Genomic DNA, 115,343 nt, shown 5'->3' with positions numbered 1-115,343 from the left:
AATTCTTTAATTGAACTGATGAAAGTCAAGTATCAAAAGGCGTATGACACTGTCCAAAAAATCGGCACGTACTTATATAAACAAACAGGCTGGAAAATGCAGCCTGATGACCAGGTATATTTAGCTCTTCATGTCTGGCGGGTAACGCATAGACAAAATGATGCACAATTACGAAAGAGTTAATTCTACGATATTTTAATAATTAATTAGTTTAAACGGTGTGTTACTGTTTACAGGCATTAACCCGAGAACTTTAGGTGAAAGTCTCACAAAAAATTAGTGAGATGTTTTCTTGAAGTTCCCGGGTTTTGCTATTTAGGAGGAAAAATGGCATACGAAGATTTAAGTAATGAAATTATCGCTGACGTTGGCGGTAAAGACAACGTAGTCAGTGTAGTTCACTGTACTACCCGTTTACGTTTTAAATTAAAGGACATGAAGAAGGCAAACGATGACAAATTAAAAGCCACTGATGGCGTAATATCTGTTGTCAAGTCCGGTGGACAATACCAAGTCGTTATTGGTAATAATGTCGCTGATGTCTATGATACTTTGGTTAAAGTAGGTGGCTTTTCTGGTGGCGGCAGCATTTCTGATGATGACGTTGACAACAGCAATATGAGCTTAGCTGATAAATTTATTGACTTGATTTCCGGTATTTTTAATCCGCTTCTAGGTGCAATGTGTGCTGGTGGTATGATTAAAGGCTTTAACGCAATGTTTTTGGCGTTTGGCTGGCTATCAGCAACTTCTGGAACATATGTCATTTTAAACGCCATTGGCGACAGTTTATTCTATTTCTTACCTATTATTTTAGGAATTTCTTCAGCGAAAAAATTTGGTATCAACACGTATCTAGGTGCCACTATTGGAGCTGCCCTTTGTTATCCTTCAATTGTGTCAATGGCAAGCAGTAAAACTGCACTGTTTACTGTCTTTAAGGGCACATTTTTAGAAGCACCGGTTCACATGACCTTTTTGGGCATTCCAGTAATTTCGATGAACTATACCACATCGGTTATTCCGATTATCATTGCGGTCTGGTTTGCTTCTAAAGTGCAAAAGGTTGCTCGTAAGGTCATTCCAGATGTTGTTAAAACTTTCTTAGTACCATTTATCGTTTTATTAATTACTGTTCCAGTTACTTTCCTTGTGATTGGCCCGGTTGCAACTTGGCTGGGTAACGGAGTTGCGGAAATTGTGAGTGCAATTTACAACTTTAGCCCGGTGATCGCTGGTATTTTAATGGGTGCATTTTGGCAAGTATTTGTCATTTTTGGCGTTCATTGGGGCTTTGTGGCAGTTATGATGACTAACATTGCTGCTATGGGCTTTGACCCGATTATTGGTTTATCATTTGCAGCCTCCTTTGCTCAAACTGGTGTGGTTTTAGCTATGATTTTTCAAACTAAAGACGAAAAGACTCGCAGTCTGGCTATTCCAGCATTCGTATCAGGTATCTTCGGTGTTACCGAACCAGCTATTTATGGTTTAACATTGCCACGTAAGAAGCCATTTATTCTCAGTTGTATTGCTTCTGCTGTTGGTGGCGGCTTAATTGGACTCTTTGGCACAAAAACTTATTTGATGGCTGGAATGGGTATCTTTGCAATTCCTTGTGCTATGGGTAAAAACGGCATTGACATGGGTGTCTATGGCTTAATGATTGGTATGGCTGCGGCAATCATTTTAGGCTTTATATTGCAAATGCTTTTGGGTAAGAAAAGTGTAGATGAGAATTTAGCTGAACAAACTGCAGGTTCTGCTGCAACAAATGGTGCTGCAGATTCAGCAGTTGTTAAGCCGGAAGTTTCATCTAATAAGGAAGAAAAATTGGTGGCTCCATTAAACGGGCAGGTTGTACCATTAAGACAAGTCAAAGATGAAGTCTTTTCCAGCGGCTCAATGGGTAAAGGCGTAGCGATTAAGCCTAAAGATGGTCAAGTTTGCTCACCTCTTGATGGTGAAGTAGTGATGGTTTTCCCTACTGGACACGCTATCGGCCTTAAATCCAATAATGGTGCAGAAGTCATGATTCACATCGGTATGGATACAGTTGAACTTGATGGCAAGGGCTTCACTACTTTAGTTAAAAAGGATCAGAAAGTTACAAAGGGTGAACCTTTAATTAACTTTGATCTGGAAGCCGTCAAAGAAGCCGGTTTTGAAACTACAACACCAATAGTTGTTACTAATTCTAATAATTACCATGAAGTTAATGCTATTGCAAATGGTACAATAACCATTGGGGATGCATTACTAGATTTAAAATAACGAAAGGAGAAAATGATGACTACAAATAATTTTCCTAAAGGATTTCTATGGGGCGGTGCTACTGCTGCTAACCAATTAGAAGGTGCCTACCAAGAAGGAGGCAAAGGCTTATCCTTGCCAGACGTTTTACCTGGTGGCAAAGACAGAATGAAGATTATTGCCTCACCTGACTTTGATTTTAAGCTAAACCCAGACTATGTTTATCCTAATCATATTGGTATTGATCACTATCATCATTACAAAGAAGACATTGAGCTTTTTGCTGAAATGGGCTTCAAGTGCTACCGCTTTTCAATTGCCTGGTCCAGAATCTTTCCTAATGGGGATGAGGAAACTCCTAATGAAGAAGGCCTTAAGTTCTACGATGCTGTAATTGACGAGTGTTTAAAGCATCACATTGAGCCTGTAATTACTATTTCACATTACGAAATGCCGCTGCATTTAATTACTGAATACGGCAGCTGGAAGAATAAGAAGCTGATCGACTTCTACGAGCGCTTTGCCCGCACTGTTTTAACCCGCTACCAAGATAAGGTTAAATACTGGATGACTTTCAACGAAATCAACAGTGCCGCTCACTTCCCAATTATGGGTCAAGGTCTCACCATCAGTAATGGTGCTGGTGACAAGAAGAATGTTTATCAAGCATGGCATAACCAATTTGTCGCTAGTGCCAAGGCTGTTAAAATTGGTCATGAACTCAATCCTGATATGAAAATTGGCTGCATGATTCTATATGCTACAACATACAGCTACGATTCTAACCCTAAGAACCAATTGGCTACCTTGCAAGATAACCAGGCTAATAACTTTTTCTGCGCTGATGTTCAAGTAAGGGGTCACTATCCTGCTTATACAAAGAGCTTATTGGCTCGCCAAGATGTTAAATTAGCAGACCTTGATTACACTGATGAAGAACTGGCATTGTTAGCTCAATATCCAGTTGACTATATTGGCTTTAGTTACTACATGTCTTCTGTAGTTGACGTTACCCACGAAAACCAAGAAACTACTAACGGCAACTTGATGGGCGGCGTTAAGAACCCATTCTTAAAGAGCAGCGACTGGGGTTGGCAAATTGACCCAACGGGTCTCAGAATTGCCTTGAACCAACTGTCAGATCGCTATCAAAAACCTGTATTCATTGTTGAAAATGGTTTAGGTGCGGTAGACAAGCCGGATGAAAATCATTATGTCGCAGATGATTACCGGATCGATTATTTGCGTGAACATATTGAGGCTATTTCCCAGGCAATAGACGATGGCGTTGACGTCATGGGTTATACTCCTTGGGGTTGCATCGACCTAGTTAGTGCCTCAACTGGTGAAATGTCCAAGCGCTATGGCTTTATCTATGTTGATGAAGATGATGAAGGCAACGGCAGCTTTAAACGTTACAAGAAGAAGTCATTTGACTGGTACAAGAAGGTTATTTCTACCAATGGTGCTGATTTAGGGTAAATGTTTTGCTTTAAAAATTGACTATTAAGTTAAGGCAATGTATCGTGGTATATGAAAGCAGGTAACTAGAGTATCTGCTAGATGTTGATTTGAGATGGGTGGATTGGACTTAGTTGCACTCACTCAAGGAGTCTTGATAGGGTTGTGTGTGAACACCTCAAGCCAATAGTAAAACACTCATTGTTGCAAATAATAAAGGAACTCTTTAAAGGAGTTCCTATTTTTTTTGAAAGAAATATATAAGATAGATGTACATACACAGGAGAGAGCAAGACCTTTTACAAGTTGCTGCAAGTGAATTCAATAAGCTAATTGGAAAAAAGGTTAAATTAATATTAGGTCGTAAAGGAAGAAGCGAAGAAGTAACGATAGTATTTGACTCTAGTGATTTCCATTATTTAGCAGGTTTACATAAGTTAAAAGATATACAAGTTGTATACAAGAAAAACGCCAAATTAGTTTTTAATGATATCTTGAAGGGGGAAATAGGTATTAATGATATTACCAAGTCTACATTTTTTTCGGTTATTGCTGAAAGAATAGAAATTATAAGTCAGATAAATGATATTTTTACTAAGGACAACCTTGTTTTTAAATTCTCCAGAATCAACATTTTAAATAGTAAAATTTTATGGCAATATCTGTTAGAATTTATGACGGTTCAAGGCTATCATGGATATTTATTTTTGAAAGAAATATCACAGACAGCCTGGTAATTATGTTTGCGTAACAGATTTTTTAAAAAAATTATAGTTTAGGTCAAATAAACATGACATTATTGCAAACAACATTAATTGATGGTGCACAAAAAAAGATTATTTTCAAAAATCCGTCCTATAACTCTAATATGAAATGATTCCCAAGTTAATTTAAATTGTACTGCTTAATAAAAAGTAAGTTTCAAATTGATATAACCCCCAAATTTAGGAGTCATATCAAAGTCCTATTTTGATTATTTAAAATTTAGTTGGATGTTCCATGTCATTAAACTGATAGCGGGCATATTTTTGCATTAACTTCTCGGTGCTTAATCTACTTGGGTAATTGCCACTTTCCTCTTATTTTGTCACTTATACTATATTGCGTTAATCATAGACTCAACAAAAAATCCTGCTTTTGTGGATAATGTAATTGTGCATTATCTACTTAAGCAGGATCATTCACTAAAACTACTTTTTCATATTGCAATAGAAAATTGGATAAGTTATGCTTTTCTAGTCCTAACACAACTATAATGATGCCCATTTACCATTATGAAAATGATTAAATAAGCTTTTGTTTTCTTCCAGCAGCCCAATTATCTGTTGTCTATCATAAACGGCTACTCCATGAGTATTAAAGATAGCAACAATTTCTACTAAATCTTTTGCTTGAATATTTCTTAATTCTAATTGAATTACTTTATTATTCACAGTCAAATTTAGTTTAAAAAAGTCTGGATTAAAATCAATTGGGCTAATTCTAACTTTTTTACGATATGTAATTTCAGCATTAGTGATATTCTCGAATAAATATGATTTTGTATATATTTTTTTGATATGTAACAGCTGCATAAGTTTCATTACATCATTTGAACTATAACTTAACACAGTAATTCCGTTTTTATTAATCTGCCAATATCCACTAAAACATGTTGGTAAAGTAATAAAAATTCCCACCAAAATTATGAGTCCCAACACCCACCAAGGTTGATAGCCAAATCCAGTCATAAATAATGACACCAAAATGACTAAAACTAGTCCTAAGATTACATGCAGAATGTTTACTTTATGTCCAACAGTTACACTTTTATCCAAGTTACTAAATCCTGAATTATTCGCAGGATAGAGTTGTCGTCCTGCAATCATTTCTTCGTTTGACTTCATGATATTCACACTCTCACAATTTAGCAGTAACCATTTTATTTGTATTTAATTATACTACGTCTTGTTTTTTTAGAAAGCGTTTTTCTTAGCAGTAATGAATAATTTTTGCTGTTTAGTAGGACTTAGAATATAAAAGTTCATTATTCAAATTGTAATAAAAAGCTGGTTACCAGTGAATGCTGGAACTAGCTTCTATTTATACTAAAATGCACCGGTTTTTTCCTGCACAATTTTTTGCAACTGCTTACTATATTCAGTCATGCCGATTAAGGCAAACTCTTCTATTTGCCTTGCGCAATTATCCAGATAAACCTGTTGGGGATCAAAATGATAGTTAATAATGTTTTCCAAGAATAATAGAGTCATCTTATTAAAGCAGGTTAGTGGCTGGGTGTGAATCTCATGGGATTTTTCCACCAACTGCTTTGCTTGCTGGTATTTGCTTTTTTCCAGACAAATGCTAATCATATTGATTAATATTCCCAACACTATAAATTGAAGACCGTCATTTTCGCTATCTTTAAATTGTTGAAAAATTTTGTTAGTAATGATCATATCACTGGCAAAATCATAAAAAACCATGCAATTCAGGAAAATTTTGATAGTTTTCCAGTCAAAATTCTCTTCATTAAAGAACTTATTCTTTAGTTGCTGGATTTCTGCAGCGCTTAATTTTTCTCTATTACCATCTATAATAGCCAGGATTGAGTTCACACGTAACATTAACTCATTTTTACTAGCAAGCCCACTACCTGCAATAGCCTGTTTGATTTCTTTTAGGCGTTTAATATCAAAATTATAATAAGCGTCCGTCATTTGGGCAACAATCTTCTTTTTGAGATTATCTTCACTTTCAGACTGGTAATCAAGTTGTTTAAAAAAATCAGCAATTTTAACGTGATTTTGCCGTAATAGTTCAATTAGATCTGCCGCTGAAATACGGGTCAGATCTTTTTCTACTTTAGAATAAAAAGAGGGGCTGATAACGTCGCCAATCCATGCGCGTTGAGTTTTGCCAGCTTCTAAACGGTATTGTCTAAGTAATGCACCGATAGTCATAGTTTAACCTCATTAAATTTTTTGTTTCATATATGACACTTTTATATTCACAATTTTAGCTTAAGTACAATTAAAAATAAAGAAAGCTAAAAAGGAGAAAAAATTATGACTATCTTTTTTAAAAATAAAGAATATCGCAAGTTTTCAATTGCCAGTATTTTATCCAGTGCTGGAGATATTTTATTCTATTTAGCGCTGATGACTTACGCTAGTCGGCTCAAAAACTATTCGCTGGCCTTATCATTAATTGCTATTTCGGAGTCAGTTCCCCGGCTGTTTTCCAGTGTTGGTGGCTATCTAGCTGACCGGACGCATAACAAATTTCAAAAAATAGTCTGGATGGCCATGATCAGAGGTGCGCTTTATTTACTGGTTGGTTTTCTTTTTAGCCAGAATATTGCGGGTTGGAATCTGGTAATTATGGTGATTATCATCAACTTTATTTCTGATACGGCCGGAACTTATTCTGGCGGACTTACCACACCATTAATTATTAGTCTGGTTAAAAAGGATGAGATTGCTGAAGCTGAAGGTTTTACTAGCGGTGTTTCGCAAGTAATCACTTTGATTAGTCAGTTTGTTGGGTCAGGACTTTTGTTATTCATGTCATATTCTGCGCTGGCTGTAATTAACGGTCTGACTTTCGTTGTGGCAGGGTTGATCTATTGCAATATTGCCAGGAGTAAACGAAAAAAGGGCATTTCAACTGTCACACAAGAAGTCGATGATCGTGGCTTTTGGTCCACCTTGGCCTTAGCATTAAAGCAAGTTAAAAAGGCTAGTGGCTTAATTACTACCTTACTGGTAATCGCCATTTTAAACGGAGTTCTCAGCACGATAGAGCCTCTGATTTCTATTGTAATTGCGGGCAATCGTCAGGTGATGGTCATTGGAACCTATAGTTTTACAATTGCATTAATCGGCGCTATGGCAGGAATAGGCGCTGCCTTAGGCAGCATTTTTGGTACTAATCTATTTAAAAATGTTAGCCTTTATATCATCATTATGTTTGCTTATATTGCTGGAGCAAGTGTCATAATTGCTATTTTAAGTAAACAAATTTGGTTCTGTTTAATAACTTATTGTATCCTAGGCTTCTTTGCAGGAACTGCTACTCCAAAATTAACCCAATGGATGGTGGGTGCAGTTGATCGTAAAATTTTGGCGTCCTCTGTTGGTCTGATTAATACGATTTTATTAATTGCCAGTCCCTTAATGACAACTGCTTTTACTACCTTATCGGCTGTGACAAGCGTCATCTATTCTCTTTGGGGTCTGTTTATCGTCAGTATTTTGCTCTTTGCAATTACCGTATTAGTGATGAGAAAATCCGCACAAAAAGGAAAATAAACAGCCAGTTTAGCTGGTAAATTTGCAGTATCTAATTTTTGCCAGCATTTTTCTAAGCCAGATATAAAAAGCCACCAAGATAATGGTGTGAATCCTAAAATTAGCACACTTTATGGTTGTTAACTGAGAACTAATTGCCCTTATTTGATCGGAGTTAGTTCTTTTAGTTTGGTCTTAATTTGATAATTATGTCAAAGCTGATAGATTATAATTTTATCTTGTTTAGCTAATTTAGACATAAAAAAGACCCAAAAGTTGGATAATTTTTGGGGTTCAGTGCAGTTTTTGCTTTTTTAAAAAATTGAACTAAAATTGTGCTAATTTTTTCATATTAGCTTCGTCTAAGCTTACTTTGATATTACCTTTCATTCTGACAGTTGGATCTATTGCCCTAACATGCTGCAGCATAGATTTCATCTTGATCTATCTCAATAAATAAAGGTGATTTAACAGACTTTTCTGCTACTCTATATTTCTTTGGTGAAGATATGAGAACTGTTAAGACCGTGTTAAAAAAGGACCAATCTTAGCTTCACAACATATCATGGAATTATTTACAGAAAAACCGCTTGGCTAATCTTTCTGAAAAACTACTTTTACAATTTTGAGTATCTTTCCCATATAGTCATCAGGTAGTTGCTCTAAATATTGAAATGATTGGTTATGATAATCGATTGTAACTAGCTGATCTAGCATGACTACGCCTTTTGTTTGAGATGCAGCAGGTAATTCTTGATATAATGGGTAGCGTCTTTTAGTAGTTGCTATAGGAGCAAACACAGCAATATGGGCGTATTTTTCGACTCCTTTATAGCTTAAATATAAATAAGGTCGTTTGCCAGATTGTTCATGCCCCTGTTTAGGACTTAAATCCATTAATAGAATAGATCCTTGCTTAATTACCATTTTTCATTTCCTTTTCTCTCATCTGGTAACTTAATTTCAGTATCAAATTCTTCACCTGAATAATCTTTAAAAAGTTCTTCAAAAGTTAAATCAGGTGTATCATCTTGCTTTGACATTATTACTTTGTTGTCCTCAATTTTAAAGTTTAACTGATCTCCTATAGTAGCGTTTAATGCTTGCAAGACTGCTTGGCTTAGTCGTATGTCTTTAGATTTACGCTATAGATAGGGCAGCTCTAATCATAGTTTTCCCTGAAAAAATAAACAATGTATATCCTAAAATGTAATAAAATTATACAATGCTTGTCTACAAAGATCAGACAAAAAAGTATCCTGAACGGAATATGATGTGACCACCAAAATTAGGATACTTTATTAGTTGTAAGTTAGTTCTTATTTATTAGCACTTTTTCTCAAACTGAAAAAGATAATGAGAATAAAGTTAATCAGTAGGGTAAAGCCTGTAGTCCAGAAAACAGTTGCGTAGTTGAACAGTCCCGAGATAGTGGAGCCCATAAGTGACCCAAACACAGAACCAACTGCTTGAAAAGACTGATTGTAGCTAAAGATACGACCAAAGCTTTCGGCTGGAGTGTTCAGTGTCAAAACGGTCTGTGCTGCCGGTAACATGGCAGCACTGGCAATTCCGAGCAGAAAACGCAATCCTGCCAGCACCCAAGGTGAGTGTGTCAAAGCCATGGGTACGAAAAGAATTGCACCTACTATTAAACCTAGGCGTAATATTTTTAGCGGACCAATTTCATCCATTTTATGACCGATTTTGGAAGCGGCCAGTAGTGTTCCGAGACCTGGGGTTGCGGCCACAATTCCAGCCACAAAGGCAATGTTTTTACTGTTAGGCATCATTGACTTAACATATAAGGAAACAATTGGGTCAATTGACATATTAGCAGCCTGCACTAAGAGAGTAGTCACGAACATCACCACAATTAGCTTAACGTTAGGCAAAGACTGCATAATTTCCTTCATTGGCTTCATTTCTGCACGAGAAATCGGAGTAAAGTTTTCATGAACTAAGAAAGTTGACCCTAAGAAGACGAGCACCATCAAGAAGCCGGTAATAAAGAACGGAATGCGGTAGCCCCAAACGCCACCTAACCAATTACCGAAGAAGTTTGACAAAACCCCACCTAAAAGTGGTCCTACCAAATTTCCAGCAGTACCGGCAGTCATCATTTGACTCATCACCCAGCCACTTTTTCTGTGGGGAGTTTCTCCTGCGATGAGGGCGGTAGCATTATTAATGTAGCCGGAAAAAGCGCCCTGAATAAAACGCATTACAATAATGTAGATGGCATTAGGAGCAAAACCGGTAGCGGTAATGGTCAAAGCCATGACTCCAGAAGCACGCATGCACATTAACTTACGGCCCTTTCTGTCGGCCAAATTGCCCCAATAAGGTGAAACTATTGCCTGAGCAATAAAGGTCATGGCAAAAGCAAGACCGGAATACATGCTAATCTGCAACTTGCTGTAGTTTCCTAGGTCAGCGATAAATAATGAAATAAAAGGCATTGTCATGGAGTAGCCCATGCCTGTAATAAAGCAGCCTAGCCATAAAGTAACAAAAGCTTTATGCCAGCCAGCTGGAAATTTTTCGGAAACTGTCAAAACGTCCTCGCTTTCTTTTTTAAGATTTTTCTAAAAAATACGATATCTTTTCTATTTTAGCACAATAAATTTGCTAAGAATTTGCTAAATAGCTGATATTTTCATATTAATCATGTTAGGATATTATTTCTGAAAGGAAGGGGTGGCTGGTATGGAAAGAAATTCACACTTGACCAGGCAGGAATATCGTGAAAAATACAGTCAAAAGTCTCAGCTTCAAAATAAAGAAATGACTAAAACAGCACTCAGAGGGCATGATACCTCTCAAACTCGTGCCGATTATCGTCATTTAAAATTAAATTTTTGGGATATATTTGCTGATCGACCATATGTTGCGGTGGCCATTGTTGTTTTGGCTATTTTCTTAGTTATGGCTAAACTGTGGTGGCTGCTTGCCGGACTGGCCGTTATTGTCGCAATCGGTATCTTCGTCATTGGTCGCAGTCACCATCCCGATCGCGTTCTTAGCCTGGAATTTAAAATGAAGTCATCTCGGAAATTAAGCATGTTACGAGCTTTGCAATTTGGCGGCTCGATCATCATGTTTCTGGCTACTTACATGAAAAAAGTAGTAACAGTCAATTTTTCTACTGCTGGTTCAACCGATGGGTTACAGATTGTGCAGGGAATTTTATCTAATCGTGGCGGTGTCTATGGTCAACAAGGATCATATTTCTTAAGCTTACTGAATACCTTAACTGGTGGACAACTTTGGGGTAAATATCGCTATGCCACTAATAGTGCCCAAATGATGAACAGTAGCGCTGGACGCTTAATTATTATGTGGATATTACTTTTAATGATTGCGCCTGCCTTTTGCGTTTTAGCACAATTTTTCCGTGAACCCTATTCACGCAATACGGCTTTAGCAGCTTCAATTGTGGCAACCATCAGTTTCGTGTTAACTCCGCGCTTATTGAGTAAGTGGATTGTAGAATATGCGGTAGAAAACCGCATGGCAAGTGTTCAGGCACAAGCCGCCATTAGCGTGGGGCCAATGGCTTATGTGGCAATCTTCTGCGCAATTTTAGTTCTAGTTATTTCTATTTATCGGGTAATTAAAAAGGACAGGTTCGTCTAAAATAGTCTTCTCATAACGTTTAACTTAAATAGCATTAATGCTGGCACCTTAGTGGTGCCAGTTTTTTTGTGAAATTAATTTCGAAAAGTGAAACAAATATTTCAAGTTGTGAAATACGTATTCACTTTCATGGAAAGCGGATACAAAAAATAAGAAAGATGTTATAAATATAAAAGTAAGCTAGCTTAGAAAATATCAGCTCAGGTTGAGCAGAGTGAATTAAAGGAGAAAAATATGTCCGAAAAAGATAAACGTTATTCCGTAGTCATTGCAGGTGGAGGTAGTACTTTTACTCCAGGATTTGTTTTAAGCTTGATTGCTAACGAGGACAGATTTCCACTGAGAAAGCTGAAATTTTATGATAACGATGCCGAAAGGCAAAAGAAAATTGGTGATGCGTGTGCAATTATTATGAAAGAGCGCGCACCGCAAATTGAATTTTCGTATACGACTGATCCTAAAGAAGCATTCACAGATGTTGACTTCGTTATGGGATCAATTCGGGTTGGTAAATACCACATGCGTGAACTCGATGAAAAGATTCCGTTAAGATATGGCGTTAACGGCCAAGAAACAACCGGACCCGGAGGAATGGCATATGGGTTGCGTTCTATTCCAGCTATTATTGAGATAATCGACTGGATGGAAAAGTATTCGCCAAATGCTTGGATGATTAACTATTCTAATACCATAGCTATTGTTGCAGAAGCTTGCCGCAGATTAAGACCAAATGCTAAAGTAATTAATATTTGTGATATGCCTGTAGCAATTATGACAAGAATGGCTCATATTTGTGGCTTAAATGATTACCATGATCTTGATGTTAACTACTATGGCCTGAACCACTTTGGCTGGTGGAAAGAAGTTCGTGATAAAAAGACGGGCAAAGACTTGATGCCTCTTCTCAAAAAGCATGTATCTGAAAATGGCTATTGGATCGGTGGCGAATACGATAAAGAAACTGAAGCAAGTTGGGCTGAAACATATAAGAAGGCTAAGGACTGCTATGCTCTTGAGCCAGAAACTTTACCTAATACTTATATGCAATATTACTATTATCCACAATATGAAGTTCAAAACGCTGACCCTAACCATACTAGAACAGATGAGATTCGTGAATACCGACAAAAGATTGTCTTCGAAGAATGTGCCAGAATTGTCAAAGCTGGTACAGCTAAGGGCAATATTTGGGAAGCAAGTGCAGAACACTCTAACTATATTGTTGATATTTGTCATGCGATTGCTTATAACACTCACGAAAAATTCTTTGCTAACATTCCGAATAACGGCGCGATTGCTAATATGGATCCTGACTCTGTTGTTGAAGTACCTTGCTGGTTTGGTGCAGATGGAGTTCAACCTATGGCAACTGGAATGGCTGGCAGATTCCAAAAGGGATTAATGGAAGAGCAACAAGCATGTGAAAAGCTGGTAGTTGATGCTTATGAACAACATTCATACAACAAGATGTGGCAAGCCTTTGCTCTTAATAAGACGGTTCCAGATGCCTTAGTTGCTAAGAAGATTCTTGATGATATGATTCCGGAAAACAAGCCATACTGGCCAGAACTTAAATAGTTGTTAGGGAGATGATAGCTTATGATGCAGAAGTTTCAAAAGTTTGGTGCAGCAATGTTTGTACCGGTGCTTTTGTTTTCATTTGCAGGAATTGTCGTTGCATTTGGTAGTTTGTTTACCAATCAGGCAGTTTTCGGCTCTCTGGCAAGCCCAGGAACAACTTGGAATTCAATTTGGGATACCATTAGTGCAGGTGGTTGGACAGTTTTTAAGCAGGAAGCTTTGCTTTTCGTCGTGGGTCTACCAATTGGTTTAGCAAATAAATCCAGAGGTAGGGCTGCCATGGAAGCAGTAATTACCTACATGACTTACAACTATTTTGTGGGTGCTATTTTGACTCACTGGGGCGCCAGTTTTGGTATTCCTAACTTTGATAAGATCCAGATTGTGGAAAACTCCACTAACCACGGACTAACAGAAATAGCAGGGATCAAGACTCTGGACACCAGTATTATTGGAGCTCTAATAGTTGCTGGTATAGTAATTTGGCTGCATAACCGTTATTTTGATAAGAAATTGCCGGACTGGCTGGGAACTTTTCAAGGGTCCACATATGTTTATATTTTAGGCTTTTTCCTTATGATTCCGCTGGCAGTTATTACCTGTTGGGGTTGGCCAAAAGTTCAGCTAGGAATTACGCAACTACAGCATTTTATTGTTAGTAGTGGTGTCGTTGGTATTTGGATTTACAACTTTTTAAATCGGGTTTTAATACCAACTGGGTTACACCACTTAGTGTACATTCCATTTCAATACGGTCCAGCTGTGGTTGCAGGAGGTTTGCAACCCTATTGGTTGAGACATCTGACTCAGTTTGCTATGAGTACTAAACCATTAAAACAGTTGGCTCCTCAATTGGGCTTCCAATTATATGGTAACGAAAAGATGTTTCTTGCTCCCATCATTTGTTTGGCCTTTTATGTTACTGCTAAAAAGAATAAAAAGAAACAAACTTCAGCTTTGTTAATTCCAGCAGCTTTGACTTCCTTTTTTACAGGTATTACTGAGCCAATTGACTTTACTTACTTGTTTGCGGCACCAGTTTTATGGATCATTTATTCATTACTTTCAGCTACTATGAACACTATTATGTTTAGTTTTGGCGTTGTTGGTAATATGTCTGGTGGTGCCATAGATACGGCTGCAGAAAATTGGATTCCTTTGTGGGCTAACCATTGGCAGACTTTTCTTACCCAAATTGTGATTGGGATTATCTTTGCAATTATTACTTTCTTTATCTTCAAATATATGATCGTGAAGTTTAATTATATTACTCCCGGTCGTGAAGAGGATACTGAGGAAGTCCACTTGATAAACAAGAAAGAATACCAAGCTAGAAAAGCTGAGCAAGCAGTTACACAAACAGATGAACAAACTGCGACTGATCCATATATTGAAAGGGCAACTGCCTTTTTAGACTTATTAGGTGGAAGTTCCAACATTAAAGAGTTAAGTTCTTGTGCGACCAGATTGCGTGTCACTGTGGCAGATCCTGATAAGATGGGCTCTGATGCTCAGTTTAAGGCAGCTAAAGCCATTAATGTTGTCCATCACGGCAAAGCAATTCAAGTTATTGTTGGCTTAGATGTTGCCCAAGTCCTTGAAGCAATGCAGGAACTAAGAAAGCAGGATAATAAACAAGATTAATTAGGGCTAGAACGCTTGTATAGGTAAAAGCAATTTGTCATATGTAAAATTACTTTATATGGAGCGTTGATCTATGTCAAAATTAGAATATTTAGTCTATCAAAATAGTAGTAAATTGAATGATTCTGAAATAAGGGTCATTCAATTTATTCTAAATAATGCAAAAGCGTGCAAAGGATTAAGTCTTACTGAACTTGCGCGCAAATTATACGTTTCACGTTCGGCGATTTTCCGTTTGTGCAAACATTTGGGCTTAAGTGGCTATGGTGAATTGAAATTTATCCTAAATGAAATGGTTCAGGAGCAGGAGCAAAGTGAGAAAAATAAAGTTCTAACGAATAACTTTAGTTCTGACTTAATTAAAGAAACAGAAAATCTAGTCAAAAATTTTCAGTCACTTAATTTAGACCCCTTTTTTACTGATCTGAGTAAAGCAGAACATAAATATATTTACTCTACCGGCTGGATTCAACAGATGCTGTCTGATTATCTTTCTCACGAGTTATTACTTTTTGGCATTTCATCAATAGTTTTGCCAGCTGCTGTCAGTGAACTGGAAATGGTAGGAAAAATAGCAGAAAAAGGCGACATGCTCTTTATTATTTCTTACACGGGCGATAATAAAGAAATTAACGATGAACTGGGTAAGTTTGAGACGGTTAACAACAAATTGCGTTATGTCTCCTTTACAGACCTAAAGCAAAATAAACTTGCTTCGCTTTCCGACTATAATTTCTACTATCCGACTGTAAAATTTTCGTCTAGCAATGATGTTTCGTTTATACTGGCTTACACCTTGGTGGATTTCATCATAAACAAGTTTGGTATTTGGCAAAAAGAAAAAAGTGATAAAAATGGTAAGTAAGATAAACAACTTTGTGATTAGTTTCTTAGACAGGGCTCATTTAGACACCAAAAAAATTTTGACAACCTATATCTATGCTTTAATTTTAATTCCCTTGTTCTTCGGCAGCTTTATAATTTTGACATCATCTGTTGCTAAACAAAACATCAATGTTGTTTTGAACAATACACCTTTGATTGCAATAGATAGGATAGTAGCTCTTACGGATTTTATTATGGGTTATTATATTTGGCTCAAGAAAGATTTGATTCTTAAGCATGAGGGTAATTATCACTTTTTGATGTTCAGTCAGGCGATCAGCCAGTTAATGGTCGGTAACATTTTTTGCTTGATTTTGGCGCTTTTTGGCATCATACGTATTAATGAACAATCCGGCAAATTAAAATGTCAAAGCAGTTTTATCAAAGTGCCTGCTGTTATCTTTTTGACTATCTTTGGTTTTTGTTTAGTTTTAACAATTAGTATATTTATTAGGAAATAGGTAGAATTAATGTTTAATATATTTAAAAAACGCGGTTTTACAGTGACTGCAGCTTGTGATGGGAAACTAATGCCAATTACAGATGTGAAAGATGAAGTTTTTTCTCAGAAAATGCTAGGCGATGGCTACGCCATTAAGCCTACAGATGGCAAAATTTATTCTCCTGTTACAGGAACTGTCACCACAGTCTTTCCCACTAAGCATGCAATCGGCATTACTACTGATAATAATTTAGAAATATTGGTCCATTTAGGAATTGATACTGTGGAATTAAAAGGTGAGCCCTTTGAAGTGGCTGTCAAACAGGGTGATACTGTTAAGCAGGATGATTATTTGGCAAGTATGAATACAGAACTGATTACGGCTGAAAATTACGATGATACGGTAATAGTTGTTTATACTAATATGGACGTCATAAAATCTGTTTCTGATGTGTCGGCAGGTGATACGACCCACGGTGACACAGTTCAGACTCTGCAGTTTAACGCTTAATTATTTTTAAATAAGATGCTTCGACCGGTTAAATAAATTAAAGCCTTGAGCTTTAATTGCAATTTTAACTACCTCGGAGCGTTTTTTATTTAATATTGTAAAGGTATAGGTTTGGATTTATTATGAGGTTAATTAAAGATTAATCGTAGAATTATTCTGATTTGGATAATAGCTGGAATAACTATATAACATCTTTGTTTGTGCGTATTATTGGAATTATTTTGTGGACGGCAATATTTTTAATTGGCGACTTTCTGGATGGGAAAATGTATCACTGGTATTTTAAAAATAATAGTAGGTAAAGAATAGTGGTGAATTCACTTTGAGTAGTAAAAACACTAACAGTTTAATAATAAAAACATCCAATGGTATGATTGAGTTACCAGCTCATATATCTCTTGATCAAAAAGCTAGAAAAAAGCTTGAGCAGCAAAGTGAAGAGAGCTTTTGGAATAATGAAGTATACATGAATGTTCTCAAAAGATTAGCGCAAGAATAAATAAAAGCACCTCTGGCTTAGCCTAGGGTGCTTTTAAAGTGAAACTATTTTTATTGTTTGAATGGGCTAAATTAAACTAATATTACTAAGCTTGCATTTGACGCAAAGCTTCCGTTGTAACTTTTGATACATTAATTTTATTTTTTTTAGCCCAATTATTTAGATCCTCTGGCAATGAAATATTGCGCCGAACAGTTTTACTATATTTATTACGCCACTTTGTCATATTAACTTTAACCCAAGATATTTGCTGATTTTTTTCCAACTTCCACTTTTTAGGATCTTGAACTCTAGGATAGCCTTGAAGGTCAATCATTGTTGCCATTGCATCTTCTGCATGATAAAGAGCTTCACCTATTGTTTGACCATCAGTGACTAAGCCTTGGATGTTAGGTGACGTAATCGCATAATAATGTCCTGATTCATCGTTACATTTTTCTATAATAACAGGATAAGCTGCAATTTCTTGTTTCATGTCAATTTAAATATGCCAAGTAAGAAACATTAATCATTTTTGCTTAAACCAGCTTCCTTTAGAATATTTCTCTCAGTTACTAAAGTTAGTTCTTTATTATGCATTGGTACCTCTGTGTATCTTTGCGTGATAGGATTATAAAAAGCTCTATGTCCTCCGCGTTTAGGACACTCTACAAAACCATGTTTTAAAAGAAATCTAATCATTTTTGCTGGTTTCCATGGCACACTTATAGCCTCCCTTCTTAACTTACAAGCATTATACACCATTATTGTGTATAATGCACTTGATATGAAGAGCAATGTATATTTTTGACTGCTTAATAGATATTACATAATTAATAATTGACTTCTGGAAATTTTATATAAAAAATACAAATAACTGGGTTTTAATCTAAAAAGCTTTTGACTATGGGATTGTTTAAATTTTAGATATTCAAACCAATTTTATCTAAAAATTTAGTAGTTAATTTTCTTTTTTTTGGCCTTCCTTTAACAGTTTTAATTAAACCCTCTTTTTCTAAATCTTCTATAGCAGTTTTTACTTTTTTAGTTGATATTTTTTCTGTGCTTTTGATGAAACTGATCAAACTTGTGTCTTGAACGCTGCCATCAAAACTGTTGAATAAAAATGACTGTGCATATACATATAAGATATTGAATTCAAAGTTAGGATAATCAAAATCTTCTAATTTCTTTTTGACAAAATTTAAAATGTTATGGTCATCTTTTAAATTACCTAGGACATATTTTTGTCCAGAAACTAAGTATTTTAGCAAACTGATAACGAATAGTGTGATTTCGCCGTAATTTTTTTCATTTTCAACTTCTTGAAATTCTTTATAATATCTTGCCTTTTTTTGATTGATCTGATAAGAAAAGCTGACAGCAGTATAAGGGTCAACTTTTTTTCCAATATAACTGCAAAAGAGATACCTTCCTAACCTGCCATTACCGTCATAAAAAGGATGAATATATTCAAAATAATAGTGGGCAACAGAGGCCTTTAAAATAGGATCATATTTATCCAAATTAATAAATTTTAGCCAATTTTCTAATTGCTGATTTATCTCATCTTCGCTGTTTTTGGGAAGATGAACAGTTTGAACTGAGTTGCCAATTCTGACAAAACTATCCCTAAATAGTTTGCCGTCGGGTAAGTTACTTTTTGCTATTTCACCTTTTAATAAAGAGTCATATAATGTTCTGATATCTTTTAGCTCATTAAGTTGATATGTTTTACCGTTTTCAATATCAAAATACATTTTAGCAAAAGATTGGAAACGCACAGTTTTATTATGATTATTAATATTTTCTACGGCTCTGTTAATTTCTTTTGTAGTAGAAGCAACATTTTCAATATCATTTGTACCTTTAATTTCTTTAATTAACAAATCAATGAAAAATTGCTCTCTGGCAACACCTGGAAGCTTGCCAATGAGTGCTTTGATTTGAGCGGAGTTCTCTCTAATGATAGTTAGCAGTGAATTATAATCTTCAATTTGTACCAAAAAAAGTGGCAATTGTGTAGGTATTCTAATTTGTTCGCGCACATCTATGGGGTTTATTGCTAACGGAAACTTAATTGTGCCATAGCCATTAAACCTTTTATTAAATTCACTAGTAACTGGCTTGCCTGGATGTTGGTAAGAATAAATTCTCAATAAGTGATATTTTGACATAATTTAGTTTACCTTTCTAATTATAAATTCAAAAAAGGCCACTTTTTGAATTTGTTTTTGATTATACACTATATTTGTTAAAAATATTGCGATTTTAGCAATAAATATTTTAAAAGCTACATAAAAATACGAAATATATTGTATTGAACCAAAAAAATATAGAGTAGTTGAACTTTTTAGATAATTTCCCTGATTACCCTTTTCGAAATAGAGTAGGCGCAATTACACGGCTTACCTGACTCTAATCCTCGACCACTAAAAGAATTACGAGTCCAATATACCTAAAATTTCCATAAATGGAATAGATATTTCCAAATATGGTATAATATATTTGGAAAATAATTTTAGAAGTGAGCATTTTAAAATGAGCGCAACAATTACAAAACTACTAAATAGTAAACACGTTTCGGTAAGGGAAGTTGCCGAAAAGAGTCATGTTTCAGAAAGTACACTGAGAAAAGCAATCGCTAGGCCTATTGAATCTTGGTCAATCAGAATTCTTGACGCCTTCGCGGCCGGTTTAGATAAAAGAGCTGGTGATTTGTTAAATATGTTAAAACCACAATCATATAATTTAGAAATTGATGACGACACACAGACCATTCAGGGCGTCTTTATACCAGATAAAGACATGTACTTCGAAATCCGGGGAGTAGTAGAAGCTAGTCATTTAGAGGGCTGGAACCCCACTAAGGAAGATATTCAAGCCGTCTTGGACGGGGTTTTAAACCCTGATCCAGAAGAAGTTAAGGAAATTGCTGCAATTTGGAATAGTAACAATGAGTGACTGGATAAAAGATACGCTGTATCCTAACGGCATTTTGAAAAACAAATATCATATTCGAGATCAGCAAAGGCTTGAACAAGTAGAGTATTTGGAAGCAACACGGAGAGCAGCAATTTTTCTCCACTCTAAGCCCCAAATTAAAAAAATTCAGGATATAAAAAAGATTCATAAAATCATGTTTGGCCGTTTATATGATTGGGCTGGAAAATATCGACCGGGTAATTTTCAAAAAAACGGTTATGACTTTTGTGATCATTCAAGATTTGGATATGCGGAAGCCAATATTAATAATATTATGCAAAATCTGCCGCAAAAGAAGGCCTTAAAGGCCAAAGATTATGCGCAGCTGTTAGATGAAATCAACTTTATGCACCCATTTAGAGAGGGCAACGGCCGGAGCTGTAAAGTTTTTCTTTCTGCATATGCCGCAAACCATGGCCAAGTGATTGACTACCCACGAAAAAATGCAGAGATGATCCAAGCGCAGATGGATGCTAATGTGGCAAAAATTTCACAATTAATTAAGGTTCAAAATATGCCTAGCCGGGAAAATGCTCTTACTATATTAGCTAATAGGTATGGTAAAAAAACAACATGTGTCGGATTAAGATGAAGTTTTTGAGTTAGAGTAGAAAGCAGGATAAGTCAATTGAAGTATGAAGACAAGTTCAGACTAACGCCTGAAGAAAATAGACGCTTTGCCAAAACTAACTTAACCAAATTAGTCTTCACGAACTCACGCTTTGAAGGCCTGACTACCACTATGCCGCAGACCCAGACAATCATTGATGGTCTGGGCGTTGACGGTGTTCCAATCGATGATATTAATATTATTGTTCAATTGAAGCGAGGCTGGCAGTTTACTATCAATGAAAAAAAGCCCCTGGACTTAAACTTCGAAAAGAGGCTTAATGCGATTGTTGCCCGCGATACGGCGGCCTTTCCAGGATATTTGCGTAATGGTTCAGGCGGTGTAGCAACTTACCGAGGCGAGTTTGAAACACCTATGATCGAAGAGAACAAGGAACAGGAATATTTAAAGCAGCTGTTAGTCAGTGATCGTACCGCCACCGATAAGGCACTGACCCTGATGTATCACAATATGCGCCAGCAAATGTTCTACGACGGTAACAAGCGAACCGCCACAATTGCAGCTAACAAGATAATGATTGATAACGGAGCCGGTCTGATTAACGTACCGCTTGACAAGTGGCCCACGTTGCAGCAAAAGCTGGCAGATTATTACTTTTCCAATGACATGACTGACCTCAAGGACTGGACGTATCAAAATGGTATTTTCGGTATGGAGCCAAACTTGCAGGCGCGGGCGGAACATAAAAGTCAGGAATTATCCGAAAGCGATGAAAAAGAAACTATTGCCGAATTCAAAAAGATGCTCAAATCAGCTAAGAAGAGCAAACAGAATAAAAAGCAGCGGGGCTTGATCGTGACGATGGACTTGAGCTTTAGTTGGCCCAAAATATTAGCTTAAATTAAGAAGGTATTACAATGGAATACGGACAAAAATTAGCTGTGATTACAAACCTAAAAAATAAGATGGATACCTATAGACCATTATCTCCGCTTGAAGTAAAGCAGCTCGAGCAAAATATCAGAATTGAGCATGTATGGTCTTCTGCTGCAATTGAGGGCAACACCATGACCGAGGCTGAAACTGCCGAGATTCTTAACGGAGGGCTAGGCGCAACTATTCACGGTAAGACCATTAAGGAAACACTGGAAATCATTAACTTAAATGAAGCTTATGACTATATGCAAAATTTAGCAATTAAAAAACAGCCAATTCGCAATGAGGATATTAGAAACTTGAACCGAATTGCAACTTTGACAACAATTCAACCGCAAGAAGAAGCCGGTAAGTATCGCAATATTGATGTTTACCCTTATGGTTCAGAATCACGTCCTTACGCCCACTTTTATGAAATACCCGAGAAAATGCAACAATTACAAGCTTGGAGTAATGAAGCACAAGACAAGTTGCACCCGGTGCAGTATGCGACCGACTTGCACCAAAAATTCGTTACTATTCACCCGTTTAAAGATGGCAACGGACGTACAGCACGGCTTTTAATGAACCTAGTCTTAACAGAAAATGGTTATCCAGTGGTTAATGTTAATCCATCTAAACCCGCACGAGAGCAATACATGAAAGCATTAGCTGTTTCCCAGCAGCCCAATAATGATCCTCAACCATTTAGAAATTTGATCGCTGATTATGTAGAAACAGAACTTAAAAATCGGATTTTAAGTCTGCAATATGCTAAAAAAAATGAAGAGGAAGCTCAAAAAGATTTCAAAAATAGTCAACTTGATTGGGACAAGCTACAGAAAGAATATGAGGCATCTAAGAAAAAACAGCAGTCAAAGCCAACCGATAGTCAAGCGAAACTTACTAAAAACTGCGCTGAACAACAGAATAGAAAGAAGCAGGGGCTTGATCATGACGATGGACTTGAGCTTTAATTAGATCCAAAACTTCATTATAGGATCAAGCAATGGTTGGGTCTTTTTTAACTCTTTGTCAAATCTAGTTGATAAAGAATAAATGAATACAATCAAGCAGCTAATCAACAATTGCAGGAATTAAAAGTGGCTCGTTTGCTTCTACTATATTGCTAAGCAAAATTGCTCAAACTGCTATAAACTGCTATATAGAAAAGGAAAATCGAACTCACACATGCTTAATTTCGTATCAAGACCATAAAAAAGATATTCAGAAGGATTTACTTTGAAAATCACTGGTATATTTGTGGGAAAAAGTAGCAAAAAGCATATTATCCTTAATGATATTTGTGCTGCCAAAAATAATTTTACTAACATGCTGCTAGTCGTGGCCAAGTGATCGACCATCCGAGAAAAAATGAGGAAATGATCAAAGCCTGCATTAATTCCAAATCAATTTTGAATTAATAAAAATAAATTAAAAATATTGTTGACTTTTTATTAATTACATATTACATTAAAATTAATCATATATGATTAAGAGAAGTATATAATAATAAATTGATAAAAGGAGGAAATAATCATGAAACGAGCCAACAAATTAATTTCAGTTGTACTGTTATCTAGCACATTATTTGTATAATCTGCCCCCGCTGTCACAAATACTGTATCATCAGCTTCTATTGATAATTCTGCTTACGCTCAACCATCTAATGTCTTAAGTCAAGACGTCGTAAACAAAATTGACCCATATGTAGAAGTGAAAAATAATAAATATGTTCTTAATGACGATGTTAAAAAGGTTATTACTTATGCTGAATATGTCTCTGCTCAAGAAGTAATAGCCCATACCAATCAACTTATTAATGGATCATCTTTTGTAATAAATAAAAGCACAAAAACTGCAACTTTAGAATTTGAAATTAATAATTCTGGAAAATCAGTTAGAGTTTTACCATCAACAGAAGATTCTAAAATTCAACCCCGCGCAAAGCATCATTTTGGTGTAAATAAGGTTGAATTTGGATGGAATTACATTAGAGTTTTTATAGATAAACGCACTGCTAAAGCTGTTGCTTCAGGCGGTCTTGCAGGTCTCACAGCTATTATCACCGCTGCTGTTGACCCTGATTGAGGCCCTATAGTAGCTGCAATTGGTGCTTTTCTAAGTTCGACAATTGGTGACAATATTAAAGGTGGCGTTTGGTTTGATGTTAATTGGATACTTACTGGCATCAATCACTATCCAGTAATTACTCAGTGGGGCTGGCAATAATTCAATTTATAAAAGACAAAATGAATAGAAAGAAAAAGACTGAATCTGATTATTATGAATCGGTGAAATATCGTAACGCATTAGCGTACGGAATATCGACTGGAATTATAGTTTTCATATATCAAATATATTTATCACCTTACATAACTAATAGGTGGACAAATATTTTTGTACAATTTTGCATTATACTTTTGGATATTTTTATAGTTAATTGTGTGCTTCATTGGTATGACCGCAACAAAAAATAATTTAAATCAAATATTTTGTAGTCAATAAATGTGACGTATAACTAGAACTTAGACATCCAATTATTATGCAAAAGCCAATGTACGATTTTGATATTGATACGACCTCTGAAATTAAGATAATTTTTGAGGTCGTATTTTTATGGTTAAATTATCTTAATTTTGGTGGTTAACATTAATTACTAAACGATTTTTCGTATACTTTTTAATTTTAAGTTAGCACCAGTTGTTCATTAGATTGCACCCCTTTTGGTCTTCAAAATAAACAGGATTTAACTAAGATTATGAGCGCAATTAAGCATAAGGGAGTCACACTGCATTTTTTCGTCTTTGCGAGGCTTTTTGAAGATTCTAACCTGTAGAGTTGATGAATAACATCATTCTAGAGCTTTATAAGTACCAAACTGAGAGCGAACGTAAGAGAATTAAGGAACGGAAACGGCAGGACACAACCAATTGCTAAATCTGAGGGCTGCTATCATGGCCGCAAGCCCAAATTCAATAAGAACAGTCTCCAATTGCAACACGCCTTTAAACTTTACCAAAGTGGTATGACTGATATTGCTGTCAGCAAGGTAACTGGAATCAATCGGATAACATTCAAACGATATAGAGAAAAATTAGGGATTACCCAGATAAGTTAATCAGGTTCTTGTGCAAGATCAGTTTAATCATGCTAGAATATAACTATAGAGAAAAAAGAAGCCTTGCAAAAACAAGACTTCCTCTCTGAATTTCAAGCAGCCGCTTTAAAGGCGGTTAGCTAGATTATAGTTTGGTTAAAGACCAATCCCATAACGTGCTAAAGTTATTGTTGGGACGGTCTTTTTTTATTTGTGTTTGTCGATATAGGTCAACAAGACAATAATAAACGAGGCAAATGTCAGCGCTAATTCTAGCGCATGGTACACACTCAATAGCTGGACACCTTTCTAAAAGATTTCGTGCCATTAGCACCCTCTTCCTTCAAGTGAAACAGCCAACCGCCCTCAAAACAATTTGCTATCAATTCAAACTTCATTATAGCAAATATTGCTCTATTCCTAAATGATGATGTGAGCCCCAAATTTAGGACGACTTTTAGGAGCTCAGTACATATTAATTTCGTGTTTTTCTTATATTTAGTTATCTTTTTGCCCTGAAAAAGATAATTTCTCTTGCTGCAACAATTGGACCGGATGATTGATAAATCGTCAGATGCACTTTTTTAGCGCGCACATCCCGCAAGCCTACTACCTTGTTTTTAGTATCAGCCTTCCACTGTAAGTGGTCTGCGTAAGTAGTGTAGTTTTCACCATCTGTTGAAACAGCAATTGAAACAATAAGAGGATCACCATTATGATCAATATTCCGGGGCACAAAAACCATTCTACTTAGCTTTTCAACCTTTTCAAAGCTAAAAGTTAATTCCAGCGGTTGTTCAGGTGAAACAGTTTGGCTAGTTTGCCATTCGCTCGCCAATTTCAGGTCAGTCAAATAGGACAGGGGATGGTTTTCTTTACTATCACAGTTGCTGGTTACCTCAATGTTTTCAATCGCATAGTCTTTGGCAGCGTGTTTCGTAATGACACCGAAAAGATCAGACCATTCAGAAACTTTATTTCTAATGGCATAACGCATCCTAATAATATAGCGGGTATTAGGCGCTAACTCATGAAAAGTAAAACTTTTGCCGGTAATGCCAACATAAAGAAGATTATTAATTTCAATCTGGACGGCACTCTCATGAGGCCAGGCAAGTTCAAATGAATGAGCCGAGATCTTACTTGAATCTACTGCCGGTAGTTTTGGTGACGGTAAGACGCCACTGGTAATTTCGTGTACTAACACGTTTTTGCCATAGTTGAAGTTACGGACTGTGATTTTTATTTCAGTGGCGGTAATATCTCTAGCGGCTAATTTTATTTGCAGTGCAGTCTGCGTGTTCTTATGGTATTTTTTAAACTCATCGAGGCCGTAATTAGTATTATAAAAAATACCTTCATGAGCATGATTGAAAGCAGCCAGCGAGCCGTATTCTTCTACGGGGACAACTTGATCATTAATTTTAATAGTTACAGCATCAGGGTAAGAATCGCACATAATTGTCAGACTGGTAGGTTGTTCAACGAATTTCTTTGTCAAGTTACCCTCAGTCGGTGCAATAGTGACCACCAGCTTTTCCTGCTCAACTTTACTGCAGATTTTAGTAGTATAGCTGTTACTTGCAGCAATTGTCCCATCATCGTCATAGCTAATGGCTTCACTCTGCTCTTGGGGATAAAGTAGAAAATCACGTTTATTCCAGTCAAAAATACTGCCACCCCGAACAAAAACCGGCAGATGCCATAGTGGGAAAGTTAAGTTATTGTAGACCTTGCCGCCTGCATATTTTTTACCGGTAAAAAGGTCGATCCACAGCGTTTTTTTGCCTGGCAAATATAAATTATCTTTACGAGAATCACCGTTTTTGTCTTCGCGACCATTCGTAATAGGAGCAACTAAAAGGTCGGGTCCCAACATAAACTCATTGCCAAACTGGGCTGTATAATTAGCACGCTCATCAGGAAATTCGCTGAACAGTGGCCGCATAATCAGCTCGCCGCTTTTTGCCCGTTCATTTAACGTATAAATGTAACTGGCTAAATGCTGACGCAATTTAAGATAAGCCAGATTAATTTCAGTTATTTTCTTATTATAAGCAAACGGGTTTTTACTGAAATTACCTTGATCATCAAAGTTAAATAGTAAAGCGGTAAAACTTTTCCATTCAAAGTCACGGACATTGATTTGCGCATTGCCGCCGCCTTGCAGACCATCAACTGCTGCCCCAACTAAAGGCTGACCGGAAAGATTTGCTCCCAGTAATCCCGCAACTTGATTAGTAATATTGTCCCAGTTACCACCAACACCACCAAAAATTAGTGCGGCGTTTTTTTGCATGCCGGTACTGCCACTATCAGCTAGCACTAATGGCCGCTCTTTTTGTGATTCACTTTGGAGTTTTGCCGTATCTTGAGCTGCTTCGCCAGCTGCAGTATAAGTAAAGTCAGTTTTTTCAGGTAGATCAACTTCACCCTGATGCCAAAATCCGGGATGAACACCCTGAGTTTGCGCGTATTCATTAAAGAAACTAAGAGCCTGCTCATTTTCGGGTTGCTCACCATAATTAGGGACAAACCAGCTTATTGGAAAATGCATGGCGTGATAGCGATCAATTAGCGCTCTTGCGGAAAACTGGTAGTTCTCTTCCCCATTAAGTGAGGCCTTACCCGAAGCGGAATTTTCATCTTTGGTACGGGTATAATAATTGTTGCCAATTTTGCTGGCATTACGTTCCTGGGCATGGCTTGGCTGCCATAAGGTCGTGCAGAAATTGCCGATATGGCCGAGACCAAAAGCATATTTAGGCAGTAACATCGGCTTGCCCGTTAAAGTGAAATAACGCTGTAAAATTTCCTTGGGTGTAGCGCCAAGGAAGTAAAAAGTGTCAAAAACAGCATCTTGATGAGCGAGGATGGTAACTCCCCGCTGGGTTTTACCAAAATCATAGCTTCCCGCTGCAGTGGTATTTCTTAATTCACCATAACCGGCATTCGACCAGAAAAAGGGGACAGGCATAATCACGCCGCCTTTTCCCGTTATTTGATCATGCTTAATTGCGATTTTATGGCCTTTATGACTAAAATAACCGTTTTGCAGTCCACCACCGTAGAAAAATTCGTTTTGGTTTTCTGCTAAAAATTCTCGCGTTTCGTTTTCACTAAATTCAAGTGGTTGCGACTGACGCATCCTATTATGATGCAGCGATTCATCAAAAATACTGAGCACAGCCGGATTTTGACCGAAGATAATTTGATAGTTGCCGGTATGAATGATTAAGGAATCATTGGTAGCTCTGACCTGAGAATTGGTAAAAGCAGTATTATCAAATTGCGCCAGCTGAATGTTTGCGTTTCGATTTTCACTAAAATTTTGCTCTGGATCAATTAAAAGGCGAAAAATACCGTCAGCTAAGACGTAAAAGTGCGCAATTTCGCCAGTGGCAAAGTGTAATTCATAATAATGGTCACACTTGCTGGCACCAGTAAGTGCTCCCAATGAGTGTTTATTTGTTTGCGTATTTTGAATCATGATTTTTGCTTCCTAATTAGTTACCTATACCACTATTATAACTAAAAAATTAAAACTTTCCGTACTATTTGAAATTGAACTGGTAAAGACCAGTTGATTAGGCTAAAATGAAGCTATAAGTAAGAGGTTTATTTTATAAAAGAAAGGCCAAAATATTATGACTTATTATATTCATGCAGATAAATTCTTTCTTGAAAATGTAACTGAACAAGGTGGTTACTTAGAAGTACAAGATAATGGTAAATTCGGCTTTTATTATACCGAAGACCAAAAGCCAGAAGGTAAAATTGTCGATTATAAAGGTAAGTGGATAGCACCGGGACTTGTTGACACTCACGTTCACGGGTCACTAAAAGAAGACGTAATGAAAAGTGACTGGGCGGGAATTAACCACTTGTCAGAAGGCTTCTTGCGTTCAGGTGTTACCAGCTGGTTGCCAACGACTTACACTGCCGGTGCTGATACATTAAGCAAAATTTGTCAGATGTTTGGCGCCCATAAGGGTGAAGAAACTGGTGCTAAAATTCAGGGACTTCACTTTGAGGGCCCATACTTTACTGCGGAACATGCTGGTGCGGAAAATCCGAAATACTTGCTTGACCCTGATATTAACCAGTTTAATCAATGGCGCGAAGAATCAAAAGGACTTTTAAATAAAATTTCTCTTGCTCCTGAAAGAAAAGGTGCTAAAGAATTCATTCGTGCAGCTGTTAAAGAGGGCGTAGTTGTAGCTTTAGGACACTCAAGCGCTACCTTTGCAGAAGCTAAAGCCGGTGTTGAAGCTGGTGCCACTATGTTTACTCATACCTTTAACGGGATGCCTGATCCGTCACACCACGATACATCAATTTCTAACGCGGCAATGGTGCTGCATAATGTGACAGATGAGTTGATCTGTGACGGTCACCATGTTCAAAAAGAAATGGTACGGGCATTAGTTCAGCTTAAAGGTGCCGAACATATTTGCTTGATCACAGACTGTATGGAAGCTGGCATGATGCCTGATGGTGACTACATGTTAGGTGAGTTGCCGGTTTATGTTAAGGAAGGCATGGCGCGCTTAAAGGGTGGCAATAATTTAGCTGGTAGCATTTTACAATTGAAGACTGCAGTTAAAAACGTTGTTGATTGGAATGTTGCTACGCCGGAAGAAGCAATCATGATGGCCTCTTACGTACCGGCTAAGAGCGCTCATGTTTTAGATAAATGTGGTTCAATTGCTCCTGATAAGGACGCTGATTTCTTAGTATTAAACCCAGATATGACTTTAAGCGAAACTTACTTAAATGGTGAATCACGTTACAAAGCATAATATGACTAATTGATTAAATTATAAAAAGCCAATTCATCAAGTTGAATTGGCTTTTTGCTTGTTATTATTAACTATATTTAGCTATTTATTATACACTATACGCTTTTACTATAAGTTAAATTAATTGCACTTTTTTCACCCCGGATATAGTCTAAGAATATAGTACGTGCTATTAATAATTAAATAGACGGAGAGTGAGAAAATGGCTAAAACAGGACAAGATAGGTTGAATGACCCATTTTTGAATAAAGGGACTGCTTATACAGAAGAGCAGCGAGAACAATATCATTTAGTAGGGATGTTACCGCCAAAGGTGCAGACTCTTGAAGAACAAGCTCGCGATGTTTATTTACAATACCAGGAAAAATCAACGAATCTAGAAAAACGAATTTTTCTAATGACGATTTTTAATACTAACCGCGTGCTGTTCTTTAAAATTTTTAGTGAACATGTCACTGAATTTATGCCTATTGTGTATGACCCGACAATAGCTGAAACTATTGAAAATTACAGTCATTTGTTTGTGAATCCGCAATATGCCGCATTTCTGTCAATTAATGAACCGGATAAAATGGCAGAAACATTAAAAAATGCGGCTGATGGCCGTGATATAAAACTAATAGTGGTTACTGACGGTGAAGAAATTTTAGGAATTGGTGACTGGGGCACTCAAGGCGTCGACATTTCTGTTGGCAAGTTGATGGTTTATACTGCTGCAGCTGGTGTCGATCCAGCATGTGTATTACCCGTAGTTCTTGATGTTGGTACTAATAATGATAAATTACTTAATGATTCGCTTTACTTAGGCAACCATCAGCGTCGGGTGAATGGAGATCCTTATTACCAATTTGTTGATCGCTTTGTGCAAACTGTAGAAAAGCTGTTTCCGGGACTATATTTACATTTTGAAGATTTTGGCCGGGATAATGCTGATAATATTTTAAAACATTATCGTGATCATATTCTAACCTTTAATGATGATATTCAGGGTACTGGAGTCATTGTTTTGGCTGGTATTTTGGGAGCCTTAAAGATTAGCGGACAAAAGTTAACCGAGCAAAAGTATGTCTGCTTTGGTGCTGGAACTGCTGGTACTGGAATCGTGGAACAAGTCTACGCTGAGATGTTGCAAGCAGGTTTACAGCCTGATGAAGCACGCAAGCACTTTTACTTAGTGGATAAACAAGGATTGCTTTTTGAAGATACACCTGATTTAACACCAGCGCAAAAGCCTTTTGCAAGAAAACGTTCTGAGTTCAGTAATGCTGACCAGCTTAAAGATTTAAAGAGTGTCGTGCAGGCAGTTCACCCTGACATTTTAGTAGGAACTTCAACCCGTTCAGGTGCTTTCACTCAGGATATTGTGACGGAAATGGCTGCCCATACCGACCGGCCAATTATTTTCCCATTATCAAATCCAACTCAATTGGCGGAGGCAAAAGCAGAAGATTTAATTCATTGGACTAAGGGCAAAGCCTTGGTAGCAACTGGTATTCCTGCTGATCCAGTTGAATATAATGGCGTCAAGTATGAAATAGGTCAAGCCAACAATGCTTTGGTTTACCCCGGACTTGGTCTTGGTGCTTTAGCTGTTAATGCCAAAATTTTAAGCGATGAAATGATTAGTGTAGCAGCCCATTCACTTGGCGGCATTGTTGATTCTAGTAAACCAGGTGCAGCGGTTTTGCCACCAGTCGAAAAATTGAATGTCTTTTCTCAAACTGTAGCGAAAGCTGTGGCTAATAAGGCAATTGCTGATCATCTTAACCAGAACGATTTTCAAGATGGTGAAAAAGCTGTAGCAGCACTTCGCTGGACGCCAGAGTACGCAGATGAGCAGGAGTGAGAATAAATGCAAGCCTTTATTACTTCGTTAACCAGTGTAGTTGAGCTGTTACTTGTAATTGCCTTAGGTTATTGGCTGCGCACGAGTGGCAAACTGGGTGACCAGTTTAAAGGCAATATTTCTTATTTGATTATGAATATTGCTCTGCCTGCTTCAATTTTTGTTTCTGTTTTAAAATATTTGAATCGACAAAAATTGTTCGGTTTAACAGGTGGCTTAATCTATGCCATTATCTGCTTTGCCCTAAGTTATTTGTTTGCCTGGTTATTATGCAAGGTTTTGCGAATTCGCAAGGGTCGTCGTGGTACTTTTATTAATGCCATTACGAACGCCAATACCATTTTTATTGGCCTACCATTAAATATCGCCTTATTTGGGCAAAAAAGTATGCCATACTTTTTAATTTATTATGTTTTAAATACTGTTTCTACTTGGGCAATTGGTGTCTTCTTCATTTCTAGTGATGATCCGACCGCACAAAAGAATAAGCAGCAAAAATTTAACTGGAAAAAGTTGTTGCCAGCGCCACTAGTGGGATTTTTAATAGCCTTGATTTGCTTACTGGTTGAAGTCCCAATTCCTGGCTGGATTACTGCTGTATTGAGCATGGTCGGCGGCATCGTCACGCCGATGTCACTGATTTATATTGGTATTATATTGGCAGATGCTGGTTTGAAGTCAATCCACCTCGACCGCGATACTATCTGGGCATTACTTGGCCGCTTTATCTTAGTACCAGCTTTAATGATTATTTTAATTGTTGTTGGTGCTAATTGGTTACCAGCTTTGACTGGTTTAGCTAAACAAACATTAGTTGTGCAATCTGCTACTCCTGCTTTGGCAGTTTTGCCAATCTTAGTGGGTGAATCGCACGGGGATGTGCAATATGCCACCAACGTTGTGACCACCTCAACGGTCTTATTCGTAATTGTTGTTCCACTAGTTTTGGAAATTACCCAAATACTAATATAATTAATAAAAATTTTGTAATATAAAACCCGTCTTTGATCGTATAAATAAGGCGGGTTTTTATTGTGTTATTTCTTCTTTTATTAATTTTAATATGATAGGCTTTTCGCAGTGGATCCCATAGAAAAGGGAGAAATTTATTATGCAAGTTGTTAACAATCACTTTGCTCAGACGGCTAGCAAAAACTAGTTACACTGCTTAGATCAAAATATGATTATGATATGTAAAAGAATATAATAAAGGTTGCTTAATATTGGAACATAGAGAATTAGTCAAATCAAAAGATATTTCTGATAAGGGATTAAAAGCAATGGATGAATCTGTTGCTAATTTAAAAAAAGGAAAGGTGTCCGCACCAATAGATTTATCAGACTTTTAGATGAATAGTATATTTAAAGAAATTGCTAGTTTTGTGAATGTAAAGATTTATACATATAAACATATAAAAATCCTCTTAGTTAAATTGAAATCTAACTAAGAGGATTTTTAGCTTTAATTATAGTGAGTTTTGCAAGCTATAATAATTAATCGCTCATTTTTAACTGTGTAAACTAATCTATCTACATTATTTATTCTTCTTGACCAACCAATTTGATATTTTAATTTTTCCGGCTTGCCAATTAACATATTCATTCCAAGCTTTATCTAAAAATTCTACTGTCATTCTTTCTTCTGCTCACTATTTAAAAGATGATGTGAATGGATATCCTGATTATTGTTAATCTTTTTGAAACGCTGATTTAGTTCAGCTTGATTTTCCTCACTATAAAATGGATCCCTAACTTCAAACGGTAAACCACCTTCAGCAATACTTTTCTTTATAAATATATTAATGGCAGTCGAAAGATTAAGGCCTAGGCCGTTAAATATTTTTGTAACTCGGTTTTTATCTTCTGAATTAACTTTAACTGAAATCGAAATTTTGCTTTTTTCTGGACTTAGCATTATTGATCACCTCATATGCATAGTAGCACTTTAGATGTATTATGAAGTATAGTTAATTGCTTTAAATTTATATATAATGTACTAGCTAAATTATTATTAGTAAACATTTATAAACAACGAAAATCAATTACAGTTTAAATAAATTATTTTATGGTTTTACCAAATCTTTTCTGCATTTTATTACTGGTATAGCCCAGTTTTTCGTAAAATTTATGAGCACCTAAACGTGATTCTCCTGAATTTAACCTAATTTCTTTCATGCCTAAATTTTTAGCTTGTTTTTCCAAAGTGTGCATAAGTTGACTGCCAATGCCTTTCTTTTGGGCAGAAGAATCTACGGCTAAAGCTAAAACGTTGAACATGGGGTCAAAGTAGGTTTCTTCAAAAACTTCTGCATGCAAATAACCTTCAACTTTTTGGGTATTATCATCTTCAAAGACCCAGAGATAGTGGTGTTCAGGATCATTTAGCAGCCTTTTAATGTTAGCGGCCGTTTTTTCGACAGGATAATCATAACCTAGTTCAATTTGATTGATTTTTTGAATAGCTGGACTGTCAGCTACTTGGCATTTTCTAATCATAAAAATTCCTTTCCTATATTTTTTACGTGATAAAGCTATTTTAGCGCTCCCAATATTGATTAAAAAGATTTATTTACATACCTTAAAAATGCGCTCATTTTAAACTTGGATTGGCTTAGTACACTGGTAGTAAAACCGTCTTTTACCATTGTCAAAAATGTATTTTAGTTTTTAAAGAGGAAAACAAAATACTATATAGTGGAAATAATCAAAATAAGCCATTGATTTGGCAATAATGCTTTATAGTTATTCAATATGCAAACAGTATTTGTTATAATTAATTTAGAATTCAAGCAAATTGTTTTGAGGGCGGTTGGCTGTTGATCCGGAAAGGAGATGGTGCCTATGGCACGAAATCTTTTAGAAAGAGAAGCAGTTAATGAGCGTTTACCAGGCATTACAAATAATGTTGGCATTCGCCGCGTTTATTATTGTGTTGTTGGATTATATCAATAATCACAAGAAATAAAAAAGACCGTCCCAATCATACTTTAGCTAGTTAGGGATAGTCTTCTATTTCTCACATAGCTAACCGCCTTTAGAGCGGCTGCTTGTTTTCAAAGAGGTCTTGTTAGCGCAAGGCCTCTTTTCTTCACAATTACATTATATCATGACTGAATTAATTTAGCACGGTGAACTGAGTAATGATTGCGACTAGCATAGCTAGAAAGAGAAGCAGTCAATGAGCGTTTACCAGGCATTACAAATAATGTTGGCATTCGCCACGTTTATTATTGTGTTGTTGGATTATATCAATAATCACAAGAAATAAAAAAGACCGTCCCAATCATACTTTAGCTAGTTAGGGATAGTCTTCTATTACCTAGACAGCTAACCGCCTTTAGAGCGGCTGCTTGTTATCAAAGAGGTCTTGTTAACGCAAGGCTTCTTTTCTTTACAATTACATTATATCATGACTGAATTAATTTAGCACGGTGAACTGAGTAATGATTGCGACTAGCATAGCTAGAAAGAGGAGTGAGCGTTTACCAGGCATTACAAATAATGTTGGCATTCGCCATGTTTATTATTGTGCTGTTGGATTATATCAATAATCACAAGAAATAAAAAAGACCGTCCCAATAATACTTTAGCCAGTTGGGGATAGTCTTCTATATTCCTACTCAGCTAACCGCCTTTAGAGCGGCTGCTTGTTTTCAAAGAGGTCTTGTTAACGCAAGACCTCTTTTCTTTACAATTAAATTATATCATGACTGAATTAATTTTGCACAAGTTGACTGAGTCAGGGATTGCATGTTGCCATTTATAATCGTTTTTTTTACAGTTACAAAATAGGATTAAGGAAAAAATTAGTGCTAACGGGAAATTGTTCAGTATAAATATTAAAAGAAAATAAAATTATCTTATTGACTTTTAAAGATTAAAACCTTATTATTTTGGTTATCTAATATTTATTTTTTATTAATTTAAAAGCCTGAGTTTTAATAATTAAGCTAAAAATTTCTTCACATGGCTTATTGGACAAGCTTAAGAGCAATATTGAATTTAAAAATGAGTATACATACTATAAGTTAAGAACTAGACTAACAAAATGCTATTTAAAAAATATTGAAAGGAAAAACAATGATTATAAAATATTCAAACCCGTGGAGACTCGTCCTGTATGCCTTTTTTGCTCTTTTAAAATCACTTCAAGTTGTTTTTGTCGCTTTCATTTTTCAAAAATTTATTGATTTTGCTCAAAAGCCCCAAGGCAGTTTGATCAAGCTGACTACTTTTGCTGTTTGCGGTCTATTGATATTTGGAATAATTGGCATCATATATCAGTATTTATATTATAAAATTATCGAAGAAATTAATCTTGCCCTGAAAAGTGCGTCTGCTAATTATTTAGTGAATAGCTATGCTGGTCATGACGAAATTGACAGTTCATTTATGACTAATGACCTCAAGCAAATTGAAACTAATAGTATTGAGGCAGAGCTTTCAATTATTTCTGATTTAATTCAATTTCTGGCGGCTGTAATCTCTGCATTTGTTAGTTCTTGGATTATTGCATTGGTATTTTTAATAGCTTCATTTACTCCTGCCGTTATCCAATCTGTTTTTGGTCCTAAGATCGAAAAAAATTCTGAAAAGTGGGAAAAATATAATAGCAACTATACCAATACCGTTAATGAAACTCATTCCGGAGCGGAAATGGCTAATATCTATGATGTTCAATTTTCAATGGTTAACAGGCTGATTAAAGCGGCGAAGCTGATGGAAACGGCTCTTTTCAAAACCAATTGGACTAAAGGCATGTCTAATGAGATGACTATGATAGTAGCATATATTTTCAGTATGTTCCTTCCTTTTGCCATTGGTATTAGTTTCATTGTTAGCGGTCGGCTGACTTTAGGCACTTTTATGATGATTTCACAACTGGCTAATAATTTTATTAATCCTGTAGTTGGTATTTTTGGCTCAGTTAACGATATTAAAACGGCAAAACCGATTTTGCAAAAAATCAAAAAAATCGACTTGCTAATAAAGCCGCAGGGTAGCAATACTGCAACTGCTCCAGACACTTTCCAATCATTACAATTGACTGATGCTGGAGTTAGCCAGGGTAAACAGAAAATTTTTGCCAATGTTAATCTAAAAATTGATTCCGGAGAAAAAGTTCTCCTGCAAGCTCCATCAGGTTGGGGGAAATCAACTTTACTGAATGTATTAATTGGTATTCAACAACTTGATTCTGGATCTTATGAAGTTAATCATTCTGAAGTAAATGGTAATTGGGGAAAATTACACGAGTACTTCTCTTTTATTCAGCAAAAGCCTTTTATTCTAGATGATACATTAAAATACAATATTACTTTAGGTCGGCATGTATCTGAAGAAGACTTAAATTATGCTGTTGAGCAAGCCGGCTTAACTGATCTCGTAAACGAAAAGGACTTGGACTACCAGCTTGGGAAGGGTGGCAGTAATTTATCTGGTGGTCAAAATCAACGAGTTGAAATTGCACGAGCATTAGTATCAAAAAGACCAATATTATTGGCTGATGAAGCAACTTCATCTCTTGATCAGAATTTATCTTTGCAAATACACCAAACTATTCTAAGTGAGTTTAAAGGAACTGTGATCGAAGTAGCACACCACATATCAGAAAAAGAGCAAGAAATGTTTGATCAAATAATTGATTTATCAAAGCAATCTTGAGCTATCAATAAAGCATAGTAAAGTAAGAGAAAAAGATAAGTAAAAAGGGATATGACCTTCGAAATTGAAGTGTTCCATAATAGTTAGACATTAATCCGACTATTATGTTAAATATTAATGAAAGGTAAAACCAATTATGAAAAAATATTTTGATAACAAAAGCATAATCCTATGTTTTTTGTTAACCCTGATCGTAGGTCTTGATACTCCTTTTAATACGTGGTCTTACTCGCAAATCTTTGCCATGGTTGAAGCCGGTGATAAAAGACGAGTAGTTCTTGAAGTCTGTTTGATTGTTATGGTTATTTTCTTATTAACCGTTGCTCGCTACTTTTACGAGCGAACACTAAATCGGAATATCTACCTCTTCAACAAGAACGTGCGTAGTGATCTGCTATCTTCCGATTTCGTTAAACAGAAGGGATCAGTGTCTGATAAGCTGTCATTTGTCACTAACGATTTAGAGTTGGTAGAAAATAATTACGTTAAAGAAGTATTTAACTTAATTACTTGTGTTGTTAACCTGCTACTTTGTTTAGCCATGGCAATAAATGCAAACTTCATCCTAACTTTTGTTTTCATGCTTTTTTCAGTTATTTCGGCAATTGCTCCGGAAATTATGGCTAAACGAGTTATGGAGAGCTCTAGAGCCTGGAGTGCTAGTGTTGGTAAGTATACAGGATTTATGTCGGATTACCTAAAGCACATTGACTTGATTTTACATTATAATGCAATGCCTTTCTTTTTACTGAAAGGTAAGAAGGCAATTACCGAAACCGCTGCAGCCAAACAGAAACGAGAAAATACGATTGCCATGAGCAATTTACTGGCAGGTATTTTGGCTTATTCCTTATCATTTCTGCCTATTGGAATTGGTATTTTATTTGTTTTAGACAAGCGCTTGCCCCTTTCTTCCTTTATCATGGTTCAGTATTCCAGTTCTTGGATCGTGAATTCTATCTTGGCAATCAACCAGTCAATGACAACGATTAACTCGGCCAAACCCTTGTTAACAAAACTGGCTAATATCAAGGAATTACCACAGTCTGCTCTCAGTGACGAAATGACCACAATAGACTTCAAAGACTTGCAGCTCAATGATGTGAGTTTTGGCTATCAAAATAAGACTATTATTCAAAATGCCAACTTGACAGTTAATCGCGGCGATAAAATTCTGCTAACTGGTCGTAGCGGGCAGGGTAAGAGTACACTGCTCAAATTAATGGCCAATATAATCCATCCAAATAAAGGAACCGTTGAACTCGTTGAACCAGATGGCAAAGCTATTACTCCACAGCCTGACTACTTTGGAGAAGTCAACCAGGATTCCAATATTTTTCACGACACTCTGCGCTTTAACTTGACTTTGGGACGCAACTTTTCTGAGCAAGAGATTGAACGTGCTATTCAAAAAGCGGGTTTAACACCATTAATGCAAAAGATTGGTCTTGATACCGTCATTAAAGAAGACGGAACTAACTTGTCGGGTGGAGAAAAGAAACGAATAGAAATTGCTTGTGCCTTTTTATACAATCGCAACTTTTTACTGATTGATGAGGGTACCGCATCTCTTGATCCCCAAACTGCACATGAAATTCATGAATTGATTTTGTCTTCCAACTTAACCGTGGTTGAAATTGATCACCATATTCCAGAGGACTTGCAAAGTAAGTTTACGCGTTCTTACAAGTTGGAAGATAAGAAGCTGAGCCTGATTAGTTAAAGTACTGGGATAAAGTAGGCCGGTTTTTAACTGTTAATTTAATGATTTAGTCATAAAAATATCCCTAATTTATGTGCTCCCAAGTTTAGGACAATTTGGGGCTTTTTTGTAGCTAAATTATCTAAACAAAATTTTTGTCAAAATAATCTTTAAATTAAAAATGATTTTATATAATTTGTATGCTATTATTTTAATAGTTGCTATATAAATCTTATGCTTTATTCGGTCTCTTCATTAGCAAAGGAAATATTATGAACTGTTTTCAAAAAGATTTTAGTATTCTAAAAAATTTAAATCATCGTTCTAAATCAAGTCTAACTGATGATAAAAGAAAAGAAGTTAATAGTATTGATTTAACAGAATATGATGCAATTGCTTATATAGGTAGAAATAGCATTTTTATATATTCAACTTATAAAGGCGATTTGATTTATTATATTAATTTACTAACGCAATCCGAAATAGAGCATAAGAAAAATATAAAAAATTTTTTTAGAAACCTAGCTGATAGAAACACTAATTTTACATGTTTAAGTACGCTATTCGTCATAGAAGAAGACCAATTCTTGAAGAATATGAAAAAAAATGATGATGAATTAATTAAAATTTATCATACTATAACAAAAATTAATGGCAGTCAGTTCATTACAGCAGCTCAATACCATGGTAGGTTTGGGTTTAAAATAAAGCAAGATCAGAAAACTGGAATAAGGGGAAAGGCAAGAAAAATTGACATATGTGATAAAAATCATATATACGAACTTTTTAATCACAAATGTGTATATTGCAATAAAGAATTGGAAAAGTTTTCTGATAAGAAGAATAGTATTACACAAATAGATCATATTGTGCCAATTAAAGAAGGAGGCAACAATTATTACCTGAATTGGGCCTTAGTTTGCAGAGAATGTAATAATTTAAAAGTAAATAAACTTTTTAATGATACTTCTAAAAGCTCAATATGTAAACGAGGTAAAAAATATTTAAATAAATTAAAGGAAAATTACCATTTTTATAAAATAAAAAGGGATAATCAATATTATTTAGTTAGAAAGCAAGGAAACTTTTATTTTAATAGTTATTTTACGATCTATAAAAAAATTTGCCAAAAATACACTAATAGAGATGATTTGTGTAGCGGATATCAATTTATTATAAGTTTGAGTGATAATGATGAGCTTAAGCCAATTGTAAAGAACGATAAGGTAATACCTGACAGTGTAATTGAATCAGAATTAATTAAAGGCAATGTAAGGTTAATTGATTGTTGGCTAAATTAGAGCTGAACGGAAACTGATAAAATAGAGTTCTAATCTTTTTTATAATTATCCATATCAACAATACCACCTTATTAGAAGAGTTTATAAATAATATAAAAAAGCTGAGTGCAGTGCCTTGAAAAAATTCGTCGCTGCTTATAGTAATGGTTTGGATACTAATTTAGAGTATACCGGAAGTAACATTTCTGGTGGATAAAAGTAATGTATTGCTGTAGGTCGACGTCTTGTAGTTAACACTAAAGCCATTTTAGTTAACAAAAATCTTTACGATTAATAAAAAACGATCAAACATTGAGAAAATTCTATTTGATATACCAAGAGTAACTTTAATTTCTATTTCACACTATCTGCACTTGGAAATTAGAGATCAGTTTGTTCAACATAATAGCTAACCTTTTTTATTAAAATGCCCTAGAAAGTTAATCAGTTGATTAACGCCTAGAGCATTTTTGCTTTAATTAAAGGAATTTAATATTTTAATTCTACTGATCGTATTTTTTAAATCCTATACAAGTGGTAGTATTGGTGTAAGCTATTTCATTTTTAAGAAGTGCGTGTGTAAACGAGTAAGGAGAAAAAAGTTGCACTATAAAGCAGTAGACTTAAAAGCATCTCTTGTAAATTTATTTTGGGACCAATTTTTATTTTTGTGGCAACTAATAAAATCGCGCTTTCTTTTTTGGTTAGGCTTAATAAACTTTGTAATACTGATGTTGAAATTAATGCCGAATTCTGCTATAGTTCCTATTTTTTTCATGGGTGTTGATTTTAACGCTGTTAAATCAGGCCAAGTTATTTTGCCTGTTTTTTGGTTTGTTTATTTTGTAGTGCCGCTATTGATAGTCTTAAGCGGTATTAAACAATTGTGGCAAGTAAGAGGAATGCAATTGCGAGGGCTGAGATACTCACCATTAAGTTTCGCTGTAGTTAACATTGGGTTAATGGGATTGATCACCCTCATTTATGTGGCACTAACAGAAGGAATTATGGGTTTAGTGACTGATTATTCCTGGCTAAGAAATTTTAAGCTATTACAATTTCACGGATTACCAGCTTTATTAGTATTGTTTATTATCAACTTTTTAGGAATATTTCTGTTGTTGATAATTCAAACCACTATCGGTCGCTTCAATGCTCCACTGGGCATAATTATTCCTTTTAGTTGGCTTATAATGACTGTTTACACCACTTGGAAATATAATCCGCTCAATAGTTTAATGTTGTTGCGGGTCAATAATAACAATTTTCTGTTGTTATTAGCTACAACGCTATTAATGCTAATTGTCTATTTAATTACTGACCGTTATAGTGAACCGGATTATTAAAAGTCTAATTCTACTATTTTTAATAATACTAAAATGGTACTATGAACGTATAGAATTAAACGATAATGAAAAAATAAGAAACAAAACTGGCTATTTATAATAGTCAAATTAATTCATCTTTATTGCTGCAGCTATCCTTGCACTCATAAAAAGAAGGTCTTTATGAAACGTCTGTTTTGGAATCAATTACTATATTTATGGCAAATAATCCGCTTCCGTTTTATTTGCTGGCTAAGTTTGATCTGCTTTTCAATTATTTTTCTCAGTACGCAGCTTATCGGCAGTTCACATACTTCTATATTTAATCTCTTCTTTGCCGATACCAGTCAAGGCGCATCTTTTAATTTTATTTTGTGGCTGGTCTATTTCTTAATACCGCTGCTTATTATGCTAAATAGCTTTAAACTGCTTTGGCAAACTACCGTTATGCACCTAAGAGGATTACAAATTCCACCGAAAAATTTTACTGTTGTCACTATGTTATTAATGGGAGTAATAGCTTTTGTCTATGCATTTGTTACACTTTTAGTTATGTTGCTTGTTACAGCTTTATTTAAATTACCCTCTTTGTCTTTTTTTCATTTAGCTGACTGGCAGGCAATCCCACTACTTTTCATCAACAATTTTTTAGGAATATATCTGACGCTTCTTTTGCAAGGTACAATTGGAAAGTTTAATTCGGCCTTGGGTCTGATTATTCCAGCTTCACTTTTGATAATGACATCTCTTTTAAAATGGCAATTAAATCCTTTGAATTGCTTGATAATTATAAGATTTAATTTCCCTGGCTTTTTATTATTATTGCTGGCAACTTTAATTATGGTGATTGTTTATGGGATTATTGACCATTTCTTTAGTGTAGAGTAAGGAGCAAAAAATGAGTTTTATTGAATTAAATGAAGTAGGAAAAATAGTGAAAAGACGGCCACTATTGCATGATGTCAGTGCAGATATTCCGGAAGGCAGTATTACTGTTTTAGAAGGAATAAACGGTTCCGGTAAAACGTTAATCTTAAAAACGATTTTAGGCTTAATAAATACCAGTGGGGAAGTCATAGTTAATGGTAAGAAGATGAAGGTCCAAGAGCCTTATCCTATTAAAGCGGGAATTTTAATTGAAAATCCCAGTTTAATAGAAGAATTTACTGCTCATAAAAATTTAGAACTACTAGCGAAATTAGATCCAGATATTCAAGAAAAGCAGATTAATGATTTATTGGCATACTTTGATTTAACCAGGTTCCCTAAACAAAAAGTTAAGAAATTTTCACTGGGGATGAAGCAGAAATTGGGAATCGCACAGGCTTTTCTCGGAGGCTATCCGTTAATTGTTCTGGATGAACCCACCAATGCGCTGGATCATGAAAGTATTGGTAAATTAATCAGATTGATTGATGGGTATAACCATAAAGGTTCAACCTTTGTTATTGCTTCGCATGATCATGAATTTGTGAACAAAGTCGCCACGCAAAAGCTATATGTACAAGAAGGAACGATTAATCATGAAAAATAAAAAATTATTATGGAGTTTCTTCGTGGTAATAATAATTGTAGCTGGCTGCGTGGGCTTTTATCGCTACCGCGAGGTAAACGCCCATCCTCAGCAGTATGGTGTGACTAAAGAACAGCTTTTTCACAAAAATGAATTGGTAAAAGCCTATCACGTTAACTTTATTGTTCATGAAGCTGCAGTTAAGAAAAGTAAGGACGCTGTACAAGCCAAAGTCAAATTTAATATACGCCAAACTGGTCAGTCATTCTATGGCGAGAAAAAGAACAATCCTAATTTTAGAGAAAATATGTATCTAAATAATCCTTATGGTATAAGCAATCCCTCAATAAAATTGTATGATAAAAGTCACCACAGTATTAATCCTGATAAAGCATTAGCGCACGGCAAGCAGCCTTTTACAATATTTTTTACCATTCCGCGTTATTCATATGACATGCGCAATCAAAAATTACGTTTCAGTTTCTTGGTACCAACTAAGAAGCACTATGTCAAATATTCGCTTCTGCTAGAATAGGGAGAATAAAATGAAATTTCTGTGGTCACGTTTGAATAAATTATGGTTATTTTTAGCATTGGCAATAGGGTTAAGTATTAGCGTTGTACAATGTGCTGTTTCTGTGTCTAAATATATTCCTGCGACAAACTCACCTTATACTATGTGGATGTCAATAGATGGATTTACTTTTGTTCCTACTATATTTTTTATCTTGTTACCGTTAATTGCGAGTTTACCTGCCAGTACATTATTAAAAGAAGATTTTACCAACGGCTATTTTTATAAATTAAAGATGGAGAAGTCCATTAAACAAATCTTGTTAGGATACCTAGAAATCGCATTTATGACAGGTTTTATTGTGATCGCTGTTCCTTTACTGTTTAACTTCTTATCTTGGTTTATGATATTACCTAATGTTAAGCCCGATAATTTACTTAATATTAATATTGGTGCCAGAAATTTTACTATGCTGTTTGTCTCCCTTTATTATTCCCATCCATTTGTCCACGCTATTTTGTCAATTATGTTTTCTTCTTTTTGGGGAGGATTATTTTCTGTATTCGCAATGGTTACTTCTTTGTGGATTAAAAATAAGTTTGCTGCCATGTGTACAGGTTTAGTTTTGCAAATAGTTTTATTATTAATGAATGCAACTATCCATTTGCCATATTTCATAAGTTATTCACCGGCTGATTTCTTACGTGAACTCCCTGGAACTACTAACATCTATGTGGTGGTGTTTATGACTGCAATATTATTACTTTATTGCATGATTATGTTTCATTTGGATGAAAAACGATTAGCAGAGTTATAAAAGGTGAAAGTAAAAAGGATTAAGTCCTAAATTTGGACTTAATCTTTTTTAATATACTTTGATTCTGTTAAGTGGCCAATAACGATACTTAACAATACCTTCAATTTTACTTCTAGGAATTGCTCCTATATAACGACTATCTTTTGAAACGCTCCTATGATCTCCCATTACAAAATACGAGCCTTTGGGAACTTTGTTAGTATTTTTCATTTTTTTTAATTGAGAAGGGGAATAAATACTTTTATATTCTTTTGTTCTTGCTAAAGAACGAATTGAAAAGTCAGCAGTATAAGAATATTTAGTACCATAAAAACCGTCTTCATTATCCGTCAGCTTAAATCCAGGTTTTAAATAGTCTTGATTTATTTTTTTGCCATTAACATAAATCTTATTATTTTTTCCAGTAACAGTTTCACCTGGTAATCCTATAATTCTTTTTATATAAAAGGAATTACGTTCATCCGGAGCCTTTAAAATGACAATTTCATTTCGTTTCAATTTGTTATTGCGATTAGCTATAACTCTTTCTTGGTTTTCAAAAGTTGGTTGCATCGAGATGCCAGACACGGAACATTTAACTATCAAATATTTTGTCAGTATAAAATTAATTAAAATAAAAATCGCAAATAAGACTATTGTATATTTTAAAAAATCATAAAATTGTTTTGTTTTCTCATTTTTGTCGTTATTCTGATTATTTGCCATAAGTAAATCCTTACAAATAAAATTACATATTAATATAACTAGCTTGTGATTAATAGATAAATTATAGGCAGATAAATAATTAAAAGTCAAAATAATCTAAAAATCAACATAAAATTAAACAAATAATCTATTTAGATGATACAAACTTCTCCTAATTTTGGAGATCACAATCTATATCAGATCATAAAGCTAATTTCTGTTTTTATTGTAAATAGCAAGTGATAGTTATAAAAAAATTGCAGTCAAAAAAGAACCAGGACAAAACAAAAAGGACTAACTTCGTTAAATATCGGAAGTTAATCCTTAATTGAAATTTATTAAACAGAGTAAAAAGTATTTAGAATGGTTTCGTTAAAGCCAACTCACTATTAACTTTTAATTCATCAGCTGGAAGAAACCAACTATTCTGTTGATTCTTTAAGGTGAGTGTAATTTGTTTAACCTCTTGCAGGCTGGCTGTCTTTGAACTATTAATTTGCTTTCCATATGCTAAAGCTGCATCATATGTTTCATGTCTGTATTGCTGATAATTCTCACTTGCTTTAACTTTTTCATCTTGATTGATTGCTTTTTGCAAGTCTTGTTTATCAGTTTCAGTAGCTGCCTTGGCGTCTGCCTTGGCTTCATCTACTGTATTAACAGGCTTTAACAATGGTCCAGAAACAAATTCGCTGTCAGCTGCTTTAACAAAAGTCATACTGTCTTTGTTAATTCTCTGGAAAAAAATATCACTCACAGTTGTATTTGGAGCAAGGTGGTAATATAACTCAGCCTTGTTTTCATTGTTATTCCAAATGTATAGTTCTTCATCAACGGGTATGAAAGTGCCTTTAGCAAAAGAAGTAGTTGCACTATTTGTTGCCGTTAGGTTTGAACGAACCTGTCCGTTGGCATCATAAGCATCAGTATTCTTGCTGGCAGAAACATAAGTATAATATGTATAGTTTAGAAGCTGCTGTCTTGGCTTTTTGTTTACTATTGATGTGGCGAAAAATCCTGTCTTTGTTCCGCTTATGCGATAACTAGCTCTGTATGATGGTCCAGACAATACTTGAGAGACGCGATCAACTTTGACCTTTTCTCCAGGTTTAATACTTGTACGCTCTTTACCGGTGCCAACCCGTATAGCACTAGTTGTATTAACTTTCACACTTACATCAGTTGTGTAAAGTGGTTTATTATCTATTTGCCCAACATTGGCCGCATTAACATAGCCACCGGCTCCAATATTGTAGTAATATTTACCACCGATTTTTTTATAAGGGAGCCATGACTGATTATAGTTGTCATCATTGACTAAGAAATACTGTTTGCTATTCCGGTCAATTTTTTCTACAGAGCCAGAGTATTTCAAAGGGGTTCCTTTGCGCAAATGCGTATTCTTTTTACTGCCACGGAATTTGTATAGCCGTTTACCATTCTTATCGTAAACATAAGAATTGTAATTGAGCTCCAAGTTGCCATCTTGTACCTGTTTGTTGACAACACCAACATTAGCCGCCTTAACGTAGGCACCACCGGTTAAAGGATAGTAGCTTTTACCATTAATCGAAGTTGTTTTGGCATTACCGTTTACGGTGGTGCCCATACGCAATGTCCCTTTACCGTTATAATAGGTGCGCTTGCCCTGAGCCGTATAAACATAAGAATTATGATTCAATGTGAGAGTATCAGTCTTAGCAGCTAATACTTCTGTATTGCTTGGCATTACTGCAGGTAGCATAGGACTAATAGCAAGAATGCTTGCTATGGAACCATAAACAAACTTTTTATTTAATTTCATGTAATCACCTCAAAAATTGATTAAATACTTTACATCCAGTATAGAATAATATGCTGTCTTTGAACAGGCTTTCAAACAGTTTAATATTAAGTTAATAAGGTGAGTGAAAGTTATTTACACCAAGCCGTTTAGTTAATTATCTGGCTCTTCTTTTATTCAATATGCAAACAGTATTTGTTATAATTAATTTAGAATTCAAGCAAATTGTTTTGAGGGCGGTTGGCTGTTGATCTGGAAAGGAGATGGTGCCTATGGCACGAAATCTTTTAGAAAGAGAAGCAGTTAATGAGCGTTTACCAGGCATTACAAATAATGTTGGCATTCGCCACGTTTATTATTGTGTTGTTGGATTATATCAATAATCACAAGAAATAAAAAAGACCGTCCCAATAATACTTTAGCAAGTTGGGGATAGTCTTCTATTACCTAGACAGCTAACCGCCTTTAGAGCGGCTGCTTGTTTTCAAAGAGGTCTTGTTAGCGCAAGGCCTCTTTTCTTCACAATTACATTATATCATGACTGAATTAATTTTGCACAATGGGCTGAGTAATGCTTGCGACTAGCATAGGACTAGCATAGCTAGAAAGAGAAACAGTCAATGAGCGTTTACCAGGCATTACAAATAATGTTGGCATTCGCCACGTTTATTATTGTGTTGTTGGATTATATCAATAATCACAAGAAATAAAAAAGACCGTCCCAATAATACTTTAGCAAGTTGGGGATAGTCTTCTATTTCTCACATAGCTAACCGCCTTTAGAGCGGCTGCTTGTTCTCAAAGAGGTCTTGTTAGTGCAAGGCCTCTTTTCTTTACAATTACATTATATCATGACTGAATTAATTTTGCACAACGGGCTGAGTAATGAGTGGAATCTTAATTAATAAAGTATCTTACAAAGAAAATCAGGTGAGTTTTCATAAAAGATCTAAATAACCACTTCTTTGTAGCTATAAATAGTAGTTCAATGAAAAATCAGAATCACATAAAGAACAATAAAATGTTAAAAATAAATGAAAATTCTACGAATATTATATATACATGGAAACCTTTCTGCTAAACTTACAATTAAGGACATAAATTTCTTAATAAGTTAGTCTAAGTGATAAAAAATATAATCACATAAGGCTAAAAGGTTTAGTTTCATTTTATTAAAATTAATGACTAAATAGGACTGACTTTTAGCGATTAAACATCCAGGATTTATGTTAAACATGTGAGTAATTGACGCATTCTAAAAAAACTAAAAGTGGGAGAGCTTTTTATGGAAATTATGATCTGCTATGCCATTGTTATGATATTCATACCTGTTGGAGCTGTAAGTTTGTTATACATGATTTATATCGTCTCAAAAGCTTGGCATAAACGTAGTCTGGAATTACGAAAAGAAATCGCAACGTTTACAGTTGAGCTTTCAGCACAGCCTGGATTTGAAAGAGAATTGATAATGATAAATGGCTGCCCGTTTATTGCAATTATTGCTCTAGGATTAAGTTGGGTTTGTTTTACATCAAATGTTGTTATCCTATGTATAGGAAATTTTATTTTTATTGCCGCCTTATTAGCAGAAATATATATGAGTGCAGATATAATTAAAAAAATAAGAAAGCAGTTTACAAGTACTTCCTATATTCATAATGCAAAACGGGCAAAATTAGTATGGCGATTATATGTCACTAGCCACGTTTCTTTTATAGTTGGTTTTACTGCAGGTACTTTCTTTATCTATTCAGTATATGGCTGGTAGACAAAACTGAATTGTTAAAAACTCTAAACAGAAGATACAAGTTCTGCTTTTTTTCAGATTGCTAAAAATTCAGTTTATTACCAATTTGACCGACTGCTCAAATTAAAAGTATGAACTATGATTAGATTATTAAAATGATAGACAAATCTACTAATAAAACCAATATAAATTTTGGCTAACAATTCGTGATAGAATGGGTTAATTATGACAGAAAAAGATAATCAATCAAAACGACTTTATCAGATGAACGCTGCTCAGTTCTTTATAAGTTTGCAAGGGTTCACAACGCCGAAATTTTATTTTATCTTGTTTAGATAATTTAGTCATAAAAATGACCCTCAAATTTGTCATAAATTTGGGAGTCACTTCATTTAAACTTTTGAGACTTGCTTTTTTAATATGCCCTAATTCTATTAAGTGGCCAGTAGCGATACTTGACTACACCTTCTATTTTGCTTCTGGGGATGGCTCCTATATAGCGACTGTCCTTTGAAACACTTCTATGGTCACCCATTACGAAATATGAATCTTTAGGAACCTCATTAGTTTTTTTCATTTTTTTCAGTTGCGCAGAGGAATAGATACTTTTGTATTCTTTAGTTTTAGCCAAAGACCGAATTGAGAAATTTTCCGTATAAGAATATTTCGTACCATAAAAGCCATCTTCATTATCTGTAAGCTTAAAGCCGGGCTTTAAAAAATCCTGATTTATTTTTTTACCGTTAACATAAATTTTATTATCTTTTGCAGTTATAGTGTCACCTGGTAATCCAATAATTCTTTTGATATAAAAAGAATTACGTTCATCAGGAGCTTTTAAAATAACAACTTCGTTTCTTCTCAATTCGCTATTTCGATCGGCTATAACTTTTTCCTGATTTTCAAAAGTGGGTTGCATTGAGATCCCAGATACAGAACACTTAACTATTAAATATTTTGTTAGTAAAAAGTTACATAAAACAAAAATAGCAAAAAAAACTATTACATATCTTAGAAATTCGTAAATCTGTTTTGATTTTTCTTTTGTATCGTTATTTTGATCGTTTTTCATTATTCAGTCCCACTGCTTAAATTAATATTAATGTAAAAATTATAGACTTATAAATAATAAAAAGTCAAAAATTTTTTTCAATTACTATTAGCTTAAGTAATGTTAATTGAAATAGCTTTTCCTAATTTTATATAGTCATTCACACTGAATCTTTAATATTACTTTTTCATAAAATAGAAAGACTATTTTTGCATGAGTGATCAAGCAAACCAGTTCTATCCTTTAAAGCTCTTATTTAACAATAAAATTAGCTATTTTTTATTTTGCTGATTAAAATCGAAAATTGCAATTTTAAGTTGAACACTTGCCCTGATTAGAAAATGAAAAAAGTCCATTGGACTTCTCTGATAGAATGTAATTACCCAAAATTCTAGAAAGAAGTTACCAATGAACTCCCTTAATTCTACCATATCTACTCACCAAAAGGGCCAACATCTTGCTTTGCAAGCTTTAACATTGCTGATTTTATTTTCTGATCTTTTTCAAATTCTGAAACATCTCTGCAGTAGTCATATCTATCGCCACTTCCGAGTTTATAGAACAATAGTGGGGGATTTGTCTTGGATTTGAAGAGAAGTGTCGCTCTTAGCTTGTATGCTTGTTCTTTAATGGCTCTTAACATGTGATGAGGTTTCAGTTTATATTTTCTACATCCATCAATAAAGTGGTAGAAAACTAGGGCAAGATTCCTTTCTTAATTGTCTTTTAAGGAAAAGATCTGATCATCGTCATTATAGAAAATCATGTAATGGCCGTACTCACCATAATTTGTAACTTCATCTAAACCTTTAGCTAATCTATTTGCTTCTTTGTTTATTCTTTTACCCAAAAGCAAATTGGGGAGTTTTACGGTTGAAATTGGCGCAAGGTTTATAGAATCAAAGTCAAACTTTTCTGTAGGGAAATTAGATACGTTGTCAATCTGCTTGCTAATCATATCGAAGATTACATCAGGACTAATAAAAGTGTCATCCTTTAAATGCTTATACGATTCTTGAATGATTAAGTTAAATATAAGCTTGGCAAAACTTTTAGAATCATTGTCTGATGATTCTATTCTGTATTGGCGATAATCATCGGCCATTATCCCTAAAACATAATCTTTAGCATCAACGGCTTTTGCTTTTTTAAAAAAACATCGAAAACCATAATTAGAACCTTTCTTCTAATCCATTTCTTTATCTTTTTGATCCTAGTCTTAATCAATATTTCTAAATAACTTTTGTCGAAAACCAAACTTATATTTAAGCCTAATTTTGGTTCACAGCTTTTATTGTAGATCAGCAAATGCTTAGTTTAAAAAGTGAGTAACTCGATTACGACATTATTAATTTTCTTTTTCTGATTCTTATGTTTGTAAATCTTAAATCGAGTATAATGCACAAGCTATAAAGCTTTATTTTATCAGCGTTTGGACGTATTTTATATGTTATAATTGTATTAACCAGAAAAGTTAATATGAGCGGTGGCACTTCAAAGGAAGGTGATGCCTATGGAAGTTTTAAATTCCTACGCAGATCTTACAATACTGAGGTGCAATTTACGTTGTGGCGTGGCTGACTGCTATCATGCTTGCTCTGCTTTCGCTTCTGTGGTTTGGTTACGAAAGCATTGTTGTGATGACAAAGATCACCAAGCAGGCTCAGAAGCTTATAAAGTCTTACCGCAAGCTGCGCAAAATGCTACACAAACATAAGTAAACAAAAACCGCTTTAACTTTTGGCGAGGTTAGCGGGTTTTGTAATCTATTAATATTAGCCACCGCTCTTAAAAGCGGCTCTGGGCAGGCGCTGTTTGCAGACAGCGCCTTTTTGTTTATACAAATTATATCACATCTTTGAGATTTTTGAGCAAATTCCACTTGTTCAGAGTAGTTTTTGATTCCGTTCAATAGGCTAAAGCCTGATTCCAACAAGTCTGGGGTGGCTTATTTTTTGTGTAAATTTATGTTTTAAAAAACCGATTTATATTCGATAATATGTCACAAAGCTTGATGAATCAACAAATATTTTTGTTTTATTTTTGCAAAATATAGTTGACTTTTGTTTTGCCGAAAATTGCAATTTTAAGTTGAACACTCTACTTGATCTGATAGATGCAATCTAATCTTCTTTCATATAATTCATCGGGTGTGTGGTAGGCTTAGTAATATCCAAAATTAATTAAAACTTGTGTAAACCTAGCGCATGTTGTGCAGCCAAATTCAAGATATTCCATTGCCGATCAAAACTTGGTGAGAAGAAAAAGTCTTGCTCAGCTAAATCTTCTAACGTTAATTTATGACCAATTGCTAAACTTAAAACATTTCCTTGAGCAGTGATGTCATATTTAGACATCACTGCACCCCCAAGAATCTGGTGAGTATCCTTATTATAAGTTAAGGAGACATATCCCAGTGGATTATCTTCTGCAGGAATAAAGTCTGGACGCAAATGATCGATGTAGATGCTAGTTGCAGCATTAATGCCGGCAAATTCAGCAGATTTTTGTGGGAGGCCGCTAACTACCGCATGTACATCACCAAATTCTAGTAATTGGCCACCAACTAAACCTGGGAATGACCGGCTTGGTTTTTGCTCAAACAAATGTTGTACTAAATAATTTGCTTCATGGCGAGCAGCGACTGCCGATGGAATCGGCATTCTTTTATTAGCCGGGATTGATAGTGGCCAAATAGCGTCACCCAAAGCATAAACATCTTTTTGATTAGTCCTTAAATACTCGTCTGTTTCAATATAACCCCGTTGGTTTAAATTAATAGTATCTTTAAGCCAGTCAGTATTAGCAACAATGCCTGCAGCGACGATAACTAAATCAGCTTTAATATCACCATGATCAGTTTGGACTAGGTGATCATTGGTAAAGCCAGTAACTTTTGTATTAAGCTTTAAATCGACACCCTTGTCACGCATTTCTTGTTCAAAAACATCGGTAAAGTCTTTTGAAAAATAATTAGCCAAAATATGGTTGCTGGCATCAACCAAGGTCATGTGTTTACCAGCTAAAACACCAGCTTCAACGGCAGCAATTCCGTTACCAGCACCCACAACAACGATGTTTTTAATTTCATCATTATGAAGAGCTTCATTGATCTTTTTAGCCCAACTGTAGCCTCGCATTAAATAAACATAGTCTAAATCTGCCCCTGGAATTGGTAATTGGAGTGGATCAACTCCTGGAGACAAGATTAATTTGTCATAATTAACTTCTTCAGTCTGACCAGTTTGGGTATTTTTAATTGTAACTTGCTTATTTGCCGGATTTAAGGAAACTGCTTGCGAATTATTGACAATTTTACCACCTAATTTTTCTAAATCAGCAGGTGAAAAGTTACGTACATTGTCCTGACCGGTAGTTTTTTCTTCTAAAAAGAGCTTCATTCCGCAAGACATAAATGAAACAAAGTCACTTGCTTCATAAATAGTGACATCAAGATCTTGATATCTGTCTAATAATTCGATGGCTGCTTCATGACCCGGATGAGAAGCACCAATGATAACTACTTTTTGATTCATTGAAAAAATCCCCTTTTTATCAATATCTGAAAGCGCTTGTAGCACTTTACTGTCTTCTATGGTAACACAAGAAATGCGTTAGTTATACAAAGATGCACTAGTATAGCTAATTCGTTTATATATTAAAACTTATAAAACAACAAAAAAATTATGACCGTATAAATTGACTTTGCAAATTTCACTAAATATCAAATTTGCTGATAATTTCTGAGCAAAATACGGCCAAGTAAATCATTTAAAAAGAACCTAAGAAGTAGAAGTGATACTCAAATATTAGTACAAATAGAGTATCATTTGAAAAAGAGAAGCATTCATTTAAGCATGCGAGATCAAAATGAAATTGCGACTTTTGCTATTGCTTTAAAATCCAAAAGAAAAGGCAAAAACAGTTCTTTGCTAAATCATGTTGATAAGAAGTAATAAAACAGAATCAAGTAGCTAATAAACTGCTTGATTCTGTTCGTTTTGCCTTATTTTCTGACGATCTGATTTTAGTTAGCAGATTGTGGAAATTGGTGTAGCCAAGTGTTGTACGCTCAATTTATTTGATTTTGCGAAGGAATATGTCCTTCTTTTTGTGTAATAAAAAATTTGTTAAAAGGATAAATTATAGAGCTACCATTTTTGGTAGGGAATCACTGAAAGCAAGATAATTGCGATGATATATTGATATGCAATAGTGCAGTTTTTGTAAGCGTTTGCTATGTTTTATATTTTGTGATACTGTTAAATTAGGGCAGTGTATAAATTAATAAGTAGGAGGCGAATAACATGTTTAAAAAAATATTATCAATCGTTACTGTAGTTACTTCCTTAGGACTTGCTGGTGCAGCTACCACCACACTAGCAAAGACAGTAGGTGGCGGCACATAGAACTATGGAATAGGTTGGAATGGACTTTTTGGCTATTCCGACTATCTTCACGCTACTCGTAGGCATAGCTCATCAGTTGGACCTAGTACATCAGATCGGAATAAGGACTTTGCTTCTGCTGGAAATTGGTCTCAAGCAAAGTATTACAAAATACCACCTACAGGGCTAAATTATTGGTGGAGTTATGAATAACAATAAATAATTAATTTCTTTTATTGCCTACTACTCTTGCATACACTATTAATTTAGAAAAAGACTTCTTTTCTAATGGTATGCAAGAGTTTTTTATATACGTAATCACACTATTTTATTTACAGATTGTTATAACAACTGAAAGGAAGTGATCTTATCAAAAAAGTAGTTAGCCTATTCTTGGTAATGTTAACCGTCCTAGCTGGCCTATTGGTAATTAACATCTACCAGACCAAGGATCAAGATAGGATTGAAAAAATAGAAGAGACGTCAGATTCGTTCAAGATCTATGTATCTGATAGTCCGCGCATCGCGGACGAGACGCTGCCCTTCTTCAAGCACATGGCTGGCAAATATGGTTTGACGCTAATTAAGACCGATTATGGCGGGGAAACCGTGATCAAGTCGGCTGTGGCCAGCAAGGACAGCTTTCCCTATTATGAATTCTTTGCTCAGAATAGGAAGTTTAACCTGTTTCCCAGCAAGAGGACCACGTATGTACAGGGCAGAGATATTCCTGTGTTCTGGAAGAGTGAGCGCATCAGGCTGCAGAGCCTCGACAAATTCTGGAGCAAAGAAGACAAGTCTGTGAATGGCGTCTACACGGTTATCGGCAATCTAAAGTACCGCAAAACAGTTGTGCGCAAACTGGCCGCATTTTTTAAAACTAGCGAGAAGGACCTATTGACGCCCAAAGTGTTTTCCAAAAAGGAATACTTTAATCGAACGCTGATGATTTACCTGGCCTTGTTCCTGACACTGGCTGTATTTACAGTTCTTGCCACCTTTTCGCTTCCACTGACAAGCGTTAAACAAATTGGTGTGTATAAGCTGCTAGGCCTGTCTAATTTGGATGTGGTGGGCAAGCTGTTCACGCTGCCGCTTGCATCCCTACTAGGCGCCAGCTTGCTTTTTGATATCGGAATTAGGTTGTTTTTCGCCTACTGGCCAGCGGGCTTTGTCAAGTGGGTGTTGATCAGTCAACTGATTGTAGTCATGATTTTTGCCTTGTGTGTTCTTATCGCACTTGCTCTGATTAGGAGTATTCGAATTATCACGCTGCTAAAGCAGGGCATCAACTTCAACCTGGGCATGGCTATCACACTAGTCATCAAAGTTGCTACGGTAGTGTTAGCCACAGTGTTGCTAATAGGTGGGTTGATGAATATTAAAGAGATCAATGAAAAAAGCAGGCAACACGACCAGGTGACCCGCTTGGGCAGCTACCTGACGGCGGAACGAACCAGTCTTGTCTCTGCCGCAGCCATTAGAAACGATGATGTTCATAATGGCAAGAATGAGGCCAAGATAGGACGCTTCTTCAATGACCTGGAAAAATGGGGCAATGCCTACTTTGTGTCCGGTTCAATCACTAACCCGCAAAGGAACCTGGCCCGCTTCAAAGTTTCTGATAGCTTCACCTCCAGGATCGCTACCCGGTAGTGCGGATTAACCGAAACTACCTCAAGCGTCTGGGTCTGAATGCATCTGGGAAGCTGAAAAACACATTCTACGTGCCGGTTGAAATGAAGAAAGACCATGATAAGACAACTAAACTCGCCAAGCTGCTTGTCCTTGAGCGTTCGGACAAGTCGGAAAAAGACTTGGCCAAGACGAGGGTAAATATTGTGTACTACCGGTCTGCGCCAGCGACTCCGGTTTACCTCAATGAACAGCTTAAGTTTTTTAAGCGGCCAATCTATGAATTGATTGATTCGAACCACTTAGATAACTGGAGCAAGCTGCAGCTGTCGACTTCGGGTCTTAGTAATCCCATCAGAATTAAAAACAACCGGCATAACCGGGCGCAGATTAAACGTTTAGGCCGAGCTAAATACATGCGAGGCATCCGGATAAAGTTTGCAACGGCAACTTCGCTTGCCAATAATCTTACTACTATATACCGCTGGGGTCTGCTGATTTCACTAATTTTGCTGGGTGTTACCTTTACGATTTCACTGGTCGTTTCGGCTTTCAGCGCGGTCCTCTATTTCAGAACCAATGAGCAGAAACTATCAATTTTACGCCTGCTAGGTTTTAAAGTCATTGACCGATACGGCATGGCCATCATCCTCTTGCTAAGTCTATATGCAGTTCAAATCGGCGTAGCCCTCTTCTGGGGCAGAAGCATTGGGGCACTGCTGGTCGGTGTGCTGTTAGCAGGGGTCGACCTATTGGTAACGCTGGCCATCTTTATCAGCCAGGAGAACCGAAATATTGTTCAAGTATTGAAGGGCGGGTGAGACAATGATTAAGATACACAATTTGACTAAATCCTTTGGACGCAAGATTGTCTTTCAGAATTTAAATTTAGACGTCAAGGACAAAGAGATGGTAGCCATTATGGGTGCCAGTGGTAGTGGCAAGTCGACTTTATTAAACATCCTGGGGTTAATTGATGGCTTTGATTCCGGCAACTATATCTTTGACGGACAAAGTAACATTAAACCCAACAGCAGGCAGGCTAATCGGCAAATTCGTGATAAGATAAATTACATCTTTCAAAATTTTGCCCTAATTGATAATCTGACTGTTGCCCAAAATCTGACCTTGGCGCAAAAATATGTCAAGAAGGACAAAGCGGCTAAAATAAGGCAGATTGATGAAACGCTTAGGCGAGTTGGTCTTGAAAACTATAAAAGCAATAAGGTTTATGAGCTTTCTGGCGGCCAGCAGCAAAGGGTTGCCGTTGCCCGTGCCATGATTAAGCCTAGCCAGTTGATTCTGGCGGATGAGCCGACTGGGTCGCTAGACGAGCAGAACCGGGACGTTATTATGAAGGAATTAAAGCAGCTAAACTTGATGGGCAAAACGCTGGTAATTGTTACCCATGACCCTGTGGTAGCAAGCTATTGTTCCAAAATTATTAAGCTATAAAAATATCATCCGTACCTACCCCTGATGTTAACTCCAAAATTAAAACATTTTAATAAATTCGTATCTTTGTTAAATCATGTTGATAAAAAGTAATTGAACAGAATCAAGTAGCTAATAAACTGCTTGATTCTGTTCGTTTTACCTTATTTTCTGACAATCTGATTTTAGTTAACAGATTGTTTAAATTGGCGTAACCAAGTGTTGTACGCTAAATTTATTTAATTTTACGCCTTCTAAGTATCCACTGGAATACTCCGATACTGTCTCTTTGATTACCGCATAAGTGGTACATGAATTTCTTTAGCAGTCATCAAAAAGTGAAAGGGAATGACGTTAGAAAAAGCATGTCACTTTAGGGTAAAAGTTCGAGATGGAAATTCATTATTAAGCTCCTTTTATGTTAGCTTAAAAAAGGTGACATTCCATTATATTACTGGTATATATCTGTATAATTAATTTAATGCTATATGATATCAGTATTTTTTGTATATAAAAAATAATAATAAATTATAAATGTATATGTGTTTATATATCTAAAAATTATACTTTATAACAAATGTTATTTATGCTACACTTGGGTTAGGCAGAATTATATTGCTTAAAGGAGACAAATAATGAATAAACACCATTTTAGGATTAAACTTACAACGTACTTAGCTATTATTGCTATGACTGTGGTAGGTTTAAGTATTATTAAACCGCAAACAACATTTGCATCGGCTTCACCTCCTGTAAATTCAGCAAAAGAAACGAAAATTGCAACAAGAGAAGCTCGGACAATTCGATGGGGCGAGAGTGGTCTGTCACTTAGCTATGATTCGACCAGTAAAACATTAACAATTCCTGGTAGCTCCACAGCTGTTGCTGACCCGAGACCGCTAGCATATGCTTTAAGTGATGTAGGCCTTGATCCTGCAAATGTTAACCATATTGTTATTCAGGATCCCTTGGCAATTAGTGGATCAGCAAAGTATTTTTTTAGAGGCTTTAATTATCTAACTAATATAGACGGCTTGGATCAACTTGATACTAGTAAAGTTACTGATATGACAAGCATGTTTTCTTTATGTTATTATTTAAGCGATGTTAATCTAAAAAACTTTAATACTGCCAATGTGACGACAATGTCAAGCATGTTTTATGGTTGCTTTAGGCTTAAAAATATTGATGTCAGTTCCTTTAATACTGAAAATGTTTCGGAATTAAGTGGCATGTTTGAAGAATGCAGAAGTTTAAATGCAATTGATTTAAGCAACTTTAAAACTAGTAAGGTGACCAATATCAGTACCATGTTCCAGAATTGCCGGTCACTAAAAAGCATTAAATTTGGTGAAGGTTTCAAAACTGATAATGTCACTGATATGAACGGGGTGTTTAACAATTGCCTTTCCCTAACAGACCTAGATGTTAGCGGCTTTTCAACTGCTAACGTTAAGACTATGTCATATATGTTTGGGGCCTGCCAAAGCTTAACAAAAATTGATGTTAGCAACTTTAATACTGATAAAGTAACTGTAATGAATAACATGTTTATGGACTGCGAGCATATTACAGAGCTTGATCTCAGTAAATTTAATACCGCGAATGTTTTTAATATGAAAGAGATGTTTCAGTATGATTTTAAGTTAAAGAAACTTGACATTAGCGGTTTTGATATGAGTAAAATTACATACATTGCCGATATGCTAAATGATTTGCAAAGTCTAAACTTGTTAAAGCTAGGAAAAGATAATATTGTTAATGGTACTGGATTAAATACTGATGGTACTTGGCGCAATGTTGCTGATGGTACACTTAATGATCCTAAAGGCAAAAATAGGTGGAGCTCAAAAGAGTTAATGGCAAGCTATGATCCAACTAAAGATGCCGATACTTATGTTCGCGAGGGTACACACTTTGATGAGGATAAGCCACCAGTCAATCCGCCAACACCACCAACACCGCCGACGCCAACACCAACGCCTACTCCGACGCCAACGCCCACTCCGACGCCAACACCACCAAGTCATTCATCTGGTATTATAGAGCCGATTGCAGGAGCTGAGGTCAGAGTCCATTATGAAGATAAAAATGGCCTTAAACTAACACCTGATAAAATCTTGAATGGTAATGTTGGTGATGGCTACGTTACCCAAGAACTGAAATTTGCTGGTTATTTATTAAAGGCAAGACCTTATAATGCGACAGGCTTCTTCAGCTACCAGCCTCAGACTGTAACTTATACTTACCTTAAAGGGATTGAAAGAATGGTAATGCATAATTCGTATCTCTATGATATTAACGGTAAGCGGGTAACAGGAGAACTTATGTCAGGTCAGATGATTACTACCTATGATACCGAAACCATAAACGGTCAGAAGTATTATCTTTTAGATAATAATACGTTTGTGAAGGCCACTAATATTACAGGCCAAAAGCGTAAGTTAAAGCATAATGCACTCATCTATAATCAAAAAGCAAAGAAAATAAGACATGCCAGTCTGAAGCGCGGACGCAAAGTTAGAACATATGGTGGTGCAGTAAAGCGGAAAGGTCGCTATTACTACATCATCGGACTGAACCGGTACGTGAAGAAGGCTAACTTTTAGAATTTTTGGTTAAGCAGTTCAGTAATACAGCATAAATATGTTTATAACTACTGAGCAAAAACGGTCAAGAAAGAATTCACAATTTAAATGCACCTAATAGTAAAAATTAGCTATTAGGTGCATTATTTTGTATTATGCTATTTAAATTAGTCCATAAAATTGTAAAAAGGTCCCGAAAGTTGCTTAACTTCCTGGACTTATTTTTTCTAGTTATAAATTTAATTCTGTTTTTAAGGCTTTAGTTAGTACAGCAGAAAAATTTAAATTTTTCTCTTTGCCCATTTTTACCAGATATTCTGGTACAGTTACTGTTTTGCGGATTGTCTTGGGATTATTGCGTCTATATTCATCCATATCAATGGCCACAATAGTTTTAATATCATTGTCAGCAACATGGATACTTTCTAACTTAGATGGTTTAGGATAATTAGTTGTGTCTTCTAACATTAATCCAATCATATCAGAAGCCATTTCCAAAGCATTAGTTAAATCTTCGCCCTGAGTAAAACCACCTGTAATATCTGGAACTTCGACAGTATAGCCAGTGTCTTCAGGGTGAAGTATAACAGGGTATACTAAAAGCTTAGACATATTAATTCCTCCTAACATGTAAAAATTAGCTGAAAAATTTATTTTAATCCAGCTTCTTTTAGAATTCTCTGTTCTAGTCCTTTTTTCATTTCTTTTGAATGAATGGGAACAGGAATAGTAACATTTGTAATGGGGTTATACATTTTTAGATGGGAACCATTTTGAGACTTTTTCACAAAGCCTTGCTTTTTTAAAATCTTGATAATTTCTCTTGGCGTCTTCGTCATAAAGTAAACCTTCCATGTTTCTTATTATACGTATAAATACGTATAAATTCAACGAAGAAAGTTTAAAATTAAGTGTCCCCATATATATTAAGATATTTGCCTAATTAAGCCCACCATTTTTTACCTTCATTAATTACTGAGAAAGGTTCAGAATGAATTATAGCCAGTATGTTTGCGCTATCATTTGTTTTGCATTTTTATGAAATAAGAGCGATGCAGTAACAACAGTGCCTGTCTTAAGAGAAAGGAGTAAAAATTATATGACTAAAAAGCTTTTTCGTTACTTACTAGTTGCTATTTTAAGCACGTCCGTAAGTTTGATATTAAACCAATATGTTAATACTGTAGACGCCAAAAGTATTGTTAAAACCGTGATGCACGATGCTCAAGCTTGTGATTTATATGGTGATAAAGTCAAAGGAAAATATGCAGCTTATACTCAAGTTAAGGTGGACGATGACCCAATTTCATTCAGATTTAAACCGTTTGCACCAGCATACAAAATTAGCGGTAAAAATAAATATATCAAGGCCAGCAACATAGATGGTGTTAAACGTAAAGTCAAACATAATTCCTTTGTTTACGCTACGAGTTCGCGGAGGGCTGATTCTCGCTTGCTTAAAAAGGGCAAGACAATAACAACTTATGGCAATTCCTTCAAATTTAAGAACGGTTTACGGTACTACCGCATTGGTGGACCAAAAAAGCAATATGTGAAAGCTGCTAATTTGGGTAAAATTATTGGTTCTAATACAGAAGAAACAACTGTAACTGTAAAAACCAAGGGAGCTGATATTACTGATTATGCTTATATTGATAGTGACGATGAAGACATTGTAAAGAGAGTCAAGAAAGGAACCAAATTCAAAGTTGATTATGCGCAATATTCTTCCATGGATATAGACGATCCTGATGGATATGAATATCATATAAAAGGTACAGACTTTTGGATATGGTACCGTGATGTCAAAGCAGATAAGAAAATACCAATACATGATTATAAATTTGAACATTATACTTATATAATGTTTTATAAAGATACTGATGTTTATAATGCTGACGGTACAAAGCAAGATCATCATGGGCAAAAAATTATCAAACAAGGAGGTTTTATAAAGGTAAACAAATTGCTTTATATCTGGATAAAATCCAAAAATAAGGCTGAATTGTTTTATCATTTAGCAGGCCATCAATTTTATGCTACAGATTTACCAGATGGAAGCAGTGGCTCGGATGTAATAAATGTCGGTCAAGGCTATGTTAAGAAAAAAGATGTTAAATTTATTGATGGCCTTAAATTAAGTCCAAGTAATACACCAGAAGAAGCGCGTCAAGCTGCAAAACAGGATACAAATAAGAAAGCTGAATAATTTTTGAAGTATGTCTAGAAGGGAGAAAATATATGAATAAGCAGTTTCTACATTATGTTGCAGCTACTATTTTAAGCGTTTGTGCAATTTTTGTTATGAACCAAAAAGTCAATACTGTAGAAGCTAAAAGTATTGTTAAGACCGTGATGCACGATGCTCAGGCTTATGATTTATACGGTGATAAAGTAAAAGGAAAATATGCAGCTTACAGTCAGGTTAAGTTAGATGATCAACCAATTTCATTTTCTTTTAAGCCGTTTGCACCTACATACCAAATTAAAGGTAAAAAGCAATATATCAAGGCAAGTAATATTGACGGTGTTAAACGCAAGATCAAACGAAACTCTTATGTTTACGCTACAAGCTCTCGTAGGGCTGACTCCCGCTTGCTTAGAAAGGGAAAGACAATAACAACTTATGGCAATTCCTTCAAATTTAAAAACGGGCAACGTTACTACCGCATTGGTGGACTAAAAAAGCAATATGTGAAAGCCAGCAACTTAAGTAAGATTATTAGTTCTAATACAGAAGAAACAACTGTGAAAGTAACTGCAAAAGAAGGAGCTGGTCTTTATGATTTTATTAAAGACGATACTTATTCCAAGAAAGCCAAAAAGGGTACAAAATATACGGTAGACTATGCTGAAAATAATGGAGGAGATGAAGATGATCCCCAAATATTTACTTATCATATTAAGGGTACAAAATATTGGTTATTGAGCAGTGAAGTTAAAGCCAGAAAGAAAATGCCTGTACATTACTATGATTCTGAACATTATTCTTACATTAAGTTTTATAAAAATACAGATGTTTACAATGCAGACGGTACTAAGCAAGATCATCACGGACAAAAGATCAGAAAACAAGGTGGGTTTTTAAAAGTAAATAAATTGCTTTATATTTGGGTACCAGCTGAAAAGAAAGCTGAATTATTTTAACACTTGAAGGGTCATGAATTTTACTCCTCTGCCTCACGAGACGGAGGAACCTCTGTAATAGATGTTGGTGATGGCTATGTTAAGCAAAAAGATGTTAAATTTATTGCTGGCCTAAAATTACGTCCAAGTAACACTGCAGAAGAAGTCCAGCAAAACGTTAAGCAAAAAATGACCAAATAAATCATTTTAAGATATTTGGCTAATTAAGCCCACCATTTTTTACCTTCATTAATTATCAAGAAAGGCATAGAATGAAATTATATAATTTCTTGTTTTGATTGCAGAAATTAGAGAATCAAAAATAAAGATAGCATTTTTTGAAGAAGAGAGGTTAAAACATATGAATAAAAAAATTACTCATTATTTAGCAGCTGGTTTTTTAGGACTTACTGCAATTTGGACATTTAATCAGCAATCCCATACTGTTCAAGCAAAGATTCCCAGCACTATAAGAACCGTTATGTATACGTCACAAGCATATGATGAGAACGGACAAAAGGCAGATGCTAAGTATCCAGCTTTTCGACGAATTGAAGTTGATAAAAAACCTGTTATCTTAGATTTCAAGCCTTATGCCCCATACTATAAAATCAGCGGGAAAAAGCAATATATCAAAGCTAATAACATTGACGGTGTTAAACGCGAAGTTAAGCATAATTCCTATGTTTATGCTACCAGTTCACGCAGGGCTGATTATCGTTTAATTCGAAAGGGAACTTCCATTACAACTTATGGCGGTACTGTGAAGTTTAAGAACGGTCTGCGCTATTACCGCATTGGTGGTCCCGCAAAGCAATATGTGAGAGCCAGCAACTTGGGTAAAATCACCGCTTCAAATACCGAAGAAACTGTCGCAACAGTGACAAGAGATGGTGGTGCTCCAATTTATGAGATCAATAATGGTCTTAAAACTACTAAAAAGGCTAAAAAAGGCACTACCTTCGTAGTCGATCGTGCTGAAGAACAAGGATACGCTGAAGAAATTAGCCAATTGGCTATACCAAATGCAGTTATTTATCGTATTAAAGGGACGAATAATTGGCTCTATTGCCTGGACGTTAAAGTTAAGAAAGATTTGCCTTCTCATTACTATGATTATGAGCACTATTCTTATATTAGATTTTATCAAGATACAGATGTCTATAATGCTGATGGCACCAAGCAAGACCATAAAGGACAAAGAATCAGAAAACAAGGCGGAAATTTAAAGGTAGATAAATTGCTTTATATTTGGGTACCAGCTGAAAATAAAGCAGAACTGTTTTACCATTTAAAAGGTCATAAGTTTTATGCCACTGACCTTCCAGGTGGTGGAGGACCAGATTCAATTGATGTTGGTGATGGCTATGTTAAACAAAGTGATGTTAGATTTATTGCCGGTGTTAAATTAAGCCCAATCAATACAGCTGAAGAAGCAAGTCAAGCTGCTAAGCCAAAGACGGCCAAGTAAAACATTTTGAAAAAACTGGATAAATAATTTAAATGCACCTAGTAGTAAGAATAAGCTGTTAGGCGCATTTTTATATGTATTTGCTGTTAGGGCTTGTCGATAAATTTAGTCTTAATATAGATATCAAAATTATCTCAATACTTTTATCAAATCATTTTTAAACCTTTTTATTTAAATTTTCAATGATTCAAAGTGAAGCTTTTTTAAAATATTTATCTTGTATCTTAAACTAATTTAAAATTTAGTCATCTTTTTCATTATACTTATTGACAACGCTTTTTATTAGATCTAGTGTACTAGATGAATAGTACAAAGAAACAGAAAGTGAGGATTAGCTATGGCTGAAATTTTGCAGGTAAATAATGTCACTAAAATTTATGAAAAACAATATCAGGCAATAGCAGGTATTAGTTTTGGAATTAACTTTGGCGAATTTGTGGCAATTATGGGTGCGTCTGGTTCAGGTAAGACCACTTTACTCAATATGATTTCAACTTTAGACACGGCTTCTGGCGGCAAAATTTATGTTGATGGCCATGAAATTTCAAAATTATCTGATGATGAAGCTGCCAACTTTCGCAAGACAAAACTAGGTTTTGTTTTTCAAAACTATCGTTTACTAAAAAGCTTGACTGTAAGGCAAAATATTGCCGTTCCTATGTCATTATTGGGTAAGGATGACCAAGAAATAGATCAAAAGATTGATAAATTAGCTGAATATTTTAGATTAAGCAATCAACTTGAAAAATACCCCGTTACTTTATCTGGTGGTCAAAAACAGCGTGTAGCAATTATTAGAGCCATCATTAAAAATCCCGCACTATTATTAGCTGATGAACCAACGGGAGCATTGGATTCAAAAGCAGCAAAATTAATTATGGAATACTTAGCAAAAGTGAATCAAAAGTTTCATACTTCTATCTTAATGGTTACTCATGATAGCTTAGCAGCTAGTTACGCTAATAAAGTTATTTTTCTAAAAGATGGCAAAATTGTTGACCAAATCGTTAAAAAAGATAGCAATGATGCCTTTCAACGGGAGCTAGCAAGGAAATTAGCCGAAGTAGAAGCATAGGGGGTGAAATTAATTATGAATTACAAAGTAATAGCTAAAAATAATATCAAAAATAGTTTTGGCCTATACCGAAATTATTTTATATCGCTTTCTTTAATTCTAGGATTATTCAACACTCTGCAAATTTTTGCTAAAGACCATGTAATTGCAGATTCTTTATCAAGCTCAGCCAAAGTAGAGTTTATGTCTTATGTTACTTCGGTATTGTTTACCTTATTTACAATTTTCTTTATTATTTACTTTAACCGCTTTTTCTTAAAGCAACGTGCTGAAGAACTAGGAATTTATTCAATGCTGGGTATGTCAAAGAAGAACATTACTTCGATTTTAATGACAGAAAATACCATTATTATTGGAATTGCCTGCTTTGTTGGAATGCTTATTAGTATCTTGTTTTATAGTTTAATAAAAGTACTTTTGATTGTAGCTTTAAAGCTTGATATACCCTATTTAACACATTTCACCTTGTCACCATTCATAATTACAGTAGTACTTTCAATTTTTATGTTGTTAGTTATCTTTTTTGATAATTACCATTTGATTAAGCGCTTATCTATCTTAAATATTTCTAATTTAAATCAAGTTAGCGAAAAAGTAGTCAAAACTAAGTCCTGGACAGCTTATTTAGGAATAGTTTCGTTATTAACAGCCTATTTCTTAGTCTTAGATCTCGTTAAACAGCAACAATCTTTATGGGTTAAAATTGGTTTTGCGCCAATGGCAATGATTTCATTAGTATTGGTAATAATTGGCACATTCTTAATTATCAAAAGCACTTTGGCTTATTTTATTAATCGGAAAATTAATAATCACCGTCAGTTGTACCGACCGACGAACAATATCTTTTTACCAGAATCACTGTTTAAACTAAAAACTAAATCAAATTTATTGGTTGTACTGTCCTTAGTTATTTCAGCTGTTATTGGTCTTGCCAGCACGACTTTCATGCTTTTAACTTATCCAAAAGCTTCGTTTATGAAAACTATACCTTCGGCTATTGAAATTAATCAGAAACTTGAACCTAATCAAGTAACCAAGGTAAAGCAAATAGCTAGAAAATATGATGGTAAATTTAAAGCAACAAAGGTAATTAAACTGATTTCTAATAAACCAATAATGGTAAACAAAAAGCAGTCAACTAAAAAATGCAAAGTTATTAATAAACAGGATTATCAAGAGCTGTTTAAATTACAAGGTAATAAGCAAGTCCCAAACCTTGCATTTACTAAGGGAACTGGATATATTTATGCCTTTTATAAGCCAAACAAATCTTGGCGTAAGGTAAATATTAATAGTATCAAGTTTAATTTGAAAGAAATGTACATGTGGCCTATGAACGCTGGATATGGCTACGCATATATAGTGCTGAATAATCAAGACTTTAAAAAAATAAGTAAACATCATTCAGCTAAAATGGTTTATACGGTTAATGGGCCTAATCTACGAGATAACAAGCAGCTTTATCAAGATATTAAGCATATGAACATTAGGTTTTTAAGCGCTTATAAAAAGAATAAAGATGCGGTTGACAATAATAGTGCAACCTTTTTAATGGAAGCTTTCATTTCTGTGTTATTTTTTGTCTTTATCGGTTGTATTCTTTACTTTACTACTTTAATGGAAACTATAGAACTAACTGACGAGTTTAGATTTTTAGATAATATTGGTTATAGTAGAAAACAATTGAAAAAAATAGCTAGTGCTAGCAATTTATTGCTTTTCGTTCCTCCTGCAGTGATGGGACTATTAAATGGATTAATAGCTTTTATTGGCTTTAGATACAGTTTCTTGGAAAATGATGTTGTGGAACTCATAGGAAGCTTTCAAATTGTGGGGAAGCCAATTATTGAAACATGTTTATTATTTTTAATAGTTTATGGATTAATCTACATTTTTTCATACCATAAAACTAAAGCGCTATTGGAAATATAAATAGAACGAAATAATTTTAAAAATTAGATTATTAATCATATAAAGAAGGGTAGACCCATAGCTTTTATACATATTGAGTAGTCTGTGACCTATTTAAGATGCAAAATTCAAGACTGAGAGAAAATATATATGAAAAAAGCATTGAGCATTAAACTCAATGTCTTTTGTTGGTCTATAAGAAATAATTCTTCAAGACTATTCAGTCAAGTCAAGATTGTATTTTTCCAAAATAGCTATTTCTAAGCATTTTACTCGGGTAGCAATAAGAAGATCAGGCCAGTATCTAAATAAAGAAAATTGGAACCGCTTTTTGGACTGGTTATCATATCCACTAAGCCTAAGAAAAGAAATACCAAACCTAAAATAGCAGAAAATTTTTTCGAATTTTTATATGCTTTTTTAGAAATTTTTTTAATTCTAGTAGTGGGATTCTTTCCAAAAAAAGCTGATATGAAGCACATGAGGGCTAAAATTAAAAAGCAGAATAGGAAACCAATACTTTTTCCTAAACCAAAAGTTAAAAAGATGCCTAGCAGAACCTGAATAAAGGCACATATTAAAACTCTAGCTTTATAAGACAATTTTTTTAAAATCATAACAGTATAACGCTTTCCCTATTATCAAATAATCTTGTATATAACTTGATATCAAAGATGATATTTATATTATATTTGGATATATTAAACCCTGATTATTAAAAAGGCAACAAAATTTTAAATTGTTTCATAATTAATCAGTGCTGCCAAAAAATATATAAGTTTTAATTCAAGCAACTAGGAAAAGAAAAATATATCCATATTAATTAACTAATTAACTAAACATCTTGAAACAAAGAGTATTTGGGAAATAGCCATAGAAGAAAAATTTACCAAAAATTTCGGAACCTTTGTCAAATCAAGATTGCATTTTTCAGAAATAACTATTTCTAAATGTTTATTAAGGGAATAATACGCATAGCAGGCCGGATTCCATATAAACAAGACCTAAGCCACTTCTCGGTTGATCTATAAGTTCTATTAGAGCCATAAAAAGCAAAACTAAACCTACGCAAGTCGAAAATATCTGCCTATTCCTATAGACTTTTTCAGAATATTTTTTAGGTTTATCGGCTGGATCCTTTCCAAAAAGAACATTTGCAAAATCCAAGAGGGCAAGAATTAAAAATATGACTATGACATAAAATTTGTGTTTTAAAACAAAAGTTGCAAAGAGACCTAGCAGAATTTGTATAAAGCCAGATATTATATGTTTAGTTTTATAAGATAAGTTTTTTAAAACCATAACATTATGACGCTTTCTCTACTATCAAATAATCTTGTATATAACTTGATATCAAAGATGATATTTATATTATATTTGGATATATTAAACCCTGATAATTAAAAAAGCAACAGGATTTTTAATTATTTCATAATTAATGAGGACTGCGTTTAACGCCATTTTTGTATATTCTTTTTTCGTTTATTTTCATTTTATTAACAATGTCTTCGCCCAGGTCACTGTCCAGCATTTCTGCAATGCCTAATAGGAATATCCCCACATCGGCTAATTCTTCATTGATATTTTTCTTATTATTCTTGCGCCAGGCTTCAAATAACTCATTAGCTTCTCCATGTAATCGCAATAATTCAAATTCAATATCTGTGGTATTGAAACCGTGTTTTTTCTTATTTTCCATGACTGCTTTTTGCAGTTTCTTAGTGTCTATGATCAATTTTGACTCCTGAATAATGATTTTTTTCTATTTTATATTTAATTTGCGTAATGGAAGTAATAAATATCAAATTAGGTTAAAATTTTACGATCTTAATACTCTGGAATTGCTTTACTTATTCTGTTAGGTTTATTTTATATTTTTAGTGATTATCGTTCAGCAAAATAAACGATAGAGTTATTATGAGGTGAAAATATGTTGTGGATTATGATTTTACTTCTTATATTATTTGCGGGAATGGAATATACAGGAAGAGAGCAACTGCAAGCTCTTAACAAGATTTTTGCTTGGGTAGCAATTGCAATTATTGTTATACCCCCAGTTGTATCTTACTTGCTATTTAAGAATTTTACTGCTTTAAACAGTGTCACCATTATTCTTGGAGTAGTTCAGGTATGTATACTAGTAGCAATATATTTTATATTCAGAAAAATTGCTTTGAACGATTAGTTATTAAAAGCAAGCACAGTGATATATGATAAAAATTTTGATTGATTATAGAAATAGCTTAGGATTCTCTAAAAATATTTTTGCTATTATTTTGACTCCAAGCTACAGTTAGCTTGGAGCTTTTTAAGTTAAAAACAATTGACCCAAAAAATTATTGTCATAGTCTGAATTAGAATTTGCAATAAAATTAAAAGAACTAACATGCGAATGAATCGTGTGTTAGTTCTTTGTGTTTAATCTTAATTTTAGGGATGATATCAGTTGAGGATTATTTTAATCTTTTTATCTGCAATTTTAATTAGGTAATCACATCCTTGCCAAACACTCGGATCATGAGTTGCTATCACAATTGTGGCAGAGGGATCAAAATTATTTAACAAGGTTTTTAGCACTACTTGGCTATTTTCTGAATCTAGCGAACCGGTTGGTTCATCCGCGAATATCACTTTGGGGGTTTTTAAAAGTATGCGGGCTAGCGCTATCCGTTGCTGTTCACCTCCGCTGAGAGTATATACTTTTTGATTAAACGGCATTTTTTCCAGACCCACTTGCTTTAAAGCTGACTGCATTCGTTTGCTTTTTTGTCCTTTAGTTAATTTCTGATTAGTAAAGCCTAATTCTAGGTTTTGCTTGACGGTCTCCGTGTCAATTAACCCAAAATTTTGAAAAATAAAGCCAAAAGTTGTGCGATATAGTTTTTTGCGATTTTTACCATTAACAGTTAAGTCAGAAATTACTACTTTTCCGGATGAAGGTTGCTCAAGTCCGCTTAAAACATTAAGAAAAGTTGTTTTACCCGCACCACTTTTGCCCACAATAGCATATGTTTTACCTGTTTCTAAAATACAATTAATATCTTCGAAGATAACTTTTTCTTGAAACTTTTTAGTAAGATGTTCTACTTTAATCAATTTTTCGCTCCTAATTTCCGTGATTAAGGGTAATTAATAAATTGTGTTGTGCGTGAATATAAGTTAATAAAATAATAACTGCTTCTATTAAAAGGTAACCTAAAGTAAGCGGTATTAAGTTTAAATATCCTCTTTTAGCTAAAACCAAGTTAATCATTAAGAAATCGAATCCCAAATTAACAATTAAAAACGTGCAAATTAGTTTAGCGTTAGATTTTCCGAATACCTGATAAACCGCCATTTTATGTCTCTGGCTTTGTAAGAAGGTTGAGCTGACAAACAAGATAATAAAAATTAATTGCAGCAGTGATATGATTGTCGTAATGGTTAACAGGAGCAGCTCCTTATTTGCTTTTGCGACATAATCCGAAAGCAATGCCTGCTGGCTGGTAATTCCAACAGTATAAGGGGTTAAACCTAAACGCTTCACTAATCTTTGCAGGGCTTTAAGATCGGGAAAGCGAATCATTCCTTGACTGTTAGTTGACAAATAGAAATCATCCGATAACGACTTATCATTCACCACGATAATTAGCGGATTAAATGAAATAGACGATAGTATCTCGTTATTAACAGTATAATTAAGGACTTTTTGATCACTTGCAATCGGAATGACCTGAATCGTTGGCATCTTTTTTTGCTTGCTATAGCGGTTAGGTAACTTATTTTGAAATTTAAGGAAGCTCTTTAGCTCCTTTTTAGCTTCTCCCAGTTGGTCTAAGCGATTCTTTGGTACTAAGAGCAAGACATTATTTTCAGAAACTTTAATATGTTTAGAAGTGAGGCAACTCTTTGCCAGGAAGCTTTTATTGGCAGTAATCACATTGCCATTTTCAGGCTGAACATCCCGCATTGCTGGTCTGAATACCTGTGAATTTTTTGCAATGATTGCTTGGGGAGATTCGACCACCAATTTATGAACCTTTCGCGCTACTTTTATATCTTCAGCCTTGTCCGAAGTATGCCAACTAAGATCCAGTGAATAGCCATTTTCTTTAGCAGAAAGCTTTTTGATGATACTCGTGTCTCTTGTATAAATCTGGTAATTTTTATATAAAGCTATCGCGTTAAGCATTATTAAGGCTAGCAGCACTATTTTTAAAAGATAGCCTATTAATAAAAACGCTCCCGAATGTTCTTCGCCCTTGATTGCGGCATATGGCTTTAATAACACCAGTACCAGATAGGATAACGCGTTTAAGAAGAAGAAACTTAAAAATAAAAGCAATAATACGAGTAGCATGTAGGGTAAAAAAGTTGTCCAACCTTTAGCAGTAAATGAATAAGATCCCCAAGCGACTATGAATATTACAATTAAGCCGAGAGCAGCAACTAATAAAGGTGCTTCTCTTTTTAAGTCGTTCATAAAAAGCTGCCAGTTATTTAAGCCGTTAATTTTCATTATGCCATACGCTTTGAAACGGTATAATTTTTCGAGCACCATTACAATGAACAAAATGCTGATAACACCCAAAAATATGACTACATTGGTACTACTTAATTCCGTTAGAAGTAAATGCAAAATATAATTAAATGATAGGGAGTTGTCTTCAGTTCGTACTTTTAATTGGTGTGAATGAAGTAATGAAAGCAAATCGCCCAAAGCTTCATTTTTGGCATTAGTACAATATACTCCGTAAAGATCTTCTAATTGTAGCTTTTTATTTGATAATTTTTTAACAGATTTATCTTTATAAAGTGAGTAATCTTTATTATCATTGCCGAAACTATAAACTATTTTGCTTTGATGGCCATTAAAATTATTAATTCTTAGCTTAACTAAAGAAATATTCTTAGAATGAGCAAATTTTTGTAATATGATAAAAAAACTTTTTTTATTATGTTTTTTGTTCCATTCTTTACTATCCGTTTTTTGCCATTTCCTAATTTGCGAATTATTAAGTTTTTTTGAACCATAAATTTCCACAATAGTTGGATTATCGGGTAAAGAACTGTCATCATAGGAATGAAAAATGTTAGTGAACAGGGCGATAGTAGCAATTGTAACTAGCAAGTAAAGTAGGACTTTTATTTTTCGTAGCACCTTTAAACCTCTTATCCAAAAATAGCTCTGTCAAAATCGAATTGGTATTCTGTATCTTTTATCATATATGTAATTTTAGCTATTTACTATTAGATTAAACGAGTTATCATGTTCTTTCAACTGTGCTTTGCATTTGATGTTGGAAATAATTTTGTAGGTATGTACTTAAGTCACTTTTCACTTCTTACTAGTGAAGACAAAAAATAATTGATTTTAGATAACACAAAAAGACACCTATGATGGGTGTCTTAAATATTTTTAAAAGTTCGCCTTTAATTTTTGTTTTTATAATAGAAATAATTAACTACTTTGTTAGACAAAATGAGAGCTATAACACAAATAGCAACACTAATTATAAAAGTTAAGAAATTAGAACCGCTGATCCAAAAAGGCCAAAAGCTTGGCAAAAGGTAATACTCAACAGCACAAGAAGCTATCAATACAATGAAGAAGGTAATGGACTCGTAATTTTTCAGCCTTTGTGGTTTTCTTTGGTAGTTTTTTCTATTTTCTGCCATTCTATTTTTTATTGCATCCATATAAATCATCTTCCTTTTTTAGATTATAAAATATTAATAGTAATGATTGATTAATCTATATGCTAACTTGCTTAATCTAATTATAACTAAATTAACATTTATTAGTGAGTATTATACACTGATTTAATAGTAAATCAAATTTTTATTCAATTTATTATCAATAATAATATTATTGTATATTAATCAATAATAGTAATAATAATTCTTGCAACTAAAAATACACCTAGTAGAGAATAATTTATACTGGAAGTATTTTAAAATTGATAAATTAAGGAGTTTTAAATTTTACAGACCGCCACCATAATTTTTGCGTAGTTTTGGGTCATAGTATGTTGCCAAAAGCAGAATTTTCATTATTGTGGCTAAAAATGGTGGAAACATTATCTTCAGCCCCTCTTACTTTTATAATCTAGTGTTATGTGATCATGAAAGCTTATTATTAATTACTGCGATGCGCATCTTTTAATCTAAAACTCCACCAAATGTAATCGCCTTTGTCATCATTTTAGCAACATCAAATTTAATTTTAAATTGACATTAAAAGAGCAATATACATCTAAAAATCTTTTATAGTGTTTGAGGATTCATTTAAAATTTAACTTCTAATGCATTCTTAGTTTCATAATACTATTTAAGCGAGGTTTTTAAATAGGTTTTTACATGAACAAGTTTGGTCGGACGGCTAGAAATTAAGAATATTACGAAGGCGAACACATCAAAAGTTAGCGAACGATCCCTTTGATCGTATGATTACGAAACTGCAAATAAAATTGTTGCCAAAATTATTCAAGCAATCGATAAATATTACGCCTTAAATAAGTCTTCAAAAGTAAATACATTAGTTAATTAGGTAATGACTGAAATGTTGGCACAAAAATTTGACTTGGCAGTAGTTAATTTAATTAAACTAAAATCTTTAATTAAAGAGTTGGGTCAATATGATAAATTGCTTGTGAATAAAGTCAGGATTGCTGTTTGTCAGAAATATAAAACCGAAGCTTTAAAACAAGTAAGTTTGCTTCAAAAGAATCGAAGCTGATCATTTAGCTGATAGGTTAAGATCAAAAATTGATGAATTTTTATAGTTTAGCATGGTAAAAAAGGTGCTACCAAATATTAAGCTTTACTGAGTTCAAAAATTTGGGCAAAAAGTTAATATCATTTCTTTAAGGCTTGAGCCCGATATTCTTTCTTCATTATAGTAGCGAATGTATTCCACAATTGCTTTAGTTAGTTTTTGCAGGTTATGGTAGTTATATTCTTGACCATAAAACATTTCGGTTTAAGCAAGAATTAGTATTTATGAAAGCCCTTTAAGTCTCCTAGTCTTTTTTGAATTTTAAACTTGGTGTATAATAAAATACTATTCAAACCAAATAATGTGTTTTTTATGATTAGTTTTTACTGGATATCATTTGAATACATTTAAACTTTGTATGTCCAATGGCTGGATTTTAGTAACTAGACAACTCATAGTTACTGATAATAACTATTTCTCTGACTTTTTAATTGTGGCTGCAAAGACCAAAATATTAGTAATAGTTTTAGACTATGTTTGTTATATGGAGGAACCATGATTATCAGTAATATTTGGTTGATTATTTTTGCCACTATTTCTTCATTTTCCAGGGGAATAATATCAGTTATTGACCGTTACCAAATGGGCTATCGCAAGCAAAGTTCAATTGATGTGAACTTTTTAAACAATATTTGTAGTTCGGTTTTAGTAACTTTCTTTCTAATTTACGTCCTGCACAGTTTTCCCAGTCCCAGAATAACCAACAACTATCTTATTAAAGTCCTTTTATATGCTTTTTTGGCGCAAATCGTCGCTTATGGCTATAGTTATGTGTTCAAAAAAGTTTCAATTATGCAGTCTGTGCTTTTGAGCAAGGTGACCGATCTTTTTATTCCTTGGGCCATCTTGCTGACTATGGGTTACTTTAGCAAATCTTCATATTTAGTTTCGATTATTTCCACTGTAATAGTAGTTATTTATATTATTTTTGAGCAGCGTCATAATAATTTAAATTTGAAAAACCTGTTGACGACTTTTGCCGTAATTGCGCCCTTGTTGATTATTCAAGCAGCACTTTCACCGTTATTAACTAAAGGCCTAATCAAACCGATTGATCTGGTCTTTTTTACTATTATGACAATTTATGTGCGCTGCTTAATTACTTTAATTACTTTTATTTATAAAAACAAAACTCTTAAAATCAGCGCTGAAAATCTCAAAGGTAAGGTTTATCTAATTTATGGTTCCCGGGCGATTCTAACGCTTTTAGCGCAAGTAACTTATACTTTGGCAACGTCTTCACCCAATTCAAGCATTGCCTGGATCTTTTTAAACATGACCTCTTTATACAGCGTCATCTTTGGCGATATTTTCCTTAAAGAAAAGATGAAATTTGCAGATATTTTGGTAATTGTTGCTATTTTTATCTTAGCTTTATTTTCAAAGTAACTGGAACAGTTGTTGGGGTGCTATTAAAGAATTAGGTCAATATGATAAATTACTTGTAGCTAAAGCCAGTATTGCTGTTTGCCAGAAAAATAAAGCTGTAGTATTAGAGCGAGTATGTTTATTTCAAAAAATTGAAATTGATCATTTAGCTAATAACTTAAGATCAGAAATTGATGAATTTTTATAGTTTAATAAAACAAGCCAATTGCTTTTTTAATAAAATGAACTACTATTTGGTCAATATTGTAAATGAGGTGGCAATAATGACTAGAAAAGTGAAATTTGGTATATTTGCATGTATTGTTGCTGCAGGTCTTTTTTTATTTTACTATTGGGCATCAAATGACTATGTACCTGACATAGCACAATATCAGGTTAATCAAATAATAAGAAAACACGATACCCGAGAAATTAACCAAGTAGCAACTAATAGAAAAACAGCGAAATTTTTACATACTCTTAAAACTAGTGACCGCTGCCAGAAAATTAGCAATTTTCAAGGTGGAACTGAAGAATGTGGCTATTATGTTGCAAGTATCAAAAATAAACCTGTTGGGATTTATATGCAAAAAAAATCCAATTCTTTTTGGAATTGGAAAATAAAAAGTATCATATGTTTTGATTGAGCTGTTGCAGAACTTTTTATCTACTACTCTCCCTAAAACCGGCAGGTTAAAATAGGATAAGAAATAAGTATGCATCAATCTGCGGAATATACGAAGTCAGATTAGTCCTATCAAAAATTAATACTAGAAGCGAAAATGCCAAAGCTGCTAAAAATAAGCACTTGAAAAACTTTTCTCCGCCATCCAGATTAGCCTTTTGAATAATTTTTATAGGGTGGGTGGTTTTAATGAAAATAGCGCCTAGCAGTAATATCACACCAAAGAAAAAGTAAGTATATATAGCTATTTTATTTTTATGATAATAAATAAAAAGAATACCAATTAAAAATTGTAAAATGCCCATTAAAAATAAGGCAATTTTCGGATTAAGTTCATATTTCAGCATGATTTGAAACCTTTCAAAATTAAATTTAATAAGTCTATGCAATAAAAAAAGTAATATTTTTACTGTATAGACTTAAACTATACCTTATCACTAAATTATAATAATATTAAATTATTATTTGAATATTTTATTAAAAACATTATGGTGCTAAATTATTTTAAAAGGAGCAAAGTGATGAGAGTTAATGTTTTACAACACACGCCAAACGAAGGCCCCGGTTCAATTCAGGAATGGGCCGACCTGCATCAGCATGATTTTTATGTATATCATCCCTATCAGTTTGGCATTTTGCCCGTTGCTGCCACAACAGATTTACTAGTTATCTTAGGTGGTCCAATGAGTCCAAATGACGATCTGCCATGGATTAAGCAAGAGCGCCAGTTAATTAAGCAGCTATTTCAGGAGGGAAAGCCTATTTTGGGAGTATGCTTTGGCGCACAACAAATTGTTAAAACTTTAGGCTATCAGGTTAAAAAGGCGCTGGTTAAGGAAGTAGGCTGGGGGCCGGTCGAATTGCAATCCAAATTAATTACTGGCTTACCTGAAAGTTTAGAAGTATTGCATTGGCATGAAGAAATGTTTGAAATACCAAAAGAGGCTGACGTTTTATTTTCTAATGCTAATTTACAAAATCAAGGTTTTGTTTTAGGCAAGCAAGCTGTTGGTCTGCAGTTTCACTTAGAACCAGAAAAAGATAATATCAAAGAGATTGTGGTTAACGATTCTCAATATCTATCCGGTTCGGTGTTTAAGCAAACAGCTAAGCAGATTATTGAGCATCCTGTTCCTAAAGAAAATAAAACGGCGATGTTTCGCATTTTAGATTATTTGACGGAATAAAAATATATAATTCGCTTTAAAGTATTACTTTTTGCTGATAGTTTTAGAATCAGGTCAATTATTTGTAAAAGCAGAAAATAGACGAGACTTAGCAATGAAGTGCCCCAAATTTGGGGGGTGTTTTTATATCTAAATTATCTAAACAAGATCAAATTGAAGTCTATCATAATTAGCATTTGGCGCAAACAATATAAGTATTGTAACTACTGAAATAACCTTCAAAAATAAAAACCAAGCCATTTTAATGGCTTGGTGTATATGATTATAGATAATTTTCCTAAAATCTGGTTAATATTTGAGATTGGTTTGTTATAATTTAATCAGCGTAGAAAAGTTAAAAGGACGGTAGCTGCCGCTTTCATGAAGGAAGTGAGGCCTATGAACTATCTTGATTCATACTCCAATCTCCCAAAAGAAGGGAGCAGCAGTTGATGAGCACTGCCGAAGCGTTAAGTTTAATGCTTAACTTTGGCATGTTTATCTTGACCTTGTTAATGTTTATTGACAAGCATCATGATAAATGAGCAAATCAAAAAACCGTCCTAGAAACTAGCTGGGCGGTTTATAAATTTAAAAAATTATAACTATAAGCGCAACTACCGTCCTTTGTGGCGGCTCTACGTGAGGAAGACTTATTGGCGTAAGCCTTCCTTTTTCTTACACCTGTATTTTAGCATGAATGTCTTTACGGTGCAATTAAGTATTATAGAGCAGAATTCATTGCGTAAAAGAATACAAGGCATTTTAAATTGCAAAGATAGAGCTAATTTAACAACATGCAGTTAATTTTACCCACTAAGCTAAACTGCCTTGAACAATTATCTTGCTCACACAAAAACCGTTTCAACAGAAACGGTTTTTATTGACAAGCATCATGATAAATGAGCAAATCAAAAACCGTCCTAGAGACTAGCTGGGCGGTTTTAATGTAAAACTAATATAAGCGCAGCTACCGTCCTTTGTGGCGGCTCTACGTGGGGAAGACTTATTGAGGTAAGTCTTCCTTTCACTTACACCTGTATTTTAGCATGAATAACTTTATGGTGCAATTAAGTAATATATAGTAGATTTTATAATGTTAAAGAATACAAGGCTTTTTAAATTGCAAAGCTGACGCTAATTTAACAATATGCAATTAGATTACGCGCTAAACTATAAACTTCCTAAACAATTGAAAACATATAACAAAAACCGTCTCAATGATGTGAACCCCAAATTTGTCCTAAATTTAAGGAAAATATTTCTATCAAAACAAAAGTAGATCAATTCTTGATTAAAGCAAATGCTGAGAGCGCAATTCTAAGGCCAAGTTCATTGAAGTTAGCAAGACAAATCCCAAAGGTTTTTTATGTTAGAACACATACTCTCTAAATGATATAATCATCAATAACTAGTAACGCTCATTTTATAGGAAAGGGGTAAAAATAATGGTTAATCCAAAACAATTAGAAGAAGATATTAAGAATATGAACTATGATCAGATTAATAAAATGATTGACAACTCGACTAATCAAGTTGATACCAATTTCTGGATAACAATTCGGGATCGCGCACTTCAATTACGACAGAGACAGATAATTAATCGTAAAGACTTTATTAGATGAGTATAGATCTATATATGTTTGCAGGAGTTAATGGAGCCGGGAAATTAACTCTGTATAGCTCAATAGATGCAAATGAGCGTCCCAAAATTAAAAACAGTAGGCTTGCTAATGCAGATGAAATTGCCCGGAACAACCACTGGGATTGGCGCGACCCTGTAAGCAATTTTAAAGCAATGAGAATGGAAGTCAAAAGAATCAATTCTTTTATTGCTAATAAACAAAGCTTCAATATGGAAACTACTTTAGCTTCTTCCAAAAAAACTTATATAAACATCTTAAGTTCAGCTAAGGAGCAGGTTTTACTACACATTTATTATATGTGGGCGTTGATAGTGCAGAATTAGCTAAAGAAAGGGTTAAGTATAGGGTAGTTAAAGGTGGTCATGGGATACCTGACGAAGTAATTGATCGACGCTATTCAAAATCAGTCAAGAATTTAGAATTACTAGCTCCATTATTCGATAGCGTAGAACTATATGATAACACTAATGTATTTCAGACTATTTATGAAAGAAATAGGTTAAAGACGACGACCTTTAAAACCTCTATAGTCTGGGCTCAGCCAAGCATTATGGCCGATAAGCATGCGATTAGAGTTAAGCAACTTGCTCTGCAGCGACTTAAAAGAGCAAAGCGAAAGGAATAAAAATATAGTTATTGCTAATTAGAAGGATAGCATATGCTATCCTTTTTATTTAGAAAGGAAATAATGAACGAAAAGAAACAAGAAGATTTAATACTTGCTATAAAAACAAGTATTAAAAATGATTTTGAATATAGAATTGAAAAATCATATAAAAATAGTGTTTTTATTGTTGTGTATTCTACTGAAAGTCTCTCTAGCATTTTACATTTATGTGGAACGCTTGGTGCCTTTTTTAATTATGGTAAGGCAGAAGAAGTCGATGAAATTCATGCTTTTGAATATGAAATTTCAATAACTGATTATGGACTTGATCTTTCAGAGGTTGCAAGATTGATACGTGAACACATAGATCCTAATGATATTTGATAAGACCACCTATCACTAGAGTTAAAGAAGGCACTTTAAAGTGCCTTCTTTAATTTGCTTAGGGTAGTTGAAAAAGTGACTAATAAAGTTCATGCTTCGTTGGTTACAAATAAACAATAGAAAAATTTTACCACCGTCAAAACCAACCTTAAATTTTTAAGTTTCAGTTCAATTGAGTACACCCATCAATGATCGGTGATAAATAGGTCTTTTGCTCATTGAGCTTAAACTCAGTTATATCTGAATACCATTTGTGATTGGAATAAACCGCACTAAAGCTGCGTTTAATCAGATCAGGCTTAATCGGACACTGAGTGCCACGATAGCTGTTGTATTTGTGCCAGCGTTTACTGACTATGCCAAATAATTTCATTTTGTTCATTAGGCGCTGCACTTTTTTATGATTGATTAATAAGCCGCGCCGTCTAGTTCTACAGTAATGCACCGACTGCCATAGCGGTGCTTGTGTTCTTCATAAATAGCTTTGATTTCAGCCATTATTTCTCGATTATTCCGCTCTTTGTCCTTCTTCTAATGTAGTAGTAATTACTACCAGAAAGATGGGGCAGATTCTGATTGGCATTAGTGGTTTCAACCTGATAGTTTTGCCAAAGATTAAAAATTTCAATTTTGTCTTGCTTAGATAGTTTAGTCATAATAATACCCCCAAATTTGTCCTAAATTTGGGGGTCATATCTCAACAGAAACGGTTTTTATTTGTCTTATTTAGTTTTTGTATGAACGCAGCTTTGTTTAATAAGCAGCTCCATCGTAAAAGTCAAAACGAGGTTTGTTGAAATCAAAGTCTTTCACTTCACTGAGCTTAAGTGCAATATCACAAACGCCCCAGCTCATTAAATTGATTGGTTTGCCATAGTCTTCATCAGGAATAACCAACACAATGTATTTTCCTTGAGACAGCGCATAACCCAATTCCATACCGAGACCTACATCTTCTTCATCTGGTAAATAGACACCGATCATAATATCGCTGGTCTTAATACCGGTTAAGTCACCGCGGTAAGTAGCGGTTTCCCATTCACGATCACGCAGATATTCAGGATGCTCCTCGACATTGATGCCTTTGTATTGATGATCTAAAGGAACATAGCTGTTTTCCAGGTCAATGGTTGGGTTTTCTTCTAAAGCTTTCATTGTCTTCTTGTAAGCGTCGTTTTGCTTATCGTTAAACCAACCAGCACCAAAATAAACAGTCTTTGTTTTAGTCATAAAATTTCTCCTTACCATTTAAACCTATTTTAAATATATTTCACGTAATTTACTGATTTCATCATCAGTTAATCTCATAATATCATGTAAGTAGTTTTCAACGCTACCATAATTTTTATTTATAGTTGAAACTACAAAGTCAATGTACTCGGAGTGCACGGTTTGCAAGTCTTTTAGGATATTTACTGTAACGTCGTTTGCTCCTTCATCTTTGGCTTTTTGCAAAAAATCATGGACAAAGTCTTTGGTGGCAACGTTTGTTAACAGGTAATCTTTTTTGATAGTTTCAAATGGCACACCAAGTGCTGATAAAATCAGTAGTGCTGCAAAACCAGTTCGGTCTTTACCAGCGGTGCAATGGAAAATTACACTCCGGTTTTCTTCGTCATTAGCTAGCAGTACATCAAAAAAGTGGCGGTAAGCTTTTTGAGCAGACTCGCTTTTAATCATGTCATCATAGGCCAAAAACATGTGGTCAAATCCCGCTTGGGGATCTTGGTTTTTTTGACTAAGAATTTCATCGATTCCCTTTGATGACTCAGTCAAGTCCTCACTAAATACCGGATCAAAATTGTAAATGGCACCTGCAGGAACCCGATCAGGCTCTTTTTCAGCCTCATCTTTACTCCGGAAGTCAACGACATACTTAACGCCATAGTCATGTAAAAATTTCAGATCGGTTTTATCCAGTTTTGCCAAGTTAGCTGTTCTGAGTAATTTATGCATTTTAACAGTTTTGCCGTCAGTAGTTTGATAGCCGCCCAGCTCGCGGAAATTACGGCCACTTGTTACGCCAATTAATTGATTTTTAAGTTTTTGGGTCATTGAATACCTCCACCTTTGCATTTGACAATTACACTTAATTTTAGCAATAAACTAGTATATAAACAATTATAAAAAAACCTAAGTGGATAGTGAAATTATGGTAAAATAAACAAAAGAACATTATATTTCAAAAGGGTGAGAACATGGAAACGAAAAAAGCTAGCATTTTAGTTCCAGTTGACGGTTCAGAGTCGGCAGAAAGATCCTTTGATAAAGCAGTTAAAATCGCAATGACGGAAAATGCACATATCGATGTCTTGAGTGTTATTGATACCAGACAATTCTTGGGTGAAATGCAAGATACACTGATCACGGGCGACACCGTTTATCAGATGACGCAAGATTCAGAAAAATATCTTAAAAGCTTAAAAGAATGGGCTCATGACAACTTAGGCTTCGATGATATTGATTATCATATTCGTTATGGCAGTCCGAAGGCGATTATTTCCTATGACTTTATTAAAGATCATCACAATGATTTGATTATCATGGGTGCAACAGGATTAAATGCAGTAGAAAGAATGTTGATGGGTTCAGTTACTGAATATGTTAATCAACATGCTTTGGCTGATGTTTTAATTGTCAGAACAGACGTTAATAATAATCCACTTAAGCCGCAAAACGGTAAGAAATAATTATACATAAATTTAAAAGCATACGATCAACAATTCGTGTGCCTTTTTTATGCCCAAAAGTCAAAGCTAATTTCTAATAGTGTTCGGAAATACTATTTTAATAACACGATAATTAAATAAAATTTTATTATTCCTTGCTATTTTACGAATATTTATGGTATTATCTTTATGAAATGAACGTAATTATAGTGTTTGGAAGGTTGAGGGTAATGACGGTAACAGGAAAAATTTATAATTTATTCTCCTATTTATATACTGTTCAACTCGCTTTGTTAACTGTTCGTTTTTCTTTCAGAATAACTACCAGGGCATGATATGACATTGGTCATATCATGCCTTTTTATTTGCTTAATTTCAGGAGGATGTAATGAAAAATAGAAACGGAAGCTGATTCGGGTTAATTTTATTTGAATATTTACATGAATAAATTGCCATGAATATGACAACGAAGTTTATGCTTAAACAAAATTAAAGTTATGGTATACGTATTTATTAGGAGTAAAAAAACAAATGACCAAAATCAAAAAGTTTCTGATAGCATGTTTTGCATTATTATTAACCGTTGGTGCTACCGCATGTTCCAATTCAAGTAAGAAATCAAGTTCAAGCAGTAACACGCCAAAGTCACTCAACGTCCAGTTTGTTCCCAGCGTAGCAGCTAACAAGTTGGAAGCACGGGCTAAGCCTATGGAAAAGTTATTGTCTAAGCGTCTGGGGATTCCGGTACATGTTTCAATGTCAACGGACTACAACGGACTAGTTGAAGCCATGAAATCTAAGAAAGTAGAAGTCGGTTTTTTACCTTCAGATGCGTACATTATGGCTCATAAACAAGGCGCAGCAGATTTACTACTGCAGGCAGAACGTTACCGCGTTACACAGCCAAATGGTGTAAGAACCAAAGAATTAGTTAATTCATATCGTGGTGAAGTAGTAGTAAAGAAAGGCTCCTCAATTAAGAGCTGGAAGGATTTAAAAGGCAAGTCTATTTCTGTAACAGATGTTACATCTGACTCGGGTTATATTTTCCCTATTGCAGAATTAAAACAAAAGGGCTTAGATGTTACTAAAAAGTGTAAACTGGTAACAGTTACAGGTGCAGACCAAGCAGTTCTTAACGTATTAAACGGTGATACTGACGCGGCATTTGTTTATGAAGATGCTAGAAATGATGTGCTGAAGGATGAACCAAAGATTATGAGCAAGGTTGTACCTATTTACTTCACTAAACGTATTCCTAACGATACTATTTCGGTTCTTCCAAGTATGTCTAAATCATTTAGGAAGAAGTTAGCCAAAGCCTTTATTTCAATTGCTAATTCAAAAGCTGGTAAAAAGATGATAGAAAATATTTATAGTCATGAAGGATATACATACGCTAAAGACAGTGATTATAACATCATCAGAAAGTATGATAAATTAATTGCTTCTACTAAGAAATAGTTTCCCCCATATTTAAAAAATCTCAAAAGGCTACATACTAAGAATTAAATAAACTTTCTTAAACAAAATAAGATTTCTAGTCAATTCTCTTTTCTAAATAAAACATTTCTGCTATTATTTGATAGAATAAATACGGTATGTCGAAAGGAGGGTGAAGGTAATGCAAAAACGGCGCTTGGCGTTCAATGAAGTTTTTGCAAAAAAGCCTTTTCGTTCCTTTCAAAATGGTATTGTTCGCTTTTTAGTAAAAGTGTTATTGAAAGACTTAGTTTAATTCACATTCGTGTTTTTAGCTAAAGTCTTTTTTTATGTCTGGGAGGGCATGATGAAAAAATTTAGAAAAATACTAGCTGGTGCCGCTGTTTTTTTAGTAGCATTCATGATGGCTGCCTGCTCAAACAAAGAAAAGAGCAAAGATACTGGCACGCCTAAGTCTTTGAACGTCCAATTCGTTCCTAGCCAGGCTGCCACTAAACTGGAATCTCGTGCAAAGCCACTGGAAAAAATGTTGTCGGATCGTTTAGGCATTCCAGTACACGTATCAATGTCTACCGACTACAACACGGTGGTTGAAGCCATGAAGTCTAAGAAAGTTGATGTGGGCTTCTTGCCGCCAAATGGCTACATTTTAGCTCATAAGCAGGGCGCAGCAGATGTCTTGCTCCAAGCTCAAAGATATGGTGTTAAGCAACCTGATGGACGACCAACTAAGGAACTGGTCAACTTCTATCGCGCTGAAATTGTGGCAAAGAAAAATTCAAAAATTAAAAGCTGGAAAGATTTAAAGGGCAAGTCTATTTCTATTCAAAGTCCCACTTCTTCAGCTGGCTACGTTTTCCCAATTGCTGAATTAAAGGAAAAGGGTCTTGATGTACGTAAGAGTTGCAAGCTAGTGACAGTAACTGGTCAAGACCAAGCTGTTTTGAATGTTCTCAATGGCGACACAGACGCCGCATTTGTTTTTGAAGATGCACGGACAATTGTTAAAGACGATAATCCTAAGATCATGAGCCAAGTTGTTCCAATTTACTTTACTAAGCCTATTCCAAACGATACCATTTCCGTTGTTCCGAGCATGAGTGAATCATTCAGAAAGAAATTGGCAAAGGCATTTATCGATATCGGTAAGTCTAAGAAGGGTAAAAAGGTCATCGAAAGTATTTACACTCACGAAGGATATGTCCACACTAAGGACAGCGACTTTAATGTTGTGCGTAAGTATGAAAAAATTATTGAATCGACCAAAAAATAAGAATACAAAGGAAGTTTATAATGGCAGATTCTGCAGTTAAGCCAATAATCGAATTAAAAAACGTTAAAAAAGTTTATGGCAAAGATGTTGTTGGTTTAAAAAACGTCAATTTAACTATTAATAAAGGTGAATTTGTCGTTATTGTTGGTCTATCCGGCGCCGGCAAATCAACACTTTTGCGGTCGATTAACCGTTTAATTGATATTACTGAAGGTGATATTTTAATTAACGGTGAATCTATTACCAAGGCCAAGGGTAAAAAGTTAAGAACACTGCGCCGGCATATTGGAATGATTTTCCAAAGCTTTAATCTGGTTAAACGGTCAAGTGTTCTGCGTAACGTTTTAACAGGCAGAGTGGGTTATTATCCTACTTGGAAATCTACTCTCAATCTTTTTACTAAAGAAGATAAGCAGCGGGCATATGATGCACTGCAGCAAGTGGATTTGGCAGACAAGGTTTATTCACGAGCTGATGAATTGTCTGGTGGTCAGCAACAAAGAGTGGCGATTGCCCGTGTCTTGACTCAAAACCCGGATATTATTTTGGCGGATGAGCCGACAGCTTCACTTGACCCGCAGACTTCACGCCGCGTAATGAAAGACTTGCAGATGCTGAATGAAAAGCATGGTATGACGGTAGTCATTAACCTGCACAGCGTCCAGTTAGCACAAGAATTCGGTAAACGGGTCATTGGTGTTCGTGCTGGTGAAATTATTTATGACGGCAAGATGTCAGATACTCCGGCATCCACGTTTGATCAGATCTATTCCGGTGGTGATCAAGATGAGTAGCACAGAGCAAGAAAAGCTGATGACTTTACCTAAGAAAAAGCTTAAAATTTTGAATTGGCTTTGGGTGCTGCTTTTTGTCGCTGGATTATTCATTTCTACTAATGAAACCAAAACAGATTTGGGTGCTCTATTTGCCAACTTTGGGGATTTTGCTGAAATTTTCTTGCAGATGTTGCACCCAGACTGGTCATACCTGGCAACAGTTGTACCGCTGTTGCTTGAAACTATTAAGATGGCGATCTTAGGCACGGCGATAGGTTCTGTAATTGCTTTTATTTATTCTTTGCTTATTGCCCGCAATATTGTTAAAAATAAGGCAGTTACGGGTATTTTGCGGATAATCATGAACATTATCAGAACTATACCGGACTTGCTTCTTGGTGCCATCTTTGTCGCTATTGTTGGTATCGGACCGGTAGCCGGTGTCTTAGCACTAGCTATTTGTACATTCGGAATTGTGGTCAAGCTCTTTTATGAAGCTATTGAAACTATTGATCCGGGTCCGATTGAAGCACTAACTGCAGTTGGGGCTAATAAAATACAAATAATTGTCTTTGCGGTTTTGCCACAAGTTATTACCTATTTTATTTCTTATTGTTTATACGCATTCGAAATTAACGTGCGGGCTTCAACCGTTTTGGGTTATATCGGTGCCGGTGGTATTGGACTATATCTGCAGCAAACACTGCAAATTTTCGATTATCCGAAGACAGGTACAATTATTATTGTAATTATCATAGTGGTAGTGCTGATTGACTACGTTTCATCTAAGTCACGGGAGGCGTTGATGCAATAATGGATACAAGTATGAAAAAGTTACCTCCTAGGCCTATAGATGTTAAAAAGCGTGCCTTTCACTGGTTGATGGCTATTATCACAGTAGTGCTGATTATTTGGTCATGTACTGGTATTGACTTTGGCGGCATTAAAGAAACTGCCGGTCAAATTGCAGGTGCCATCTTTTCCGGCATTTTCCACCCTGACTGGTCATATGTTTATAACGGTACAGGTGAAGATCTGCTTTCGCAGCTTTGGGAAACTGTCTGCATTGCCTTTTTGGGCACATTTATTTCCGCCATTATTTCACTGCCGTTTGCCTTCTGGGCAGCACATACTAAGCATAAGCACTGGTATGTCTCACGCTCTGGTAAAATTGTGCTGGCAATCATCAGATCATTCCCAGAAATTGTTTTGGCTTTGATGTTTATTAAAGCTGTAGGCCCTGGCTCAGCAGCCGGTGTTTTGGCCTTAGGCTTTCACTCAGTAGGGATGCTCGCCAAGCTCTTTTCTGAAGCAATTGAAAACTTAGACGATGGCCCTAACGAAGCAGTTACTGCGGTTGGTGGTTCAAAAACAAATATTATTATGTTTTCTACTATGCCTAATCTGATGCCTGCTCTTATTTCAAACACGTTATACCGGTTTGACGTTTCGATTCGGTCCGCTTCTATCTTAGGCTTAGTTGGAGCTGGTGGTATCGGCTATCCGCTAATTATTGCGCTGCAATACCGCCAGTGGAACCGTGTTGGTATCATTTTATTAGGTATCATTATTATGGTTGTTGTAATTGACTGGATTTCAGGCTGGATTCGGAAGAAATTAGTGTAAAACGTAAATATAACAAATGATGAATCAAGTTGGTAACTAGCAACTTGGTTCATTTTTTTAGCCGTGATATTTAAACGGGCAATTTTCAAGGTGATCATTAATTAAGCCTACGCTTTGTAAGAAAGAATAAATAATTACGGGACCCACAAAAGTAAAGCCGTCTTTTTTCATCTGCTTTGCTAGTTCTTGCGCAATCTTGTTTGTCGTTGGTACTTCAGTACTTGTTTGGGGATGATGAATAATTGGTGTAGGAATAAATTCTTGCAAATAATGCGCAAAGCTGCCGTATGTGGCATCAATAATTAGCAGGGCGCGAGCATTGTTAACTGCCGCCACAATTTTTCTTTGATTGCGGATAATTGCCTTGTTCTGCAGTAAGCGAGTTTGGTCCAGCGCACTCATTTGGGCAACTTCTTCTGGAATAAAGTTGTAAAAAGCCTGCCTAAAGCTTAAACGTTTATGCAAAACAGTGGACCAGCTGAGTCCGGATTGAAACAGTTCTAGTACCAGCATTTCAAATAAATAGCGTTCGTCTAAATTTAACTTACCCCATTCGTGATCGTGGTATTCTCTAACTAAGGCATCATCATGGTCACTCCAGGGGCAGCGAGTGATATCATTCATTTTTATTTCTCCTTAAATATATCTTAGCGTTCATTAATAAATACGCCAAAAGTTTGCTATTCTTTGTAAAACAATTTGACTAGTAAATTTAATTATTTTCTTTTTCCTAAAATATTAGAAACTTTGTCCTCAAAAAGTGCAATAGTAGTTTTTTTGGTATAATATATATTGAACTTTAGGAGGAAACCATGGAGAAGTTAGAAATAGTAACTTTGGCCGATGACTTGGCCGCAAATCAAGAGAGTATTTTAAATAAAGAAACAGATTTTGACGCCGAGGCAGTTTATCGTGTAATTGATAATTTGCACGTATTGCATAAGCCAATAAAAGAATACTTCGGCATGACTCAGGAAGAGTATTATGACACTGAAAGTGATCATAAACTGACTTTGATTAAATTATCAGAGCAGTTAACCGATTTACATGATCGGATTTTAACTAACCACGTTGACGGTTTTGTTGACAAGAATGAAATCAACTTGACTTATAATCATGAAAATCCTTATGAAGATGGATTTTATAATGATATAGTAGACTTTCACGTTGTTAGTTACAGCTTAAAAGTAATTGGAGCCGTTGAAGAAGTAGCGCCAAAAACATTACAAGGAGTTTTGTCTAAGGATGCACTTCTGTCAATTGGTTTAGCGGCACACGCTTTAGAAAAAAGTTTATAATTTTAGAGCTGAAACATGTGTGTTCAGCTCTTTTTCTTTCTGCTTGAGGCAAAAAATGGGTGTTTTTAAGTATGCTAAAGGATTAGCTGATAAAATAAACGGGGCTAAGCTGCATTCCTTATTTAAGAAAAAAGATGCACAGCTTGATCCCATGCAAGACTATTTGACAGTAGGAGAGTATCACGTTGACGGTGAACAAAGAACTCCCAATGATCAACCTTATACCTTGACTGTCTATCAAGATGAAGAAAAGGTGTTGCACCAGGCATTGAGCTTGGAAAGCACAGATAAGTTAGAGCCTGAATATGTGCGCAGGTATAGTCCTGAACTGCAGCGTTATCGCGCTTTTGTCAGCCGTAAAACCGGTAGGCGTTACGTGGTAGAAGAATATCTCGACCGCTTTATTGAAAGAGTAAAAGGCCACATTCGTACAGGGCAAAATTCTGTGAATGTGAGTGTCATTACGGACACTCATTATAAGGACCGTAACAGTATGGACTTTTATGGCTGGAATGGTTTGACACATGTTAATGAATTTTCTTATCTTGATGATTCCGGTCTTCTTAGTTTAAAAGTTCATTTAGGTGACTGGATCGATGGCTCTGATACCGGCTTTTTGGGCGAAAGTGAGTTAACTAAACTGCGTGATTCTTTTAAATCAGATAAGGTGCCTTATATTTTAATTAAAGGAAATCACGATGAAAATGATAAATTCGATGAACATCATGATTTAAGGGCTTCTTTTCCTGAAAATGAATTTGAAGGAATTATGTGGCCGGCTATGTATCAGCAAGATGGCATTCATTATATTTCCCGCCAGCACGGTGTTTGTTACTATGACGTGGATGACTTGCGCTTTATTTCTGTTAATACTTCAGATTTGCCCTATTATCTGGATGCACAAGGCAGAAAAAAATATGATGCTAAACTCACTTTGGCTGTGAGGGAAGATCAAATAGAAGAAATTATTGAAATTCTGGAGCAGTCATCAAATAAGCAAATTATCTTGATGAGTCATGCTAATCCCATCAATCGTAAGGGTTCAAACGCATTAAAGTACAATGGTCGTTCGCTGCATGAACTGCTGGTAGCTTTTAATCAAGGTGAAAAAGGAGAGATGCATTCCAGCTTTGGTCTGCCTCCTGAATTTCGTTTGGCAAATGAGTTTGACTTTACTAATGTAAAAAATGCCCGCATTATTGCCTACTTCTGCGGCCACAGACATAGAGAAGATCAGTACCGGATTAACGGAATCCAGTATATCTTGTTTAACTGTTCTGCACTGATGGGTCCTAATCATGCTTTGACTACTAAATATAATAAAAACTGGAAAAGGCAAATTGACCACCAAACCGAATTTGCCGGTTATATTGTAAACATTGATTTACAAAGACACTATATTCAGACCTTCGGCTATGGTGCTGCCAGCAAACGCAGAATCTTTTATATTTAGTAAAGTCGCGACGGGCAATTTGGAAATTGCCCGGTTCTTAGCATATAATGGAAAAGTTAAAATGAAGACAAAAATATACAAAGTAAGATAAATTAAGGGAAGTTAAGCAATGTGCGGAATTGTTGCATTCTATAATCCAGAAATAAATGATAAACAAGCTGCTATCGGTAAAATGATGGCGGCAATGAAGCATCGTGGTCCTGATTCAGATGGTTTTTATACCAATGACAAAATTGCTTTAGGGTTTCGGAGACTGTCAATCATTGATTTACGTGGCGGCAGTCAGCCAATCTACAACGAGGACAAAACAAAGGCGATTATCTTTAACGGTGAAATTTATAACTTCCAGCCTTTAAGAGAAGAATTGCTTGCGGCAGGTCACACATTTACCACTAAGTCCGATACGGAAGTGCTTTTACATGGTTTTGAAGAATGGGGTATGGCTGGCCTGCTCAAAAGAATCAGGGGCATGTTTGCCTTTATTATTTGGGATGATAAGACCCAGACAATGTATGGTGCCCGGGACTTTTTCGGCATTAAGCCGCTGTATTACAGCAATGAAAATGGTCATTTGATCATGGGCTCGGAAATTAAAAGCTTTCTGGCACTGCCCGGCTTTAAACGGCGTTTAAATATTGAGGCTGTTAAACCGTATTTGATGAATCAGTATAATGACCTGCATGAGACCTTCTTTAAGGGTATTTACAGGTTTCCTGCCGGTCACTGGTTCGAATACAAAGATGGCTCAATGAAAACCCACCAATACTGGGACGCGGAATACAAAGCCAATACTTTAAGTTTCGAAGAAACTGTTAATAAAATTAACGAGGACTTGCACGAATCAGTTAAACTGCACCATATTGCGGATGTTCCCGTCGGTGCCTTCTTATCTGAAGGGGTCGATTCCAGCTATATCACCAGTATCTTAAATCCAGATGACGTCTTTTCAATTTCGTTTGATGATGCTACTTATGATGAAGCGTCAAAGGCCAAGGCGCTAGCAGAGATTAAGGGCTGGAACTTCTTTTCTGACAAGGTTAAAGCAGATGAAGCAATGCGTGACTTCCCCGAGATGCAGTATCATATGGATGAACCGGATGCCAATCCGTCAATTATCCCGTTATGGTACCTCTGCAAAATGGCGCGAAAGCACGTCACTGTCGCACTCTCTGGTGAAGGTGCAGATGAATTGTTTGCCGGTTATGTCAATTACGGGATGCACACGCATAACAGTATTATTAAGGCCTTTACTTCGCAGTGCAAGAAATTGCCTAAGAACACTAAGGTTAAGCTGGCGCGCAGAATTAAGAAAATGCCGAACTTTCCGGGCAAAGTGCATCTGTATACCAACTTAGCTGAACCAAGTGAATTTTATGTTGGTCAATCGGTTATCTACGACATGGATTACCCGACCATCTTCTCTTCAGAAGATGCTAACAGCATCTTAAAGCCGTCTTACCGGAATAAGCTAACTGTTAACGGGATTTACCAAAGCGACTTTAAGAAGGTCAAAAATCTCGATAACGTCCGGCAAATGCAGTACATTGATCTGCATCACTTTATGCTTAATGATATTGAACAAAAGGCAGATAAGATTTCTATGGCACATTCGCTGGAATTGCGGGTACCTTATCTTGATAAAAAGGTGGCAGAAAGAGCAAATTCAATTCCCACCGATTATCTAGTTAATAAGCATGATACTAAATATGCTTTACGCAAGGCTTCAGAAAAGGTTTTACCAGCTGAATGGGCTAAACGGCCAAAACTAGGTTTCCCTACCCCAATCAAAGAATGGCTGCAAGAACCTCGTTTTTATAAGCAGGTACGCGAGCTGTTCAGCGAAGACTTTGTTCAGGACATCTTCGAGCAGGATAAAATTTTAGACTTACTTGATGAAAACTATAAAGGCGATGGCTCTCATCGCAGACAGATTTGGACAATTTATACGTTCTTAGTTTGGTATAAACTATTCTTTGTTGATTATGAAGGTACAGTTGCCAAATACCAGCGTGTTCAACCAGAAGTAGCCGATTTGATTAAACAAGGCAAATTGGTTTAATGAGGAGCAGAATTTATTAATGAAACGAAACTTTACACCAATTTTACTTGGTAGTGACATTAATGTTTACGGCATGGCCCGATCGTTTAACGAGGCTTATGGTATTAGCGTGAAAGCACTGGCTGACAGCCAGCTGGCAGCAACGCGTTATTCTAAAATTGTTAGTGTGGAACTACATCAGGGTTTTAGTGAAGATCCCACTTTTATTGAAGTAATGCGCAAGCAAATGAAACTCTACCAAGACCATGAAGAACCGGTGATTTTGATTTCATGCGGAGATGGTTATTCAGAACTGCTTGCTAAACACAAAGAAGAACTACAGCAGGTATTTGTTGTACCTTACGTGGACTACGACCTCTTACAAAAATTAATTTCAAAAGAAAACTTTTATCAAATTGCGGAAAAGTATGGTCTGCCGTACCCTAAGACTAAAATTGTGACTATGGCAGATTACAAGGCAGAAAATTATTTGGAACTGCCTTTTGGCTACCCACTGGAGCTTAAGCCGGAAGATCCGGTATCCTGGCTTGACGTGCAATTTGAAGGTCGCAAAAAGGCTTTTACCATTCATAATGAAACTGAATTGCGCGACATTGTCACAAAAATCTATGAAAATGGCTACAAAGAAGATTTAATTCTGCAGGACTTCATTCCCGGTGATGATTCCAACATGCGGGTGTTAAATGCCTATGTTGATAAGGATCATCATGTTAAGATGATGTGTATGGGTCATCCTTTGCTGGAAGATCCCACACCTCAGTCAATCGGCAATTATATGGCGATTTTACCTGATTATGATGAAAAGCTGTACGAGCAGGTTGAAGCATTTTTGGAAAAAATCAATTACACGGGGATGGCTAACTTTGACATTAAATATGATGCCCGCGATGGTAAATATAAGTTCTTTGAAATTAATTTGCGTCAGGGCCGTTCAAGTTTCTATGTGACCCTTAATGGTTATAATTTGGCCAAATGGTACGTGGACGATTATGTTTACGATTCACTGCAGGACAAGGAACCAATCTACGGTAACAAATTAAAGTCAAAGCATGAACTGTGGCTGGGTATTCCGGTGAGCGTGTTCAAGGAATATGCCGTGGACAATGAAGCTAAACAGATGGCCGAAGAACTGATTCATGAAGGGCGCTATGGTACAACTGTCTTTTATGATCAGGATCGCAATTTTAAGCGGTGGCTGCTTTTGAAATACATGTTTCATAATTATAAAGGACGCTACCAAAAGTATTACCAGGAAAATAAGGGCCAGTTCTTTTAGGCCTGTTTCCATTGCATAATAACAAAGATGATTGCAGCAAGGCATGTAATCATCTTTTTAGATATAAACTATCTTTTTACCAAGTTAGTTATTAGTTTTGGGGTGTTCTTTTTTAATACTTCTTGCTAAACTGGTAAATGGAATTTAAAAAAAGAAAGGACTGAATAAATGAAACTTAAACACGGATCTAATGAAGAAACAGAAATTAAGCTGCGTTGGCTGTTACTGGGGGAACTGGCCACGTGGATTGGGTCAAGTTTTGTTTGGCCCTTAACTTCGGTTTATTTAAACAAGCAATTACACATCAGCCTTTCTGTAATAGGGGTTGTTTTATTTTGCAATTGTGCCAGCAATGTCTTGGGCTCATTTTTAGCCGGGCGCTTATACGATCGCCTGAACCCCTACCCGTTAATTGTCACTGGTTTAGGACTTGATGCGCTGGTTCTGTTTATGATGGCATTCTTTCATGGCTGGCCGGAATATTGGATTTGGTTGATTATGACGGGATGTATCAGTGGCTGGAACGGCACGCTGATTAATTCAATTGCGACGAGTCTGCGCAAATATTCAGGACGCTACGTTTTCAATTTGATTTATTTTGCGCAAAACGTTGGTACTGTCACTGGTACTCTGCTTGTCGGTTATCTCTATGATTTTTCAATTGAATTTTTATTTATTCTGGCAGCATCTTTATTTGCTATTGCTTGCGTCAACGCGGCTATCCATTATCGCCCAATCAGCACTTTTCACCAAAACCGTAAAAAGAATGGTGTTAAAAAGGACGCACAATCCAAGGCAATTCCTATGCCAAAATATAACGTGATGTTGATGGTCGGATTTTTGGTTTCTTTAGCTGTGACCTGGTTAATGTATATGAACTGGGAGTCCAACCTGTCGGTTTACATGGTGTCATTGGGAATACCTTTCCACATGTATAGCCTACTATGGACCTTTAATGGTGCGATCATAGTTACTGTCCAGGTAATTTTGGCCCGTTTTCCCCATATTTTTAAAAACCTGTTTCAGCAAATTATTTTTGGCACGATCATGTTCGCAATCTCTTTTGCCACATTGATTTTTGCCAAGGACTTCGCCCATTTTGCACTGTCAATGTTTGTTCTGACGCTAGGTGAAGCGACAGCTTTTCCTGCCGTTCCTGCTTACATTAACTATTTATCCCCCGCAACCAGTAAGGGTAAATACCAGGGGGAAATTAATGTTGCCCGCGGTATTGGTCAGGCCTTTGGCCCCTTATTTGGCGGGATGGTAATTGATCGTGCGGGTTACATCCCGTTTTTCATAACAGCTGCCTGCGGTATTTTTCTGATGGTGCTAATGTTATTGCCCCTTCACGCAAAGTTGCGTAAACATATCACACTTTATAAATGATTTTGTAAAGGCTTTTTAATATTAACGGTTTGATTAAAATGATAAGATTAATTTAGTCTATTTTTAATTTAGATATAAAAGGGAGGACTTTCTGAATGAATAAAAATTTTGCTGTTCGCGGCGGTAGTGGCGATATTATTGAACCTAATGTTGCCGCTCGTCCACAGGACAACCTTTACTTGGCTATTAATTCTGAGTGGATTAAAAATACTACAATTCCTGAAGACCGTTCACGGATGGCTTCATTTGACGGCATCGATGTAGATGTTGAAAAGCATTTAATGCAGGATTTTGCCGATTTTGCATCTGGTAAAAAAGAAGTGCCGAACGTTCCTAACTTAGGTGAGGCAGTTAAGCTCTATAAATTAGCAGGCGATTTTGACAAGCGTAATAGAGAAGGTGCTGATCCGATTAAGGACGATTTAGCTATTCTTGACGGCATTAAGGACTTTTCTGACTACAACTTAAATGCGCCTGACTTAGCAACTTTTGCCTTGCTCCCATTTAGCTTTAGCGTTGAACCTGACATGAAGAATACCAAAGTTAATGCTTTGTATTTTGCTGGTCCTGGAACTTTCTTGCCTGACACTACAACTTATCAAACTCCTGATGCACCTCAATTGTTAGATACTTTGCAAAAGCAGTCAGTTAAGCTTTTAACCATGGCTGGTATTGCTCAAGCTCAAGCAGAAAAATATGCAGCAGATGCTATTAAGTTTGATGCTAAGCTATCTAAGATCGTTAAGTCTACAGAGGAGTGGGCAGATTATCCTGCTACTTACAATCCAATGAAGATTAAGGACTTTGAAGCTAAGTTTGATAAATTCAAGATTGCTTACTACTTGAAAGAAGCAATTGGCGAAGAACCAGAACGAATTATTGTTGAAGAACCACGCTACTTGGATCACATTAACGAAATTATCAATGAAGAAAACTTTGCTGAAATCAAGGGCTGGATGATTGTTACCTTTATTAATGCGGCTGCTGATTCTTTGTCACAAGACTTCAGAGAAGCAGCGTTCCCATTTAGCCAGGCTTTATATGGCCAGCCTAAGTTGTCTAGTGGTGAAAAGCAAGCTTACCACATTGCCAACGGTGCCTTTAGTGAAGTAGTCGGCGTTTATTACGGTCAAACTTATTTTGGCGAAGATGCTAAAAAAGACGTTGAGGATATGATTCATCGTATGCTTGACGTTTATAAGGAACGCCTGCAAAATAATGACTGGCTTTCTGAACAAACTAAAAAGCGTGCGATTGTTAAGCTTGATGCTTTGGTCTTGAAAATTGGTTATCCGGATAAAATCGAGGAAATTTATAATCGCTTAAAGGTTATCCCTGCAAGTCAAGGTGGCAGCCTTTATGCAAATGAACGTGCATTTACTATTGCAGAACAAAAGTACAACATTGAGCAACTGCACAAGGAAGTTGACCGGACAGTATGGGCAATGCCTGGTAATTTAGTTAACGCCTGCTATGATCCGCAGAGAAATGATCTGACTTTCCCTGCAGCCATTTTGCAAAAGCCATTCTATGACTTAAAGCAAGACAGAGCAGCTAACTTTGGTGGTATTGGTTCCGTAATTGCTCATGAAGTTTCACATGCGTTTGACAACAATGGTGCACAATTTGATGAATTGGGCAACATGACTAATTGGTGGACTGATGTGGATTACGCCGAATTCAAGAAGCGGACACAAGCTGAAATTGATTTGTTTGATGGCATCGAATATGGTCCGGTTAAACTCAATGGTAAGCAAATAGTTTCAGAAAATATTGCTGACCAGGGTGGTTTAACTGCTGCTGTTGAAGCCGCAAAGAATGAAAATGATGACTTAAAGAAATTATTTGAAAACTTTGCACGCATTTGGGCTAATAAGCAACTGACTGAATCAATTAAGAGTCAAACCGCTGTTGACGTTCATGCACCTGGTCCATTACGTGCCAACGTTCAAAGCCAATGTCAAGATGACTTTTACAAAGCCTTTGATGTTAAGCCTGAAGATGGCATGTGGCTCGACCCAGAAAAACGAGTACATATTTGGTAATTATTAGTAATAAATCAAAAACCATTGTTCTAATCATTTAGAACAATGGCTTTTTTTGTAAAGGTAAATAATAATTTTACTTATTTTAAAAAAGGATTAAAGATATATTGAAACACATTTTATATTTACTATAATGTAGTTACCATGAAGAATTTCAATCAAAACGCTGTATCAGCACGTACATCAGAAACAAATCGGATAATAAAAATTTTTCATTTAGCACAAACTGTGGGACAAATATTGATCTTACTAATTTGCGCTACTCTGGGTTTTGTTAATAGAAATCTTTTTAATCAAAGCCAAAAGCTTGCCATTTCACTCTCTCTTATTTTTGTTTGTTTACAATTTTCTTTATTACAGACTGAAAGTGAACAGCCGAAAAGATGGCAATTGATTAACCATTACATTGAAACTATAGCAATTTGTTACACTTTGCCAATTAGTTTGTCTTTGCTAACAAAATTACTGAATTACTATCATTTGATCAATGGCACTTTCTGGATGCTTTTGGTTACTTTTTATTCCCTTATCATGTATATTCCAATGGCTAAATTAGCCTTAAGTCGGGTGAACAATAATTGGGGCAGAATTTTGCTATTGATGTTTGTTGTCTATGACGTCCGGGTTGTAAGCAAGATTGCCGGAACTTTACGGTACAACAAGGTATTGCACCAGATAAATAATTCGGGTTTGTCTGGAATTCCTGTTTTAATCATCATTACTGTTTTGGTAATGACCAGTTGGAAAATACAAAAACCACACTTTCTATATAGTCGGAATGACTCAATTCTGTTTTCCAGCTTAATAACTTTGCTTTTAGCGGGAGTTTTATTTTTAATTGCTTTATCCCCTTTAGCCAAAGTTGATAACATTGCCGATACTTTGAGTTACTATTTTGATCAAATTAATCTTGGTATTATCGGGTCAGCTATACGAACAGGGATTGCTGAAGAATGGCTAATGCGTTTTTTAGTTATTGCTCTTCTTGCGCAAATTTTTCAAAGCAGTAAGTATCGTATATACTTAATTGTGTTATTTGATGGTCTACTTTTTGGGTTTTGGCATATCACCAACATTGCCTATCAAACGCCATTAACTACTTTGCGCCAAATGTTTGAGGTAAGTGGCGCGGGGTTGGTACTTGCTGCTATTTACCTTTACACACATTCGCTACTGTTAAATATGACCTATCATGGCTTATATGATTTTATTCTATTTCTTCAAGCTGGTATCGGCGAATATGGCAATCCAGTTAAGTCTGCAGTGCAACCTACTATGATGGATTGGCAGGGAACCATTTTGAGAGTGACTATTTATGCAGCTATAGCTTTAGTTATTATTTGGACCAAACGGAGACAAGAAGTAATCGCAAAAAACTTGGCGCAAATGTAATATTTTAAATTGCAGTTTAGGAAGTCATCAAGATTTTACGCAAGATGGAGAAATTAGAAAGAATCTGTTTGACAGTGAAATTCTAAGAAAATTTTTTCCGAAGCAACAAGATTAATTACCATTGATTTTGATTCCATAATTGACAAAGTAATTAAAAAACGCATAAGCTAGACTTTAGCTTGTGCGTTTTTGGTTTGAATAGTTTTCATATAACTAGTTTAGACATATGATTAATAAAAGAGATTTGGTTTATGGGGTTAATTAGTTTTAAAAACTAAAGAGCCACAAAATCTACCAACTTTTCATTAATTAAAATTTGATAAGCATAATATTCAGGTCCAATGTGTTGTACAATGGAGTCACTCACTTCAAGCTTATCGATATATTTATTCATAATTCGCTGGGCTTGGTCTTCACTTATGCCTTTACTCACAGCAAATGCGATCATTTGCTTAAGAAAAATATTTCTATCCATTGTACTTACACCTCACTATCCTAACTCGATCAACTGCTATCTGTTTGACTAGACTTTTACTACTTAGTCATGATTTCTTCATATCACTTATTATAAACGCTTTTTGCTTAAAATAAAGCCGCCCCGACTCTAACAAGTCGTGGACGGTTATTTATATTATTCAGTATCTTTTTTCTTTAGGTTGGAATAGTCACGTGGTGCAACCCGCTTAATGTGCAAGTTGTGTCTTGGCTTGCCTAAAATCAAAGGCACTTGCTCGACCACCGTGTCAGTGTATTCCAGGCCAAACCAGGAGGCAGGATTGGAAGACAGGTTTTGCAGCCATACCCGCGCTTTTAACATTACTTTTTCAAAGCCTTTTAGTCTGGTTAAAGGACTGACAACTTCATTAACAATTACAAATGAAAAGTCGCCGACTTTACGACCAGGGGTAGTGGTGTATTCCTGCGGTTGAGCCTCAATGGTGCCGTCTTTAATCAAGTCGTGGACAATTTGGCGCAGATAAACGTTGACACTGGTCTGTTTCTTGAAACCGAGATACAGCTGCACGTTAATGACATTTTTAGTGCCAAAAGTATTAACGGCGTATCTGGCTGTAAACGGTTCGTTGGTAATGTTAACAGTGACAAACCAGTAGGCCTGAGCGCGTTTAGGCCGTTTATCCAAGATGGAGTACATGATTTCCCGTTTAATAAACTTATTGTATTTAACTTTAGCCATGTAGACCAAGTTAGTCGCATAAGTAGGGTAATCATCATCATGACTTAGGTCCGTTAACATATCGGTGTATTCATCTAAACGTACGTAGGAATGAGCACCTTCGTGCTTGTCGCGGACTTTATTGCCGAAGTACCAAATGAACATGATAACGCCAATGAAACCGGCAATTAGGACGGTGACATAACCGCCATGCATGAATTTGGTTAGACTGGAGATTAAGAACATGCCTTCGATAAAGCCAAAGGCAAGTAAAAAGCACAGGCGCAATATTAGCGGATGGTGTTTTGAACCCAAATACTCAAACAAAAGCAGGGTAGTCATTAACATTGTGACCGTGATTGACAGACCGTAGGCTGCTTCCATGTGTTCTGAAGTCCTGAAGAAAATGACGATTGCAATAGTAGCAACGCAAATCATTTTGTTAACGGAAGGAATATAAATTTGTCCATGCTTAGTAGTAGGATAATTAATATTCATTCGTGGTAAGAATTTCAGACCACTTGCTTCGGATACCAGTGTAAATGAACCGGTGATTAAAGCCTGGGAGGCGATAATGGCGGCAACTGTAGCTAAAATAATAGCGAATAGGCGCAAATCAGTCGGTACAGCCTCAAAGAAAGGATTGAGCTCACCGCCATTAGTTTGGTAGTGCGGGTTCTGCAGTATCCATACCCCTTGTCCCAAGTAATTAAGTGACAGACAAAGAAAGACATATGGCCATGATCCGCGAATGTTACCTTTGCCAACATGACCAACATCAGAATACAGCGCCTCGGCCCCAGTGGTAGCCAGGAAGATTGAACCCAAAATGAAAATGCCGGCTTTATTAGATGGACTGAAAAGGACTTTAATTGCCCAAACCGGATTCAGTGCTTCCAGAATTGACCAGTCGTTAGCCATATTATAGATACCGATCAAACCTAAAAAGGTAAACCAGACAAACATAATCGGGCCAAAGGCTTTACCAATACTGCTGGTGCCCAGCATTTGAATTGAAAACAGTACCAGCAGAATGGCGATCGTAATAATGATGACGGCATTCTGATTAGGAACGGGAACGTGGGAACCAAAGTGCATGTTCTTTAGTCCCTCGATTGAAGTTGTGACGGTCACGGCCGGCGTCAATGTTCCATCGGCTAATAACGCTGCCCCGCCAATCAATGCTGGCATCACCAGCCACTTGGCTCTTTTGCGTACTAAAGCGTATAAAGCAAAAATACCACCTTCACCACGGTTAGTGGCCTTAAGCGCAATCATAACGTACTTAACGGTAGTTAGCAGCGTGACTGTCCAGAAAATCAGCGAGATTGAACCCAAGATTAGTTCCCGATCAACGTTGGCAATACCACCATTACCCGTAACGATTGACTTCATTACATAGAGCGGACTAGTGCCGATATCACCGTAAACGATACCGATGGTAATTAACAAACCGGCAGCTGAGATCCGCTTCTTCTTTTTATCCATAGTAAATATGTACTCCCATAGACAAGATTGAACTATTCATTTTTAAGTAAAAAAGAATGTCAATGTGGCATTCTCATTCAAGTATCTATTTTGTTCTTTTTTTTGCTTTAGTACAAGTAAATTATGATAAAGAAGCTGAAATTTTATTGCGACGGTCTTCGTACCAGTTATCCCAATCCTTGTATGATGTCATTTTTTCTGCTTCAACACCATCTTTAGCCGCAATTTCATCAATTATATTTTGGAAATTTTGGGCATGATATTGTAATACATGCTTAACTAATTCTTTGCGGGTAAAGTGAATGTTGTTAAGAAGATAGTGATTAATATCCACCATGTTGGAATTAGTATCGTATAAGTTCATGATTTCTAAGTCGCGCTGATTAAATTGTGCGATGTAGAAATCAGCGAAGACTATAAGGTAGTCTGGCTGCTGCGCGAATTCTTTCTGCGGCATGGTAGCCCACTCAGCCTCAGGCATGACAACCTTAAGTTCCTTTTCTTTTCTAGCTTTTTCCTTATCCTTTTCTTGTTGTTTTTCGTTATCTTTCTCTTTGGTATTATTTTCTTTATCAGTCAAAGCAGACACTCCTTTAATAAAAATAGGAAACGTGAAAGTCAATAGTCATTTTACAGAGTTTAGACTATAAAAGCAACTATTGGAGCAATTTACCCTTTACATAATAGTAGTTTTTCTCAATTTTAATAAAATTATAGCATTTTTACCCACTCACAAAAAACTGCTGAATAGTTAAAACTTTGACAAGAAAAATCGTCTTAAATTGCAGCTTAGCAGTTCAAGGCGATTTTGCTTAATTTAGAGATCTAAAAAGAATGATTATGGTCTGAGATAATCTTGGATGTCTTTTTTGGTAATCTTGCCTGGCTTAGTTCTGCCAGATTTTCTGTAAAGATCAATTAAGTCTTGTGGACTCCAGGAAGTAGCGTCATAACCAAACTTAGCTACACGCTTACGCAATTGCGCAATCTGCTTCTTAGAAACAGTCTTGCCGTTTACTTTATGGTTGCCCATTGCTCCTTCACCGGTCTTACCAGCATTGCCTGTGTCTGGTCCTTTACCGGAAATAGCTTTGTAGCTTTGAGCTGCGTTACCGTTTGTGCCATCTTTAGCAGCCTTTTGGTTATTCTTCAGTCCCTTTTCTGCTTCTTTCTTATATTGGCTGTAGTATTGCCCGTCGATATATGGCAGGTCTAGAACTTTTTGATACTCGTCAGCGGCTTTAAGGTATTGTTTATTCAGTTCGGCTTGGGATGCAGCAAGAAAGATAGGCCGAATTTCGTGCTCGTAATTATCCTGCACATCTTTAATGGTGGTTTTGAGACTTTTACCTTGTTTTACTAAAACGGAGTAGCCATTTTTGCTTTGAATTACGTCTGCAGTTTTGCTTAAGGCATCATCATATTTACCTTTTTTAGTAGCCTTAATTGCAGAAGTCATATTGTCCGATTGGTTTTTATAAGCTTTAGCCTGGTCAGTCTTCTTAATTCTGAAAGCTTTGGCAAATGCGGAGCTTGCTTCTGAGTAGTCTTTGTCAGCAACTGCATTTTTACCGGTAGTCATTGCACTGTTATAGGAAGCATTAACTTTATCACTGTTAGATTTTTGGGTGGCATAAAAAACGCCACCACCAATAGCGATAATTACTACTGCCACAATTGTACCAATTGTCGTTTTTTTCATAATAGGAATTTATCCTCCTTACTCATACTTAGTTTAATTATAGATGGTTTAAGTAGATTTGACTACTTAATGGTGTTTTTTCACTTGTTTTAGCTAAAAAATCACACTTAAAAAAGTTACATTTTGCAGTGCCAATTCGTTAGTAATAGTGTAAGACATCTGGCGCGCGGGTTGATTACAGCATTAAGATAATTTAAAAAAGGGAAGAAAGATACTATGAATTTTGCATTATTAGATCAAGCAGTCCAATACACATTTTTAAACTCCAAGTATGGCAAACAAGGTGCTAAAACACGTAATTTGAAGAATGTTAAACGGGGCGTTGCAGCAGACAGTTTAGCTAAAGTCGGAAACGCATTGGCTGAGCTGCAAGGCGATGAACTGGGAGCGGCAACCTTAATTCAAAAGCAGGGCATTTCATTAGCAAGAGATTAAAACCAGTCAGTCAATAATTAAGTGGGATAGGAGTATATAATATGGAAACTAAAACCAAGACTTTACAACTAGTATTTTTAAATGGTGCAGGTAAAAAGGTTAACTTATCCTTGGCTAACGCTGCGGTCAACTTAACTGGCGCGGAAGTTAAAACGGCAATGACTACAATAGCAAATGCTGATGCATTTGAACAAGAAGGGGTGAGTCTATATCAAACTCCTCAATCTGCTGCATACGTTGAACGAACTGTTACTAGTTTGTTTGATAATACTGCGGATCAGTCTCTGTAATTTGCAGATACTGAAACTGATTAGCAAACTGATTGCTAAAGTCAGACGGATTTTAAAACGAGAGTAGATATTAATAAAGGAAAGGGTTGCACTCAGATTGTTAAGTGCAGCCTTTTTTACTTTATAAAAAGTTTTTTGTTATTATTTTGTAAAATTTACCGGTAAATAAAAAAATATTTTTGACTAAAATTAGCCAGAAAACCTGCAAAGCATTGCTGCACAACGTTTTTATAGAAATAGGAACTTTACATATCTATTTTACAGCTGTAAGCGTTTGTTACAAAAGTGTGTAAAATAATTGGATGCCTTGCAATTTAAGCAAAAGGTTAGTACAATATGAAATGTGGTAAGTAATAGCTATGCTTCAGGTTCGATAGCCTGTACGCATGCGCGTTCTTCAGCTTGAAGGCTACCTCATAAGAGTTATAAACTTATGATTTCGGCTCGAAGGGTGTTGTAACAATGTAGGCTCATAACGACTGAACCTATAGTCTATTACTATTTTGTATATACACAAGGAGGAAAGACCACATGAAGAAAAATTTAAGAATTGTTAGTGCTGCTGCTGCTGCTTTATTAGCTGTTGCTCCAGTTGCTGCAGGTACTGTATCAACTGTATCAGCTGATGTAAGCACACGTGCTGCTGATCCAAGTTATTACACCCTTAGTGCAGGACTTGATGTTTTTGGCGCTGAAGGTATTAACGGTGGTGAAGCCGCTTCATTTATAACTTTTGGCTTACATTTTAATGGTGGAAATGCAAATGTTCCAAATGCAAAAGTTGTAACTCGTGGAGATACTTTCATTTACCAAAAAGATGATGTTACTTTTGCTGATGGTGTTGCAACTATTAAGAGTGGTGCAAAGCCTGTATCAACCTTGGAAAAGGGTACTGATTATGTTGCAGCAAATAGATATGCTAAGATTACTGGCTTAAACCCTGGTCAAACATATAATTTAAATGTAAATGGTGGTACAAGACAAATTGTTGCTACTAATCCTGGAGGTGAAAGTGACGAATTTGTATTGGCTCAATCATTTAAGACATCTTACCAGGCCATGGTAGGTGCACCATATGTTTACACTAAGAGTGATAATAGACGTGCAGCTGCTGGTTCAGTTGGCCTTGTTAAAGGTTTCTATAGTGTAGATGCTGTTGTAAATGCAATTAATGCAAAATATGGTGTTGGTGTAGATTCAATTAGTTCAAGCAATACTGCAAATAGTGCTGGAATTATTAGTGGTAGATTTACACAACTAGCTCAAGATGTTAGAGATGGTCTTGTTAAAGCAATTACTATCAACTCAGATGGTACTTTTGCAAAGCCTTCCGCACCTATTACATTCCCTGTAAATATTGCAGCAGGTAGAAATACAAGTACCTTTAATGTAACAGTTTATCCAGATGCTGTTGATGCAGACTTCTCATTCCCAAGAATCAAATTTGCTGGTGAATCAGCTAACACACCTGCACACTTTGGTACAGGCGATGTTGTTAACGTTAACGGTGAAGGATTTAATTACGTTGCCCTTAATGGTACAGTAAACGAGCCTTTGATCACTAGTCGCTTCTCAGCTACTATGAGTGAAAATAACAATACTGCTATTCCTGTTAAGGTTGATACAACTAAGGTTAATACAACTGTTGCTGGCGTTTACCCTGTAACTGTAAGTGCTACTAATGCTGAAGGTAAGACTAGTTCTGTATTGTTCTACATAACTGTTGGCGATCCAAGTGCTACTTACACTACTGTTCAAGCTGACATTGATAACGTACCAGTTTATGACATCAGTGGTAATGTAGTAACCGATACTAAGACAACTGTTAAGAACGGTGACAAGATTGCTACTTACGGTACTGTAACTGTAAATGGTAAATCATACACTCGTATTAACTCAGCTAACTCAACTAAGTTTGTAGAAACTAAGTATGTTGATGGTTCAATTAAACCAGTTGCTGCTACACCTAAGAAGATTATGCACAATTCATACATCTACGACAAGGACCACAAGCGTGTTGGTACTAAGACACTTGCTGCTTACAGCACTGTAAATGTTTACGGTGACCCAACTAAGCTTGCAGATGGCAGCCTTGTTTACAAGATTGGTGACAACCAATACGTAATGGCTGACAACATTGACGGTACTGCTCGTGTATTGTCACACAACGCTTATGTTTACAAGACCTCTAAGAAGCGTGCTGACAGACGTGTATTGAAGAAGGGATCAACTGTTGTTACCTTTGGTTCACCTTACACATTCAAGAATGGTAAGGCTTACTACCGTATCGGCGGTCCTGCTAAGCAATACGTTAAAGTTGCTAACTTTAAGTAATTAATTCTTAATTAATTACACGAAAACGGAAATGTAATACATTTCCGTTTTTTTGTTGCCTTTTTAAGCTATGCAAGCGATAACAATACTGGTATAATAGCTTTTATCAATTTTAAAATTAGGAGAAGCTTAAATGATAAAAGAAAATGATACCATTTGCAACTTACCCCCAAGTAAAGACTACCCCATTTGGTCAGAAAGGTTATTGCGCCAGCGCATAGCAGAAGATAAGAAGATTTTAGACTATCTGGTGTTTGATGAAGAATACTGTGTTAGTGCCAGTACCATTGCCTTGTACCAGTTTCAAAATCAGCCGCTGTGGGGCAAGTTCAAAAGCGCCATTTTTGACAGTAAGTGCGGCATAGTCTTAAGTGGTCGTAGTACAAAGTCTCACTTGACTTCATTTGCGCAAAAGTGCCTGTTTGCCGGACTTGAGTTTCAGTGCGAGTTTGCCCGTCAAATTGGTTTAGCAGGACACAACGTCATAGCTACTGGCAGACTGGCTTATTTTTCCACTCGCAGCTACAACACCAGTAATCTTGACTGGGTTGCGCTTCATCAAATGGCCGACTATCAACCCTTGCAGAACCACATGTTTGTCTTTGAAACTGTCAGTATTAGTGACAACAAATACCTTTTTGCTTACCGCAACTGTAGTCGCCATTTAACAGAAAAGATCGGTAACAGCTTATTCTTTAACCATGCCCTCTATGTGCTCAACAGCAATCATTTAGAGCAGAATTTAGGCTGGCGGGTTAGGAAATTTCATGGCAAATCCCTGATTGATCAACCGGCTAATTTTCATCCGCATCAATCTCTGGCCAATTTAAGTCTCAAAAGCATTATGACGGAAGTTCTGGATAAAAAGCATCTACGCTACGGTAACTACTTGGCAGATTTTTATGAATTGCCCCAAATGACCGAGGCACATAAGAAGGCCTACTATTCCAGCAAGAGACCCGACAGCTTATATTAGCTTGCTACACGAATTAAGTAATTAATTCGTGTATTTTTTTAACTCTTTTTTCACCCAGAAATTGCGCGTTATTAGGCTATCTGCAACTAGGATTAGGGAAATTTTTACTTTTATTAAAAAAGTCAGTGATAGTATAATAAACGCCTCATTTTATGTTTTTGCTATTTTAATAAACCTTGTTAATCTATAGGAGCACAAGCGCTTGTGACAAAATGACATAAAGGAAACGTCACAAATGAAGATTAACCAACAAGCATTTTTAACAGCATGGAATAACCAAAAATTAGTTAGAGGCGCTTTAAAAGCCGCCCACGTCAGAGTGGACTATACTAATTATGAAGACCTTTTTCAAGAAGGTATTTTAATATACGCGGAAATGTTAACTAAATTAGCAGATAAGAAGCGATCTGAAGTAGATCGGCTGAGTTTTCGTAAGATTATCTGGCACACTATTGATCTGTTGCGCAAAAAGCAGCGTCAATCAGAAGAAGAAATTGCCTTTGATTCGCTCACAGAAGCTACATTAATGACTAACTGGAATAATCAGCTGGTTCTTAAGGGTGAACTTGTTCGTATGAACGAGATAGAAAGACTGGTATTTATTAATCACTTAATTGGTGGTCAAACTATCAGTGCCTTGGCTCAAGAAGCCCATGTGAGCCGAGTTCAGCTGCAGAGAAGCAAGCATAATTTGTTAATTCACTTACGTGAAATTTTAGAAAAATAATTACTATTTGTAATATAAAAACGATCTATATTACTTTTTGACTACAATTCAAGTGCAGCTATTGTTTATAGTCAAATTGCCCGATACAATAAAGGTGTCGGTTAAGGAGGAAATATTATTTATGAAGAAAAGACTAATCACTGGTTTTGCGACAGCTGTCCTCGCCTCAGCGGTGGTAATGCCGGTTACCAACAACTTAATTGCCAATTCTCCAGTAAGTGCTGAGAAAGTATCTGCAGCTACTGCGGCTGAAACTACGTTTTTAAATACTATGTCTAAACAGGCACAGAAGGTATCAAAGAAATACGGCTTATATCCTTCAGTGATGATTGCCCAGGCAATCGTAGAATCTAATTGGGGCAAGTCGGGTTTGGCAGTTAATGCCAATAACTTATTTGGTATGAAAGCTAATGACGACTGGCCCGGAGCAACATATTCGTCTAAGACTCGTGAAGAAGATAAGAACGGCAAGAGCTATTACGTAACTGCTAAGTTTAGAAAATACGACTCCTGTCAGGATTCATTTGATGATAACGGCAAGAAGCTCCGCTTAGGTGTAACTTGGCAGCCTAATCGCTATCAAGGAGCATGGTTGGAAAACGCCGCTTCTTATACAGATGCCACTCAGGCGCTAACTGGTACGTATGCGACTGACAGCAAGTACAACACGACCTTGAATGCCAGAATTGCTAACTACAATTTGACGCAATATGACCCTACGGTCTCAAACACCAGCAAGTCTTATGTCGTCAAGAAAGCGGGCGCTACTTATGCTTGGCCCACTGATCACTCGGTTTCAGCTAAGACTGATTCCGTTGCTAAGGGCGATGCCGTTACCGTTACGAAGACCATTACCTATTATAATGGTAAAAAGCGCATGTATATCTCCGGCAAGGGCTGGGTTAATGATACGCTCTTAGACTTGGGCAGCGCACTTCCTCCTGCTTCGCAAGCCCCTAAGGGTGAAAAAAAGGTCAACAAGACTTTAATGCACAACTCTTATGTCTATAATTCTGAGGGTAAACGTGTTAAAAAGCTCAAGGCCATCAAGGTGCCTAACACTGGTAAAGTAATTGCGACTTATGGTACTAAAACTATTAATGGGAAAAAATATTACCGTATTGGCGAAAACCAGTATATTGCCAGTGGCAATATTGATGGCACAGTGAGACCTTTAAAAAAGAACGCTTATGTTTATAACGATTACGGCAATCGTGACAATCAGCTGGTGATGAAGAAGGGGCAGTCAGTCGCAACCTTTGGCAGTGCAATTAATATTTACGGTCATAAGTATTATAGAATTGGTATTCACCAATATATTAAGAAAGGCAATTTCTAGACCAAGGTCAAACGGTAAAAAGCAGAAAATAAGGAATGAAAATTTAGATGAAGATAAAGAAACTAATAACTACTATTGCTATCGGAGTAGGTTTAGTTGCACCTATTTTTAATGTTAATCACACACAGGTAGTTGAAGCTGCCTCAATTAATTCAATCGCAAAACAAAACAGCTATGTCGGCGAAACATTTTTGTATCAAATGTTGCAGACACAGAATATTAAGTATAACAAATTTTATGCTAAAGGCAATAAAATCAAGTATCGAAAAGGAACACCTGAGGGTATTGTCATCCATGAGACTGCTACCCCTGGAGCTTCCGCCTATAACGAAGCTATTTACTTCAACCGTGAATGGATGAATATGTATTCCTACGTTCATGCTTTTGTCGACAGTAAGCAAGTTATTCAAATGATGACGCCCAACTACGGCGTTTGGGGTGCGGGCGCAATTGCCAACAACCGCTTTATTCAAATTGAACTGTGCCGGGAAAATACGCGCAATAAATTTGCTAAAAGCGTCAATAATGATGCTATCTATGCCGCAAAACTATTGCACCGCTATGACATCACGCCCGTGAATGCTTCAAATACGGGCACGGGAACTATTTGGTCGCACCACGCTGTATCGCGCTTTTTAGGTGGTACCAATCATACCGATCCGGATGGCTACTTCCAAAAATGGGGCTATTCGATGAATGACTTTTTCTCCTTGCTCAAATATTATTATGACTTGCAGGCGGCTGAAACTTCTAATACCACAGTGCCAGATAATAACGTTGGCACAAATGATCCGGTGGTTTCTGATTCTAACACTGATTCTGACCCCGTCTCTCAGGCACCAACTGGCAACAAGACTTTAATGCACGATGCCTATACTTATGATGCCCAGGGCAATCGTACTACTGCTGCATTGAAAACTGCAGGTACAGTGGTGACTGTAGCGCAAGAGAAAGTCATTAACGGTAAAAAGTACTTACAAATTGGTGAAAATGAATACGTTGTTGCCAGCAACATTGTTGGTACTAAGCGAGTTTTAACTCATAATGCTTATGTTTATGATACTACCGGAATTCGCTGTGATAATGCAAAACTCTTACGTGGTACTTCTGTGCGCACTTATGGCGGTCGCATCAATATTGGTGGCAAAATGTACTATCCAATTGATACCAACCGCTTTGTCAAAGCAGCTAATTTTAAATAGCAAATAAAGAAACAGGTTATGATATGGCCCCCAAGTTTGGGGGTCATTTTGTTATTTCTTACCCGTATTATTTTCTTCATTTGACAATTTCTTGTATAATCGACTAAGAATAAATGAGGGGGCATTCCTTGTGGCACAGTTGTCTTTATTCTTAGTTGTTTTGTTTGCGCTGGTAGTGCCTATATTAATGGCACGTTTGCGGGTTAATGCAGTTCCGACTGCAGTTGCAGAAATTATTATTGGTATTGTGTTAGGTGCAAGTGGCTTCAATCTCGTCCGACCGACCCATGACCTGTCTTTTCTGTCAAATTTAGGCGTGATTTTGTTGCTATTTTTGTCAGGAATGGAAATTAACTTTGACTTGTTAAAGCCAGGGCAAAAAGCCAAAAGAAAAAAGGGTCAGATTGCCCCTTTTAAAGTGGCACTCAACGCCTTTTTAGGTGTGACAATTTTGTCTATTTGCTTAGCATTATTGTTAAAAGTGTTGGGTTTATTTGGGGACGTCATGTTGGCAACCATCATTTTTATGACTGTTGCTTTGGGCGTGGTGATTGCTACCTTAAAGGAAAAGGATATTTTAAACAGACCCATCGGACAGACAATTTTACTAACTGCGGTTTTAGGGGAAGTAATTCCCTTAATGCTCTTAACGGTTTATGCAGCCATTAATGGCGGTAACACTAAGCAGTTGTGGCTGATTATCCTGCTCTTTGGCGTTGCTATTTTATTATTGTGGCGCTTTAAGCAGCCCTACTTGTGGTTTGTAAAAGTGACAAAATCAACCACTCAGTTAGATGTTCGTTTAGCTTTCTTTCTAATATTTGCTTTGGTTACGGTAGCAGAGAGAGTAGGAGTAGAAAACATCCTGGGGGCGTTTTTAGCCGGCATTGTCATGAAGTTGCTGGAACCCAGTCAGGAAACAGCGGACAAGTTAACCTCAATCGGCTATGGTTTCTTTATTCCTATTTTCTTTATCATGACGGGAGTAAAACTTAATTTAAGGTCACTTTTGGCCCACCCAAAATCACTGATCTTATTACCAATATTAATCTTGTTTCTGTTCTTGGCTAAAGCACCTGTTGCCCTGGTTTACGCGCAAAAATTCGGCAGCAGAAATGGTATTGCCGGGGGCTTTTTAACTGCAACTACCATTACTATAGTCCTTCCGACTTTAGCAGTAGCACGTAAGTTAAACGTTATTACGCGGCTGCAGTCAGATGTTTTTATCCTGGCTGCTGTGATCGTCTGCATTCTGTGCCCAATTTTATTTAACGCCATTTTTGAATTGAAAGCAGAAGATCGCATTAAGGAAAAAGTCGTGATTTTGGGCACTAATGCCTTGACTGTCCCCGTAATGCTCGACCTGCATGATAACTGGTATTCGGTTAAGATGTATACTACCAGTAACGAACACTATCATATTTATAAAAGCCGCGTGCCACAGTTAAAATTATTATCCCAATTGGATAGTGCGAGCTTGGCACAATCTGGTGCTTTTACTGGTAATATTTTCGTTGCGGCCATGAGGTCTGACGATACTAATTTGCGGCTGGGGCAGCTGGCACAAGAGCAGGGTGACTTCAAGCGCATTATTATTTGTCAAAAGCGTGCTGATATTGCCAGGGTCAAGGACTTGCGCAAGAATGGTATGGAAGTCTTTGACTTGAGTAATATTACTTCCGCACTTTTACGGGCACTAATCGAATCGCCTGCTCTCTACAGTGTCTTGAGTGATACTAAAAATGCTGTTTACTCTGTTGTTGTCCGTAATACGCAGTACTCGGGTCGCCAACTGATGGACTGGGACGTGGCTCATGACATCACCGTCAGCCGTATTCGTCGGGGGCAAGAGTGGCTGGTGCCACACGGTCATACTGTCATTGAATTAGGTGATGAACTGATTTTCACCGCAAAATATCAGGCGGCCGATCGTATGCGCCAGATTATCGGCAAAAAATAATTACTAATTAGACTGACTAACAAAGGACTGATTTTGACAATCAGTCCTTTTTAATTGCGAATTTTTCTCAGTTAGAAAATAATACAAAAATTAAGAAGTGACTGTCAGCATTTTTTAATTCTCAGTTAAAATATACTTTTGTATAGTTATAATAATTTCCATTTTTAAATATTGAAAGGTTTAGATATGAGTAAAAATAATCTTTGCAAAAAAGTGATCGTTTCTTTGACCACTGTGACTTTACTGACAGGGTTTTTAAAGCAAGCGCCGCCGAGTGTCTTAAATGCCATGCCGGAAAAAGTAAGTGCAGCTAAGAAAAGTAGTCGAACTAGAAGAATAAAAAGGGTGGGAGCCAATTCCGCTGTCTATGTCCGTAAGGGCAAAAAGCTGGTTAAATCCAAGAAAATCATCAAGGCGGGTCAAAAAGTACGTATTTATGGCCAAAAAACTGTTAAGGGCAAACTGTTTTATCGCATTGGTAAAAATAAATTTGTTAAAGCCGTTAACATTCAAGGTAAAATTTATCAAGTAACCAAAGATACGGTACTTTATACTCGAAATGGCAAAAAAGTAAAAGCAATTCACAAAGGACAAAAAATCAGGATTTTTGGCGCATCAAAAGTAATTAAGGGCAAGAAATGCTACGCCACTAGCCACGGTTACATCAGGAAGGGTGTGTTAGCCAAGATAAATTCAACGGTGAAATCAACTGAGCAGGTGATTAAAACTCTGTCGCCTGCAGTAAATATTACTAACGAATTGGCAAAAAGTATTGATTATAATAAGACGCAAAATGCCAATACTTTGGTATTTAATGGTTACGGCTTGAATAATATGCCAAGCAATAATTTTACTCCTAATGTGAATAAGACTACTCAGGGTGAAATTAAGAATAACCATATTAATAGTGCATCAAATGCAAATGGGGCAGAGAACTCTGATAAGTCTGAAGTTTCTAATGATAGCAATACTGCACAAAATTCACATAATGCGGATAATCTTGCAGATGCACACGGTGCTAATGTAATTCCGGAAGAAACGGAAACTAATGATAAAAATACCTCTGAATCTAAAACACCAGAAGATAAGGTGAATCCCGATCAGCCGAATAGCTCTGATGATGCAGCTCAGGATACAGCCTCCGCTAATTTACCAGATCCTATTGCCGTTAATGAGAATGTTTCAGATTCTCACACAAATGAATTTTCACCTAGTAAATTTAGGCAAGTCTTTTTAAGAGAACTTAATCAGGAGCGGATTAGTCGGGGTTTAAGCAAATTAACAGCAGACCCTACTTATGACAAGATTGTTCAAGAACGTGCACAAGATTTGATCAAGAATTTTGGACTTTATGATAAATCTGGAACGTCTATTTTACAAAAGGCTTTTCAAAAAAAGGGCATTGATTATCCCATATTGGGAGAATGTATTGCTAGTTTTTCGTGGGAGTGGACTATTAATCGCACTACAAACATGCTAGAACTTGCACTTGATGGTGGATCAACTGAAGAGGTTGCCAGCAGCATTCTTTATGAATATCTTAACAATAATATAACTAGAGATGGGAAATATCGAGACATATTGCTTGATCCGGCTGCCAGAACAATTGGTTTAGGAGCAGCCTTTGAGAAAACCACCGTTTATTCGGCTGTGGTTGTGATGCCATAACAATATAACAGTAATATTTCAGTTACTGGCAAAGCAAATTATTTATAGTAACAGTGTTATCATTTTTAGTCAGACTTATAAATAAAGTTAAAGAATTAACTTATTAATATTTATATTCTTTTTTCATAGTGCTAAAATATAAGCCATGTAACTCAATAGGAGTTATAGCGTTCTTAATTTTTAACTAAGTACGTCAAAATGTTGTCAATGGAAAAAGGAAGGCTCAATATGAGTAAAAATAGTTTTTATAGAAAAATGATAGTTTCTGTAGCTGGTGCAACATTGTTAGCAGTTGGCGTAAATCAATTGCCTGTCAATGCTTTAGGTAGTACTCCAACTGAAGTTAGTGCTGCTAAAAAAGCTAATAAAACTAAAAAAGTTGGTGCAAATTCTGCTGTTTACAAGCAAAAAGGCAAGAAGTTAGTTAAGACTAAGGTAACAGTTAAGGTTGGCCAAAAGGTTAGTGTTCTTGGTAAAAAGACTGTTAAAGGCAAGGTTTACTATAAGATTGGCAAAAACCAATATATTAAAGCCGTTAATGTTGATGGTAAAACTGTTCAAGTAGTTAAAAACACAGTTTTGGTAACCAGAAGCGGTAAGGCTTTAAAGAAGAGTAAAGTTCGTAAAGGCCAAAAAGTTACCGTTTATGGTGGTACTGTTAAAATTAAGGGTAAGAAATATTACTCAACTTCAGCTGGATACATTAAAGTAAGTGCTTTAGCTAAAGAAGAGACAAACGTTACGCCAATTAGCTCAACTGGTTCAACCGGTTCAACCGGCTCGACTGGTTCTAAAGGTTCAACCGGCTCGACTAGTTCTAACGGTTCAACCGGCTCGACAGGTTCTAACGGCTCCACTGGCTCAACTAGTTCCAACGGTTCAACCGGCTCAACTAGTTCTAATGGCTCAACTGGCTCCAACGGCTCAGCTGGCTCAACTAGTTCTAACGGTTCAACTGGTTCAACTAGTTCCAACGGCTCAGCTGGTTCAACTGGTTCTAGCAGTTCATCAGCTAATACTCCTTCAAAGTAAATAATATTTAATATTACTAGCAAAAGAGACCTAAACGGTATCCCTGATAAATACTAAAATGTCTTACCGGACTTTTAGGCCTCTTTTTATATTCAAAAACGCAGTTCTTCTAAAAATTAGAGGTAACTGCGCTTTTAATTTTATTTATTTGATCGACTCTTTTGCTTGAGCTAGAACAGCCATCACAGCTACGCTATGATCATACAATTTGTCAGCTGCGGCAGTATCGTGATTGTCAATAATTTTAACAAAGTCTGTAAATTCACTCGCCATACGATGATCAAATTGATTAAAGTTGAATTCACTGTTTTCACCATTTCTTCGTTCAATGGTAAAGTTTTTGATTACACCTGTTGACCCATCAAAATAGATAGTGCCTTTTTCACCCTCAATAAAGGATCTTGGCGTAGTATAGCTGTCCTTTGAAGCAATCAAAACAGCTTGCTTATCTGGGTAAACTAAGTTAAGTATACCGGAAGTATCAATATGCTGTTGGATCACTGGGTAATATTGCACCTTTTCCGGTTTGCCAAAAAGGCCAACGGCTAAATGAATGTTGTAAATATTTAAATCCATTAAGGTGCCACCGTCTTTTGCCGGATCAAAAAC

At 35.8% G+C, this 115,343-nt stretch carries 109 protein-coding genes (2 of these 109 only partly in view); 73 read left to right on the top strand and 36 right to left on the bottom strand.

Annotated elements, in window-relative coordinates:
* The 4 genes from LDX54_RS08845 to LDX54_RS08830 all read left to right on the top strand — a co-directional run.
* Positions 1 to 183 carry the 3' end of a PRD domain-containing protein gene (locus LDX54_RS08845; RefSeq protein ID WP_265667379.1) on the top strand. 687 nt of this gene lie to the left of the window's left edge, so the window shows 183 of its 870 coding nt (coding positions 688-870); its start codon lies beyond the left edge, outside the window; the stop codon is at positions 181 to 183.
* 144 nt (positions 184 to 327) lie between these two features.
* Positions 328 to 2,274, top strand: coding sequence for a beta-glucoside-specific PTS transporter subunit IIABC (locus LDX54_RS08840; RefSeq protein WP_265667381.1), 1,947 nt, complete (start codon positions 328 to 330; stop codon positions 2,272 to 2,274).
* A gap of 12 nt (positions 2,275 to 2,286) precedes the next feature.
* Positions 2,287 to 3,735, top strand: a complete 1,449-nt coding sequence (locus LDX54_RS08835) for a 6-phospho-beta-glucosidase (protein ID WP_281214427.1) — start codon at positions 2,287 to 2,289, stop codon at positions 3,733 to 3,735.
* Between the two features lie 248 nt (positions 3,736 to 3,983).
* The gene (locus LDX54_RS08830) at positions 3,984 to 4,451 is read left to right on the top strand and encodes a PBECR4 domain-containing protein (protein ID WP_265667383.1); all 468 of its coding nucleotides are present in this window, start codon (positions 3,984 to 3,986) and stop codon (positions 4,449 to 4,451) included.
* Between the two features lie 513 nt (positions 4,452 to 4,964).
* On the opposite strand, the gene LDX54_RS08825 is transcribed toward LDX54_RS08830, so the two are convergent.
* Positions 4,965 to 5,600 carry a hypothetical protein gene (locus tag LDX54_RS08825; RefSeq protein ID WP_265667384.1) on the bottom strand — a complete coding sequence of 212 codons (636 nt, stop codon included), beginning with the start codon at positions 5,598 to 5,600 and terminating at the stop codon, positions 4,965 to 4,967.
* A gap of 201 nt (positions 5,601 to 5,801) precedes the next feature.
* The gene (locus LDX54_RS08820; protein WP_265667385.1) at positions 5,802 to 6,659 is read right to left on the bottom strand and encodes a hypothetical protein; all 858 of its coding nucleotides are present in this window, start codon (positions 6,657 to 6,659) and stop codon (positions 5,802 to 5,804) included.
* Positions 6,660 to 6,764: 105 nt separating this feature from the next.
* Between LDX54_RS08820 and LDX54_RS08815 the strand changes: the two genes are divergently transcribed.
* Entirely contained in the window at positions 6,765 to 8,009 is a 1,245-nt protein-coding gene (locus tag LDX54_RS08815) for an MFS transporter (protein ID WP_265667386.1), read from the top strand.
* A 573-nt stretch (positions 8,010 to 8,582) separates the two neighbouring features.
* Here LDX54_RS08815 and LDX54_RS08810 read toward each other — a convergent pair.
* The 3 genes from LDX54_RS08810 to LDX54_RS08800 form a co-directional block, all read right to left on the bottom strand.
* The gene (locus tag LDX54_RS08810) at positions 8,583 to 8,915 is read right to left on the bottom strand and encodes a type II toxin-antitoxin system PemK/MazF family toxin (RefSeq protein WP_265667387.1); all 333 of its coding nucleotides are present in this window, start codon (positions 8,913 to 8,915) and stop codon (positions 8,583 to 8,585) included.
* On the bottom strand, positions 8,909 to 9,031 hold the full coding sequence (locus LDX54_RS08805) for a hypothetical protein (RefSeq protein ID WP_265667389.1): 123 nt from the start codon (positions 9,029 to 9,031) through the stop codon (positions 8,909 to 8,911). Before LDX54_RS08805 ends, LDX54_RS08810 begins: the two co-directional genes overlap by 7 nt.
* Before the next feature lie 276 nt (positions 9,032 to 9,307).
* A complete protein-coding gene (locus LDX54_RS08800; RefSeq protein WP_265667390.1) occupies positions 9,308 to 10,546 on the bottom strand; it encodes an MFS transporter in 1,239 nt (412 codons plus the stop codon).
* A gap of 151 nt (positions 10,547 to 10,697) precedes the next feature.
* On the opposite strand from LDX54_RS08800, the gene LDX54_RS08795 reads away from it, so the two are divergent.
* The 7 genes from LDX54_RS08795 (at position 10,698) to LDX54_RS08765 (ending at position 17,189) form a co-directional block, all read left to right on the top strand.
* Entirely contained in the window at positions 10,698 to 11,627 is a 930-nt protein-coding gene (locus LDX54_RS08795; RefSeq protein ID WP_265667391.1) for a cytochrome C5, read from the top strand.
* A gap of 234 nt (positions 11,628 to 11,861) precedes the next feature.
* Complete coding sequence (locus LDX54_RS08790) at positions 11,862 to 13,205, top strand: 6-phospho-alpha-glucosidase (protein ID WP_265667392.1); 1,344 nt, start codon at positions 11,862 to 11,864, stop codon at positions 13,203 to 13,205.
* Between the two features lie 21 nt (positions 13,206 to 13,226).
* Entirely contained in the window at positions 13,227 to 14,852 is a 1,626-nt protein-coding gene (locus LDX54_RS08785; RefSeq protein ID WP_265667393.1) for an alpha-glucoside-specific PTS transporter subunit IIBC, read from the top strand.
* 73 nt (positions 14,853 to 14,925) lie between these two features.
* Complete coding sequence (locus LDX54_RS08780; protein ID WP_265667394.1) at positions 14,926 to 15,717, top strand: MurR/RpiR family transcriptional regulator; 792 nt, start codon at positions 14,926 to 14,928, stop codon at positions 15,715 to 15,717.
* On the top strand, positions 15,707 to 16,198 hold the full coding sequence (locus LDX54_RS08775) for a hypothetical protein (RefSeq protein ID WP_265667395.1): 492 nt from the start codon (positions 15,707 to 15,709) through the stop codon (positions 16,196 to 16,198). The genes LDX54_RS08780 and LDX54_RS08775 overlap by 11 nt, the downstream gene beginning before the upstream one ends.
* 9 nt (positions 16,199 to 16,207) lie before the next feature.
* Positions 16,208 to 16,690, top strand: a complete 483-nt coding sequence (locus tag LDX54_RS08770; RefSeq protein WP_265667396.1) for a PTS glucose transporter subunit IIA — start codon at positions 16,208 to 16,210, stop codon at positions 16,688 to 16,690.
* A gap of 322 nt (positions 16,691 to 17,012) precedes the next feature.
* The gene (locus LDX54_RS08765; protein WP_167334250.1) at positions 17,013 to 17,189 is read left to right on the top strand and encodes a hypothetical protein; all 177 of its coding nucleotides are present in this window, start codon (positions 17,013 to 17,015) and stop codon (positions 17,187 to 17,189) included.
* 85 nt (positions 17,190 to 17,274) lie between these two features.
* Here LDX54_RS08765 and LDX54_RS08760 read toward each other — a convergent pair whose 3' ends face one another.
* The 3 genes from LDX54_RS08760 to LDX54_RS08750 all read right to left on the bottom strand — a co-directional run bounded on the left by LDX54_RS08760 (position 17,275) and on the right by LDX54_RS08750 (position 19,345).
* Positions 17,275 to 17,664 (bottom strand): type II toxin-antitoxin system HicB family antitoxin, encoded by a 390-nt coding sequence (locus LDX54_RS08760; RefSeq protein ID WP_046325614.1) that lies wholly within the window; start codon positions 17,662 to 17,664, stop codon positions 17,275 to 17,277.
* Between the two features lie 29 nt (positions 17,665 to 17,693).
* Positions 17,694 to 17,891, bottom strand: a complete 198-nt coding sequence (locus LDX54_RS08755; protein WP_223902860.1) for a type II toxin-antitoxin system HicA family toxin — start codon at positions 17,889 to 17,891, stop codon at positions 17,694 to 17,696.
* Positions 17,892 to 18,091: 200 nt separating this feature from the next.
* Positions 18,092 to 19,345 (bottom strand): Fic family protein, encoded by a 1,254-nt coding sequence (locus tag LDX54_RS08750; RefSeq protein WP_265667397.1) that lies wholly within the window; start codon positions 19,343 to 19,345, stop codon positions 18,092 to 18,094.
* 364 nt (positions 19,346 to 19,709) lie between these two features.
* On the opposite strand from LDX54_RS08750, the gene LDX54_RS08745 reads away from it, so the two are divergent.
* The 5 genes from LDX54_RS08745 (at position 19,710) to LDX54_RS08725 (ending at position 23,730) form a co-directional block, all read left to right on the top strand.
* Complete coding sequence (locus LDX54_RS08745) at positions 19,710 to 20,132, top strand: helix-turn-helix domain-containing protein (RefSeq protein ID WP_265667398.1); 423 nt, start codon at positions 19,710 to 19,712, stop codon at positions 20,130 to 20,132.
* A complete protein-coding gene (locus LDX54_RS08740; RefSeq protein WP_265667399.1) occupies positions 20,125 to 20,745 on the top strand; it encodes a Fic family protein in 621 nt (206 codons plus the stop codon). The genes LDX54_RS08745 and LDX54_RS08740 overlap by 8 nt, the downstream gene beginning before the upstream one ends.
* 36 nt (positions 20,746 to 20,781) lie before the next feature.
* Positions 20,782 to 21,624, top strand: coding sequence for a Fic family protein (locus LDX54_RS08735; RefSeq protein WP_265667400.1), 843 nt, complete (start codon positions 20,782 to 20,784; stop codon positions 21,622 to 21,624).
* 17 nt (positions 21,625 to 21,641) lie between these two features.
* The gene (locus LDX54_RS08730) at positions 21,642 to 22,616 is read left to right on the top strand and encodes a Fic family protein (protein WP_198202976.1); all 975 of its coding nucleotides are present in this window, start codon (positions 21,642 to 21,644) and stop codon (positions 22,614 to 22,616) included.
* 739 nt (positions 22,617 to 23,355) lie between these two features.
* Positions 23,356 to 23,730, top strand: coding sequence for a hypothetical protein (locus tag LDX54_RS08725; protein ID WP_265667401.1), 375 nt, complete (start codon positions 23,356 to 23,358; stop codon positions 23,728 to 23,730).
* Positions 23,731 to 25,241: 1,511 nt separating this feature from the next.
* On the opposite strand, the gene LDX54_RS08720 is transcribed toward LDX54_RS08725, so the two are convergent.
* Positions 25,242 to 28,229 carry a TIM-barrel domain-containing protein gene (locus LDX54_RS08720; RefSeq protein WP_265667402.1) on the bottom strand — a complete coding sequence of 996 codons (2,988 nt, stop codon included), beginning with the start codon at positions 28,227 to 28,229 and terminating at the stop codon, positions 25,242 to 25,244.
* 157 nt (positions 28,230 to 28,386) lie between these two features.
* On the opposite strand from LDX54_RS08720, the gene nagA reads away from it, so the two are divergent.
* From nagA to LDX54_RS08700, 4 genes are all read left to right on the top strand, one after another.
* Positions 28,387 to 29,541, top strand: a complete 1,155-nt coding sequence (gene nagA, locus LDX54_RS08715) for an N-acetylglucosamine-6-phosphate deacetylase (RefSeq protein ID WP_265667403.1) — start codon at positions 28,387 to 28,389, stop codon at positions 29,539 to 29,541.
* Positions 29,542 to 29,743: 202 nt separating this feature from the next.
* The gene (locus LDX54_RS08710; RefSeq protein ID WP_122026571.1) at positions 29,744 to 31,387 is read left to right on the top strand and encodes a malolactic enzyme; all 1,644 of its coding nucleotides are present in this window, start codon (positions 29,744 to 29,746) and stop codon (positions 31,385 to 31,387) included.
* A 6-nt stretch (positions 31,388 to 31,393) separates the two neighbouring features.
* Positions 31,394 to 32,359 (top strand): AEC family transporter, encoded by a 966-nt coding sequence (locus tag LDX54_RS08705; protein WP_198202982.1) that lies wholly within the window; start codon positions 31,394 to 31,396, stop codon positions 32,357 to 32,359.
* A gap of 251 nt (positions 32,360 to 32,610) precedes the next feature.
* Entirely contained in the window at positions 32,611 to 32,736 is a 126-nt protein-coding gene (locus LDX54_RS08700; RefSeq protein WP_255524987.1) for a hypothetical protein, read from the top strand.
* A 113-nt stretch (positions 32,737 to 32,849) separates the two neighbouring features.
* Here the strand turns inward: LDX54_RS08700 and LDX54_RS08695 are convergent, their stop codons facing one another.
* The 3 genes from LDX54_RS08695 to LDX54_RS08685 all read right to left on the bottom strand — a co-directional run bounded on the left by LDX54_RS08695 (position 32,850) and on the right by LDX54_RS08685 (position 33,883).
* Positions 32,850 to 32,930 (bottom strand): type II toxin-antitoxin system YoeB family toxin, encoded by an 81-nt coding sequence (locus LDX54_RS08695; protein WP_233557734.1) that lies wholly within the window; start codon positions 32,928 to 32,930, stop codon positions 32,850 to 32,852.
* A gap of 87 nt (positions 32,931 to 33,017) precedes the next feature.
* Positions 33,018 to 33,302, bottom strand: coding sequence for a type II toxin-antitoxin system RelB/DinJ family antitoxin (locus tag LDX54_RS08690; protein WP_198202650.1), 285 nt, complete (start codon positions 33,300 to 33,302; stop codon positions 33,018 to 33,020).
* 143 nt (positions 33,303 to 33,445) lie between these two features.
* Positions 33,446 to 33,883 carry a GNAT family N-acetyltransferase gene (locus tag LDX54_RS08685; RefSeq protein WP_265667405.1) on the bottom strand — a complete coding sequence of 146 codons (438 nt, stop codon included), beginning with the start codon at positions 33,881 to 33,883 and terminating at the stop codon, positions 33,446 to 33,448.
* A gap of 1,584 nt (positions 33,884 to 35,467) precedes the next feature.
* Here LDX54_RS08685 and LDX54_RS08680 point away from each other — a divergent pair.
* The 8 genes from LDX54_RS08680 (at position 35,468) to LDX54_RS08645 (ending at position 44,202) form a co-directional block, all read left to right on the top strand.
* Positions 35,468 to 37,051: an ABC transporter ATP-binding protein gene (locus LDX54_RS08680; protein ID WP_265667406.1), complete on the top strand. Its 1,584-nt coding sequence runs from the start codon at positions 35,468 to 35,470 to the stop codon at positions 37,049 to 37,051.
* 136 nt (positions 37,052 to 37,187) lie between these two features.
* A complete protein-coding gene (locus LDX54_RS08675; RefSeq protein WP_265667407.1) occupies positions 37,188 to 38,774 on the top strand; it encodes an ABC transporter ATP-binding protein in 1,587 nt (528 codons plus the stop codon).
* Positions 38,775 to 39,025: 251 nt separating this feature from the next.
* The gene (locus LDX54_RS08670; protein WP_265667408.1) at positions 39,026 to 40,054 is read left to right on the top strand and encodes an HNH endonuclease signature motif containing protein; all 1,029 of its coding nucleotides are present in this window, start codon (positions 39,026 to 39,028) and stop codon (positions 40,052 to 40,054) included.
* A gap of 722 nt (positions 40,055 to 40,776) precedes the next feature.
* Positions 40,777 to 41,379: a rhodopsin gene (locus LDX54_RS08665; protein WP_265667409.1), complete on the top strand. Its 603-nt coding sequence runs from the start codon at positions 40,777 to 40,779 to the stop codon at positions 41,377 to 41,379.
* 162 nt (positions 41,380 to 41,541) lie between these two features.
* On the top strand, positions 41,542 to 42,246 hold the full coding sequence (locus LDX54_RS08660; RefSeq protein ID WP_265667410.1) for a rhodopsin: 705 nt from the start codon (positions 41,542 to 41,544) through the stop codon (positions 42,244 to 42,246).
* A 10-nt stretch (positions 42,247 to 42,256) separates the two neighbouring features.
* A complete protein-coding gene (locus tag LDX54_RS08655) occupies positions 42,257 to 42,892 on the top strand; it encodes an ATP-binding cassette domain-containing protein (RefSeq protein WP_265667411.1) in 636 nt (211 codons plus the stop codon).
* Positions 42,882 to 43,406, top strand: a complete 525-nt coding sequence (locus LDX54_RS08650; protein ID WP_265667412.1) for a hypothetical protein — start codon at positions 42,882 to 42,884, stop codon at positions 43,404 to 43,406. Before LDX54_RS08655 ends, LDX54_RS08650 begins: the two co-directional genes overlap by 11 nt.
* A gap of 10 nt (positions 43,407 to 43,416) precedes the next feature.
* Positions 43,417 to 44,202, top strand: a complete 786-nt coding sequence (locus LDX54_RS08645; RefSeq protein WP_265667413.1) for a hypothetical protein — start codon at positions 43,417 to 43,419, stop codon at positions 44,200 to 44,202.
* A 48-nt stretch (positions 44,203 to 44,250) separates the two neighbouring features.
* On the opposite strand, the gene lepB (LDX54_RS08640) is transcribed toward LDX54_RS08645, so the two are convergent.
* Positions 44,251 to 44,907, bottom strand: a complete 657-nt coding sequence (lepB, locus tag LDX54_RS08640) for a signal peptidase I (protein ID WP_265667414.1) — start codon at positions 44,905 to 44,907, stop codon at positions 44,251 to 44,253.
* A gap of 337 nt (positions 44,908 to 45,244) precedes the next feature.
* Complete coding sequence (locus LDX54_RS08635) at positions 45,245 to 46,690, bottom strand: SLAP domain-containing protein (RefSeq protein WP_265667415.1); 1,446 nt, start codon at positions 46,688 to 46,690, stop codon at positions 45,245 to 45,247.
* A 1,264-nt stretch (positions 46,691 to 47,954) separates the two neighbouring features.
* Between LDX54_RS08635 and LDX54_RS08630 the strand changes: the two genes are divergently transcribed.
* A complete protein-coding gene (locus tag LDX54_RS08630; protein WP_265667416.1) occupies positions 47,955 to 48,437 on the top strand; it encodes a hypothetical protein in 483 nt (160 codons plus the stop codon).
* 394 nt (positions 48,438 to 48,831) lie between these two features.
* On the opposite strand, the gene lepB (LDX54_RS08625) is transcribed toward LDX54_RS08630, so the two are convergent.
* From lepB (LDX54_RS08625) to LDX54_RS08615, 3 genes are all read right to left on the bottom strand, one after another.
* Positions 48,832 to 49,488 carry a signal peptidase I gene (gene lepB / locus LDX54_RS08625; RefSeq protein ID WP_265667417.1) on the bottom strand — a complete coding sequence of 219 codons (657 nt, stop codon included), beginning with the start codon at positions 49,486 to 49,488 and terminating at the stop codon, positions 48,832 to 48,834.
* 694 nt (positions 49,489 to 50,182) lie between these two features.
* Positions 50,183 to 50,572, bottom strand: coding sequence for a hypothetical protein (locus LDX54_RS08620; RefSeq protein ID WP_265667418.1), 390 nt, complete (start codon positions 50,570 to 50,572; stop codon positions 50,183 to 50,185).
* A gap of 1,078 nt (positions 50,573 to 51,650) precedes the next feature.
* Positions 51,651 to 53,003 (bottom strand): FAD-dependent oxidoreductase, encoded by a 1,353-nt coding sequence (locus LDX54_RS08615; RefSeq protein WP_265667419.1) that lies wholly within the window; start codon positions 53,001 to 53,003, stop codon positions 51,651 to 51,653.
* An 882-nt stretch (positions 53,004 to 53,885) separates the two neighbouring features.
* On the opposite strand from LDX54_RS08615, the gene LDX54_RS08610 reads away from it, so the two are divergent.
* The 5 genes from LDX54_RS08610 (at position 53,886) to LDX54_RS08590 (ending at position 59,533) form a co-directional block, all read left to right on the top strand.
* A complete protein-coding gene (locus LDX54_RS08610; RefSeq protein WP_265667640.1) occupies positions 53,886 to 54,068 on the top strand; it encodes a lactococcin 972 family bacteriocin in 183 nt (60 codons plus the stop codon).
* A gap of 210 nt (positions 54,069 to 54,278) precedes the next feature.
* On the top strand, positions 54,279 to 55,511 hold the full coding sequence (locus tag LDX54_RS08605; RefSeq protein ID WP_265667420.1) for a hypothetical protein: 1,233 nt from the start codon (positions 54,279 to 54,281) through the stop codon (positions 55,509 to 55,511).
* Positions 55,511 to 56,311, top strand: coding sequence for a DUF1430 domain-containing protein (locus LDX54_RS08600; protein WP_265667421.1), 801 nt, complete (start codon positions 55,511 to 55,513; stop codon positions 56,309 to 56,311). Before LDX54_RS08605 ends, LDX54_RS08600 begins: the two co-directional genes overlap by 1 nt.
* A 4-nt stretch (positions 56,312 to 56,315) precedes the next feature.
* Positions 56,316 to 56,945 (top strand): putative bacteriocin export ABC transporter, encoded by a 630-nt coding sequence (locus LDX54_RS08595; protein WP_265667422.1) that lies wholly within the window; start codon positions 56,316 to 56,318, stop codon positions 56,943 to 56,945.
* 614 nt (positions 56,946 to 57,559) lie between these two features.
* On the top strand, positions 57,560 to 59,533 hold the full coding sequence (locus tag LDX54_RS08590) for a BspA family leucine-rich repeat surface protein (RefSeq protein ID WP_265667423.1): 1,974 nt from the start codon (positions 57,560 to 57,562) through the stop codon (positions 59,531 to 59,533).
* A gap of 210 nt (positions 59,534 to 59,743) precedes the next feature.
* Here LDX54_RS08590 and LDX54_RS08585 read toward each other — a convergent pair whose 3' ends face one another.
* Complete coding sequence (locus LDX54_RS08585; protein ID WP_265667424.1) at positions 59,744 to 60,124, bottom strand: type II toxin-antitoxin system HicB family antitoxin; 381 nt, start codon at positions 60,122 to 60,124, stop codon at positions 59,744 to 59,746.
* 38 nt (positions 60,125 to 60,162) lie between these two features.
* On the bottom strand, positions 60,163 to 60,351 hold the full coding sequence (locus LDX54_RS08580; RefSeq protein ID WP_265667426.1) for a type II toxin-antitoxin system HicA family toxin: 189 nt from the start codon (positions 60,349 to 60,351) through the stop codon (positions 60,163 to 60,165).
* Between the two features lie 260 nt (positions 60,352 to 60,611).
* Here LDX54_RS08580 and LDX54_RS08575 point away from each other — a divergent pair, with 260 nt between their 5' ends.
* From LDX54_RS08575 to LDX54_RS08550, 6 genes are all read left to right on the top strand, one after another.
* On the top strand, positions 60,612 to 61,721 hold the full coding sequence (locus LDX54_RS08575) for an SLAP domain-containing protein (RefSeq protein ID WP_265667427.1): 1,110 nt from the start codon (positions 60,612 to 60,614) through the stop codon (positions 61,719 to 61,721).
* Between the two features lie 32 nt (positions 61,722 to 61,753).
* The gene (locus LDX54_RS08570; RefSeq protein WP_265667428.1) at positions 61,754 to 62,659 is read left to right on the top strand and encodes an SLAP domain-containing protein; all 906 of its coding nucleotides are present in this window, start codon (positions 61,754 to 61,756) and stop codon (positions 62,657 to 62,659) included.
* Between the two features lie 3 nt (positions 62,660 to 62,662).
* Positions 62,663 to 62,839, top strand: coding sequence for a hypothetical protein (locus LDX54_RS08565; RefSeq protein ID WP_265667429.1), 177 nt, complete (start codon positions 62,663 to 62,665; stop codon positions 62,837 to 62,839).
* A gap of 160 nt (positions 62,840 to 62,999) precedes the next feature.
* The gene (locus LDX54_RS08560; protein WP_265667430.1) at positions 63,000 to 64,109 is read left to right on the top strand and encodes an SLAP domain-containing protein; all 1,110 of its coding nucleotides are present in this window, start codon (positions 63,000 to 63,002) and stop codon (positions 64,107 to 64,109) included.
* Positions 64,110 to 64,446: 337 nt separating this feature from the next.
* Positions 64,447 to 65,184, top strand: coding sequence for an ABC transporter ATP-binding protein (locus tag LDX54_RS08555; RefSeq protein ID WP_265667431.1), 738 nt, complete (start codon positions 64,447 to 64,449; stop codon positions 65,182 to 65,184).
* Positions 65,185 to 65,199: 15 nt separating this feature from the next.
* The gene (locus tag LDX54_RS08550; RefSeq protein WP_265667432.1) at positions 65,200 to 67,116 is read left to right on the top strand and encodes an ABC transporter permease; all 1,917 of its coding nucleotides are present in this window, start codon (positions 65,200 to 65,202) and stop codon (positions 67,114 to 67,116) included.
* 248 nt (positions 67,117 to 67,364) lie between these two features.
* Here LDX54_RS08550 and LDX54_RS08545 read toward each other — a convergent pair whose 3' ends face one another.
* Both LDX54_RS08545 and LDX54_RS08540 read right to left on the bottom strand, forming a co-directional pair.
* Positions 67,365 to 67,712, bottom strand: coding sequence for a hypothetical protein (locus LDX54_RS08545; RefSeq protein WP_174795141.1), 348 nt, complete (start codon positions 67,710 to 67,712; stop codon positions 67,365 to 67,367).
* Positions 67,713 to 68,530: 818 nt separating this feature from the next.
* Positions 68,531 to 68,830, bottom strand: coding sequence for a MazG nucleotide pyrophosphohydrolase domain-containing protein (locus LDX54_RS08540; RefSeq protein WP_046325581.1), 300 nt, complete (start codon positions 68,828 to 68,830; stop codon positions 68,531 to 68,533).
* Positions 68,831 to 69,025: 195 nt separating this feature from the next.
* Here LDX54_RS08540 and LDX54_RS08535 point away from each other — a divergent pair, with 195 nt between their 5' ends.
* Positions 69,026 to 69,280: a hypothetical protein gene (locus LDX54_RS08535; protein ID WP_265667433.1), complete on the top strand. Its 255-nt coding sequence runs from the start codon at positions 69,026 to 69,028 to the stop codon at positions 69,278 to 69,280.
* 257 nt (positions 69,281 to 69,537) lie between these two features.
* Here the strand turns inward: LDX54_RS08535 and LDX54_RS08530 are convergent, their stop codons facing one another.
* The 4 genes from LDX54_RS08530 to LDX54_RS08515 form a co-directional block, all read right to left on the bottom strand.
* Positions 69,538 to 70,191, bottom strand: coding sequence for an ATP-binding cassette domain-containing protein (locus LDX54_RS08530; protein ID WP_265667434.1), 654 nt, complete (start codon positions 70,189 to 70,191; stop codon positions 69,538 to 69,540).
* A gap of 10 nt (positions 70,192 to 70,201) precedes the next feature.
* Positions 70,202 to 72,235, bottom strand: a complete 2,034-nt coding sequence (locus LDX54_RS08525; protein WP_265667435.1) for a hypothetical protein — start codon at positions 72,233 to 72,235, stop codon at positions 70,202 to 70,204.
* A 272-nt stretch (positions 72,236 to 72,507) separates the two neighbouring features.
* Complete coding sequence (locus tag LDX54_RS08520) at positions 72,508 to 72,774, bottom strand: hypothetical protein (RefSeq protein WP_265667437.1); 267 nt, start codon at positions 72,772 to 72,774, stop codon at positions 72,508 to 72,510.
* 1,132 nt (positions 72,775 to 73,906) lie between these two features.
* Positions 73,907 to 74,050: an IS3 family transposase gene (locus LDX54_RS08515; RefSeq protein WP_265667438.1), complete on the bottom strand. Its 144-nt coding sequence runs from the start codon at positions 74,048 to 74,050 to the stop codon at positions 73,907 to 73,909.
* Between the two features lie 297 nt (positions 74,051 to 74,347).
* On the opposite strand from LDX54_RS08515, the gene LDX54_RS08510 reads away from it, so the two are divergent.
* Positions 74,348 to 75,241: an EamA family transporter gene (locus tag LDX54_RS08510; protein WP_265667439.1), complete on the top strand. Its 894-nt coding sequence runs from the start codon at positions 74,348 to 74,350 to the stop codon at positions 75,239 to 75,241.
* Positions 75,242 to 75,504: 263 nt separating this feature from the next.
* Entirely contained in the window at positions 75,505 to 75,867 is a 363-nt protein-coding gene (locus tag LDX54_RS08505; protein WP_265667440.1) for a hypothetical protein, read from the top strand.
* Between the two features lie 46 nt (positions 75,868 to 75,913).
* On the opposite strand, the gene LDX54_RS08500 is transcribed toward LDX54_RS08505, so the two are convergent.
* Positions 75,914 to 76,252 carry a hypothetical protein gene (locus LDX54_RS08500; RefSeq protein ID WP_265667441.1) on the bottom strand — a complete coding sequence of 113 codons (339 nt, stop codon included), beginning with the start codon at positions 76,250 to 76,252 and terminating at the stop codon, positions 75,914 to 75,916.
* Between the two features lie 174 nt (positions 76,253 to 76,426).
* Between LDX54_RS08500 and LDX54_RS08495 the strand changes: the two genes are divergently transcribed.
* From LDX54_RS08495 to LDX54_RS08470, 6 genes are all read left to right on the top strand, one after another.
* Complete coding sequence (locus tag LDX54_RS08495) at positions 76,427 to 77,092, top strand: type 1 glutamine amidotransferase (protein WP_265667442.1); 666 nt, start codon at positions 76,427 to 76,429, stop codon at positions 77,090 to 77,092.
* 431 nt (positions 77,093 to 77,523) lie between these two features.
* Positions 77,524 to 77,616 carry a putative holin-like toxin gene (locus LDX54_RS08490; protein ID WP_081945322.1) on the top strand — a complete coding sequence of 31 codons (93 nt, stop codon included), beginning with the start codon at positions 77,524 to 77,526 and terminating at the stop codon, positions 77,614 to 77,616.
* Positions 77,617 to 78,519: 903 nt separating this feature from the next.
* Positions 78,520 to 78,696, top strand: coding sequence for a hypothetical protein (locus LDX54_RS08485; protein ID WP_174795150.1), 177 nt, complete (start codon positions 78,520 to 78,522; stop codon positions 78,694 to 78,696).
* Positions 78,693 to 79,040, top strand: coding sequence for a hypothetical protein (locus LDX54_RS08480; protein ID WP_265667443.1), 348 nt, complete (start codon positions 78,693 to 78,695; stop codon positions 79,038 to 79,040). Before LDX54_RS08485 ends, LDX54_RS08480 begins: the two co-directional genes overlap by 4 nt.
* Complete coding sequence (locus tag LDX54_RS08475) at positions 79,016 to 79,342, top strand: hypothetical protein (protein WP_187157316.1); 327 nt, start codon at positions 79,016 to 79,018, stop codon at positions 79,340 to 79,342. The genes LDX54_RS08480 and LDX54_RS08475 overlap by 25 nt, the downstream gene beginning before the upstream one ends.
* Positions 79,343 to 79,405: 63 nt before the next feature.
* Positions 79,406 to 79,708 (top strand): hypothetical protein, encoded by a 303-nt coding sequence (locus LDX54_RS08470; protein ID WP_146207101.1) that lies wholly within the window; start codon positions 79,406 to 79,408, stop codon positions 79,706 to 79,708.
* A gap of 163 nt (positions 79,709 to 79,871) precedes the next feature.
* Here the strand turns inward: LDX54_RS08470 and LDX54_RS08465 are convergent, their stop codons facing one another.
* The 4 genes from LDX54_RS08465 to LDX54_RS08450 all read right to left on the bottom strand — a co-directional run bounded on the left by LDX54_RS08465 (position 79,872) and on the right by LDX54_RS08450 (position 81,763).
* Positions 79,872 to 80,090: a hypothetical protein gene (locus LDX54_RS08465; RefSeq protein WP_187157315.1), complete on the bottom strand. Its 219-nt coding sequence runs from the start codon at positions 80,088 to 80,090 to the stop codon at positions 79,872 to 79,874.
* 115 nt (positions 80,091 to 80,205) lie between these two features.
* On the bottom strand, positions 80,206 to 80,364 hold the full coding sequence (locus tag LDX54_RS08460) for a hypothetical protein (RefSeq protein WP_187157313.1): 159 nt from the start codon (positions 80,362 to 80,364) through the stop codon (positions 80,206 to 80,208).
* A 97-nt stretch (positions 80,365 to 80,461) separates the two neighbouring features.
* Positions 80,462 to 80,938, bottom strand: coding sequence for a nucleoside 2-deoxyribosyltransferase (locus LDX54_RS08455; RefSeq protein WP_046325572.1), 477 nt, complete (start codon positions 80,936 to 80,938; stop codon positions 80,462 to 80,464).
* 24 nt (positions 80,939 to 80,962) lie between these two features.
* Positions 80,963 to 81,763 (bottom strand): tyrosine-protein phosphatase, encoded by an 801-nt coding sequence (locus LDX54_RS08450; protein WP_265667444.1) that lies wholly within the window; start codon positions 81,761 to 81,763, stop codon positions 80,963 to 80,965.
* A 143-nt stretch (positions 81,764 to 81,906) separates the two neighbouring features.
* On the opposite strand from LDX54_RS08450, the gene LDX54_RS08445 reads away from it, so the two are divergent.
* From LDX54_RS08445 to phnE (LDX54_RS08420), 6 genes are all read left to right on the top strand, one after another.
* On the top strand, positions 81,907 to 82,398 hold the full coding sequence (locus tag LDX54_RS08445; RefSeq protein WP_110446633.1) for a universal stress protein: 492 nt from the start codon (positions 81,907 to 81,909) through the stop codon (positions 82,396 to 82,398).
* A gap of 510 nt (positions 82,399 to 82,908) precedes the next feature.
* Positions 82,909 to 83,841, top strand: a complete 933-nt coding sequence (locus tag LDX54_RS08440) for a phosphate/phosphite/phosphonate ABC transporter substrate-binding protein (RefSeq protein ID WP_265667445.1) — start codon at positions 82,909 to 82,911, stop codon at positions 83,839 to 83,841.
* A gap of 325 nt (positions 83,842 to 84,166) precedes the next feature.
* The gene (locus tag LDX54_RS08435) at positions 84,167 to 85,093 is read left to right on the top strand and encodes a phosphate/phosphite/phosphonate ABC transporter substrate-binding protein (protein WP_265667446.1); all 927 of its coding nucleotides are present in this window, start codon (positions 84,167 to 84,169) and stop codon (positions 85,091 to 85,093) included.
* A 20-nt stretch (positions 85,094 to 85,113) separates the two neighbouring features.
* Positions 85,114 to 85,887, top strand: a complete 774-nt coding sequence (phnC, locus tag LDX54_RS08430; RefSeq protein ID WP_046325567.1) for a phosphonate ABC transporter ATP-binding protein — start codon at positions 85,114 to 85,116, stop codon at positions 85,885 to 85,887.
* A complete protein-coding gene (gene phnE / locus LDX54_RS08425; protein WP_122026542.1) occupies positions 85,880 to 86,683 on the top strand; it encodes a phosphonate ABC transporter, permease protein PhnE in 804 nt (267 codons plus the stop codon). Before phnC ends, phnE (LDX54_RS08425) begins: the two co-directional genes overlap by 8 nt.
* Complete coding sequence (gene phnE / locus LDX54_RS08420; RefSeq protein ID WP_122038053.1) at positions 86,683 to 87,495, top strand: phosphonate ABC transporter, permease protein PhnE; 813 nt, start codon at positions 86,683 to 86,685, stop codon at positions 87,493 to 87,495. Before phnE (LDX54_RS08425) ends, phnE (LDX54_RS08420) begins: the two co-directional genes overlap by 1 nt.
* Positions 87,496 to 87,552: 57 nt before the next feature.
* On the opposite strand, the gene LDX54_RS08415 is transcribed toward phnE (LDX54_RS08420), so the two are convergent.
* Positions 87,553 to 88,119, bottom strand: a complete 567-nt coding sequence (locus LDX54_RS08415) for a DNA-3-methyladenine glycosylase I (RefSeq protein WP_187157309.1) — start codon at positions 88,117 to 88,119, stop codon at positions 87,553 to 87,555.
* A 188-nt stretch (positions 88,120 to 88,307) separates the two neighbouring features.
* On the opposite strand from LDX54_RS08415, the gene LDX54_RS08410 reads away from it, so the two are divergent.
* The 7 genes from LDX54_RS08410 (at position 88,308) to LDX54_RS08380 (ending at position 98,407) form a co-directional block, all read left to right on the top strand.
* Positions 88,308 to 88,793, top strand: coding sequence for a hypothetical protein (locus LDX54_RS08410; RefSeq protein WP_046325563.1), 486 nt, complete (start codon positions 88,308 to 88,310; stop codon positions 88,791 to 88,793).
* 55 nt (positions 88,794 to 88,848) lie between these two features.
* Positions 88,849 to 90,246 (top strand): metallophosphoesterase, encoded by a 1,398-nt coding sequence (locus tag LDX54_RS08405; protein ID WP_122026540.1) that lies wholly within the window; start codon positions 88,849 to 88,851, stop codon positions 90,244 to 90,246.
* Between the two features lie 109 nt (positions 90,247 to 90,355).
* Positions 90,356 to 92,305 carry an asparagine synthase (glutamine-hydrolyzing) gene (gene asnB, locus LDX54_RS08400; RefSeq protein WP_265667447.1) on the top strand — a complete coding sequence of 650 codons (1,950 nt, stop codon included), beginning with the start codon at positions 90,356 to 90,358 and terminating at the stop codon, positions 92,303 to 92,305.
* Between the two features lie 19 nt (positions 92,306 to 92,324).
* Positions 92,325 to 93,581 carry a carboxylate--amine ligase gene (locus LDX54_RS08395; RefSeq protein WP_265667448.1) on the top strand — a complete coding sequence of 419 codons (1,257 nt, stop codon included), beginning with the start codon at positions 92,325 to 92,327 and terminating at the stop codon, positions 93,579 to 93,581.
* Between the two features lie 168 nt (positions 93,582 to 93,749).
* A complete protein-coding gene (locus LDX54_RS08390; protein WP_187157305.1) occupies positions 93,750 to 94,970 on the top strand; it encodes an MFS transporter in 1,221 nt (406 codons plus the stop codon).
* Between the two features lie 95 nt (positions 94,971 to 95,065).
* Positions 95,066 to 97,015 carry a M13 family metallopeptidase gene (locus LDX54_RS08385; RefSeq protein ID WP_122038048.1) on the top strand — a complete coding sequence of 650 codons (1,950 nt, stop codon included), beginning with the start codon at positions 95,066 to 95,068 and terminating at the stop codon, positions 97,013 to 97,015.
* A gap of 144 nt (positions 97,016 to 97,159) precedes the next feature.
* Positions 97,160 to 98,407: a CPBP family intramembrane glutamic endopeptidase gene (locus LDX54_RS08380; protein WP_122038047.1), complete on the top strand. Its 1,248-nt coding sequence runs from the start codon at positions 97,160 to 97,162 to the stop codon at positions 98,405 to 98,407.
* Between the two features lie 274 nt (positions 98,408 to 98,681).
* Here LDX54_RS08380 and LDX54_RS08375 read toward each other — a convergent pair whose 3' ends face one another.
* The 4 genes from LDX54_RS08375 to LDX54_RS08360 form a co-directional block, all read right to left on the bottom strand.
* Positions 98,682 to 98,882 (bottom strand): hypothetical protein, encoded by a 201-nt coding sequence (locus LDX54_RS08375; protein ID WP_110446623.1) that lies wholly within the window; start codon positions 98,880 to 98,882, stop codon positions 98,682 to 98,684.
* Positions 98,883 to 99,038: 156 nt separating this feature from the next.
* Complete coding sequence (locus LDX54_RS08370) at positions 99,039 to 101,069, bottom strand: KUP/HAK/KT family potassium transporter (RefSeq protein ID WP_122026534.1); 2,031 nt, start codon at positions 101,067 to 101,069, stop codon at positions 99,039 to 99,041.
* Positions 101,070 to 101,190: 121 nt separating this feature from the next.
* On the bottom strand, positions 101,191 to 101,649 hold the full coding sequence (locus LDX54_RS08365; RefSeq protein ID WP_110446621.1) for a hypothetical protein: 459 nt from the start codon (positions 101,647 to 101,649) through the stop codon (positions 101,191 to 101,193).
* A gap of 258 nt (positions 101,650 to 101,907) precedes the next feature.
* Positions 101,908 to 102,771, bottom strand: a complete 864-nt coding sequence (locus tag LDX54_RS08360) for a hypothetical protein (RefSeq protein WP_265667449.1) — start codon at positions 102,769 to 102,771, stop codon at positions 101,908 to 101,910.
* A gap of 216 nt (positions 102,772 to 102,987) precedes the next feature.
* On the opposite strand from LDX54_RS08360, the gene LDX54_RS08355 reads away from it, so the two are divergent.
* From LDX54_RS08355 to LDX54_RS08310, 10 genes are all read left to right on the top strand, one after another.
* Entirely contained in the window at positions 102,988 to 103,206 is a 219-nt protein-coding gene (locus LDX54_RS08355; protein ID WP_265667450.1) for a DUF1659 domain-containing protein, read from the top strand.
* 41 nt (positions 103,207 to 103,247) lie between these two features.
* Positions 103,248 to 103,496 carry a DUF2922 domain-containing protein gene (locus LDX54_RS08350; RefSeq protein WP_265667451.1) on the top strand — a complete coding sequence of 83 codons (249 nt, stop codon included), beginning with the start codon at positions 103,248 to 103,250 and terminating at the stop codon, positions 103,494 to 103,496.
* A gap of 531 nt (positions 103,497 to 104,027) precedes the next feature.
* Positions 104,028 to 105,830 carry an SLAP domain-containing protein gene (locus LDX54_RS08345; protein WP_265667452.1) on the top strand — a complete coding sequence of 601 codons (1,803 nt, stop codon included), beginning with the start codon at positions 104,028 to 104,030 and terminating at the stop codon, positions 105,828 to 105,830.
* 133 nt (positions 105,831 to 105,963) lie between these two features.
* Positions 105,964 to 106,806, top strand: coding sequence for a hypothetical protein (locus LDX54_RS08340; RefSeq protein WP_265667453.1), 843 nt, complete (start codon positions 105,964 to 105,966; stop codon positions 106,804 to 106,806).
* Between the two features lie 235 nt (positions 106,807 to 107,041).
* Positions 107,042 to 107,533 (top strand): sigma-70 family RNA polymerase sigma factor, encoded by a 492-nt coding sequence (locus tag LDX54_RS08335; RefSeq protein WP_110446615.1) that lies wholly within the window; start codon positions 107,042 to 107,044, stop codon positions 107,531 to 107,533.
* A gap of 121 nt (positions 107,534 to 107,654) precedes the next feature.
* Positions 107,655 to 108,872 carry a glucosaminidase domain-containing protein gene (locus tag LDX54_RS08330; protein WP_265667454.1) on the top strand — a complete coding sequence of 406 codons (1,218 nt, stop codon included), beginning with the start codon at positions 107,655 to 107,657 and terminating at the stop codon, positions 108,870 to 108,872.
* Positions 108,873 to 108,919: 47 nt separating this feature from the next.
* Positions 108,920 to 110,074, top strand: coding sequence for an SLAP domain-containing protein (locus LDX54_RS08325; RefSeq protein ID WP_265667455.1), 1,155 nt, complete (start codon positions 108,920 to 108,922; stop codon positions 110,072 to 110,074).
* A gap of 130 nt (positions 110,075 to 110,204) precedes the next feature.
* A complete protein-coding gene (locus tag LDX54_RS08320; protein ID WP_265667456.1) occupies positions 110,205 to 112,034 on the top strand; it encodes a cation:proton antiporter family protein in 1,830 nt (609 codons plus the stop codon).
* Between the two features lie 186 nt (positions 112,035 to 112,220).
* Positions 112,221 to 113,702 carry an SLAP domain-containing protein gene (locus tag LDX54_RS08315; RefSeq protein ID WP_265667457.1) on the top strand — a complete coding sequence of 494 codons (1,482 nt, stop codon included), beginning with the start codon at positions 112,221 to 112,223 and terminating at the stop codon, positions 113,700 to 113,702.
* 228 nt (positions 113,703 to 113,930) lie between these two features.
* Positions 113,931 to 114,734 carry an SLAP domain-containing protein gene (locus tag LDX54_RS08310; RefSeq protein ID WP_265667458.1) on the top strand — a complete coding sequence of 268 codons (804 nt, stop codon included), beginning with the start codon at positions 113,931 to 113,933 and terminating at the stop codon, positions 114,732 to 114,734.
* 144 nt (positions 114,735 to 114,878) lie between these two features.
* Here LDX54_RS08310 and LDX54_RS08305 read toward each other — a convergent pair whose 3' ends face one another.
* Positions 114,879 to 115,343: the final stretch of a Gfo/Idh/MocA family oxidoreductase gene (locus LDX54_RS08305; protein WP_265667459.1), read on the bottom strand. The gene runs 501 nt beyond the window's last position; the window shows 465 of its 966 coding nt (coding positions 502-966); its start codon lies off the right edge, out of view; it ends in the stop codon at positions 114,879 to 114,881.

It is taken from the genome of Lactobacillus sp. IBH004, assembly GCF_026185255.2.
In the GTDB taxonomy this organism is placed as follows: Bacteria; Bacillota; Bacilli; order Lactobacillales; family Lactobacillaceae; genus Lactobacillus; species Lactobacillus melliventris.
This window is presented reverse-complemented; position numbering and strand designations above follow the sequence as displayed.

Bases quoted from the DNA above. Each gene is read 5' to 3' on its own strand.
- LDX54_RS08450 (WP_265667444.1), bottom strand. From the start codon at position 81,763: ATGACCCAAAAACTTAAAAATCAATTAATTGGCGTAACAAGTGGCCGT.
- LDX54_RS08460 (WP_187157313.1), bottom strand. From the start codon at position 80,364: ATGACTAAACTATCTAAGCAAGACAAAATTGAAATTTTTAATCTTTGG.
- LDX54_RS08780 (WP_265667394.1), top strand. From the start codon at position 14,926: ATGTCAAAATTAGAATATTTAGTCTATCAAAATAGTAGTAAATTGAAT.
- LDX54_RS08330 (WP_265667454.1), top strand. From the start codon at position 107,655: ATGAAGAAAAGACTAATCACTGGTTTTGCGACAGCTGTCCTCGCCTCA.
- LDX54_RS08515 (WP_265667438.1), bottom strand. From the start codon at position 74,050: ATGTTTTATGGTCAAGAATATAACTACCATAACCTGCAAAAACTAACT.
- LDX54_RS08345 (WP_265667452.1), top strand. From the start codon at position 104,028: ATGAAGAAAAATTTAAGAATTGTTAGTGCTGCTGCTGCTGCTTTATTA.
- LDX54_RS08820 (WP_265667385.1), bottom strand. From the start codon at position 6,659: ATGACTATCGGTGCATTACTTAGACAATACCGTTTAGAAGCTGGCAAA.
- LDX54_RS08505 (WP_265667440.1), top strand. From the start codon at position 75,505: ATGACTAGAAAAGTGAAATTTGGTATATTTGCATGTATTGTTGCTGCA.
- LDX54_RS08770 (WP_265667396.1), top strand. From the start codon at position 16,208: ATGTTTAATATATTTAAAAAACGCGGTTTTACAGTGACTGCAGCTTGT.
- LDX54_RS08595 (WP_265667422.1), top strand. From the start codon at position 56,316: ATGATTAAGATACACAATTTGACTAAATCCTTTGGACGCAAGATTGTC.
- LDX54_RS08645 (WP_265667413.1), top strand. From the start codon at position 43,417: ATGAAATTTCTGTGGTCACGTTTGAATAAATTATGGTTATTTTTAGCA.
- LDX54_RS08415 (WP_187157309.1), bottom strand. From the start codon at position 88,119: ATGAATGATATCACTCGCTGCCCCTGGAGTGACCATGATGATGCCTTA.
- LDX54_RS08495 (WP_265667442.1), top strand. From the start codon at position 76,427: ATGAGAGTTAATGTTTTACAACACACGCCAAACGAAGGCCCCGGTTCA.
- LDX54_RS08440 (WP_265667445.1), top strand. From the start codon at position 82,909: ATGACCAAAATCAAAAAGTTTCTGATAGCATGTTTTGCATTATTATTA.
- LDX54_RS08370 (WP_122026534.1), bottom strand. From the start codon at position 101,069: ATGGATAAAAAGAAGAAGCGGATCTCAGCTGCCGGTTTGTTAATTACC.
- LDX54_RS08790 (WP_265667392.1), top strand. From the start codon at position 11,862: ATGTCCGAAAAAGATAAACGTTATTCCGTAGTCATTGCAGGTGGAGGT.
- LDX54_RS08660 (WP_265667410.1), top strand. From the start codon at position 41,542: ATGAAACGTCTGTTTTGGAATCAATTACTATATTTATGGCAAATAATC.
- LDX54_RS08385 (WP_122038048.1), top strand. From the start codon at position 95,066: ATGAATAAAAATTTTGCTGTTCGCGGCGGTAGTGGCGATATTATTGAA.
- LDX54_RS08730 (WP_198202976.1), top strand. From the start codon at position 21,642: ATGGAATACGGACAAAAATTAGCTGTGATTACAAACCTAAAAAATAAG.
- LDX54_RS08380 (WP_122038047.1), top strand. From the start codon at position 97,160: ATGAAGAATTTCAATCAAAACGCTGTATCAGCACGTACATCAGAAACA.
- LDX54_RS08690 (WP_198202650.1), bottom strand. From the start codon at position 33,302: ATGCTAAGTCCAGAAAAAAGCAAAATTTCGATTTCAGTTAAAGTTAAT.
- LDX54_RS08535 (WP_265667433.1), top strand. From the start codon at position 69,026: ATGTTGTGGATTATGATTTTACTTCTTATATTATTTGCGGGAATGGAA.
- LDX54_RS08480 (WP_265667443.1), top strand. From the start codon at position 78,693: ATGAGTATAGATCTATATATGTTTGCAGGAGTTAATGGAGCCGGGAAA.
- LDX54_RS08825 (WP_265667384.1), bottom strand. From the start codon at position 5,600: ATGAAGTCAAACGAAGAAATGATTGCAGGACGACAACTCTATCCTGCG.
- LDX54_RS08720 (WP_265667402.1), bottom strand. From the start codon at position 28,229: ATGATTCAAAATACGCAAACAAATAAACACTCATTGGGAGCACTTACT.
- LDX54_RS08500 (WP_265667441.1), bottom strand. From the start codon at position 76,252: ATGCTGAAATATGAACTTAATCCGAAAATTGCCTTATTTTTAATGGGC.
- LDX54_RS08795 (WP_265667391.1), top strand. From the start codon at position 10,698: ATGGAAAGAAATTCACACTTGACCAGGCAGGAATATCGTGAAAAATAC.
- LDX54_RS08310 (WP_265667458.1), top strand. From the start codon at position 113,931: ATGAGTAAAAATAGTTTTTATAGAAAAATGATAGTTTCTGTAGCTGGT.
- LDX54_RS08350 (WP_265667451.1), top strand. From the start codon at position 103,248: ATGGAAACTAAAACCAAGACTTTACAACTAGTATTTTTAAATGGTGCA.
- phnE (WP_122038053.1), top strand. From the start codon at position 86,683: ATGGATACAAGTATGAAAAAGTTACCTCCTAGGCCTATAGATGTTAAA.
- LDX54_RS08455 (WP_046325572.1), bottom strand. From the start codon at position 80,938: ATGACTAAAACAAAGACTGTTTATTTTGGTGCTGGTTGGTTTAACGAT.
- LDX54_RS08840 (WP_265667381.1), top strand. From the start codon at position 328: ATGGCATACGAAGATTTAAGTAATGAAATTATCGCTGACGTTGGCGGT.
- LDX54_RS08680 (WP_265667406.1), top strand. From the start codon at position 35,468: ATGATTATAAAATATTCAAACCCGTGGAGACTCGTCCTGTATGCCTTT.
- LDX54_RS08805 (WP_265667389.1), bottom strand. From the start codon at position 9,031: ATGTCAAAGCAAGATGATACACCTGATTTAACTTTTGAAGAACTTTTT.
- LDX54_RS08655 (WP_265667411.1), top strand. From the start codon at position 42,257: ATGAGTTTTATTGAATTAAATGAAGTAGGAAAAATAGTGAAAAGACGG.
- LDX54_RS08355 (WP_265667450.1), top strand. From the start codon at position 102,988: ATGAATTTTGCATTATTAGATCAAGCAGTCCAATACACATTTTTAAAC.
- LDX54_RS08815 (WP_265667386.1), top strand. From the start codon at position 6,765: ATGACTATCTTTTTTAAAAATAAAGAATATCGCAAGTTTTCAATTGCC.
- LDX54_RS08650 (WP_265667412.1), top strand. From the start codon at position 42,882: ATGAAAAATAAAAAATTATTATGGAGTTTCTTCGTGGTAATAATAATT.
- LDX54_RS08620 (WP_265667418.1), bottom strand. From the start codon at position 50,572: ATGGCCGATGATTATCGCCAATACAGAATAGAATCATCAGACAATGAT.
- LDX54_RS08315 (WP_265667457.1), top strand. From the start codon at position 112,221: ATGAGTAAAAATAATCTTTGCAAAAAAGTGATCGTTTCTTTGACCACT.
- LDX54_RS08545 (WP_174795141.1), bottom strand. From the start codon at position 67,712: ATGATTTTAAAAAAATTGTCTTATAAAGCTAGAGTTTTAATATGTGCC.
- LDX54_RS08390 (WP_187157305.1), top strand. From the start codon at position 93,750: ATGAAACTTAAACACGGATCTAATGAAGAAACAGAAATTAAGCTGCGT.
- LDX54_RS08580 (WP_265667426.1), bottom strand. From the start codon at position 60,351: ATGACGAAGACGCCAAGAGAAATTATCAAGATTTTAAAAAAGCAAGGC.
- LDX54_RS08590 (WP_265667423.1), top strand. From the start codon at position 57,560: ATGAATAAACACCATTTTAGGATTAAACTTACAACGTACTTAGCTATT.
- asnB (WP_265667447.1), top strand. From the start codon at position 90,356: ATGTGCGGAATTGTTGCATTCTATAATCCAGAAATAAATGATAAACAA.
- LDX54_RS08835 (WP_281214427.1), top strand. From the start codon at position 2,287: ATGATGACTACAAATAATTTTCCTAAAGGATTTCTATGGGGCGGTGCT.
- LDX54_RS08630 (WP_265667416.1), top strand. From the start codon at position 47,955: ATGGAAATTATGATCTGCTATGCCATTGTTATGATATTCATACCTGTT.
- LDX54_RS08445 (WP_110446633.1), top strand. From the start codon at position 81,907: ATGGAAACGAAAAAAGCTAGCATTTTAGTTCCAGTTGACGGTTCAGAG.
- phnC (WP_046325567.1), top strand. From the start codon at position 85,114: ATGGCAGATTCTGCAGTTAAGCCAATAATCGAATTAAAAAACGTTAAA.
- LDX54_RS08575 (WP_265667427.1), top strand. From the start codon at position 60,612: ATGACTAAAAAGCTTTTTCGTTACTTACTAGTTGCTATTTTAAGCACG.
- LDX54_RS08830 (WP_265667383.1), top strand. From the start codon at position 3,984: ATGTACATACACAGGAGAGAGCAAGACCTTTTACAAGTTGCTGCAAGT.
- phnE (WP_122026542.1), top strand. From the start codon at position 85,880: ATGAGTAGCACAGAGCAAGAAAAGCTGATGACTTTACCTAAGAAAAAG.
- LDX54_RS08435 (WP_265667446.1), top strand. From the start codon at position 84,167: ATGAAAAAATTTAGAAAAATACTAGCTGGTGCCGCTGTTTTTTTAGTA.
- LDX54_RS08410 (WP_046325563.1), top strand. From the start codon at position 88,308: ATGGAGAAGTTAGAAATAGTAACTTTGGCCGATGACTTGGCCGCAAAT.
- LDX54_RS08465 (WP_187157315.1), bottom strand. From the start codon at position 80,090: ATGAACAAAATGAAATTATTTGGCATAGTCAGTAAACGCTGGCACAAA.
- LDX54_RS08375 (WP_110446623.1), bottom strand. From the start codon at position 98,882: ATGGATAGAAATATTTTTCTTAAGCAAATGATCGCATTTGCTGTGAGT.
- LDX54_RS08745 (WP_265667398.1), top strand. From the start codon at position 19,710: ATGAGCGCAACAATTACAAAACTACTAAATAGTAAACACGTTTCGGTA.
- lepB (WP_265667414.1), bottom strand. From the start codon at position 44,907: ATGGCAAATAATCAGAATAACGACAAAAATGAGAAAACAAAACAATTT.
- LDX54_RS08635 (WP_265667415.1), bottom strand. From the start codon at position 46,690: ATGAAATTAAATAAAAAGTTTGTTTATGGTTCCATAGCAAGCATTCTT.
- LDX54_RS08775 (WP_265667395.1), top strand. From the start codon at position 15,707: ATGGTAAGTAAGATAAACAACTTTGTGATTAGTTTCTTAGACAGGGCT.
- lepB (WP_265667417.1), bottom strand. From the start codon at position 49,488: ATGAAAAACGATCAAAATAACGATACAAAAGAAAAATCAAAACAGATT.
- LDX54_RS08785 (WP_265667393.1), top strand. From the start codon at position 13,227: ATGATGCAGAAGTTTCAAAAGTTTGGTGCAGCAATGTTTGTACCGGTG.
- LDX54_RS08340 (WP_265667453.1), top strand. From the start codon at position 105,964: ATGATAAAAGAAAATGATACCATTTGCAACTTACCCCCAAGTAAAGAC.
- LDX54_RS08685 (WP_265667405.1), bottom strand. From the start codon at position 33,883: ATGATTAGAAAATGCCAAGTAGCTGACAGTCCAGCTATTCAAAAAATC.
- LDX54_RS08705 (WP_198202982.1), top strand. From the start codon at position 31,394: ATGCAAGCCTTTATTACTTCGTTAACCAGTGTAGTTGAGCTGTTACTT.
- LDX54_RS08810 (WP_265667387.1), bottom strand. From the start codon at position 8,915: ATGGTAATTAAGCAAGGATCTATTCTATTAATGGATTTAAGTCCTAAA.
- LDX54_RS08520 (WP_265667437.1), bottom strand. From the start codon at position 72,774: ATGGATGCAATAAAAAATAGAATGGCAGAAAATAGAAAAAACTACCAA.
- LDX54_RS08665 (WP_265667409.1), top strand. From the start codon at position 40,777: ATGCCGAATTCTGCTATAGTTCCTATTTTTTTCATGGGTGTTGATTTT.
- LDX54_RS08675 (WP_265667407.1), top strand. From the start codon at position 37,188: ATGAAAAAATATTTTGATAACAAAAGCATAATCCTATGTTTTTTGTTA.
- LDX54_RS08395 (WP_265667448.1), top strand. From the start codon at position 92,325: ATGAAACGAAACTTTACACCAATTTTACTTGGTAGTGACATTAATGTT.
- LDX54_RS08750 (WP_265667397.1), bottom strand. From the start codon at position 19,345: ATGTCAAAATATCACTTATTGAGAATTTATTCTTACCAACATCCAGGC.
- LDX54_RS08470 (WP_146207101.1), top strand. From the start codon at position 79,406: ATGAACGAAAAGAAACAAGAAGATTTAATACTTGCTATAAAAACAAGT.
- LDX54_RS08670 (WP_265667408.1), top strand. From the start codon at position 39,026: ATGAACTGTTTTCAAAAAGATTTTAGTATTCTAAAAAATTTAAATCAT.
- LDX54_RS08360 (WP_265667449.1), bottom strand. From the start codon at position 102,771: ATGAAAAAAACGACAATTGGTACAATTGTGGCAGTAGTAATTATCGCT.
- LDX54_RS08325 (WP_265667455.1), top strand. From the start codon at position 108,920: ATGAAGATAAAGAAACTAATAACTACTATTGCTATCGGAGTAGGTTTA.
- LDX54_RS08485 (WP_174795150.1), top strand. From the start codon at position 78,520: ATGGTTAATCCAAAACAATTAGAAGAAGATATTAAGAATATGAACTAT.
- LDX54_RS08555 (WP_265667431.1), top strand. From the start codon at position 64,447: ATGGCTGAAATTTTGCAGGTAAATAATGTCACTAAAATTTATGAAAAA.
- LDX54_RS08550 (WP_265667432.1), top strand. From the start codon at position 65,200: ATGAATTACAAAGTAATAGCTAAAAATAATATCAAAAATAGTTTTGGC.
- LDX54_RS08710 (WP_122026571.1), top strand. From the start codon at position 29,744: ATGGCTAAAACAGGACAAGATAGGTTGAATGACCCATTTTTGAATAAA.
- nagA (WP_265667403.1), top strand. From the start codon at position 28,387: ATGACTTATTATATTCATGCAGATAAATTCTTTCTTGAAAATGTAACT.
- LDX54_RS08405 (WP_122026540.1), top strand. From the start codon at position 88,849: ATGGGTGTTTTTAAGTATGCTAAAGGATTAGCTGATAAAATAAACGGG.
- LDX54_RS08585 (WP_265667424.1), bottom strand. From the start codon at position 60,124: ATGTCTAAGCTTTTAGTATACCCTGTTATACTTCACCCTGAAGACACT.
- LDX54_RS08490 (WP_081945322.1), top strand. From the start codon at position 77,524: ATGAGCACTGCCGAAGCGTTAAGTTTAATGCTTAACTTTGGCATGTTT.
- LDX54_RS08570 (WP_265667428.1), top strand. From the start codon at position 61,754: ATGAATAAGCAGTTTCTACATTATGTTGCAGCTACTATTTTAAGCGTT.
- LDX54_RS08335 (WP_110446615.1), top strand. From the start codon at position 107,042: ATGAAGATTAACCAACAAGCATTTTTAACAGCATGGAATAACCAAAAA.
- LDX54_RS08760 (WP_046325614.1), bottom strand. From the start codon at position 17,664: ATGAAACAAGAAATTGCAGCTTATCCTGTTATTATAGAAAAATGTAAC.
- LDX54_RS08740 (WP_265667399.1), top strand. From the start codon at position 20,125: ATGAGTGACTGGATAAAAGATACGCTGTATCCTAACGGCATTTTGAAA.
- LDX54_RS08615 (WP_265667419.1), bottom strand. From the start codon at position 53,003: ATGAATCAAAAAGTAGTTATCATTGGTGCTTCTCATCCGGGTCATGAA.
- LDX54_RS08510 (WP_265667439.1), top strand. From the start codon at position 74,348: ATGATTATCAGTAATATTTGGTTGATTATTTTTGCCACTATTTCTTCA.
- LDX54_RS08560 (WP_265667430.1), top strand. From the start codon at position 63,000: ATGAATAAAAAAATTACTCATTATTTAGCAGCTGGTTTTTTAGGACTT.